General features: G+C 46.3%; 99 protein-coding genes, 5 tRNA genes, 1 other RNA gene and 4 pseudogenes (1 of these 109 running past the window's edge). 51 read left to right on the top strand and 58 right to left on the bottom strand.

All coding sequences use genetic code 11. The features are described 5' to 3' along the window. The 16 genes from L5M11_RS09485 to L5M11_RS09410 all read right to left on the bottom strand — a co-directional run. Positions 1 to 71, bottom strand: the 5' portion of a protein-coding gene (locus L5M11_RS09485; RefSeq protein ID WP_263191972.1) for a hypothetical protein. Its footprint begins 151 nt before the window's first position; only the first 71 of its 222 coding nucleotides appear in the window; it begins with the start codon at positions 69 to 71; its stop codon lies beyond the left edge, outside the window. Next, a complete protein-coding gene (locus L5M11_RS09480) occupies positions 68 to 1,855 on the bottom strand; it encodes a hypothetical protein (protein WP_263191971.1) in 1,788 nt (595 codons plus the stop codon). Before L5M11_RS09480 ends, L5M11_RS09485 begins: the two co-directional genes overlap by 4 nt. Before the next feature lie 2 nt (positions 1,856 to 1,857). Next, the gene (locus tag L5M11_RS09475) at positions 1,858 to 2,157 is read right to left on the bottom strand and encodes a hypothetical protein (protein ID WP_173247725.1); all 300 of its coding nucleotides are present in this window, start codon (positions 2,155 to 2,157) and stop codon (positions 1,858 to 1,860) included. Further along, positions 2,150 to 3,175, bottom strand: coding sequence for a hypothetical protein (locus L5M11_RS09470; RefSeq protein ID WP_263191970.1), 1,026 nt, complete (start codon positions 3,173 to 3,175; stop codon positions 2,150 to 2,152). Before L5M11_RS09470 ends, L5M11_RS09475 begins: the two co-directional genes overlap by 8 nt. 24 nt (positions 3,176 to 3,199) lie before the next feature. Further along, positions 3,200 to 5,695: a hypothetical protein gene (locus L5M11_RS09465; protein WP_263191968.1), complete on the bottom strand. Its 2,496-nt coding sequence runs from the start codon at positions 5,693 to 5,695 to the stop codon at positions 3,200 to 3,202. Between the two features lie 12 nt (positions 5,696 to 5,707). Beyond that, positions 5,708 to 6,073 (bottom strand): hypothetical protein, encoded by a 366-nt coding sequence (locus L5M11_RS09460; protein WP_131525971.1) that lies wholly within the window; start codon positions 6,071 to 6,073, stop codon positions 5,708 to 5,710. Beyond that, positions 6,070 to 9,996 (bottom strand): tape measure protein, encoded by a 3,927-nt coding sequence (locus tag L5M11_RS09455; protein ID WP_263191967.1) that lies wholly within the window; start codon positions 9,994 to 9,996, stop codon positions 6,070 to 6,072. The genes L5M11_RS09460 and L5M11_RS09455 overlap by 4 nt, the downstream gene beginning before the upstream one ends. 119 nt (positions 9,997 to 10,115) lie before the next feature. Beyond that, the gene (locus L5M11_RS09450) at positions 10,116 to 10,862 is read right to left on the bottom strand and encodes a hypothetical protein (RefSeq protein ID WP_263191966.1); all 747 of its coding nucleotides are present in this window, start codon (positions 10,860 to 10,862) and stop codon (positions 10,116 to 10,118) included. A gap of 20 nt (positions 10,863 to 10,882) precedes the next feature. Next, a complete protein-coding gene (locus tag L5M11_RS09445; RefSeq protein ID WP_263191965.1) occupies positions 10,883 to 11,323 on the bottom strand; it encodes a hypothetical protein in 441 nt (146 codons plus the stop codon). After that, on the bottom strand, positions 11,323 to 11,778 hold the full coding sequence (locus tag L5M11_RS09440) for a gp436 family protein (RefSeq protein WP_263191964.1): 456 nt from the start codon (positions 11,776 to 11,778) through the stop codon (positions 11,323 to 11,325). Before L5M11_RS09440 ends, L5M11_RS09445 begins: the two co-directional genes overlap by 1 nt. Positions 11,779 to 11,780: 2 nt before the next feature. Next, positions 11,781 to 12,290, bottom strand: a complete 510-nt coding sequence (locus tag L5M11_RS09435; RefSeq protein WP_263191963.1) for an HI1506-related protein — start codon at positions 12,288 to 12,290, stop codon at positions 11,781 to 11,783. 82 nt (positions 12,291 to 12,372) lie between these two features. After that, the gene (locus L5M11_RS09430) at positions 12,373 to 13,293 is read right to left on the bottom strand and encodes a Mu-like prophage major head subunit gpT family protein (RefSeq protein WP_263191962.1); all 921 of its coding nucleotides are present in this window, start codon (positions 13,291 to 13,293) and stop codon (positions 12,373 to 12,375) included. Then, complete coding sequence (locus tag L5M11_RS09425) at positions 13,293 to 14,450, bottom strand: phage protease (protein WP_263191961.1); 1,158 nt, start codon at positions 14,448 to 14,450, stop codon at positions 13,293 to 13,295. Before L5M11_RS09425 ends, L5M11_RS09430 begins: the two co-directional genes overlap by 1 nt. 79 nt (positions 14,451 to 14,529) lie before the next feature. Next, positions 14,530 to 15,399, bottom strand: a complete 870-nt coding sequence (locus L5M11_RS09420; RefSeq protein WP_263191960.1) for a hypothetical protein — start codon at positions 15,397 to 15,399, stop codon at positions 14,530 to 14,532. Between the two features lie 70 nt (positions 15,400 to 15,469). After that, positions 15,470 to 15,643: a hypothetical protein gene (locus L5M11_RS09415; RefSeq protein WP_263191958.1), complete on the bottom strand. Its 174-nt coding sequence runs from the start codon at positions 15,641 to 15,643 to the stop codon at positions 15,470 to 15,472. A 582-nt stretch (positions 15,644 to 16,225) separates the two neighbouring features. Further along, entirely contained in the window at positions 16,226 to 17,095 is an 870-nt protein-coding gene (locus L5M11_RS09410) for a hypothetical protein (RefSeq protein ID WP_263191956.1), read from the bottom strand. A gap of 239 nt (positions 17,096 to 17,334) precedes the next feature. Here L5M11_RS09410 and L5M11_RS09405 point away from each other — a divergent pair, with 239 nt between their 5' ends. After that, positions 17,335 to 18,189 (top strand): hypothetical protein, encoded by an 855-nt coding sequence (locus tag L5M11_RS09405; RefSeq protein WP_263191955.1) that lies wholly within the window; start codon positions 17,335 to 17,337, stop codon positions 18,187 to 18,189. 9 nt (positions 18,190 to 18,198) lie between these two features. On the opposite strand, the gene L5M11_RS09400 is transcribed toward L5M11_RS09405, so the two are convergent. The 26 genes from L5M11_RS09400 to L5M11_RS09275 all read right to left on the bottom strand — a co-directional run bounded on the left by L5M11_RS09400 (position 18,199) and on the right by L5M11_RS09275 (position 35,493). Further along, positions 18,199 to 18,654: a phage virion morphogenesis protein gene (locus L5M11_RS09400; protein WP_263191953.1), complete on the bottom strand. Its 456-nt coding sequence runs from the start codon at positions 18,652 to 18,654 to the stop codon at positions 18,199 to 18,201. 4 nt (positions 18,655 to 18,658) lie between these two features. Next, positions 18,659 to 19,966, bottom strand: a complete 1,308-nt coding sequence (locus L5M11_RS09395; RefSeq protein ID WP_263191951.1) for a phage minor head protein — start codon at positions 19,964 to 19,966, stop codon at positions 18,659 to 18,661. Then, positions 19,959 to 21,575, bottom strand: coding sequence for a DUF935 domain-containing protein (locus L5M11_RS09390; RefSeq protein WP_263191949.1), 1,617 nt, complete (start codon positions 21,573 to 21,575; stop codon positions 19,959 to 19,961). The genes L5M11_RS09395 and L5M11_RS09390 overlap by 8 nt, the downstream gene beginning before the upstream one ends. Next, the gene (locus L5M11_RS09385) at positions 21,575 to 23,167 is read right to left on the bottom strand and encodes a hypothetical protein (protein WP_263191948.1); all 1,593 of its coding nucleotides are present in this window, start codon (positions 23,165 to 23,167) and stop codon (positions 21,575 to 21,577) included. Before L5M11_RS09385 ends, L5M11_RS09390 begins: the two co-directional genes overlap by 1 nt. Beyond that, on the bottom strand, positions 23,167 to 23,736 hold the full coding sequence (locus L5M11_RS09380) for a DUF3486 family protein (protein WP_263191946.1): 570 nt from the start codon (positions 23,734 to 23,736) through the stop codon (positions 23,167 to 23,169). Before L5M11_RS09380 ends, L5M11_RS09385 begins: the two co-directional genes overlap by 1 nt. Before the next feature lie 2 nt (positions 23,737 to 23,738). After that, positions 23,739 to 24,035: a hypothetical protein gene (locus L5M11_RS09375; protein ID WP_006087224.1), complete on the bottom strand. Its 297-nt coding sequence runs from the start codon at positions 24,033 to 24,035 to the stop codon at positions 23,739 to 23,741. Continuing rightward, positions 24,035 to 24,370, bottom strand: coding sequence for a DUF2730 domain-containing protein (locus tag L5M11_RS09370; RefSeq protein WP_076500542.1), 336 nt, complete (start codon positions 24,368 to 24,370; stop codon positions 24,035 to 24,037). Before L5M11_RS09370 ends, L5M11_RS09375 begins: the two co-directional genes overlap by 1 nt. After that, entirely contained in the window at positions 24,367 to 24,591 is a 225-nt protein-coding gene (locus tag L5M11_RS09365) for a hypothetical protein (RefSeq protein ID WP_259574580.1), read from the bottom strand. Before L5M11_RS09365 ends, L5M11_RS09370 begins: the two co-directional genes overlap by 4 nt. 96 nt (positions 24,592 to 24,687) lie before the next feature. Then, positions 24,688 to 25,257, bottom strand: a complete 570-nt coding sequence (locus tag L5M11_RS09360) for a hypothetical protein (protein ID WP_263191944.1) — start codon at positions 25,255 to 25,257, stop codon at positions 24,688 to 24,690. Next, a complete protein-coding gene (locus L5M11_RS09355) occupies positions 25,254 to 25,823 on the bottom strand; it encodes a lysozyme (RefSeq protein WP_263191943.1) in 570 nt (189 codons plus the stop codon). The genes L5M11_RS09360 and L5M11_RS09355 overlap by 4 nt, the downstream gene beginning before the upstream one ends. Continuing rightward, positions 25,813 to 26,124 (bottom strand): hypothetical protein, encoded by a 312-nt coding sequence (locus L5M11_RS09350; RefSeq protein ID WP_263191941.1) that lies wholly within the window; start codon positions 26,122 to 26,124, stop codon positions 25,813 to 25,815. Before L5M11_RS09350 ends, L5M11_RS09355 begins: the two co-directional genes overlap by 11 nt. 75 nt (positions 26,125 to 26,199) lie before the next feature. Further along, positions 26,200 to 27,762, bottom strand: a complete 1,563-nt coding sequence (locus tag L5M11_RS09345) for an HNH endonuclease (RefSeq protein ID WP_263191940.1) — start codon at positions 27,760 to 27,762, stop codon at positions 26,200 to 26,202. 37 nt (positions 27,763 to 27,799) lie between these two features. Next, entirely contained in the window at positions 27,800 to 28,234 is a 435-nt protein-coding gene (locus L5M11_RS09340) for a DUF4124 domain-containing protein (protein ID WP_263191939.1), read from the bottom strand. Between the two features lie 37 nt (positions 28,235 to 28,271). Then, positions 28,272 to 28,541, bottom strand: a complete 270-nt coding sequence (locus tag L5M11_RS09335; RefSeq protein WP_263191938.1) for a hypothetical protein — start codon at positions 28,539 to 28,541, stop codon at positions 28,272 to 28,274. A gap of 109 nt (positions 28,542 to 28,650) precedes the next feature. Continuing rightward, a complete protein-coding gene (locus L5M11_RS09330; protein WP_131524994.1) occupies positions 28,651 to 29,106 on the bottom strand; it encodes a Mor transcription activator family protein in 456 nt (151 codons plus the stop codon). Then, positions 29,099 to 29,734, bottom strand: coding sequence for a gp16 family protein (locus tag L5M11_RS09325; protein ID WP_263191937.1), 636 nt, complete (start codon positions 29,732 to 29,734; stop codon positions 29,099 to 29,101). Before L5M11_RS09325 ends, L5M11_RS09330 begins: the two co-directional genes overlap by 8 nt. Next, a complete protein-coding gene (locus L5M11_RS09320; protein ID WP_263191935.1) occupies positions 29,728 to 29,949 on the bottom strand; it encodes a hypothetical protein in 222 nt (73 codons plus the stop codon). The genes L5M11_RS09325 and L5M11_RS09320 overlap by 7 nt, the downstream gene beginning before the upstream one ends. A 16-nt stretch (positions 29,950 to 29,965) precedes the next feature. Further along, an RNA gene (locus L5M11_RS09315) (hammerhead ribozyme type II) lies at positions 29,966 to 30,038 on the bottom strand. 2 nt (positions 30,039 to 30,040) lie between these two features. Next, on the bottom strand, positions 30,041 to 30,349 hold the full coding sequence (locus L5M11_RS09310) for a hypothetical protein (protein ID WP_263191933.1): 309 nt from the start codon (positions 30,347 to 30,349) through the stop codon (positions 30,041 to 30,043). A 19-nt stretch (positions 30,350 to 30,368) separates the two neighbouring features. After that, positions 30,369 to 31,004: a DUF3164 family protein gene (locus L5M11_RS09305; protein WP_076500561.1), complete on the bottom strand. Its 636-nt coding sequence runs from the start codon at positions 31,002 to 31,004 to the stop codon at positions 30,369 to 30,371. Position 31,005: 1 nt separating this feature from the next. Continuing rightward, the gene (locus L5M11_RS09300) at positions 31,006 to 31,218 is read right to left on the bottom strand and encodes a hypothetical protein (RefSeq protein WP_063884365.1); all 213 of its coding nucleotides are present in this window, start codon (positions 31,216 to 31,218) and stop codon (positions 31,006 to 31,008) included. A 1-nt stretch (position 31,219) separates the two neighbouring features. Next, complete coding sequence (locus L5M11_RS09295) at positions 31,220 to 31,735, bottom strand: hypothetical protein (protein ID WP_131524989.1); 516 nt, start codon at positions 31,733 to 31,735, stop codon at positions 31,220 to 31,222. Continuing rightward, positions 31,732 to 32,268, bottom strand: a complete 537-nt coding sequence (locus L5M11_RS09290; protein WP_263191932.1) for a hypothetical protein — start codon at positions 32,266 to 32,268, stop codon at positions 31,732 to 31,734. The genes L5M11_RS09295 and L5M11_RS09290 overlap by 4 nt, the downstream gene beginning before the upstream one ends. 5 nt (positions 32,269 to 32,273) lie before the next feature. After that, the gene (locus L5M11_RS09285; protein WP_012089134.1) at positions 32,274 to 32,996 is read right to left on the bottom strand and encodes an AAA family ATPase; all 723 of its coding nucleotides are present in this window, start codon (positions 32,994 to 32,996) and stop codon (positions 32,274 to 32,276) included. Positions 32,997 to 33,056: 60 nt separating this feature from the next. Then, positions 33,057 to 35,273 carry a DNA-binding protein gene (locus L5M11_RS09280; RefSeq protein ID WP_263191930.1) on the bottom strand — a complete coding sequence of 739 codons (2,217 nt, stop codon included), beginning with the start codon at positions 35,271 to 35,273 and terminating at the stop codon, positions 33,057 to 33,059. Next, positions 35,266 to 35,493 (bottom strand): hypothetical protein, encoded by a 228-nt coding sequence (locus tag L5M11_RS09275; RefSeq protein ID WP_041411143.1) that lies wholly within the window; start codon positions 35,491 to 35,493, stop codon positions 35,266 to 35,268. The genes L5M11_RS09280 and L5M11_RS09275 overlap by 8 nt, the downstream gene beginning before the upstream one ends. 289 nt (positions 35,494 to 35,782) lie before the next feature. Here L5M11_RS09275 and L5M11_RS09270 point away from each other — a divergent pair, with 289 nt between their 5' ends. The 15 genes from L5M11_RS09270 (at position 35,783) to gloA (ending at position 48,015) form a co-directional block, all read left to right on the top strand. Next, positions 35,783 to 36,526, top strand: coding sequence for a S24 family peptidase (locus L5M11_RS09270; protein ID WP_063884362.1), 744 nt, complete (start codon positions 35,783 to 35,785; stop codon positions 36,524 to 36,526). A 740-nt stretch (positions 36,527 to 37,266) separates the two neighbouring features. Then, a tRNA-Asn gene (locus tag L5M11_RS09265) sits at positions 37,267 to 37,342 on the top strand. Between the two features lie 57 nt (positions 37,343 to 37,399). Then, positions 37,400 to 37,475, top strand: a tRNA-Asn gene (locus L5M11_RS09260). A 32-nt stretch (positions 37,476 to 37,507) separates the two neighbouring features. Next, positions 37,508 to 37,583: transfer RNA gene (locus L5M11_RS09255), tRNA-Asn, on the top strand. A 43-nt stretch (positions 37,584 to 37,626) separates the two neighbouring features. Further along, positions 37,627 to 37,702, top strand: a tRNA-Asn gene (locus L5M11_RS09250). A 50-nt stretch (positions 37,703 to 37,752) separates the two neighbouring features. Next, positions 37,753 to 37,828 (top strand) — tRNA-Asn (locus L5M11_RS09245). A gap of 211 nt (positions 37,829 to 38,039) precedes the next feature. Then, entirely contained in the window at positions 38,040 to 39,944 is a 1,905-nt protein-coding gene (locus L5M11_RS09240; RefSeq protein WP_263191928.1) for a GGDEF domain-containing protein, read from the top strand. Between the two features lie 125 nt (positions 39,945 to 40,069). After that, on the top strand, positions 40,070 to 40,648 hold the full coding sequence (gene rsxA / locus L5M11_RS09235; protein WP_006081543.1) for an electron transport complex subunit RsxA: 579 nt from the start codon (positions 40,070 to 40,072) through the stop codon (positions 40,646 to 40,648). 1 nt (position 40,649) lies between these two features. Continuing rightward, positions 40,650 to 41,249 carry an electron transport complex subunit RsxB gene (rsxB, locus tag L5M11_RS09230; protein ID WP_063884360.1) on the top strand — a complete coding sequence of 200 codons (600 nt, stop codon included), beginning with the start codon at positions 40,650 to 40,652 and terminating at the stop codon, positions 41,247 to 41,249. Then, positions 41,243 to 43,801 (top strand): electron transport complex subunit RsxC, encoded by a 2,559-nt coding sequence (gene rsxC / locus L5M11_RS09225; protein WP_263191926.1) that lies wholly within the window; start codon positions 41,243 to 41,245, stop codon positions 43,799 to 43,801. Before rsxB ends, rsxC begins: the two co-directional genes overlap by 7 nt. A 26-nt stretch (positions 43,802 to 43,827) precedes the next feature. Continuing rightward, positions 43,828 to 44,877 (top strand): electron transport complex subunit RsxD, encoded by a 1,050-nt coding sequence (gene rsxD, locus L5M11_RS09220; RefSeq protein WP_263145747.1) that lies wholly within the window; start codon positions 43,828 to 43,830, stop codon positions 44,875 to 44,877. Between the two features lie 72 nt (positions 44,878 to 44,949). After that, positions 44,950 to 45,588 (top strand): electron transport complex subunit RsxG, encoded by a 639-nt coding sequence (gene rsxG / locus L5M11_RS09215; protein ID WP_105252444.1) that lies wholly within the window; start codon positions 44,950 to 44,952, stop codon positions 45,586 to 45,588. Next, positions 45,581 to 46,279: an electron transport complex subunit E gene (locus tag L5M11_RS09210; protein WP_028760019.1), complete on the top strand. Its 699-nt coding sequence runs from the start codon at positions 45,581 to 45,583 to the stop codon at positions 46,277 to 46,279. Before rsxG ends, L5M11_RS09210 begins: the two co-directional genes overlap by 8 nt. Before the next feature lie 192 nt (positions 46,280 to 46,471). After that, a complete protein-coding gene (nth, locus tag L5M11_RS09205) occupies positions 46,472 to 47,113 on the top strand; it encodes an endonuclease III (RefSeq protein ID WP_113939645.1) in 642 nt (213 codons plus the stop codon). A 491-nt stretch (positions 47,114 to 47,604) separates the two neighbouring features. Continuing rightward, positions 47,605 to 48,015 (top strand): lactoylglutathione lyase, encoded by a 411-nt coding sequence (gene gloA / locus L5M11_RS09200; protein WP_006087315.1) that lies wholly within the window; start codon positions 47,605 to 47,607, stop codon positions 48,013 to 48,015. A gap of 158 nt (positions 48,016 to 48,173) precedes the next feature. On the opposite strand, the gene msrQ is transcribed toward gloA, so the two are convergent. Then, positions 48,174 to 48,836: a protein-methionine-sulfoxide reductase heme-binding subunit MsrQ gene (gene msrQ / locus L5M11_RS09195; protein WP_113939639.1), complete on the bottom strand. Its 663-nt coding sequence runs from the start codon at positions 48,834 to 48,836 to the stop codon at positions 48,174 to 48,176. Between the two features lie 46 nt (positions 48,837 to 48,882). After that, positions 48,883 to 49,917, bottom strand: a complete 1,035-nt coding sequence (msrP, locus tag L5M11_RS09190) for a protein-methionine-sulfoxide reductase catalytic subunit MsrP (protein ID WP_263191924.1) — start codon at positions 49,915 to 49,917, stop codon at positions 48,883 to 48,885. 253 nt (positions 49,918 to 50,170) lie between these two features. On the opposite strand from msrP, the gene rmuC reads away from it, so the two are divergent. From rmuC to L5M11_RS09140, 10 genes are all read left to right on the top strand, one after another. Continuing rightward, positions 50,171 to 51,745, top strand: coding sequence for a DNA recombination protein RmuC (rmuC, locus tag L5M11_RS09185; protein ID WP_263185576.1), 1,575 nt, complete (start codon positions 50,171 to 50,173; stop codon positions 51,743 to 51,745). Positions 51,746 to 51,826: 81 nt separating this feature from the next. Then, positions 51,827 to 53,752 (top strand): transglycosylase SLT domain-containing protein, encoded by a 1,926-nt coding sequence (locus tag L5M11_RS09180; RefSeq protein ID WP_263185573.1) that lies wholly within the window; start codon positions 51,827 to 51,829, stop codon positions 53,750 to 53,752. A gap of 239 nt (positions 53,753 to 53,991) precedes the next feature. After that, on the top strand, positions 53,992 to 54,696 hold the full coding sequence (locus L5M11_RS09175; protein WP_263191922.1) for an EAL domain-containing protein: 705 nt from the start codon (positions 53,992 to 53,994) through the stop codon (positions 54,694 to 54,696). Between the two features lie 185 nt (positions 54,697 to 54,881). Beyond that, positions 54,882 to 55,793 (top strand): AAA family ATPase, encoded by a 912-nt coding sequence (locus tag L5M11_RS09170; protein WP_028760026.1) that lies wholly within the window; start codon positions 54,882 to 54,884, stop codon positions 55,791 to 55,793. 71 nt (positions 55,794 to 55,864) lie between these two features. Then, positions 55,865 to 56,971 carry a DUF58 domain-containing protein gene (locus L5M11_RS09165; protein WP_258547612.1) on the top strand — a complete coding sequence of 369 codons (1,107 nt, stop codon included), beginning with the start codon at positions 55,865 to 55,867 and terminating at the stop codon, positions 56,969 to 56,971. Then, a complete protein-coding gene (locus tag L5M11_RS09160) occupies positions 56,968 to 59,139 on the top strand; it encodes a DUF3488 and DUF4129 domain-containing transglutaminase family protein (RefSeq protein WP_263191920.1) in 2,172 nt (723 codons plus the stop codon). Before L5M11_RS09165 ends, L5M11_RS09160 begins: the two co-directional genes overlap by 4 nt. A 155-nt stretch (positions 59,140 to 59,294) precedes the next feature. Next, on the top strand, positions 59,295 to 63,095 hold the full coding sequence (gene recC, locus L5M11_RS09155) for an exodeoxyribonuclease V subunit gamma (RefSeq protein ID WP_263191918.1): 3,801 nt from the start codon (positions 59,295 to 59,297) through the stop codon (positions 63,093 to 63,095). After that, positions 63,092 to 66,889 (top strand): exodeoxyribonuclease V subunit beta, encoded by a 3,798-nt coding sequence (gene recB, locus L5M11_RS09150; RefSeq protein WP_263191916.1) that lies wholly within the window; start codon positions 63,092 to 63,094, stop codon positions 66,887 to 66,889. The genes recC and recB overlap by 4 nt, the downstream gene beginning before the upstream one ends. Then, positions 66,886 to 69,099 carry an exodeoxyribonuclease V subunit alpha gene (gene recD, locus L5M11_RS09145; protein ID WP_263191915.1) on the top strand — a complete coding sequence of 738 codons (2,214 nt, stop codon included), beginning with the start codon at positions 66,886 to 66,888 and terminating at the stop codon, positions 69,097 to 69,099. The genes recB and recD overlap by 4 nt, the downstream gene beginning before the upstream one ends. Before the next feature lie 95 nt (positions 69,100 to 69,194). Beyond that, positions 69,195 to 69,590: a hypothetical protein gene (locus L5M11_RS09140; protein WP_217363085.1), complete on the top strand. Its 396-nt coding sequence runs from the start codon at positions 69,195 to 69,197 to the stop codon at positions 69,588 to 69,590. A gap of 168 nt (positions 69,591 to 69,758) precedes the next feature. On the opposite strand, the gene L5M11_RS09135 is transcribed toward L5M11_RS09140, so the two are convergent. Continuing rightward, a complete protein-coding gene (locus tag L5M11_RS09135) occupies positions 69,759 to 70,229 on the bottom strand; it encodes a GNAT family N-acetyltransferase (RefSeq protein ID WP_263191913.1) in 471 nt (156 codons plus the stop codon). A 321-nt stretch (positions 70,230 to 70,550) separates the two neighbouring features. Between L5M11_RS09135 and L5M11_RS09130 the strand changes: the two genes are divergently transcribed. After that, complete coding sequence (locus tag L5M11_RS09130) at positions 70,551 to 71,564, top strand: D-alanine--D-alanine ligase (protein WP_168825124.1); 1,014 nt, start codon at positions 70,551 to 70,553, stop codon at positions 71,562 to 71,564. A 212-nt stretch (positions 71,565 to 71,776) separates the two neighbouring features. Here the strand turns inward: L5M11_RS09130 and L5M11_RS09125 are convergent, their stop codons facing one another. From L5M11_RS09125 to L5M11_RS09110, 4 genes are all read right to left on the bottom strand, one after another. Further along, complete coding sequence (locus L5M11_RS09125; protein WP_263191912.1) at positions 71,777 to 74,041, bottom strand: EAL domain-containing protein; 2,265 nt, start codon at positions 74,039 to 74,041, stop codon at positions 71,777 to 71,779. A 148-nt stretch (positions 74,042 to 74,189) separates the two neighbouring features. Beyond that, positions 74,190 to 75,404 carry an RsmB/NOP family class I SAM-dependent RNA methyltransferase gene (locus L5M11_RS09120; protein ID WP_263191911.1) on the bottom strand — a complete coding sequence of 405 codons (1,215 nt, stop codon included), beginning with the start codon at positions 75,402 to 75,404 and terminating at the stop codon, positions 74,190 to 74,192. Positions 75,405 to 75,547: 143 nt separating this feature from the next. Further along, positions 75,548 to 76,819 carry a sugar MFS transporter gene (locus L5M11_RS09115; RefSeq protein WP_105252429.1) on the bottom strand — a complete coding sequence of 424 codons (1,272 nt, stop codon included), beginning with the start codon at positions 76,817 to 76,819 and terminating at the stop codon, positions 75,548 to 75,550. Between the two features lie 141 nt (positions 76,820 to 76,960). Then, positions 76,961 to 78,583 (bottom strand): alpha-glucosidase, encoded by a 1,623-nt coding sequence (locus L5M11_RS09110; RefSeq protein WP_263191910.1) that lies wholly within the window; start codon positions 78,581 to 78,583, stop codon positions 76,961 to 76,963. Between the two features lie 495 nt (positions 78,584 to 79,078). Between L5M11_RS09110 and L5M11_RS09105 the strand changes: the two genes are divergently transcribed. The 5 genes from L5M11_RS09105 to L5M11_RS09085 all read left to right on the top strand — a co-directional run bounded on the left by L5M11_RS09105 (position 79,079) and on the right by L5M11_RS09085 (position 87,373). Further along, entirely contained in the window at positions 79,079 to 81,898 is a 2,820-nt protein-coding gene (locus tag L5M11_RS09105; RefSeq protein WP_263185560.1) for a TonB-dependent receptor, read from the top strand. A 120-nt stretch (positions 81,899 to 82,018) separates the two neighbouring features. Then, complete coding sequence (locus tag L5M11_RS09100; protein ID WP_263191909.1) at positions 82,019 to 84,283, top strand: glycoside hydrolase family 13 protein; 2,265 nt, start codon at positions 82,019 to 82,021, stop codon at positions 84,281 to 84,283. Then, positions 84,280 to 86,451 (top strand): alpha-amylase family protein, encoded by a 2,172-nt coding sequence (locus L5M11_RS09095; RefSeq protein WP_263191908.1) that lies wholly within the window; start codon positions 84,280 to 84,282, stop codon positions 86,449 to 86,451. The genes L5M11_RS09100 and L5M11_RS09095 overlap by 4 nt, the downstream gene beginning before the upstream one ends. 143 nt (positions 86,452 to 86,594) lie before the next feature. Then, positions 86,595 to 86,978: a VOC family protein gene (locus tag L5M11_RS09090; RefSeq protein WP_219233647.1), complete on the top strand. Its 384-nt coding sequence runs from the start codon at positions 86,595 to 86,597 to the stop codon at positions 86,976 to 86,978. 185 nt (positions 86,979 to 87,163) lie between these two features. Then, positions 87,164 to 87,373, top strand: a complete 210-nt coding sequence (locus tag L5M11_RS09085) for a hypothetical protein (protein WP_263185556.1) — start codon at positions 87,164 to 87,166, stop codon at positions 87,371 to 87,373. Between the two features lie 91 nt (positions 87,374 to 87,464). On the opposite strand, the gene L5M11_RS09080 is transcribed toward L5M11_RS09085, so the two are convergent. Together L5M11_RS09080 and rhlP are read right to left on the bottom strand one after the other, a co-directional pair. Further along, positions 87,465 to 88,091 carry a LysE family translocator gene (locus L5M11_RS09080; protein ID WP_263185555.1) on the bottom strand — a complete coding sequence of 209 codons (627 nt, stop codon included), beginning with the start codon at positions 88,089 to 88,091 and terminating at the stop codon, positions 87,465 to 87,467. A gap of 225 nt (positions 88,092 to 88,316) precedes the next feature. Continuing rightward, positions 88,317 to 89,162: a rhombotarget lipoprotein gene (gene rhlP / locus L5M11_RS09075; protein ID WP_263185554.1), complete on the bottom strand. Its 846-nt coding sequence runs from the start codon at positions 89,160 to 89,162 to the stop codon at positions 88,317 to 88,319. 180 nt (positions 89,163 to 89,342) lie between these two features. Between rhlP and L5M11_RS09070 the strand changes: the two genes are divergently transcribed. Then, positions 89,343 to 89,525 carry a hypothetical protein gene (locus L5M11_RS09070; protein WP_263185553.1) on the top strand — a complete coding sequence of 61 codons (183 nt, stop codon included), beginning with the start codon at positions 89,343 to 89,345 and terminating at the stop codon, positions 89,523 to 89,525. 132 nt (positions 89,526 to 89,657) lie between these two features. Here the strand turns inward: L5M11_RS09070 and def are convergent, their stop codons facing one another. Beyond that, positions 89,658 to 90,149 (bottom strand): peptide deformylase, encoded by a 492-nt coding sequence (gene def / locus L5M11_RS09065; RefSeq protein WP_011789520.1) that lies wholly within the window; start codon positions 90,147 to 90,149, stop codon positions 89,658 to 89,660. Between the two features lie 545 nt (positions 90,150 to 90,694). Between def and L5M11_RS09060 the strand changes: the two genes are divergently transcribed. Both L5M11_RS09060 and L5M11_RS09055 read left to right on the top strand, forming a co-directional pair. Next, positions 90,695 to 91,123 (top strand): MGMT family protein, encoded by a 429-nt coding sequence (locus L5M11_RS09060; protein ID WP_263185552.1) that lies wholly within the window; start codon positions 90,695 to 90,697, stop codon positions 91,121 to 91,123. A 215-nt stretch (positions 91,124 to 91,338) separates the two neighbouring features. Continuing rightward, positions 91,339 to 92,130, top strand: coding sequence for a DUF3108 domain-containing protein (locus L5M11_RS09055; RefSeq protein ID WP_263185550.1), 792 nt, complete (start codon positions 91,339 to 91,341; stop codon positions 92,128 to 92,130). Positions 92,131 to 92,435: 305 nt separating this feature from the next. On the opposite strand, the gene L5M11_RS09050 is transcribed toward L5M11_RS09055, so the two are convergent. Next, positions 92,436 to 93,215 (bottom strand): class II glutamine amidotransferase, encoded by a 780-nt coding sequence (locus L5M11_RS09050; RefSeq protein ID WP_263191906.1) that lies wholly within the window; start codon positions 93,213 to 93,215, stop codon positions 92,436 to 92,438. Positions 93,216 to 93,459: 244 nt separating this feature from the next. On the opposite strand from L5M11_RS09050, the gene fadE reads away from it, so the two are divergent. After that, on the top strand, positions 93,460 to 95,907 hold the full coding sequence (gene fadE / locus L5M11_RS09045) for an acyl-CoA dehydrogenase FadE (protein ID WP_263185546.1): 2,448 nt from the start codon (positions 93,460 to 93,462) through the stop codon (positions 95,905 to 95,907). Between the two features lie 117 nt (positions 95,908 to 96,024). Here fadE and L5M11_RS09040 read toward each other — a convergent pair whose 3' ends face one another. Next, entirely contained in the window at positions 96,025 to 98,004 is a 1,980-nt protein-coding gene (locus L5M11_RS09040) for a cation:proton antiporter (RefSeq protein ID WP_263185544.1), read from the bottom strand. A gap of 508 nt (positions 98,005 to 98,512) precedes the next feature. Then, on the bottom strand, positions 98,513 to 98,932 hold the full coding sequence (locus L5M11_RS09035; RefSeq protein ID WP_028760076.1) for a PRC-barrel domain-containing protein: 420 nt from the start codon (positions 98,930 to 98,932) through the stop codon (positions 98,513 to 98,515). A gap of 285 nt (positions 98,933 to 99,217) precedes the next feature. On the opposite strand from L5M11_RS09035, the gene L5M11_RS09030 reads away from it, so the two are divergent. Together L5M11_RS09030 and L5M11_RS09025 are read left to right on the top strand one after the other, a co-directional pair. Next, complete coding sequence (locus L5M11_RS09030) at positions 99,218 to 99,379, top strand: DUF3309 family protein (RefSeq protein ID WP_081729035.1); 162 nt, start codon at positions 99,218 to 99,220, stop codon at positions 99,377 to 99,379. A 39-nt stretch (positions 99,380 to 99,418) separates the two neighbouring features. Further along, on the top strand, positions 99,419 to 99,760 hold the full coding sequence (locus L5M11_RS09025) for a BON domain-containing protein (RefSeq protein ID WP_028760077.1): 342 nt from the start codon (positions 99,419 to 99,421) through the stop codon (positions 99,758 to 99,760). Between the two features lie 295 nt (positions 99,761 to 100,055). On the opposite strand, the pseudogene L5M11_RS09020 reads toward L5M11_RS09025, so the two are convergent. Together L5M11_RS09020 and L5M11_RS09015 are read right to left on the bottom strand one after the other, a co-directional pair. After that, positions 100,056 to 100,349, bottom strand: a pseudogene (locus L5M11_RS09020) (transposase); the annotation flags it as partial. A gap of 13 nt (positions 100,350 to 100,362) precedes the next feature. Beyond that, positions 100,363 to 101,604 (bottom strand): IS4 family transposase, encoded by a 1,242-nt coding sequence (locus L5M11_RS09015; RefSeq protein WP_263192002.1) that lies wholly within the window; start codon positions 101,602 to 101,604, stop codon positions 100,363 to 100,365. Between the two features lie 94 nt (positions 101,605 to 101,698). On the opposite strand from L5M11_RS09015, the pseudogene L5M11_RS09010 reads away from it, so the two are divergent. After that, a pseudogene (locus L5M11_RS09010) lies at positions 101,699 to 102,254 on the top strand (IS5 family transposase); the annotation flags it as partial. A 719-nt stretch (positions 102,255 to 102,973) separates the two neighbouring features. Further along, complete coding sequence (locus L5M11_RS09005) at positions 102,974 to 105,229, top strand: nitric-oxide reductase large subunit (protein WP_263138401.1); 2,256 nt, start codon at positions 102,974 to 102,976, stop codon at positions 105,227 to 105,229. Positions 105,230 to 105,347: 118 nt separating this feature from the next. Here the strand turns inward: L5M11_RS09005 and L5M11_RS23965 are convergent, their stop codons facing one another. Further along, positions 105,348 to 105,596: an IS110 family transposase gene (locus L5M11_RS23965; RefSeq protein WP_411569159.1), complete on the bottom strand. Its 249-nt coding sequence runs from the start codon at positions 105,594 to 105,596 to the stop codon at positions 105,348 to 105,350. A 325-nt stretch (positions 105,597 to 105,921) separates the two neighbouring features. On the opposite strand from L5M11_RS23965, the pseudogene L5M11_RS09000 reads away from it, so the two are divergent. From L5M11_RS09000 to L5M11_RS08950, 11 genes and pseudogenes are all read left to right on the top strand, one after another. Continuing rightward, a pseudogene (locus L5M11_RS09000) lies at positions 105,922 to 106,005 on the top strand (MBL fold metallo-hydrolase); the annotation flags it as partial. A 146-nt stretch (positions 106,006 to 106,151) separates the two neighbouring features. Further along, complete coding sequence (locus L5M11_RS08995) at positions 106,152 to 107,855, top strand: methyl-accepting chemotaxis protein (protein WP_263191905.1); 1,704 nt, start codon at positions 106,152 to 106,154, stop codon at positions 107,853 to 107,855. Positions 107,856 to 108,194: 339 nt separating this feature from the next. Continuing rightward, positions 108,195 to 108,599, top strand: coding sequence for an Hg(II)-responsive transcriptional regulator (gene merR, locus L5M11_RS08990; RefSeq protein WP_011790469.1), 405 nt, complete (start codon positions 108,195 to 108,197; stop codon positions 108,597 to 108,599). A gap of 79 nt (positions 108,600 to 108,678) precedes the next feature. Beyond that, positions 108,679 to 109,026 carry a mercuric transporter MerT family protein gene (locus L5M11_RS08985; protein ID WP_011790470.1) on the top strand — a complete coding sequence of 116 codons (348 nt, stop codon included), beginning with the start codon at positions 108,679 to 108,681 and terminating at the stop codon, positions 109,024 to 109,026. 52 nt (positions 109,027 to 109,078) lie between these two features. Then, on the top strand, positions 109,079 to 109,354 hold the full coding sequence (gene merP / locus L5M11_RS08980; protein ID WP_011790471.1) for a mercury resistance system periplasmic binding protein MerP: 276 nt from the start codon (positions 109,079 to 109,081) through the stop codon (positions 109,352 to 109,354). Between the two features lie 112 nt (positions 109,355 to 109,466). Next, entirely contained in the window at positions 109,467 to 111,119 is a 1,653-nt protein-coding gene (gene merA, locus L5M11_RS08975) for a mercury(II) reductase (protein WP_263191903.1), read from the top strand. A gap of 237 nt (positions 111,120 to 111,356) precedes the next feature. After that, a complete protein-coding gene (locus L5M11_RS08970; RefSeq protein ID WP_011790473.1) occupies positions 111,357 to 111,947 on the top strand; it encodes a recombinase family protein in 591 nt (196 codons plus the stop codon). A gap of 25 nt (positions 111,948 to 111,972) precedes the next feature. Then, entirely contained in the window at positions 111,973 to 113,613 is a 1,641-nt protein-coding gene (locus L5M11_RS08965; protein WP_263192001.1) for an IS481 family transposase, read from the top strand. Beyond that, positions 113,603 to 114,574 carry an ExeA family protein gene (locus L5M11_RS08960; RefSeq protein ID WP_011790475.1) on the top strand — a complete coding sequence of 324 codons (972 nt, stop codon included), beginning with the start codon at positions 113,603 to 113,605 and terminating at the stop codon, positions 114,572 to 114,574. Before L5M11_RS08965 ends, L5M11_RS08960 begins: the two co-directional genes overlap by 11 nt. A 9-nt stretch (positions 114,575 to 114,583) precedes the next feature. After that, complete coding sequence (locus L5M11_RS08955; RefSeq protein WP_011918360.1) at positions 114,584 to 114,925, top strand: hypothetical protein; 342 nt, start codon at positions 114,584 to 114,586, stop codon at positions 114,923 to 114,925. Between the two features lie 258 nt (positions 114,926 to 115,183). Continuing rightward, positions 115,184 to 115,343 (top strand): annotated as a pseudogene (locus tag L5M11_RS08950) (IS110 family transposase); the annotation flags it as partial.

Below are 115,343 nucleotides of genomic sequence, written 5' to 3'. Positions count from 1 at the left end.
TTAATCACAGTGGCAACACTGCGCTGGGGCTTTGGGTTTAAGTTAGCTAAGCGTTGATAGATGTTACTCATGCTGCCACCTCATTACGCAATAGCGTCACGGTCTGATTCACAGTAACCATCCCCGTTGACTCATTAACGCTGCCACTAATGCTGAAGCTTTCACACACTGACTTAAACACCTCGGCACCTTTACGAACCCCAATTAACATGCCTGGGCGCATGGGTGGTAAATCTGCCATGACCTTAGCGCGAATGCTGTTTTGCACCTTATTACCTGCGTTGGCTAATTCGGCCGTTGCGCGCATTCTTGCGGCTTGATTATCAGTGATTAACTTATCCACTATATCAGCAGCAAAGTTGTCACCAGCGGTCCCGAAACGTTTCACTTTCGCCGCCACGCCTTGCTGTTCACCACGCACAAACACCGCATTAGCATCGGGACGAATGTCGATACGCTCGTTAAATTCGAGGATAACTCCATCGTGCAAAATCACATCGGGAATTGCGCTTGCGGTATTCCAAGGCACGACTGGCCAATGAGGGATCACCGTTATAGTCTGAGTTTCATCATTCACATCGAGCATGGCCCCAATGCTATTTGCCATCATGTTAATGGCTTCAGCGGGAGTTTTAGAGGCATAACTAAAGGCGTTTGCGGGTACAGAGTAATCACTAATTTTACTGGCGACAGTCCACCCAGTATTGGCCACAATATCGGCCATCAAACCAATAAAGCTGCGGGCTACTACGTTCACATAGTTGATGGCCTTTCGGTTCGGGCTGGCGAGTGTGGCTAAGCGGCCTCGACCTGTCGCGCTATAACTGGTTTTGCCAAAGGCTTTTGACTCGCTGGGAGACTCACAAAGCAGGTAAAAGTCATAGCCGTTAATGCTTATTTTCAGTAATTCATTAGCGGCACGCTCGGCATCAATACGGGATGAAAACGCTAAGCTTCCACTACTGGCCCATTGTGAACGGGACTGAGAAATGGATACAGATTTGAGTACCACAGCAACGCCGTCACTCACACGAACACAACTGATTTGAGGCTGCATGAGGTAACTCCTTCTGATTTGCGGTTCGATGGGGATCTTAAAATCAATGGTGGGTAAAGATGGATTAGTACCTATCAGGCCGCCGCCATCGTCCCAGTAACAAACATTGGGTGAAGGGGTAAAGTTGAGCACAATCGAGCTGGCTGCATTTACCCAAGGATCACTAAAGTTAATGGTGATCTTGCCTTTGGGTGGTCGATACTTACTCGAGCACACCCACCGCGCAGCATGTGGCCCCCATGCTATTCCTTTCATATCGCCTGCAGCACGAATATTCGAGTGGGCAAGCTTAACCTCAGTCCCGACTAACTCACCTTGCCTTAAACCCAGTGCGATAATCTGCGTGGTAGCCTCTGGCTGCCGCCATAGCATTTCAACCCGTGATGGCACTAAGTCAGGCAATAGCCATAGGCTAGAAGCTTGCACACCATGTAACTGTGGCACTAACCAAAGCAAATCAGCTTTACATGGCACTAGGTTATTCCAGCGCCAAACCACTGAGGCGGTAATACCCAGTAATGCTTTAGCTTGCCACTTGGCCGTCACGATTTGCGTCACATGGCCAACTTGCCATTGTGACGTTAATTGTGTGGCATGGCTTTGGGTGGCTTCTTTAATGGTTAGCTGCTGTGCAACACTCGGCGCAATCGAAATACCTATGCCGCACATTATACCAATGGTACCCGCGCTAATGGGTACCTCTGGTATATCTGGCGTGGGTTCATCACCAAAATTAATGGTGAGTAGTGAATGGGCGTTTAGCCATTGGCCGCTAAAATTAATCGTGATAGCAGTCATAGCTATAGATTCACACGGTTAGCATCAACTAATTCATAGGTAACACCATCAACTATTTCAGCATTAAAGTTTTTGTCATCATCCATAATGACCACAATCACGCCGTCTGTAGCTTGAGTTGGTGGTAACAGTAACTTGACTACGCCACTAGGCGGAAAGTCGCCAAGTCTTAAGGGGTAAAAAGTCGATCTATCAATCACGGCGTATCGTTCAGCAAACTTATCTTGATTAGTTATCGAAAGTTGCCCAAGAAGGTATACACCTTTAGAGATTGTTGGTGATGGCAATATAACACTAGGCATACCATTCTCCCGTTGAAAGCCATACTCTTGAACCACCATAGTGGTATTGAGGCATTAGGTGCCACTCAATACCGTCTGCTATCCACTTATAAATATTGGGTTCAATTGCACAACCAAGAAAGGGTGATAAATGCAATCCCGGCAAAATGCCCCTTATAACAGGTTGAAGCATGCTCCGTAAATGATTAACGCCTTGACTATCAACGTATGACGATAAGTTACTGGCTTCTGAAATCTGACTAGAATTCAATCCTATGACCACAGGCATGAATGTCATATTGAAACTTGGCGGAGGCGTGGCTGTTATTGCTGATGTTCCATAACCTGTCGTAAGGGGCAAATTGGTTTGTAGCAATACGCCCCTTTTAGGACTTACCAAGCTAGCTGTCTCATATAATTTTAAACAATCATTGTTAGAACTGTACGCATATAACAGGCTACCGCCTCCGTTACCCGTCAATGACACATCGGCTTGAATTGGTGATGATATTGTAATAAATGTATGAACATCACCTGGTACTAAACTTTGAAAATCACCGACAAACAACAACGGCATAGTGCTTGTTGTACCAGCAACATTTCCCCCTGTTTGTGCTGTGCTACCGAAAATTAAAATGTAAAAAGATTTTGGAGTTGCATATACCACCCATCGAGTATGAATGTTTGCACCAGTCATAAAATAATCACGATAGCTGGCACCTGCTACCGTTGACCAATCAGGATTTAACGAGCTAATGAATGGTGCATTTTGTGTAAACAATACATCATTACTAACATCACCGGAGGTCTTAGCCCATATTTTAACAAAACCGCCTGAACCATATTCGGTCGAATTTCTAAACACGATACTGTTTGCTGCACCGTCCTGAAAAGGTATTGTCCACCCAGCTCCCTGCTTAGAGCCATATCCATCAACAAGACATTTTTTCAAAATATTGATAATTTCAGAAGGCTTTCGAGTTCCAATCGAAGGCGCACCCGCATCATCCCAGCGATATGCTGTTGGTGTAAAACCCATAATAATGACTCCTTTGAATCTCGCTTACGACTCATTGCCAAATAATGACAATACGGCTTTATCTGTAGTGATTTGGCTGTGGCCAACCTGCACATTGCGCAGCAGCATGATTGGCTTAGATGAAGCAAAGGTGGCAAAGCGCACCGCCTCGCCCGTTTGCCAACCGCCACCCCATGCGCCTTTTCTGAGCACAAAATAAGGGGTATTTGTCACGGGGTTGATTGGTGCAAAATCATTGAGGGTATCACCAGTCGCAATTTGTCCTAGGCGGCGACCTACGCAGCGAAACGCGGTTTCACTGGTCATAATCATTACCCAATCTTCGTTTATTGCAGTGTTATTTTTAACCTCTATCGGATAGTCAACGGCGTTAAAATTGCCCGTGGCTTGAGCACCATCAACATCCCAGTTATTTGACCAGGCGGTCATATCCCGTACTTGGCCAACACGCGCCTGCAAATCACCTAAAATCTGCACACTGGCCACAGTTGCCCCTATGGGATATTCGCGGGATAAAGGTTTTGCCAGCACTATGTTGCTTGGGGTAAAGCTTGAAACTAACGCAAGCTCGCTAATAACATCGGTCAGCACAAAAGGCGCAGCAAAACCAGTAAAGGCACTATTAATGGTGACAGTGCCTGCCGCTTTATTTACGGTGAAATGGGTGTTTTCGCTGGTCCATAGGCTGGCGCCATTCGCATCTGTAATGTCGCTAAATGCTGCGTTTTGACGAATGTTATACACGGTACCAGCCGTGGCGGTGACTTGCTGCACTAGTGAGTGTGACAGCGCCACTGTACCCCACTGGCGGAACATATTCACAATGCCATCATAAGGAATACGCAGCGGGTTAAGGCCATAAATCTCGGCAGGTGGCAGTTGGCGCACTTGGTCGCTAATGTCATAGCGCAATGTGGTTAAATCCACTGGGGCGCTAAAGGTCAGTTCCACAATGCCACTGCTAATGCTACCGTTAATGCCAGTGCCCGAAACCACCCCTTGAGCATTGGCTGAGGCACTAATCAGCGCTCGGTCAGAGATGCGTTCAACCTGCACATAAAAGCTTTCTAATAAGGGATTGGGTACAGCTAAGGTGAACTTAGCGACCGTATCACCTGCCGCAGCCGCCGCGCTTGATTCGACTAATCCGGCATAGGTAAACGTAAACTCGCCACGGCTAACAACTTGCTTAGCCACCGCACCCGTTAAGTAATTAATGGTTGCGAGGTGTTCTGTACCATCATATAGCTTGCCTGTAGTGCCCTCGGCGCTCACTCTCTCATACACATCTTGGGCAGCATAGTTTGTATCAGCAAAGACAGCTCGGCCTTTAATACTGCCCACTGTCAGTTGCTTGTTGGCTGGGAACGGGTTGGCGCTTGAATAGATGCTGTATTTATAGGATGAAACATAAAACAGGCTCACGGTTGACGCATCATTAAATCTTGTACTTGAGGTGAGCGTTACCGTGATATTACCTGAGCCAATCGTCACGGATTGAATGTAGCTGGTATAACCGCCGAACGTGGCCGTGGGTAACGTCGAAACGGCAACTAATCCGTTTTCATCGGTTAATAAATCCGTAGTGGTAAAAGTATAGCTATAGGTGCCTGCGCTTGAAGGTTGGGTGATCACTTTGCGGATCACTTGGCTTACAGTGGCATCCCCGTTTTCACTGCCGCCGACAATGGTATTGCCTGGCTTGGGTAACACAGTGGTAATGGATGGCAGTAACGACAACTGCGTCGCCCCCACGGCTAAATTAACGCCATTGGCCACAGCAGTTAATTTGGTTACGCCATGAAACTTAAGCGGTGATGCGGTATTAGATAAGCGCAGCTTAGTACACTTACTTTGTCCATTAACAATTAATGATGGCCATGGAGTGGCAAAAGGAATGGGTGGATCGAAAGTGACGGTACCGACTTGACCATTAACATTATTGGTCTTGGTTACTTTGCAAAAGTGAGTTTTACGGGGCCAATCGGCATTTTCCACCCCAGTATATTCCACAGTAATACAAATCACTTGGCCCACGACCAAATAGGTGGTTTTCCAGTAATCGCGATCATTAAATCGATAAGTCGATTGCAAGTAATCTGAGGAAAACGAGTTTTGATTTACAAGGAACCCTGGGCCACCTTCGCGGATTAATTCCCCTGCAGTGACAGACGACTCAATGATCTCCTTCATATCCGTCATGCGAGACTCATCATCCAGCGCAGGGGATTCAATCATAAACACATTCACCAGCGGATCGACTGGTGGCTCACTCACAAACACATGGGCTTGCTTAAGTTTGTTAGTGTCATTGGTGTAAAGCGTGGGGAAGCATTTAACGATATCGATACTCGATTGAGCATGATCAATATCAGAGATAGCATCAAACAGTTCATTAATCTGCCCTGATTGCACTACGTTGTTCGTGCGCTGGCCGCCAGCTTCATTGCTTGAACCTAATAGTTCAGGCTTGAAGATTTTTAAACTATCGCGGGAAATTGGTGTCGGAGAAGTTGCCATATTAAACAGCCTTTAAACAGTGATTAACTTGAGGGTGATGGCATCGACAGCATCGGGGGCGCTATCGCTGTAATTAATATCTGGTGCACCACTAATCGGTTGATCGCGGTAATCCCAAATCACGCTAAAAACCGTGCCGTTAATATCCAGATTGAAACTGGCCGCCCCTTTTGTATTAGCGTGGCTTTCAAGGGCTTCAAACAGACTTAAAGATTCGCCATCACTAAAGAGCATAATGGAACGCCCTGCTTGTTTAGCCGCTACTTCAACATGCTGCGAGCCATCAAGAGCAAACTCAGTGCTACTCACAAAGGGCGTATAACCAAAGCGGTTAAGCCAAATAAAATGCGGTAATTGAAGCGTGTCTAAGGTGATCATGAGGTGGCCTTAATCTGTTCTAGTTCGCGCAAAAACAGCTGCTTAAACTCATCAAGCAAATCGGCTTTCACCACATTGCCCGACGGCATTGCCAGCTCTAACCGATAAATGTGTACACTGCCGCCTGTGTTCTGATTGCTCACCGATGGCGAAGTGGTTTGGCTTGAGGGACTGCGAGTGGAATTCGTCGCGGTGCTTGCACTGCTTGATGCACGCTCGATCGCCTGTGCGTTACGTTCTGCCGATTCAGCTTCGATTTGTTTTAGCTTAGTACTGTAGATTTGCTGACTCAGTTGCAGAGCTTCTTGGGCACTGGCGACGGACTCTTTATCCTGGGCTGTGCGGGCAGCATCGAGCTGCGCCTTAAGCTCAGCCTGTTGCTGCTCATAGCGGCGCTTCTCGATAGCGGCTTGGTTATTATTGAGCTGATCCATCTCATCTTTGAGACTGCCCAAGGTCGCGTTGATATCGTCACGTAGGCCTAGAATACGATCGCGTGTAGCATCAATGGCCGCTTGCAGTGGCTTAAGATCTTCGTCGCCTAACTCGCGTATATTCCACTTTGCCTCGCGGCTAATTTGATTGACACGAGCTAGGCTAATGCTTGAGCTTTCGAGTTCTTCAGTCCATTTACGGGTCAGTAAGGTTTCATTAATGATCTGCTTTTCGCGGATAAAAGCTTGGTTACTGAGCTGCGCCAGCACACCCCAAAAGCCAGTATTCACCCGCATATTGTTCATGATGCTTTTAGTCAGCTCATTAACTCGGGCGTTAAGTTTTTCGGTGCTATCTTCGTTAAAATTGAACTGTTTGTTTAAGTGAGCATAGGCACCCGCAAATAGGTTTACATACTCAGTGGCGCGGCCAGTGGTTTCCTCTAATTGTTCGAGTTCTTGGCGTTGCTCAATTAAGGTTTTAGTGGTCTTTTTTACCTGTTCATCAGTCTCTTGCTCACCATCTTCCAAACCGCCCATTAAGCGTTGCAATATTCTTAGCACTTCAACTAAGCGTTCTTTTTGTCGCAGGTATTCTTCCGCCGTGATGCCGCCGTCTTTATAGGCTTGTTCGAGCCTTAACATCTCGTCAGATACAGCGGCATACTTACTTTTTATCTGTTCATAATTAGCAGCTTCGAGTGCCTGAACCTCACTGAGCTGCTTAGTTTGGTCACTTAACTTGCCCTGTAAACTAATCAGATCTTGTTGGGCTTTTGCTTTGGCTTTACTCGATACCGTCGAGCTGTTCATCACATCGCGGCATTGCTTCAAACGGGCTTCAGTTTCTGCCACTGCGCGGCTTAGCTTGGCTTGCTCGGGTGAAAGTTCCTTCACGCTATCTGTATAGCCGTATTGCTTCGCAGTCAGCTCGCTCAGTTCCTTGGTTAGCCCAAGGGTGGCGGCTTGCGCTTTCAAGGTTTCTGGTACCGCTGCGCCCGTCGCTTCGGCGGCCGTTAATGCCGCTTTCGCCCAGGCTAAAAACGCATCTTTTTGTTGCTCAATCGGTTCACGGTTGTTCTTAATCAGATTAAAGGCCGCTTCGGCTTTCGTATTCACCTGCTCTAAGGCATGGCTACTGGTCAGCCCTAAGTCCTTATAGGCTTGCTCCAATGCCTCGGTGCCCTTAGCCGTGGCATCAAGATAGGTTTGCTGCTCTTCAAACTTGGCGCGCAGTAATGTGAGTAACTTAACGTGGCCTTCGTATTGCTCCCCCGCCGCTTTCAACGGCACTAAGGCGGCATCAATTTGGCGAATGAAACCGCCCATACCACCTTTAACGCCATCGAGCGTTTTAGTTTGTTCGCTTAAGGTAAAGGTCAGGCGCAGCGCTTCTTCAACCGTTAGTTTAATCGGCTCAACGACTTCAACAGCTGCCTGTTTAACCTCTTCCATGGCTTTAGCGGCGTTCTTCCACTTACCAGTGGCATCGTCATAAATCAGTTTGCCTTCGTCTACCGCCTTGTTGAACTCGGCCATAGTGGTAAAGGCTACGCCCGTTTGCTCGCTGAGATCCTTAAGTGAGTACTCCAACTGTTTGGAGCTAGACGCGGCAGCGCGTTTAGATTTTTCCAGTGCTTCTTCAGCGATTAATAACTCTTGGTATACCCGAGCAACCTCGATCAACTCGCTAATCAGGGCTAAGTACAAACCCGCTTTAGCCGCTGCTGCCAAGGCGGTTTTAAGTTTGCCAGCAGCTAAGGCCGCGCCCTCACTCGCCGCAGTGGTACCCATGATCGCGCCAGTGTAAAGACGCATCACGCCGATGGCGGCATTGGCTCCCGTGATCACATCACTAAAATAGCTACCGACTTTTAACGCGAGAAATGCCTTAGCCACAAAACCAATTTCATCACGGAAGTGGTACAGCATAGCCGCGCCATCTTGCACCGCTGAGCCTATGCTTACGATCGTGTCGCTGACTTGCTGCGCCCATTCCTTTAAACGGCCATCGGCGGCCATGGCGGCAAACTCAAGATTCAACTCACTGATCTGGCCCTTAAGCCAATCAAGTGCACCTGACTGAGCCACGAGATCATAGAAGGATGAAAGGTTGTCTTTGAGGTTTGATACTTGGCCACTGAGCAAAGCCATCTGCGCCGCTGCGCTGCCATTAGCGGCTCGGCCCATTTCATCAATCAAACCTTGGATCACATCGCGGCCAAGCTTGCCTTGCTCACTGAGTTTTTGCAGCTCTAAAGTGTTCTTGCCCGTGACCTTAGCCAGCATGTCCCATACGGGCACGCCGCGCTCAATCAACTGCAGGATCTCTTCGCCCTGTAGCTTTTGTTTTGCCCAGGCTTGGCCGAGTGCCAAGGTGATCCCCTCGACCTCTTGAAAACCGCCACCCAGTTTAAAGGCTTGATCCACAATCGCCTTCATGGTGCCGTTCATAGGATCGAGGCCAAAGGCTTTGGCCTTCACAAACGCTTGGTTGACTTCGTTCAGTTGCAGTGGCACATCGATGGCGAATTGCTTTACCCAAGTTGTGGCTTGTTTGCCAGATTCAAAACCGCCCATCACGGCATTCATTTGCACGCCAAGACGCTCAAATTGATCGCCCGTGGCAAAGACATCCTTCAACGCTTGGGCCACACGGTCAAAGCCCAAATAGGCACCCGCTAAGGCGGTCACTTGGCCGATCACGCCACGCAGGGAACTGGCATGATCACGGGCGCTGGCATTGCCCTTATCTAACTGATTAGCAAACTTATCGACATTACGGCCAGTGCCGTCAAATTCGGCGCTTAACTTGCGCTGCGCTGTGGTCAGGTTGTTGTAATCAATGCCCGATTTCGACAGGGCATTTTGCAGCTTAGTGTGGCTGGATGATTGCTGCGCTAACTCGCGCTGCATTTGCTCCAGCTCTTTTTCGGCCACATCAATAGAGCGTGCCAGCTGCACAAAAGGCGCATCCGTTTGGCTGGCACGTTGCTTTAAGTCCTGCAGTGCTAGGGCAGCAGCAGTGACAGCAAGCTCTTGTTGTTCAAGCTCGTTGCGTGACCGCTTAAAGGTGTTGATCAGGTCTTGCTGGTTAGCCAGTTCATCGAGCTTATTGGCTAAGGCATTGGCTTTTTGGCTGGTCGATTGGCTGCTATCGCCTACGTCATCAAGCCCAGTTGCTAAAGGCTTGAGGTCATTAGTGAGCTGCTCTGTTTGGTTGCTGGTATTGCGGCCGCTTTGGGCCACTTGGTCTAACTGGTCGCTTAACGGGTCAAGGCTGTTTTTGAGTTCATCAACTTGGTTCGCACCCGCTTGGCTGGCATCACTCACGCCATCGAGTTCATCAGCGAGCGCCTGCGTCTTAGGATTCGCCGCATCCGACTCAGTGCCGATGCGCTTAAGCTCATCGACTAAAGCCGCAATGTGTTGCTTGCCCGTGGCTTCTGCCACGATCCGCAGGGCGAGTTCTAAGGTTTTATCAGCCATTGGTATCTCGTTAATGCTCTCGTTAGTATCTAAATAATCGGTGTTTAAACGGCGGTTAAATGGGGATTAAAGGGCATGGCAATTGAGTACGGCCATGCCCTTGGGTTAAGCAAAACCGCTTACGCATCCAGCTCTAGGTACTCGAACGGATGATCCTTACCCGCGACTAACTGGGCTTTACCCGCAAGGGTGGCGCTCACAAACTCGCTGGCGGCAAAATCGATCGCAGCCGTAGGCGATAAGCTGGCGTCGAAAACATCGAGCTTAATCGGCTTGCCTGTTTCTAAGTTGGTACCTTCTCCGAAGATCCGCGCACGGGTTTGGGCGTTAATGCCACCGCGAATGAGGGTACCGCTAATGGCGTTATGTTGGCCTGTCACCGTCACCGCGCCGCCCGCTTCAATTGCGCCGCCTTTTACGGCACGCACTAGCCCTAGGGCATAGTTCACCTCATAGTCAGTGCCCAGCACTAAGGTGGTAGCGTCTTTCTTCACCACAAAACCGAGGGCGGCAAAGTTACATTCAGGTAGCTGTATCCAACGTTGATTGGTTGGTAAGGTCACGGCTTCATCGGTTAAGTTGCCGCTGCCCGTGTTCAGCACTTGGGTATCACCCAGCAGTGCCATAGCAATCAGTTCGGCAGGTTGATCGTCGAAGGACCATTCCACCTCAACAGGTTTTGCAATTTTCACCACGCTTAAGGCTTGGCCGTAGCTGTCTTTCTTTTTACTTGGACGTACCTTTTCGTCGGCTTCGGTTTTAATGGCGAGCTTAGTGGTGTTGATGGGACCAATGATCCCCGTTGATTGCCCTTGGGCATTTAAGCGGCCAACAAAGAAGTTGCCTGCGACTAATAATCCACTCATGGTGAGTTCCTCTTAGGTTGTTAAGGTTTGAATCTCAAAATCACACTTAACGCCACGGGGTAATAACCGTGGCTTTTAGTGAAACGGGGTTTAACGGGGCTGTTCACTCGCACAAAGGGGCCAAGCATCTGACCATCCACCGCAATGGACTTACCCACAATCGCGTTTAACAGGCTGACTAATAGCTCACCAGCTTGGCCTTCGTGAATAGATAAACGGCAAGCTAATACCACAAGCCAAGTCTGCTTAATTTGGCTGGTGTTGCCGCCTTGTGCGGTATCCGCCAGCGTATCGCCCAGATACAACACATGGGCGGCGGGGGTGATTTGGCTGCGCTCATCCACTTCGCTTAGCTCATTGGCTTGATAGACCTTTTTCAGCTTCTGGCTCGTCACTAATGGCTCAAGCAGTTGAGTCAGCGCATCACCTGCAGCAAGGTAGTTATCTTTAATTTCAAACATCAGATAAACCCCTTAGACGATGCACGGCCAAACACGCTGCCTGCACTGTCGATACTGACCACTAACTCACTTTGGCTAGCGACTTCACCCGTATCAGCTAGCCCCAAACTGATATCGCCTTTGCTCACTGCGGTTAAAAACTTCACCACAGCGGTATAGCGTTTCTCGACTTGTTCAGGGGCTTTATCGCCATACAAGAAGTAACGGGCGATATCGCAGCAGTTACGCTCCAATACGGCGGGAACCGTAGTTAACGGCAAGGTGTAACGGCCCACGATATAGCCATCAATCTCGGCAGACGCATCGCGCAGCGCCTGCTCAAGCAAGGCGAAATTGATTTCCCCTGGCACACTGTCTTCACGTTCGGTAAGCAGCATTAAGTCCTGCGTACCAAAGCGACTCAGCATGTTGTCAGGGGTGGCGTACATGGCTCTTGTGATGGCTAAGTCGGCCATAGCTATTCACCTGCTTCGTTGGTGGTGCCAGATGGTTCAGTGCTTTCCGTTTCAGTGCTAGGCATTTCAGCGCTTGCGGTAGCCGTTTCGTTTTCACATGGCACTGTGACTTTTACTGCCTGAATCGCACTGACTAAGTCAGTTTTATTCATCGAGTTAACACCCGTGATCGCCAAGTCTTTTGCCAGTTCTTTCAGCTCTTTTGCTGTCAGTTCACCCAAGGCTTTCTCTTCACCGCTAGGTTCTTTCACACCAGTGAGCATGCCTGTGATATCGGTGCCTAATGTCTGATCACCGTCTGGAATGTCCACACTCCCCGACGCTGGTGCCATATCACGCACGGATACTTTAAGGCGCTGATCAGCTTCAAACGCTGCGACTTGCTCATCCGACAACTCGGCCAGCGGTATAAGGTTTTCGCCTTTGGTAAGCGCCATGCCCGCACGGCGATAGCCAGTGTGCGCAAGACAGACAACCAACAGGACTTGAATGTTCTTAGAAGGATTCGCCATTTCATTGTTACCTCACTCTATGTTGGGGTGCAGGCGCATCCTTGTGCCTGCGATTCGCTGCTCAAACTTAAGGGGTGAACACCTAAAGCTGTGGCACCACAAGGATCTCGAACTTGCCTTTCAGTTCGTTATCCACGGTCACGCCGCCTTCATCAATGCGCTCACGGGTCATTAACTTGAGTGCGACGTCTTCAAGAGAAGCTGGGATCACCAATAAATTGGGGCGAATCTTGAGCTTCTTACCGCCATCGCTGGTAAAAGCTTGCATGGCTTTGTAAGCGCTCCATAGGTTGGTGGCATTGAGAGTACGCTTGTTGGCGAAGGCCATTTGCCAGAAGCCAAAGCCCGCTTCACAGCGCATATCGGTGCCGAACTGGAACTCGTTATTGGTCCAAACTGCAGGGTCAGTTGGATTAAACAGGGTGTTTAAATCCAGCTTGCGACGCTCTTGGAAGATGAGTGGCTTTAATGGGCGCGTGGTATCGAGCAAAAACCAAGGTTCCCCCGTATAAGCGCCATCAACCACCATGTTGGCCACCGATACGTCAGCACCCGTTCCATCGTGCTTCTCGTTAACGGGATGGTCAGTGTCAAAAAAGTTCTGCCCGTCATAACACAAAGTGCCAAAGCCTTCTGCTAATAGCTCGAACACCAGATCATCGGGAAACTCTTCACCTTCCTGTGCCAATGCCTGCACCATAGGCTTGTAAATCCCTAAAGTGTCATCTTCCACATCATCACGACTAATACCTATGGTGGTTTCAAAGGTACGGTTAGTGATTGAATAACCATGCTCTTTGATGGAGTTGATCACCCGCGCACCAATCCATTCACGCATTGTCGGCATTGAGCCTAACCAGCCGTAGGTATTGGACTTAGTATTGCTTGGCACAACTGAGGCAATTTTTAAAAACAGTGGATCAGTCTTAGCTAAAGCATTTTGAAACTCGCTACGCACCATAGTGCGCAGGGCTTGTAATACTGGGGCGTTAATAGCAGCCATTATTTTTGCTCCTGATCAGCGGCGATAGCTTTAGCAAAGTCAGCGTGCGACATGCCCCAAGAATCAGCCATTTTGATTTGGTCGGCAGTCAGTGCCGCGAGTTTGGTGTCCTTGTCCTTGATAGGATCGGGAACTGTGGTGGTTTGCTTGGCCGTTAATGCGGCAATAGCCACACGCTCACCCAAGTTGGCAGTCAGCGCTGCCATGGATTGCTGGCCTAACTTGGTTAGGTAATCACGTTCACATTCAAAAGCTTTGCCTTCGTCTATTGCCGCCTTCACAGTTTGCTCAACGGTAAGCACGCCGTTTTCAGCGGTTAGCGCTACCAGTTGCGCGCGCAGGGCCTTCGCTGTTGAAGCTGGCACATACTCGCTTAGGTCAACAGTGCCGACTTTAGCCGTTAGTGCAGTGACTTCTTGCTTTAAGCCATCCACGCTATTTGCTGCCGTGGTTAGCGTATTAAGTGCAGATAGCGCCGCGACCTCTTGCTCAGCGGTTAAAGCTGTCACGTCATCTGGAATTTCAACGCCCAAGGCAGCTAAGATTTTTTTAAGTAATGGGTTCACATGGAGTTCCTCCGTGTCGGTGGATTGGATAGGTTCGTGTGGATTGAGGCTTGTATTAAGAGCAGCCAGTGCAGCCAACGATGCGAGTGGCAACATGCCATCGACACCAGGGCGGTTAGTTAACGCGGCTGAGTGGATAAATTGCGGGCGGCCAGTGCTGGTGTCATAACCGAACACTAGGCTGAAGTACTTGTATTCTTTGGCGGTGAGGTAAGCGATGGCGTTATCGGTAAAGCGCGGCTTAATAAACAAGCCCTGTCCTTGTCGATATTGCACGTCATCGATGTTGAACCAACCAGCAGCGGGTGCAGGCTGGCCATTCTTCTCTTTGTTGAGGGTTTGGTGTTCGTAGTCGATAACTAGATCACCGGCTTTATGGGGGGTGTTTGCTTGCAGGGCCGCGAACGCAACGCTATCCATCAACCACTTGCCACCAGCCACATCTTCAGGGCGACCATCAACGGCGGCAAAGTGGCCATCAGGCAGCGCCTGAATGTAGCCATCCTCACCAACCACAAAGTCGGCTTCTGAATTGACGTTTAACTGGCTGCTTAAGGCGGCAAAGCCTAAAGCTGTGGTGGTTGCAGGCATAAAAAAGGCACTCTCAATAACATTGGAGTGCCTATGATGATCTCGCTTGATTCACTAGCGGATTGGAAAGGTTTCGGGATTAATTAGCTGAATAGAAGCCGTTCAATACAGTGCTTAAAATATTTCCTGCCGTGGCTATGCTTACTTGCCAACTACCATCAATAGCCTTACTCAGCATTCTTTTATACCATGATGTCACTTCTGGTCCGTACTCATCAGCTTTAGTAACAACCTCACCATCAACTGTAATGGCTGATTTCAAATCAGTAATATCAGTTTCTGCAACTTGATGATTTTTTAAAGCTTCGACTAGAGCACCCAGATCACCTTGGATACCGTTATTGAATGTTTGAGTTATGTCACTTTGGCTAACATCACCCAAAATACCATGGAAATTACCATTAAAAGTGATATTCATAGCTTGAGCTCTTCCCCTTTCATCAGAATTAAAGGACATGTTTTCGCCTAAAACTCCTTGCTTTTCCAAATCAGCAGCAAAATCTAATATTTGATTTCTAACTGAGTTCAATAGAAAGCTTATCTGTCCTAATGGCACACGTGCTAAATACTCATAAGTATTACTGAACAGTTGTCTAAAGTCTGTTTGTAAACGTTCTGGTAAATTTAGATACATATACCCATCTGGGTAATTAAGCGTAGATTCAAGTTCTGAAACAGAATTTCTCAATATCGTTGAAGACATTCGCTCCCCATAAGATTGCGGGAATTTTACAGGTATATAACCATGATGCGTCTTAGCGACAAGCTGAGTACCAACACGTCTGTATTTTGGTACATCAGAAGTCGTATATCCATTAAGTTCACTCCTAATCCAAGCATCGTCCAAAGCCAGCTTTTGGGCAACAAGCAATGATTTTCTAGCTAGAGAGGTTACTGAAAGATTATCATCAAGACAATTTTGCTGTAATTCGATAATCAAAGATCCCATTCATAACCTCATCACTTAGTAGACTTGTTATTTACAAAAAGCCCACATGATTTTTCATGTGGGCTTCCACTTAACTAATCAACGCAGGCCACGTCATATACAGATGGTCGAGTAACCAAGGCAGTAATAACAAACTGGTTTTAACGATACAGTCACTCCAACAAAAACCTCTTGGTGGTGGAGGTATCACGTTGACTACAATGATTGTTTTATAAACAATCGGTTGTTGCTCTGAATTGCTCATATAGGTCTCCTAAATTGAGCGTTTATATCGCAAGCAACATCAATCTCTAGTTGCGCATACGCATCTGAATACGTACACTTTAACTTGTGTATAGATGAAGTGCTTGCATTTGCAAGAGCTTCTACAGGAACCACGACACTTTGCCGAGTGTCGTGGTTTTTTTTATACTTCAAAAGCTCTTAACACCTATTATCATGGGATTTTGCGGGCATTTGCAAGTTTATATTCAGTGGGTATCTTGTGGATATCTTGAGGATAAAGAGATACGTTAGTGATGACGAACCTTGTAACACTTCTTGATATTAGCTCGCGTCCATAATGGCGTTTTTTTTACCAAACTCAGTAATCAGGTTTTTAGTACTTGAGTTTTCCTTGCTTAAGGCGTTTAAATTGAGTCAAGGCAAGTTACTAAGAGCGAATCCCGTTATATTGCTTTTGTGCTCGAGGAAAGCAAGACTGGTATCTACGGGGCTAAGATTAGATTGTTAGAATGATGGATAATCCCAATTAAATTGGAATACCCATCATAATCTAGTGGAGCTAACTAGTAGATTGAAAAGGTTTCGTGACCGGGATTAAATGCTATTTCCAATAGTAAAGCTTCAACGCTTCGGTAAGTACACCCGCTGCTGTTGAGATTCCTATTTGCCATGAACCATCAGCAGCTTTTTGAATCATCTTCGAGTACCAACTTGTAACGAGTTCGCCATAGGACCCAACAGCTTTTGGTGCTTCATCAGCATTGATAGCGGCAATCAAGCTTTCAATATCGACTTTATCAATGCCATTCTGGCTTAGAAATTTAGTTAATTGTTCAACATCATTAGTCTTATTAAAGATTAAATTTTGGTTTAATGAACTGTTGACTACATCACCAACAACGCCTTGCATGTCACCATGAATATTAATGGTGACATTAGCTTTGGCTTTAAACTTCTCTTCTTTAGTGAATTCCATTTGCTCACCCAAAATCCCTTCTTTTTCCAATTTAACTGCGATGCTTAAAACTTCGCTTCTGATGACGCTTAACACTCTCTTTACCTGCTGGACAGGTATTTGATAGTAGAACTGATACTTGATCTTTAAAAATTCATTCAAACTTTTTTGCAAATGGGCGGGAAGAATAACATCAACAAGTCCAGTACTGTAACAAGCGGCCTCCTCCAATTCACCTACAGCCTGAGTCAACATAAATTTATCTACGTCTGGGTAGAAATTTTCATCAAGCATGACTGGAATAGCCCCTTGGGATGAAACCTTGGCCACAATTTCCCCTTCAACAAATCGATACTTGGGAGCATTACCGCGAGTATAACCATGTAGCTCGCACATAGCCCAAGTAGCATCCAAACCTAACTTGTTATATATAAGAACTAATTTCCTTATTAAGGTTGAAATCGATACTTGTTCATTTGTGCAATCATGTTGTAGCTCCAAAACCAACGATCTCATCCCTATTCCCTTAAATGAAAAACCTATAGTTGAATGTAAACATTCAGCAGTGCAAAGTAATCTTGAGCATAACCCAGTTTAAAAGCCGTTTAAATCCTTGTTAAAGCGTTTAAGTGGTTTTGGGATAAGCCTTTGTGACAAGTTGAGAACTAAGACGCTTAAATCGCGTTTTAGCGCTTTGCGCAAAAAGCGCCTTCCACTTAGAATGATGGCCTCACTTTTACCTCCAAGGACGGCGTATGGCCACCAATCCCCCTAAGCAACCCCAAGCCGATCAGGCTAAAGCTCCTAGTGCTGAGAAGTCTTTTAAATGGCTAATCAAGTTACTTGCCATTGTTGCGGGTTGTTTACTGATTTTGTACTTTTCAATCTTTCACGGTGGTGTCGGGGATAAAGGCGACTTTGGTGCCTTTGGGGATTACTTTGGTGGCGTGCTAAACCCGATCCTTGGTTTTGCTACTGTTAGCCTACTAGTTTGGTCATTAAAGTATCAGATGGATGAACTGGCTCTTACCCGCCAAGTACTGGAAGAAACCCAAAAAGAAGCTGAATTGAGTCGTCAAGCAATGGAAGCTCAGGTTACCCACCTGCAAAATGAAGCTAAGCTAAACGAATTAATAAGATTGATGGCGGCAGTAAAAATCAAATGTGACGATATGCTTAACTCTAATGTGGCAGAACGAGAGCTATCATTTGGGCCACTTCACTTTAGCCAACCTCATTCTTATGGTAGATATAATCCATCCATCACAAAACGGACCTACCGAGATGTCATATGCATTTATATTCCAAGCAAATTTGGCGAACTATATGACGATCTTATTCCATTGTTACAGAGACAATATAACGAGCTTAATAGTTCTTGGAAGGAACTAGAAGAGTTATTGTGTCTTTATACTCGGTTAGCTTTGAGATACTACGATATTAATAAGAGCACTGAATTTGCAGTTGTGTACATAAAAGAAGCAGGAGAGATGCTAGCACCATTTCATAATATTTTTCAAACAGATGAAACAACAACGCTACTTCAAAAAGTAATACGTGCAAACAGTATTTCGATGTCATCTATGTTGTATGAAGACTTAGATGATTAATAAAGAAACTTAGCTAATTAAATATCCTCCCAAAATCCCTAACATAGATTGTTCATCCTCACGGCTTACACCTAGGTATTGCCGTGCAGGAATACCCGCTGGGCCTGCGGGCATATCGTCGGTGCCGCCGAACTGGTGAATGGCAGCATAGATTTTATTGCTGCCAATGCTTGCCCAAAAGTCGCCGCTGTCGGCAGTCACGCTGGCAGCTAATCCACCTGCACTGGCTTGTAATATCTTACCGCCTTGGCGTTTAGGGTTTGCCTTAAGGTAGGCATCACTTAAGGATGCCCAAGCTTGTCCTGTGGTGGGATCGGCCTCTGCTGCAAATGCACCTTCTGTGGCTGACTCTAGCACGGCAGCAATATCGTTCATGGGTTCGCTTAAGTCATCTAGCCTTTCCATCAAGCTAGTCAGCACATGCATTACAGTGTCATTGCTAAGTGTGATATCAATCTTGCTCATGTCCCTACCCTTTTAGCTGACCTTCAAGCACTTGGTATTGGGCTTGCTGTAATTCAACTAGCGATAACTTAAGTACTTCCACTTGGCCATCATTAGGTGTGCGCTGTAATTGCCACTGGCTCGCGATAAGTAATTTACTATTGCTCGCTGGGTCATTGGTTGCTTGCCCTTCCATTGGATACACATAGAGCAAGGTTTGATTATCGTTATCCCATAGCACGGCCTCGGGCTTAGTCAGCAGCAGCGGTAATTGCTGTAACTGGTTAGGTGTCACCGAGGCTTGCGCTGTACTGAGTTGCCGCTCAGTTATAGCGAGCAATGCGCTAGGCTCGCGGCTTAAACGTGCTGTTACCGCTGCTTGGATCGAGGGAGTTATAAAGCCTAACGCCTGCTGACTTGAGCCTAGGCGCTTCTGCTGCTCTGGTTTGGCGAGTACTTCATCCGTCCATTGGGCAAACTGGGCGTGGCGCAGTGGGCTGTTATTGAGTGCCTGAATAAACTGCGCACGGGTATCGAGGGATTGAATGCTGCCAAGCTTTTTAGCCACGGCCACATCGGTACCAAAGGCGGCTTCACCTGGACTATAGGCCCAGCCTAAATCGGGGCTCATGCTGCTGCCATCGGGCAGATCGATACGCGCATGGGGCACAGTTAACACTTCACCCGTTCCGCGCGCGACTGTCTCAGTGTCAAAACGCTGGATATAACCTTCGCCATTTTCCACTGTGATCCCCATCGCCTTCACTTGCGCCTCGGTGAGCGCCCGAACGCGGCAACGACAGCCCCAGCCATTGGGCGGATAGATGATGTCCCATATTGGATCGTCAAAGCGGAACACTTTACCCCTAAGCCGCGCATGTGCTGGGCGTGTCTGACCGTCATCTATCGCCACATACTGCCAATAGGGGTGGGTTTTAGTGCGCGATAACATGCGCCGATAGCGCCCAGCCATGTAGGCGGTTTGCAGGTTTTGACGATAGATGGTGTTTAACCGATACGGGCTACCCAGCTGTACCTCGCGGCCATCGACTTCCTTTTTACCCCACCATCCGAGCTTTTCGAGTTGAGGTTTAAGGTTTGCCTGAAACTGCTTAGCGGTTAACCCTTGGCTTAGGGCTGCATCTACTTCATTACGGATCGCCGTGAGCACATCCATCTGTGCCGCCTTGGCCACCGTAAACGCACGGGCGTGGGCGCGGGTCCACACGTCTTGCCAATCGTCACTGATGGCAAAGCCTTTGGCACGGAAATAGGCCACTGCATCGGCGGGGGCTTGGTTAATGGCAATGCTTAAATCAACGGTTTTAGGCATTGGCGATGCCCCACAGTTCAGCCACAAACATTAACCGCGCTAAGGTTTCGGTAAGCTGCTCGGTATCCATGGCGGGATAGTCCTTTTCCAGTTGCGCCCGCAGCTGCTCCGGCTCGCTCTGCAGTTGTGCCAGTAATGGCTCTACCATCGCCATATAGGCTTCGCTCATTTGACCTTGAGTGAGTGCATCCAAGGCTTTATCTAAGGCGGTTTGGCTCGGTTCACTCAGCGGGGCATCTGACTGCATAGCCGCCACCTCTGTCGCAGAGAGTGCGGCCAAGGCCGTCTGCTGATTGTCATTAGCGCCTGCTGCGCTGGCATTGGGGTCTTCTTGCTGGATCACCAGCACGGCTTCGCCATTCGCGGGCTTAGGGATACGGGTCTTTTCATGCAGCCAGTTTTGTGGGATCTGCATGCCCATGCTGACAAACGCCCGCAGCGGATAAGCTAAGGCCCGTAAGTCTTCGGCTTCTGTGGTATCAAACACTAAACGTGGATGACGGCGATGGCTTTGATAACTCTTGCAGTTAAGCGCATATAAAGGGGCCACTAAGTCGCGGGTTAAGGTTTCGGCAATCAGGCTAAGGTCTGCATCGCGCAGCTCTTGGCGTACTTCGTTATGCACGTTACCGAGCGCATTAGTTGAGCTTTTACCGTCGGCTTGGCTGGTCAAGGTGCCGCCTAAAATCACCTTGCTCATGGTCTTTTCAGCCCAGCTAATCATCAAATCAAAGGGATCAGCTTGACCTGTGGCGGCACTCTCAAAATCCATCACCATGCCCTTGGGCATAATGCCACCCGCGTTATGGCCAATGCTCATCACTGCATTTAACAGGGCGCGCTTTTCCTCATCGTTGGCACCCGCTGGATACTGACCAATACGCAGCGGCAAACCGTAGATCTCAAGGAACTCAGCTAAGTCGCGCACACTGTAGTTTTTAAAAATAAACGGCCAGATTAACTGACGCACTAAACCACTGCGGCTGACATAGCCCGACTTGGCTGGATGAATATGTTTGATCCAACCAAAGGGCCACAGGTCAGCGCCATTGACCGTGGCATCACGCAGCCGCAGTTCGTTGCGCCGCTCAGGGTGAGTCATAAACCAAGACGGATCGCGATACTCTGGCACTTCAATAAACCATTCCCCTAGCTCTCGCGTCCAGGCTAACTCGTGCATGCTAAAGCCCTTGAGAATGGCATCACTCATTGACTTAATGAGCGTCTTTATCCAGTTACCTTCTTCGAGCATCTCTTGCAGATATTCAGTGTCGGCCTTTTCCTGTGGCGTCGGGTTACGGGGTGGAATTAAATAGTAATCCACGCCGATCAGTGCCCGTTTGCGTTTGTCTAACTCGGCATATAGGTGGCCGTCTTTCTCTTCGATATCTTCGGCTAGTTCACATTGGGCAATGAGATCGCCTTGCTCGGCGGCCTGCAAAATATTGGCTGCACTGGCGGGCGTTAAGCCACTACTCGGGTGCTGACTAAAGGTACGTTGCAGACCAATTAAACGCACATCGTCGGTCTGCAGCGCTTTGGCTTCACGCTGTTTAAACGGCCGACCACTGGCGTCCAAAATACGTGATTCAGTTGTTTTTTCTTGCATTACCAGCAACCTCGCTGCGTTTGATGATCATCATCCTCATGGGCACTTGCTGCGGCATTCGGATTGCGGTGATCACTTCTAGGAATGGGGGTGAACTCTATGGGGGCACCGTCTAAGGTGGAGGCGTATACCATCAAGAACAGGCTGATCGCGGCATCACCATGGCGTTCTTTTTCTTGGCCTGTCCGCACATCGCCAAGGCATGGCGTACCTCGACGGTTAATGCTTAAGGCCCGCAGGTCAGTACTGGTGTCGTCATCCCTTGGGATAGTGATAAGCCCGTCTTCAAAGTGGCTTTTAAAGCGTGGCATTTGCTCGCGGTAAAAGGACTCAGACAGCATCACACAGGCGATCACTTCACTGCCGTATTTATCCTGGGCGTATTCGGCTAAGGCTTGGCCATTACCGCGCGCATCCATCGCGCCGCCCCTCAGCCGTGGTAAGCGGTCCACAATGTAAAACAGGATCTGCTCTTGTTGGCGAAAGGGAATGTTTTTAAGCTCGACCTGTAACTTGGTTTTAATGTGCAAGTCTTGGGCGATTTCACCCACGTCAATCACGGTTAAGTCACCACTACGGGCAAAGTCTTCACCAAAGCAATGGGGGCGTGCAGGGTCTAAGCTATCGAGAAGCGGCTTTAGTTCATCCTCACACCACTTAAGGATCTCCGCCGCCCGTAAACCCTCTGGCCATTGTCCAAAAGCATCGTCTTTTTTAAGGCGAACAACGGGGCCGCTATCTGTCACGCTGGCCATGCGGGCTTCGATTAACGCGCGGTTAAGATAAGAACCACCGCCAGACTTAGGCACGCAAAAGTATTCTTCTAATGCGTCCTCTTCGGTAGCTGTGGCTTTGAGTAATTTTGCTTTCCAGTCATCCTCGGCCGCTTGGCTCCATTCGATGCCGCGCACTTGGCAAATACGCTTATACAGCCCCTCATTACAGGCATCATCTAAGGTGACGCGGTGAATGGAGTAATCTTTTTTACCCGCACGGGAATCATTAATCAGCTCATTGAACTGGTTATCAATGCCATTATGAGTGGAGATCAAGCGTACCTTTGCGCCCCACATGGTCAGCGCCAATGCCGCTTTTAGCACTTCGGCCAAGCGTTCGTGGAACGCGGCCTCATCAATGGTCACATTGCCTTGCATACCGCGCAGGTTCGAGGGATTACTCGATAGCGCCTGCACCTTAAAACCTGAGGCAAAGTAAATGGCAAAGGTCAGGATCTCTTTACCGTCTTGGCCTTCATCAACAAACACTTCTTCTTGGATTTCGCCTGCGGCTTTATCAAATACCTTAGCCCACATGGCCGCAGCGTCGATAAATTCCCGTGCCATCTCCTTGTTACTGCCCACATAAAAATGGTTAGTACCGCCTTGGCCACTGGCAGCGCCTGCGGTAAGAGAAGCATCGGCAGCCTCAGCCCAAGTGAGTCCAGTTCGGCGCGACTTTTCGGCAATTTTCAGCGGTGACTCGTCGGCTATCCAGCGCTTCTGATAACCTAGCAGCACTTCTTTAGGATCAAAGATGCTGAGATAACTGGCCTCAAGCGCAGGATCAAAGACGGGTTTAATGATGCCGTTCATCAGGCGATCCCCAGTATTTCGCGCTTAAGCAAGGCCACGGCATCACTGGTTAAGCCAGCGGTTTTCGCGACCTTCTCGGCGGCATTAGCCGCTTCGGCCGCGAACGCGGTGCGGATCTCTTTCTCGCGCTTATGGTTGGCCATGGCAGCAGACTCCAAACGCTGCACCGCTAACATGGCGTCTTTAATCATGCCAACATCGGCACCTTCACCTGTTTCATCTTGGTTTAATAAGGCTTTAAATAGCTGTGAACGTGCCATTTCAAGGATGAGTTTAGTCACTTCACCCGTGGGCTTGTCACCCAGCTCTGCCGTCCACACTTGAGTGATCTCACGCATTTCGCGCAGGGATTTACCCACGGCCTCCATCTTGGTGGCATAGCGATTGATGCCTGCGCGGGAAAGCTGGTTTTCCTCAGGCAAGCCTGCGGCTTTAATCAGCGCATTGATTTCATCGAGCAAATCAATCTGCTGAATCGAGCCATTACGTAGCCCCGCATCGAGCTTTTTGCGGATAGGATCGGGCAGTAAATCCACCTTAGAGCGGCGGCCTCGGGTTTCACTCGCCATGGCTATTCTCCCGCTCTTGGGCGTTTAACCCCTGGCACTACCGCGCGACCTGTCGCCACATCTTGGCCGCGACCTGTTAGCGTGGCCGTGGTCACTTTGCCCACTAACTCGGTTTTAATCAGCCCTTGCTCGTTAAGCCAAGCGAGCTGCACCAGCAAGGCATCGCGGCTAATGTCGAGGCCGTAGGCATTTAAGCCATCTTGTAAGATGGACTCGTTGAGTGCGAAGGCTCCCGCCTCGGTCAGTAATCGAAGCACCACAAGGCGTTGGTGCTCATTGATAATTTGCTGCATCGCCATTAATGGCCTCCTTTCAGTTCGTTTTCGAGAAGCATGTCGGTCTTGGTTTCTAAGCGCCGAATGCCTTGTTCCATTGCGCCAAAGCGCTCACCTAAACCTGTGAGGGTTTTATCGAGCGCATGCAGTTCGTCACGGGTCGGCATGTACTCCAATTGCATTTCAGTTTCGCTAAGGCGCTTGTCGATTTCAGCCACCTTTTGGATCACCTTTTCATGCTCAATCCGTGGGGTAAATCGCGTGCTAAACCACGCCATCAGCAGTGCACAGAAAACGCTAATGACGCTGCCAATGAAGCCCCAATATTTACCGAAATATTCAAATAGCGATTCGATCATAAACGCTTCCCATAGCGCTGCTTTTGGCGCTTATCTTCATCCTGTTGGCAACTAATACAGCGCAACTCGTTAAGCCGCTGTGGCTCATTTGGCTCTAAGCAATCAATACAGATGCCATTGCCAGTGCTGTGTTGTTTGTGCCTGGCGGCATCCCGTACTGCATCAACACAGGCAGCTCGCTCGCGGGTTTCCATATTGCTAGCCCAATCGTTTTCGTCCATGCCTATCCCTTATTTTTGGCTTATTTTGTTTGGTCAGTTTGATGGCGTTGCCGCCAATCGTGCAGGGCTTGCCAGTCGAGGTTGCATTGCCCAAGGTCAGTGAGTAGCGAGAGCATTAGCCCCGCTGACTTTGGATTGGATAGGCACTGTTCCTTCTGGGTTTGCAGGCACTGCAATACCTGTAGTGGAACCTGAGTGACGTTGCACTCGCGCATCAGTACTTCGGGCGGCAACACATATTGGGTCTTGTAAATAGGCACGTAACGCACAGCGGGCGGCGTTGTCGAACACGCGCACAACATCGTTAGGCACACTAGCCACACGCCATGTTTGTGTTTGTTCATCCTGGGCGTCCTCAAGTAACTGGGTGAGTTGATGGTTAAGATCTTGATTGCGGTTGGCTAACGCGGCCTTTTGCTGCTCAATGGTTTGCACCTGTAGGGCGAGGGTTTCGCCTTCGTCTTTTAGGGCAATACGTTCAGCGTTGGCGTCTTGTAGCCATACCGCTAGCGTGTCTGCACTCTGTTTTAGGGCTGCATTGTCAGTTAACGCTTGGGTGAGTTGGCTCTTAGTACTCTGCTGTTGGTGGTACATCAGCCCAATTGTGACTAATGCCAGTGACAAAAATAGCCACTGCACAGTGCTAATGATTTGAGAGGGATTCATTGCGCGCCCCCCTTTGATTGCGAGAGGCCCAGTTCGCTTAGGCAAATGGTTTGCTCTTCGGCACGGCGCTTGATGAGGCCATTTAGGCGCACCTTGTTACCGAATAGGTCGGTGCCATACGTCCAGCCATTACAGACGCGCTCACCCGTTTGCTTATTGGTTGAACAGGCTTGGGTTAGCTCTTTGCACGCGCCCACTCTGTCGCCAGCTAACAGCTTTTTACGCAAGGTTGAGCTGGCAAAGTTGCCATAGCCCGCCCAATGCATAAACGACAGATAGGCCGCATGCTCGCCATCAGTAAGTGCTACAGGGGCCGTGAGTTGCAGCAACTGCTTATCAGCGCGAGCGATATCCTTGGCAAAGATCTCCATGCATTGCTGCTCGGTGAAGGTTTGATCAAGCTTTAAGTCTTTGCTCGTATGGCCACGGCATGCGGTCAGTACACCCACCGCATCAACATAGACGCTCAGGCTATTCCCTTCCCATTTATCGGTAAGCTGTGCGCCAGTGATGGCCGCCGAACTTAAGCCTGCGGCCAGTAAAATCGCCTTGAGTTTACTGTTCATTAGGCACCGCCGTAGCTTGTGCCTTACGTTGATCGCGGGCTTTTAAAATATGGAGGTGAGTGACGGCATGCCAGCCTTGATCAAAGTAGCTTTGACGAGTAAGACTATGGCTATACAAAGGCACGACGGTAGGTATATTGCCTGATAACTCCGCCTTGATACGGGCATTAAAACCGTCTTTGGCGCACTGGCGATAGACTCGGTTTTGTATGCGTTTGGGCTGCGTATTCGCAATCGGCATACTGTTAACGCCGCTGCGACTCTGGCATTTACGAGAAGTATTGTGGGTAACAAAGGCCATAAAAAAACCGAGACAGTGAACATGGGTTCATTGTCTCGGCTTAAGGGGATGGAGCGGATTGGAAAGGTTTCGGGATTAGTTTCGCAAATTTGAATCTGTATCAAAAACATATCGGAGTTTAAAATTATCTTTCGGCAAGATTTCAAGCTCATAACTAACACAATCACTACCTAACGGTAACTCGTTAACTATTGACAAATAATAACTTTCAAGAACCAACATCAATCTAGGTAATTCTATTTCCTCATCAAACAAAGATACAGATTTCACGCCATTCGATTCCCACCTCAAAACACCATCCTTTTTATTCAGTAATTCTAATGTTTGTTCTACCTCCCCCAATGGAATTGACACGCACATAGACGGTTTGTTTGTAAACTGACTGTACTGATATACCACCTTACCCTCAAAAATATTTAAAGCCTCATCAATATTATTTAGATCTAATTGGCTATAACTATATTTAACTGGATAATAAATCTTTAAATTCAGTTTCGCAGAAAGCCTTCGACATTTATCAATGTATGTAAGCAAAAATGCCGTATCATAAATATCACCCTGTTCCCAATTAATAGAGGATGTTGATTTTAAAGCAATTACACCATCAACCTCTAACGAGAGCTCTAACTTCCCATTAGAAAGTTTCGTATAAAAATCATATACTCGTTCAAAAAATGGGAGTTTAATAATATTTATTAGCTCCCATTTCATCATATTTACTGAAAAATATATTTGAGCTTGGACATCAGTGGGATCATGTGATTTTCTTAATGTCATACTAAATATGCCATTACAAGCCTCACCTGTGAATGTAAAAGTCTTCATCCCACTAGAAATGGAACCATTTACTTCGCAAAAAAAATAACGCTCACTAGTAGTCGGCTCAATAACCACTAATCTAACAGTAGCAGGTATTTTCTGTCCCTTGATCTCGAATCGTCCTTCTTTACTATTAACAAGTACATTGAAAAGCTCCGAACCTTTTAGATTTATTTCCTGTGTACTTAAAACAAAATCCTCACCGTGCTCAACAAATGAATGCCAACGCTTCTTGTTTTCAACTTTGTTTTCAATTGATAAGCTCAAAGGTATATTTTCTTTAGCATTAAGTATGTATGACTGCACACCACGTTCATATCCTGTTTCTACAAAAAACCTTGGATCAAGTTGCTCTAATGCTAACCCGCTGGCTATATGGACATTTGCTATAGCATTAGGAATAAAAACTTGTGGCTGCCTTGTCATTGCCATACACAGCTGATCTATGGCATCTGTTTTTGATGGTAGCTTCTCTCCCCGTTCTTGTAATGCTTGAGCCTCTGCATTTGATTTCCAAGATTGCAGCAGACTAGCCGGATATCGGACAGGATCCCTATCAATTTCGGTATGGCAATTTGTACATAACCAAATTCCATTATCGAAATGCATTCTCTCATCAGAAGTCATATTAGGATCATATCTCGCTGCACCAGGAGAAGCAGCGAAAATATGTGCAGCTTCACCGATACAACCAGATTTAAGTTCACCGTAAATAGGTCCTATAGTGGAAACCCTACAATCAGGTTTTGAACACCGATGAGCTACTCGCTCTTTCAATAATTTTATCGTAGGAGCCTTAAATCCAGATTCTCTTGCCATTAATGCTCCTTAAAATGAGGTATCACTTAAACGAATATTATTTAAATATCCTGAACTGGTTATCGCTTAGTTTCGTCCCTGTGTAGTTCAAAAAACAGGGGTAGAACTCACCGCCAGCATAAGCACCATAGCTATTTTTAGCATTGATTTTTATCTGCAAAACACGCCTAGCACCACTGTCATCATGAAGCCAATCGAAAAAAAGTCCTTCAACTTTAATCGAGTCAGGATCTTTAAAGCCAGCATAATGCTTAAGTACCTCAACGCATTGTGCTACTAACTCATCTTCATTTACGGTATTTTCGCCTGAGTGCAACTTGGCGGGTGGAGTAATAATGATAGGTTGCGCATCTTCCGCACAGGGAGTTTGGCTATAGGTATCAACACCGTCAGTGGTGCATCTGTAGATTTCAGCATTTGCATTAGTGCTTAGCAGTGCAACGAGGCTTGTGAATAATATCCATTTAATCATGCTTCAACATCCTAACTGTTTAATGCCCAATTAAACGCTAATTTAAGCCGCTCGTTTCATATGCATGCTCTATAATCCAGTCTAGAGCTTCAATTTGCGTATAACACGCTGAATTGAAAAGTACAAATTCATTACCATGACCATCGAATCCTCCACAGATCTCTAGCTCCCCCATAAAACCTCTTTTCTTAAACTCTTCAATGATTTTTTCTCTTTTTTCTCTTATCACTGTTTGTGGGAAATCAATTCTGACGATCCCTTTTGTATCAAATTCTTTTTTAGAAACACGGTCTATCGTTAATAACATACATTGTCCTTATGTATCCTAGGCCCATAATAAGTATCGATAAGTTTATTGCCAAAGTAAACCAATAAAAAGGGCTACCTTTTGGTAACCCTGTGATATAGATTGGATTTCAAAACAACCGCCTCTGCTTCCTTGCCACAAATGCCGCCCTTTGCTCCGCGACTATCTGACTGATCCGGCGCTCGGTGAGTCCATAGTCGCGGCTTAACTGCTCAAGATTATTGCCCTTAAACTCGCGCCAAATGCGGATATCCCGCAGCGCATCCTTGAGGCGCTCACCATTGGGGATGTAGATATCGCGTCCACCTAGGTAGGCACTTAGGCTTGTGGCTAAGGCTTCGCTGACATTATCCGCGTTATCAATATCGTATTGCTTTAGGGTTTGGCGCATCACATCGCACAAGCTTTGCAAGGTTGAGGGCCAGCGGCGAATGAAGTCCTCACGTTCATCGGGCTTAAGCGTGGCTAAGGTTTCGAGGGCTTGTTCCAGCTCGGCGGCGCTGGTGGACAATAAATCCAACTGGTTTTCGGGAATGCTAACCGCGTTTAGAGTGTTCTTACTCATGGCCATGCCCCTCGTATTGCGCGACGATCACTTCATAGTTTGCGGGGCGTGTACCTGCTTCATTCATCTTTAGCCGCTCACCACGGACGGTAATCCGCTCGATAAGTACGCGCTTATGCCAGTTTTTAAGGCTTTCTAATACTTTGTAGGCTTGCTGTTCTGTCATCCAAGCGGTGGCATCCACGCCTTCACTTTTACTACGTAGAGTCATGCGGCGCACATAGGCATCGAGCGCTGACTCACTGTTATCCTGGATAACTAAGTGATGGCCCATGGTGATCCAAATGGCACGTATTTTATCTATGCTGGCCAATTTACTTTTACCCGCAGCAGGACTTAAACGGCGTTTAACCGCTGTTTTATTGTTGGTTGTCCCTTGTTTAGAGCCTATAGGTTTAAAGCCCTTTTGTTTAAACACTTCTAGCGCCTGTTCAAGCTCTGGCAAGTTCATTGCCCGCAAGGAATCTTTACCCGTGGCATTTTTCAGCATGGCGCGGTAGATGGCTTCATCGAGCTGCAATGATCCCTTAGCCACATTGATTAAGGTGATAAGGCGCTTCTTGTGTTGAGCGACTGGGTGCGCCTGCGCTTTAGTCTGCACAGGGGCTTTTTGATTAGTTTCTAACATTCGTCATCCTCATCGGTTGTCGCACTGGATACTATCTTGATGGCTTTAGGTTGACTCTTAAGGTGCTGCCAATTCGGTGTTGCTGCATTTAAAAAGTTAACAGCCCATTGCTCGCGATCATTGCGTAGTTCGGCTTTGGTTTTCCCCTTACGTACATGACGAATGGGGCAATAATCCATGGCATATTTGAGTAATCGTTTCGCGTAAGGTGTCATTCATATTTGCTCTTTTTGTTAGCTGCTCATCAGTACCCAGCCACTACGCTGGATAGACCTCGCCCCAATGACTGGAGCGGGTTTCGCAGAGTTAACGCATTGCTGGCTTTGGTTCTAGCAGTTCTAAATAATTGAGTGACTTCTCCATAAAAAAGGCGATCACAGCGCGGCGCTCGCCCGCAAACTCTTTGCTTAACTCCTTAAGTGCATTGAGCAGCGCGGCGCACATCATCAAGCAGTAATGCGGCCTTTCAGAAGCTAGGCCACTGAGTTCGCTGCGCAAATTGTCAAAGCTAGCTTCAAGTAAGGTCGCTTGGCGTAATTGAAACGCCACCCGATCGAGTGCGGCTTGGTTGTCATCGAATAGGTGTTGAATGCCCGATTGTGTGCTGAGTGTCATGATGTGCTCCTTGCCTACCCTAAAGGGTGCTGATATCCAGTGGTAGTTGGGTGTATTTGCCATTAGGCTGACGCTCATATAGGCGCAGGTACTGGCTAGTGCCTGTGATTTGAATCGCGTCAGCTATGGCGTCCATTGCCCGTTTCCAATTGGCATCGTCGATATCCAGCTGGCGCAGGCTGAGCACTTGGTTAACGTCGATTCGGCCTTGCTGGTTTACCCGAAAGGCATGCTCAACCATCGCCATCAGGCGGGTATCCGCGCCACCGCTCCAGCTTTTAATGCAGTCATCAATCAAGGTTTTAGCGGTTTGAATGCGTTCATCAAATACGCGGTGTTCACCCACGGCACGGCGCACTTGGTACTTGCCATCAAAGCTAGTAAGCAAAATATTGCCCTTGCTGCCACCGACCTTAACGCCATATTCACTAGCCGATAGTTCGGCAAAGCCATCAATTTGCACCATCGTCATCAGTTTGAAATTAAGCATCTGTTCACGCAGCTCTTTAGCAGAACCGACAATAGCCAGCACGACTTCATCGCGCAGTTTGTCCACGGGCTTGATACGATCTTCATGCACCAAATCGCCTACCGCGTTTTTGCGGTAGCCCTGCGGAATAGCAGCTTGGTTGTGGGTTTGTTCTTGTGTGTTCATCTTATTTGTCCTCATTCCAGCGCACTGTCACGCCATGAAATTGCACCGCCATACAACGGCGACGAATGCCTTTTATATTCTCGATAATCTCAACTGCCATGCGTTTAAAATCACGGCTTGGAACGTCAATTTGGATAACACCGCGATGCTGGCTAACGACCTTCATCCCACGAAGCCTTAAGGCGGCAATCACATTGATAGCTTTTGTTTGCATGTTATTTACCTTTCCATTTGTTATCCCAAAGGGCGCTATTTAGGCGGTTAGCCACCTTTTGCAACTCCCTTTCGAGTAGTTCGATATGCTGTAGTTGATCGCCCTGGGCGAGTCGGCGACAGAACGCGAGCTGTTCCTCTACGTTGTAACGACTGTCTGTCGCCGATTGCACATCGATCCTCTGTGTTACTGCCGACTGCTTTAACTGCGAATGTGGGCAGCCACCGCGACAGGCGCGATAGAGCCGGACGCGTTGTGGGTTGGTAGAGCTAAAAGGCCGTTCTTGATTGTCTTTGCAGGTATCAACGCTGATTTGTCCTGCAACGGGGCACTGAACGTGGTGACGTAAGTAGCGCCCTTCGACACGATTTTTAATGGTGTCGATATTGCCTTTGTATTTGTTCAGCAGGACCTGATTAAGCATTGTCGGACTGACACCTAGCTCTCTGGCAATCTGCGCTTGGCTGCTCTCACTGACTTTTAACTCAAGCACTTGGAACCAATTGTCCTTGTTCATAGCGCCTCCCTATAGGGATAAAACTTCGATTTGGTTGGTGCATAAATACCGTCATCGATTAGCTCTGGCGCTAAAGCGCCACAGTCAACATTGAGGTGATAAATGATCATTTCCTCTTCGATAGCTCTGATGCGGATCAAGCCTGCCCGTTGCAGGGCATTGAGGTAACGCCTTACCGTTGAACGCGCCACCCTAGCTGTGACCATGATTTCTTCAATCGAGAAATTGCGCATGATGCGGCAACTGTTCCAGATCCGCTGATTCGCTTTAATCTTGGCGAACTGAGACTGGCGCTTTAACGGGCTGTCATCGTTTAACCAGTAGCGGTTGGTCAGCCCTGTACGCCCTTTCCATTCGAGTGTTAAGCGCCCTTCTCGATACAAATCACGCAAAAAGCGATTCGCGAGACACTTAGGCATTCCCGATGCATCGGCAACTTGTTCAGCACTAAAGCTGACTTTTCGATTGCGACAACAGCACATAAACAACCATGCGCTATGCCTTAACGGGGTTGAGCGTTTGACTTGTGCCATAACGCTTAACCCACAAGGCTTGGACGTCGAACACCATGGAATGGCTGTGCCCCCCAGTGTTCTGCAGTGACGTAATCAAGTTCGTTCATTTTGGCGAGACGTTCGATTTGATTAAGCCCAATGACAATACGACGAGCCTCACCACTGCTGGCTTTACGCAGTTCATCAAGGAGTTCTGGTTCGACTTTGATGTCGTTGTCTAAGAGGGAATCGGCCATCACCATGACGTCATCTAAGTCAGCTGGTCGAAACTCAACCCACTCTGAAATACGGTTAAAGAACTGTTTGCGTGTACTGATACGGCGGGCGATTTGGTCCATACCAATGAGGATCACTGGGACTTCTGTGTTGTCGTAGAGATCGCGCACAGTTTCAAGCATACGAACATCCGACATGAGGTAGTCTGCTTCATCGATGAACAGTGGGCGTTCGTACATGCTCATTTGCTCGATAGTGAAATCGACCATCTTATTAATGCGCCACATGCCGCTCGATCCGAGTTCGCCCACAATGCGGTTCATTAGCGTACTGGCACTGTCTGTGGCCATGGCTCGAACATAGATACCGTTCACTTGGTTAAACAGATAAGTGGTTGCAGTTGTTTTACCAAAGCCACTTGGGCCATGGTACAAACCGAGACCTGGTACACCTATGCCTCGGGTACAAAGGTTGTCGAAGGCGTCTTGGGCTGTCAGGACATTTTTTACAGGTGCGATCACTGCTTTCATTTTGTATACTCCATTTGCTTTAGTTTTATGGCCTTCATGGCCGTTGTGGGTCATAAGTGCTCAGTTGGTCGCTCTGCGCTTATGGCCCATGATTTCATCAATGCGTTTTGCCCCTAACTTGTTGTGCTTTTTGTAATCCTTTAGGAATGCGTCCTCCTTTGGTGTTAATTCACGGTTGAGAGATTCAGCGGCAAGCAAACGTGCCTTTTCGTGCTCATTACGCACTAAGGTTGCATGCTGTTGATTAATGGTGTTTTTACGTTCTTCAATCGCTTTACGCTTCTGGCGTAAATGCTCAATTTGTTGGTCGCTATAAGCAGGCTTATTGGTTTTAACGAGCTGCTCTGCAGCCTCAGTTAATGCCATTAAACTGGGGTTTTGGTGGGCTATTGGCTGGGTTGGAAACTCGACTAGTGACTTAGCCTGCTTGGCATAGTGCTCGATGACGGTTTGATGGATCTCGCCTATGTTGAACGTTTTAGCGAGTTGCTTCATTTCGGCCCTGAAACTACGCAGTGCCTTGGCTTCTTCTTTTTTGGTTTGACGATAAGCCGCAGGGCTGATCTCTTGACCTAAAAGACGACTATCAACTGCTTCGATTCGGGTTTCCCAATTATTGATCGGGTAAATAAACGCACGAGCGACGTCTGTTGGATCGAGAAATACACGGACTCGTTGCCCTTTCCACTCATGCTCCAACATTTCAGGAGCCGTATAACGCAATCCTCCCGCTTTAATAAAGCCCTTAAGGATGGTGTACTCGCCAACGTGGTTAAGCAGGAGATCTAAGGCTTCAGGATGTTCGACCGCCCGCACTTGATATTGAGCTGCGCGATAGACTTCATTGGGTGTTTTACCCTTTAAGCCATCGTGTGCGCGGAGGTGATAATAGGCATCTACCCAATTATCAAGAAGTTGCTGTAATTCCGGTTGCGTCATACGGAGATCGTAATCAGCCTTTTCGTTCTCTTTCTTGTTGCGCTCTTTAAGGCGTACCGCAAATTCTTTCCGAGCCTCGATAGCCTCGCGATCATTGACGTTATGGCCAATGTAGCCAGGCAGTAACTCAATAAGATCATGGCTGAGCGTCTTAAAGAAACGTTCGATAAAGGGCTTTTCCCAACCTGAGTATGGGTTAGCTCGGCTTTGTTCTAAGTCGAGTAAGTGATAGATGCTCGTGGTTCGCTGGCTGACATAATCGCTGCCGTTATCGGTACGCATTAAGCCGCCTTGGTTTGGGACTCCCCAAGCCAGCAAGGTTTTACGCATTAAAAGGCAAATACCTTCGCTTGATGAAGTGGGCGAAACAAGCAGTTTGACGCGACGAGTGAAGCAATCGATCACCGCAATAATGGTGTGTCGCCCTTCTTTCAACATTGCATCGACTGGGGTTGAGTCAAATTCCCATACATCGTTTGGCGCAGCCATCCATGGATAGGTTTGCTCAACTGCAGTCCGGTATTTATCGTTGAATTTTTTAGGGTTTGTAGTGAATGTAAAAGCCGCTTGATTCTGGCTTATCCATCTATTCACCCAGCGGCGAATGCTGGAGATGCTTGGGATCTGCCAAGGCATGTCGGTTTTTATCGCATAGATCTCGGCTAGCTTTTTAAGCTGCTTTGCCTTGCCTGCCAGATGCGGTTTGGCAGTGATCAGCCCCTTTAGGAAGTCGGCTAAGTCGGGCTCGTCATTCAGTAGACAAGGACGCTCAACTTTATATTTACCAGCGAGTGCGCTAACGCCATCTTTTTCTAAGACCTTTTCCCAACGGCGGATCGTTACAATAGAAACGCTGCTAATAATTGAGAATACCCAATCCGGTAGTGCAATCGAACGCTGGGCATAGGCTTTGCAGAATGCTTTTTCACCATCAACGAGCTTGCGAACCTCAAGGTAAGGCATGCAGAATTTTGCCTTGGCATTGACGATCAGCATCTTTGCATCAGCCCGCTTTTGTGCTTTATCAGGTAGGTTTATAAACTGCTGAATGCTCTTGGCTTTTTCTGTTTGACTCACTGCAGGGATTTGCAGTTTGGCAACAGCAGATCCTGCACGCATCAGGGACGTTGGAGATGTTGCTATCTGCTCCGCTTCCTGTTTTGCCAGCTTCTGACGAGCCTCAAGGGGTAAACTATTTAGGTGATATTCAAATCCACCACCTAGCCCTTGTCGCCTTTGCTTTTGCCAGTTCTCCTGTTTTGCTCTATCACGGACGCGTCTATCCCCGACATCCAATAGCTCTGCAATTTCTACAGTGCTAAACCATTCCTTAGTCATGGTGCTCTCCCACTAAATCAACACCAAGGTATTCAGATAAAGCAGCCATGATCTTGATGGCTTTTAAGCGTTTAGGTTTACGACCTGTATTGGGTGCAAACCATTGAACGCACTTCTGAACCGTCCTTGGGTTATATCCATGCGTAATCGCCCACGCACGGCAGCTTTGTCCATTTGCGAGCAAGGCTGCATGTATATGACGAGCGCTTTCTATCTTCATAAGAATTACCGTGCTAATATTTTGATTACGTTCGCATTGCGAACGAACGCAGTTTAACTACAATACGTTACGCAGTGCGTAACGTATTGCGAATATAGATCCGAGTTAGGCACAAATCAACAGCTTTCTGCTTTTTTGCGCAGAAAATTACGCACTAAAGTTATTTAAGTGCGCAAAAGATTGATGTAGTTTCGGTTGAATATTCAGTAAACCATTACTTATTCGGTAGTTTTTAAGTAATAACTATTGCTCTCTTGAGCGTTAAATAGATTTTGGTTCGAGGAAAATAATGAAGTCGGAAGCCTTACATTCAGATCCAACTTTAGATCCGACTTCCACAACTGAAGTCGGCACTCTTGCTGACCGTATTTCGGAAGCAATTGGGAAAAACAGTATTAGAGAGTTCGCCATTAAAATTGGCGTATCTGAAGGCACCCTACGTAATCTAATCAAAGGTGGAGAACCTAAGTTAGATACAGCAATACGTATAGCAGAAGAGGCTGGCGTGAGCATTCGTTGGCTTGCAACTGGCAATGGCCCTAAATACCCGAATCGCCAACGCGATGAAATTTCCCAGGAAGGTATTGTTTACGTCCACCAAGACCAATTCAATGAAGAGTATTTCTTGATTGAAGGCTATGACGTGGTGGTAAGCACTGGGCATGGTGCGTTTAATGATGAAACAGGTGTACGCAGACGGCTGCCGTTTAGAAAGAACTGGCTTAAATACCGTAGTTTAAAGCCCGAGAATCTTAAAGTCGTCTATGCCAAAGGCAATTCGATGGAGCCCGCCATACACAGCGGAGATAGCTTACTGGTAGATATCAGCAAGACTACGCTAGAAGACGGCTGTATCTTCGTATTACGTCTGGGCGACGATCTTTACGCCAAGCGCTTACAGAAACTATTTGATGGCGGCATAGAGATACTCAGTGACAACAAGGAGTATAAATCTCAGATTGTCTCTGCGGGTGAACTGCCAATGCTGCAAATTATTGGCAAAGTCGTTTGGATGGGTAAAAACCTCGATTAAATCTTTAAAAGTTCCGAGTTTATCAATTTTGATGAACTGTGATTATTTTTCAAAGCTGGCGAACCATTTTGGCGCCAGCTTTGTTTTTATCAATCCTAGTGAATCACTTCCGACTTAACTCACTACTCGCACAATTCTTGTACACCAAGGCCTCCCGCCTAGTTTCAACTAATCTCGGCTGTTCTCACTTATTGTCAATCCATTTGACTGGTTACATAACACGAGCTGTAGTAGCGCATCTGGTGCCACAACTGATAGTGAAGTGCATCACTTAATTTGAAAAACAGCTCACGCTAATTCGATAAAGCCTCAATTAACACCTCCATCAATAACAGCAAACTTGTTAAAACAGAAAAACGGACTTTAACGGCGAAAAGATAACCCACGTTTTCTATCGGTATAAAGAACTGAGTAAATTCACATTACCCCATCTGAGATCCTTTTTTGAGCGGTTTGAATCTTAAGTACTCAACCAAGTACCGAAAACGATGTCGATTATTTAGCGAATGATTTCAATTTCATAGAATCACCGCTTAAAAACGATGGACTCAATTATGGCTATATTGCGAATTGTTAAGTGGTTTTTCACGGAAAATGTCGAATTCTGCACCACGATGCACATTAGATGAGCACTTAACAGCATAATTACACTTTTTTTAGTAACTCGAGTTGACTCATCCAACAGAGCGTTTTACTATGCGCTCCGTTCTCAACGAGTCGCTACGATTGTGTGAAACGATTCCCCTGTAGTTCAGTCGGTAGAACGGCGGACTGTTAATCCGTATGTCACTGGTTCAAGTCCAGTCAGGGGAGCCAATTTAAGCACATGATAAAAATGAGTTAGAACAAGCAGTAAGATAAGTTGTAAACAATTCCCCTGTAGTTCAGTCGGTAGAACGGCGGACTGTTAATCCGTATGTCACTGGTTCAAGTCCAGTCAGGGGAGCCAATTATATTATCAAGCTGATGCATTAAAATGATTCCCCTGTAGTTCAGTCGGTAGAACGGCGGACTGTTAATCCGTATGTCACTGGTTCAAGTCCAGTCAGGGGAGCCAATTTAAGCAAGCTAAAAAGTCGATAGTAATATCGCACCTCGATTCCCCTGTAGTTCAGTCGGTAGAACGGCGGACTGTTAATCCGTATGTCACTGGTTCAAGTCCAGTCAGGGGAGCCATTTAAGAAGTGTTGTTTCTGTAAAGTCGATAGCAATATCGCACCCTCTACTCCCCTGTAGTTCAGTCGGTAGAACGGCGGACTGTTAATCCGTATGTCACTGGTTCAAGTCCAGTCAGGGGAGCCAATTTATTCTTCGTTTTGTTCCCGTGTCTTTGCCTCTTCTGGCTTCTAGTTACCCTATTCTTTTCCGTTTTGTTTTTAAGCAAATGCAGTTACACTGTTATCAGCTTATTAATAAAAATTTATGAGTGTCATCACACAGATAGCTGCAGTTAAGTATTCTTGACTTAAACTTATCCTGTTTGAGCTCACCCAAAAAAATAGAGCGGATTTTTATGGCCATGTCAAAATCATATCCAATTTTTTTACTGCTTATTTTCTTAGGTCTTTTTGCTTGGGTATATCAAAGCGAAAATAGCCAATTACAAATCCAACAACAGCAAGAACTGGATAGCTTTAAAACCAGTTTAACCCGCTACCAACAATGGCAAGGTGATGGCGCCGAACTCTTCAAAAAGCTTTCTGAAAATTACCCATTCCAATTTTTCCAATATATTGATGATACCGATGGCCAACGGAGTCATACAGAAGGTCGTTTAGACAGCCAACATCCTCATCCTTTAGCCCGTTTATTTTCTATCGAGCTCAGTCATACACAAAAATTGGCAACCGGTCGTTTACAAGTCAAACTCAGTGCAAACCAAGCGATTGAAACTTCGATTAGTCATACTCAAAAGCTCGGTGTCATGTTACTGGTGGCTTACCTTATCTTGCTGTTAGTTTTTATTCTGTTAATGTCAAAACATAGGGCGGCGATACGTTATGCTGCTGATTATATTTCAAAAATACCTGAGTTAGGGTTTTCTGCTGTCGCATCATCAAAACTCACAGGTGAGCTCAACCCCATTGGAATATCCCTTGAAGAGTGTCGTCTTCAACTTAAAGCCCAAATCGATAAACTCAATCAAGAGAATGAAAAGCTGCATAAAGCGGCCTATCAAGACACAGTGACGGGTTTTGGTAGTCGCCAGCGCTTTACCCAAAAATTAGAAACCATAAGCAATCCCGATATTCCTCAATTGGGGCTGATGGCAATGGTTAAGGCCACAGAGCTTGCGCAAATCAATCAAAAACAAGGGCGAACTGCGGGGGATGATTATCTTTCAAGGGTGGCCAATTGTATCCGCAAAGCCTGTAGTAAGTATTCAGATGCAGAATGTTTCAGGGTATCGAGCGCTGATTTTGCCATCTTTATTCCTGATGTCATGCTGAAGGATGCGCCAAAATTTTTAGATCAATTAAAAATTTATCTCGATGAATATTTGCTGATGACAAAAGCGGAATCTGTTGCCCATATCGGTTTAGTTCCCTATCACCAAGGTACCGATGCGGTTAATTTACTGACGATTGCGGATACCGCAGTCAGCATAGCGCAGACCCTTGGGCCTAATAGTTATCATATCCAAGAAAAACTCAATGGTGACGAGCAGTTTGGCGATGATCGCTGGAAAATGGCGATCAATGATTTAGTCACTCGCCAAGCATTAAAATTCTACCAACAGCCAATTCAGCCGTGTCGTACCGATGTAGAGGTTTACCGTGAGTTGTTGGCGCGCTTTTACAATAGCGAAGGTAAGTTTTTACCGACCACCACAGTGATCGCTATGGCCGAACGTCACGGTATGAGTTCTGAATTAGATAAACTTGTGGTGATCAGTGCATTAAGAATGCTTAAGGAAAACCCGACCATTTCGGGTAACTTTGGTATCAATATCAGCGCATTTTCTGCGCATCAAGATATGTTTGTCGCTTGGCTAAAGGACATTTTAGGCAAGCAAAAATACATCGCCTCACGCTTAGTATTTGAGATCAATGAGTCAGGTATGCAGTCTAACTTAGGGGCAAGCTATAAGTTCGTTCGCGAAATACATAGCGTTGGATCGCGGGTGTCGATAGAGCGTTTTGGCATGAGCTTTACGTCCTTCAAATTCTTCAGTGAAGTGCGCCCAGACTACATAAAGCTTGATGGCAGCTACACATCGAACATCGATGAAGACAGCAATAATAAGTTCTTCGTCCGTATGATGGTGGATGTTGCAAGACGGATAGGCATTCGGGTTATTGCGACCAGCGTCGAACGCCAAGAAGAAAAACTCACCCTCGAAAAACTCTTAGTTGATGGATTGCAAGGCTATTACATAGCACAGCCCCAAGCCATGGCGATTACAGATCAAATTTAATACTTTAACGGGTTAATTCGTCGCCAAAATTTACAGTAAAGATGGTTAACCCTGCATTCTATATGTTGTTTATGCAAACGGAAAAGTCGATAATACGGCCAAGATCCGTTTAGAAAAGTATTGAGATGACTGAATATCTCCTCTTGTTGATCAGTACAGTACTGGTCAACAATTTCGTTTTAGTGAAATTCTTAGGCTTGTGTCCTTTCATGGGGGTCTCCAGTAAACTGGAGTCCGCTATTGGCATGTCTATGGCGACCACTTTTGTGCTGACGTTAGCCTCGATTCTCAGTTACCTCGTCAACCAGTATCTACTATTGCCCTTTGATCTGAGCTACCTGCGAACCATGAGCTTCATTTTAGTGATTGCGGTTGTGGTGCAATTTACTGAAATGGTGGTGCAAAAAACCAGTGCTGCACTGCATCGCGCTTTAGGCATTTACCTGCCGCTGATCACCACTAACTGTGCGGTGTTGGGTGTTGCCCTATTGAACGTTAACGAGAAGCACGATTTTATCCAATCGGCTATCTATGGCTTTGGTGCTGCGTTAGGCTTCTCATTAGTGTTAATTCTCTTCTCGGCGATGCGCGAACGTTTAGCTGCCGCAGATGTCCCCTTACCTTTCAAAGGCGGCGCCATAGCGATGATCACCGCAGGTCTTATGTCCCTCGCCTTTATGGGATTCACAGGATTGGTTAAGTAAGATGTCCGGAATTTTAATTGCAGTCATATTGTTGACCCTATTGGCATTAGTCTTTGGGCTATTACTCGGTTTTGCCGCCGTTAAATTTAAGGTTGAAGGCAATCCGATTGTTGATGAACTCGAAGCGATTCTGCCACAAACCCAATGTGGTCAATGTGGTTACCCTGGCTGTCGCCCTTATGCTGAAGCGATTGCCAACGGTGATAAAGTCAACAAATGCCCTCCCGGCGGCACTGCCACCATGGAAAAACTGGCGACCCTGATGGGCGTCGAGCCAGAGCCGCTGAATGCCGAAGCACAATCTCAAGTGAAAAAGGTCGCCTACATACGTGAAGACGAATGTATTGGTTGCACTAAGTGTATTCAAGCCTGCCCCGTGGATGCGATTATCGGTGCAGGTAAGCTTATGCATACTGTGCTGACAACCGATTGCACGGGTTGCGATCTCTGTGTTGAGCCTTGTCCCGTCGATTGTATTGATATGATCCCAGTCACCCAGAATCTTAAAAATTGGAACTGGCGCTTAAATGCCATCCCAGTGACTCTCATTCAAGAGATTCAGAATCAAGACCCACAGTTAGAAGAGGAAAAGCGGTGTTAACTTTATTAGATCAATTAGATAAAGGAACCCTTTGGCGCTCACCCGGTGGTATACATCCACCCGAAGTCAAATTCCTCTCGAACGCGACGCCGATTAGCCAACTGCCCTTAGCCGCTACGTACTTAGTGCCCATTCCTCAAGTCGGTGAAAACTGCACACTTGCGGTAAACATCGGCGATAGCGTATTAAAAGGCACGCCGTTAACGCAAGGCACCTCCATTTGGCATTTACCTGTGCATGCACCGACATCAGGCACTATCATTGCCATTGAGCCAAGGGCAAGTAACCACGCCTCAGCATTGCCGGTTAATACCTGCGTTATTCAGGCCGATGGCAAAGACACTTGGTGTGAGCTGGTGCAAAATGAGCTTGATGACTTAAGCCATCAACAGATGATCGATAAGATCCGTGCTGCTGGCATTGCAGGCATGGGCGGCGCGGCGTTTCCAACTCATATTAAGCTTAATCCGGTCAGTGAAATTGATTTAGTCATCATCAACGGCGTCGAGTGCGAACCTTATATCAGCGCCGATGACAGATTAATGCGCGAATACAGCCAAGATATCCTCGCCGGTATTGGCATTATTCATCGGTTATTAACGCCAAAACGCATTGTTATCGCCATTGAAGATAATAAGCCAGAAGCGGCCAAAGCCATGCAAGCTGCAGTCGTCCAATGTGGGCTCCCAGCGGACAGCATTCGGGTAACCGTCATTCCGACAAAATACCCTTCTGGTGGTGAAAAGCAGTTAATTCAAATCATTACTGGCCGCGAAGTACCCTCGGGCGCGATTCCCGCCAAACTCGGTATCGTCGTGCATAACGTCGGCACTGCCTTTGCGATTCATCAAGCGGTTACCCAAGGTAAACCGCTGATTGAGCGCGTTGTGACTGTGACGGGCAAAAATGTCGGCAAACCGGGAAACTACTGGTTACCGATAGGCACACCTGTTGAGCATGTGCTGGCTGCGACTGAGTTCACGCCAGAGCCTGCACAAAAGGTGATTATTGGCGGGCCTATGATGGGCCATGCATTGGCAAATATCCAAGTGCCTATTTTAAAAGGTACTAACTGTATTCTGGTGCCAAGCAGCCAAGAAATAGGAACTACGCCAGAAGAAAAAGCCTGTATCCGCTGCGGCGAATGCGCCAATGCCTGCCCTGCACTCTTATTGCCACAGCAACTCTTTTGGCACGCCAAGGCCGAAGAATATGACAAAGCTGCCAGCTACAATCTAAAGGATTGTATTGAATGCGGTTGTTGTAGTTACGTCTGCCCGAGTGATATTCCCTTAGTCGAGTATTACCGCATTGCCAAATCTGCACTTAAACAAGCCGCCGATGAAAAGCAGCAAGCGGAGCGCGCTAAACAGCGTTTCGATGCCCGTTTAGCGCGTCTTGAAGAAGAAAAACTTGCCCGTGAAGCTAAGGCCAAAGAAGCCGCAGAGCGCCGACAAGCGACTATGACTGGCACGGATAAAAATGCCGTCGCTGAAGCCATGGCACGGATCGCCGCGAAAAAAGCCGCAGCGGCACAATCAGCAACTGAAGAGTTGTCGACTGAAGAATCATTGAATCATCAATCAAACGTAATAGGCACTGATACGACAGACGCGCCCAAGGGTAAAGCTGCCGTTGCCGCAGCCATCGCCCGCGCTAAGGCGAAGAAAGCTGCCCAAGTGAATGTTGATGCCAGTGATGAATCCCTCTTAGCAACAGATGCAATCGCGCAAGAAGCGCCATTATCTCAGAAGGACAAAGTCGCCGCGGCCATTGCTCGCGCCAAAGCTAAAAAGGCGGCTCAGCAAGCCGATACCGCGCCGCTTGAAACGGCTGACAGTACACCAGAAGCCAGCGCTGCCGATGATAAAAAGGCCAAAGTAGCTGCCGCAGTCGCGCGGGCAAAAGCCAAGAAAGCGGCGCAGCAAGCAGAAACCGCCGCTAGTGATATTGAAGTTAGCAATACTGAAATTATCGTTAGTGACGTTAATGATTCAGAAGCGATTAAGAAAGCCAAAGTAGCCGCCGCGGTTGCCCGTGCTAAAGCGAAAAAAGCCGCGAAGCAAGTTGAGACAAATGCTGACAATGATTTAACTCAGACCGCGACTCCGGCAGTTGATTCCGCAACTAGCGTTCAAGCAGATGTGAATGATGATAAAGAAGCTGCCGCTACTGACGTTAACGACGCTGAAGCGATTAAAAAGGCGAAAGTGGCTGCCGCAGTTGCTCGTGCCAAAGCGAAAAAAGCAGCGGCGTCAATTGTTGAGCCTAAGTCTGATTTAGAGGCAGAGTCCACGTCAGTTGACGACATTCAAACTAAAACGAACGTGGCATCGCCGTCGATAGCAGCACTTGACGCCGTCGCAGCTAAACCCGAAGCCGTTTTACCATCCGCAGAACAAATTGCAGAACCCATTGAAACGGCAGCCTTATCAGGCGATGAGCTTAAAAAAGCGCGGATTGCTGCCACCATCGCCAAGGCAAAAGCCAAAAAAGCGGCACTCGCTCAACAAACCGAAGTTTCGAGCGATTCAAATGTTGCTAATGATTAAGAACAGAATGATAAAAAGGGAACACAATGGCGTTTAAAATAGCCTCATCACCCCATGTCACACGTAATTTGCAAACCTCAACTGTGATGCAAAGGGTGATTTTATGTTTACTGCCGGGCCTTGTGGTGCAATGCGCCTTTTTTGGCTGGGGCACACTCGTGCAAGTCCTGCTGGCGATCCTCGTAGCCTTAAGTTGTGAGGCCGCGGTGATGAAACTTCGCAATCGTAATATCAAAGCCAGCCTTAGCGATAACAGCGCCATGCTGACCGCAATCTTGATTGGTGTCGCCATTCCTCCCCTAGCACCTTGGTGGATGATAGTGATGGGCACCGCCTTTGCGATCGTTATCGTTAAGCACCTTTACGGCGGTTTAGGCCATAACCTGTTTAACCCTGCAATGGCGGCGTATGTATTGCTGCTAATCTCATTCCCAGTGCAAATGACCACTTGGATAGCACCGAGTACCGTTGCGCTGCATTCACCTAGCCTAGCTGAGAGCTTGCAACTTATCTTCAACATTGGCGCCCACGTTAACTTGGAACAGTTTCGTTTAGGGATAGATGGCATCGCAATGGCGACGCCACTCGATACCCTTAAAACCGATTTATCCCTAGGATTAACCACCACTGAAAGCCTGACTAAAGCCATTTTTGATGGCAGCACAGGTGTAGGTTGGTTCTGGGTGAATTTAGCTTATCTGGCTGGCGGTTTAGTGTTACTTAAACTGAAAGCCATTCGTTGGCACATCAGTACTGGCGTGTTATTGGGGCTCTTTGTTGCATCGAGTATCGGTTTCTTACTGTCGCCCGATACCCAAGGCAGTCCCCTATTACATTTGTTTTCTGGCGCGACCATGTTAGCGGCATTTTTTATCGCAACCGATCCCGTCACAGCTGCAACCAGCCCCCGTGGTCGCATTATCTTCGGCGCGTTAATTGGTGTGTTGGTGTATATCATCCGCATTAAAGGCGGTTACCCTGACGCCTTTGCTTTTGCCGTGTTATTGGCTAACCTCTGCGCCCCCTTTATTGACTACTATGTGCGGCCACGCACCTATGGTCATTCAGCTAGCTAAGGCCATTGGGCGGACTAGTCATGCTACAAGATAATGTCATTCTGCTGGTTACGAGAGCTTAAGGAAAAAGAGTTGAAAAATCCGATGATTAAAAATGGTTTTTTATTGGCACTGTTTGCCTTGATTTGCACGGGTCTCGTCGCCGCGGTCAATCAACAAACCTTTGACAAGATTAAGCAGCAAGAACAACAGGAATTGATGCGAGTATTGCAACAATTAATCCCTGATGAAATTCATGATAACGAGCTTACCGCTCAGTGTACCTTGCTATTAAACAAAGAAGCATTAGGCACGGATAGTCCAATGCCGGCCTATATTGCTACCCATGCAGGCAAGCCTGTCGCTATCGCCATGGAAGCCATCGCACCCGATGGCTATAGCGGTAATATTAAATTAATTGTTGGGATTAATATCCAAGGTGAAGTCTTAGGCGTACGTACCTTGTCCCACCAAGAAACCCCTGGGCTGGGTGACAAAATTGAACTACGTAAATCGAATTGGGTCACTCAGTTTGTTGGTAAAGTGCTGGGCTCTGCAGATGATAAGCAATGGTTAGTTAAAAAAGATGGCGGTGATTTTGACCAATTTACCGGTGCAACCATCACCCCGCGCGCTTATGTTAAAGCAGTCAAAAACGCGGTATGGTATTTCAGCACTAACCAAGCACAAATTTTCAGCCAGCCGCTAAATTGTGAGGCCAACCATGACTAATTATCGCGAAATTGCGTGGCAAGGACTGTGGAAAAACAACCCAGGCCTAGTGCAACTGTTAGGTTTATGTCCGCTACTCGCGGTTACTGCAACGATCACTAACGCCCTTGGCCTTGGTCTAGCCACTATGCTGGTGCTAATTGGCTCTAACATTTTGGTGTCACTGGTGCGCGACTATGTACCCAAAGAAATTCGTATTCCTGTGTTTGTGATGATCATCGCCGCGCTAGTCACCACAGTGCAACTGCTCATCAATGCCTATGCCTACGGCCTGTATTTATCCCTTGGGATCTTCCTGCCATTAATTGTGACGAACTGCATCATCATCGGCCGCGCCGAAGCCTTTGCCTCGCGTAATAATGCGTTTAGTGCCGCCTTCGATGGTCTAATGATGGGCCTTGGTTTTACTTTAGTGCTTACAGTGCTGGGCGCAACGCGGGAAATCTTAGGTCAAGGCACACTGTTTGATGGTGCGGATCAACTGCTCGGCCCATGGGCTAAATCGTTAACCATGCATCTATGGCAAGTCGATACCCCATTTCTCCTTGCTATGCTGCCACCCGGTGCATTTATTGTGATGGGATTATTGATCGCATTGAAAAATGTGATTGATAAAAAAGTCAAAGAACGCCAACCTCAAGTCGCCGCAGAACCGAGCGTTACCCGCGCACGGATCACTAAGGTAGGTTAGGCTTTCAAGTAACGACAGGCATTATGGCGCTCGTGTTAACGCGTTTAATGTGTGCCTAGCACATGATGAGCGGCAAAACTCAAAGCATAAGAAAATCAGCGAACGTGGGTTGTAAACTCATCAATCATCATTAATAGGATATTAATAATGAACGGTTGAGAGTTGAACCCCACCACAGCGCAGGAATCGTACATGAATCAAGAAAAACGTATCCAGATCCTCACTCGTCTTCGCGATAACAATCCCAAACCTGAAACCGAACTCAATTTTTCAAGTCCCTTCGAACTACTAGTGGCTGTGACGTTATCGGCCCAAGCAACAGATGTGAGTGTCAACAAGGCAACAGACAAGCTCTTTCCTGTGGCAAACACAGCCCACAGCATTTATGCCCTTGGCGTAGAAGGTTTAAAGCAATACATAAAAACCATAGGCTTATATAACAACAAAGCCATCAATGTGATCAAAGCCTGTGAGATCTTGATTGAAAAGTACAATGGCGAAGTACCAGAAAACCGCGAAGCCCTAGAGTCTCTGCCCGGCGTTGGCCGCAAGACGGCTAACGTGGTACTAAACACTGCGTTTGGTTGGCCAACCATCGCCGTCGACACCCATATTTTTCGCCTCGCCAATCGCACTAAATTCGCGCCCGGCAAGAACGTAGTCGAAGTGGAAGAGAAAATGCTAAAAGTCGTGCCAGCTGAATTTAAAGTCGATGTACACCACTGGTTTATCTTGCACGGACGCTACACTTGCCTTGCGCGCAAACCCCGCTGTGGCAGCTGTATCATTGAAGACTTGTGTGATTTTAAAGAAAAAATTTATCCTGAAGAATAAGCTTCGAATCAACTGAGTGGAGCAAATTGACGTTTCAGTGTTGTTTTCACCTTGATTAGACTGGATTTCAGACAAACAAAAAGCCGCAATTGCGGCTTTTTGCTTAACTTGGAACTGGGTTAACTCAAACTTGTATTAGTCGTTAAAACATTGAAACAAAGAACGCACTGAAAAATAAAGCAATAACAACTGTGGTGCCTAAAGCCATTTTAAGTTCGGTGTTCATCATTCGCTCTCCTAGTTGGTATGGCTACATTATTATCAACCCAGTGATAAAAACCCATGTTTGTCTCTGTGTTTTGTGAGCGATAGCCAATTTATCGGCAATTTTCTCTTCTAAATCCTGAAAATTCCTCTTACAGACAATCATTTCCCTATCCTAAGCGTTAATCTGGGTCAAGCGCTGTAAAAAACAATGGCTGACATTTATCGAGGTCCATTTACGGATTTTTGGTATACTCCACCCCGTAATCTATTTAGAGAGAGGACCTATGTCGCAACTATTACATACTATGATCCGCGTCGGTAACTTAGAACGCAGTATTGCTTTTTATACTGAAGTGCTCGGCATGAAACTACTTCGCACCTCTGAAAATCCAGAGTACAAATATTCTTTAGCTTTCGTGGGTTACGGTGAAGAATCCACAGGCCAAGCCGTGGTTGAACTGACCTATAATTGGGGCACTGACAAATATGATTTAGGCACAGGCTTTGGCCACTTAGCGATTGGTGATGAAGATATCTACGCCCGTTGCGCTGCTATTGCCGCAGCCGGTGGCAAAGTGACTCGCGCCCCAGGTCCTGTCGCAGGTGGTACCACTGAGATTGCGTTTGTTGAAGATCCAGACGGTTATAAAATTGAGTTCATTCAAATGAAATCAGCAACCCAAGGTTTAGGTTAAGTCCTGTCAACTGAACCCGAAAAATAGCTGAGCAAGACTATTTATTCAGCGAAAAATGCCGGATCTTCATTCGGCATTTTTGTTTTTATACTTTAGATATCACGTTATCCACAAAGAAAAACAAATAAAACCAGTGATTTACTGCTCGCGCCATACGTCTAAACCGACTTTATCGAAGCTTTATCTTGTGTCAGCTTTCGCTCGGTTTTGTTCGCCACTTTACGGCTGAAATGACGTTTAAACCAAGGCGTGCGCCACAGCAGCAACACACTAAAACCTACGATATACAGACTTGGCTCGATGATTTCCGATTTTACCGACCAGTAAAAATGGATTGGCGCCAATATAGCGACTAAATACACCCCATAGTGCAAGGTTTGCCAACGACGTCCCATCTTACGCATCAAGGCTTTAAACGAAGTTATCGCCAAAGCGGAAACGATAAGATAAGCCACAGCGCCGACTAAAATATACGGCCGTTTTACCACTTCACTAAACAGTAATTCCCAAGCAAACAACAGATCTAAACTAAAAAAGGCCAAGATATGTAAAGTGGCATAGGCAAACACATATAACCCCACTAAACGGCGGGTCTGCATCAACAGCCCTTGCTTGGTCAACTTGGCAATCGGTGAGATCAGTAAGGTCGCCGCTAGCGCATTTAATGCGCCTATGCCTGTGTAGTGAATAATGTGCTGCACGGGATCGCCACCCGCACGGCCAAGCACCACAGTGAGCACAAGGTAGACGATGGGCACTAAACCCAACAAATGAAATAACGCCTTTAGCCAAAACAAGTGCTTAGCGGTTAATCTCAACATAGTTTGTCCCCGCTTAATAGCGAATCCCCAAACAACAAACCAATCATCAATAGTATTTCCTCAGATCCATGCCGTCATACAGTGAAGCCACAAACTCGCCGTAACCGTTGAACGGCTGGGTATCGATGCGGGTTGCTGAAAACAATCCCCCCTCGCCGATACGACGCTCTGTGGCCTGCGACCAGCGCGGATGATCCACCGTCGGATTAACGTTGGCATAAAATCCATACTCGTGTGAGGCAAGCTGATTCCAGCTGGTCGGCGGTTGTTTATCCATGACACGAATTCGCACGATTGATTTAATGCTCTTAAAGCCATATTTCCACGGCACCACTAAGCGAATGGGCGCGCCGTTCTGCGGTGGCAGGGTTTTGCCGTACAAACCGACCGACATTAAGGTTAAATCGTTCATAGCTTCGGCTATCGTGAGGCCTTCAACATAGGGATAATGAATACCTCCCCCCATTAATCGGCTCTTCTGCCCCGGCATTTGTTCGGGATCGAAGGCGGTTTCAAAGGCGACATACTTGCCCTTACTGGTGACGCCAACTTTTTTCAATAATGCCGCCAGCGGGAACCCCACCCAAGGGATCACCATAGACCAAGCTTCAACGCAGCGCAGGCGATAGTTACGCTCCTCAAGCGGGAACATTTTAGTCAGATCATTAAAATCTAAAGTCATGGGCCGTTCAACTTCACCTTCGATACGCAGTTGCCAAGGATCGACTTTAAAGTCTTGGGCATTATTGAAGGGATCTTGTTTGTCCGTACCAAATTCGTAGAAATTATTATGCTGCGTCACTTTATCAAACGGGGTTAACACATCGGCGTCACCGTACTGCTTATTGGATTGAAACGTCAGTGGCGTAGTGATAAATGAGGACTTAGGTTGATCGCCAAATAGATCGAATAATCCAGCCTGCACATAACCGGGCACGCTGGCACCGATAGCACCGAGTCCCATGGTTTTTACAATTTGCCGACGCGAGCGAAATACCGCTTCTGGCGTCACTTGGTTGTCTTGCATGTGCCACTGCGCTTTTTTAAGAATACCTGGGGTAAAACGGGAATGTTTAGCCAATTGACACCTCTACCATCCAATGATTAAAGCCACCGAGTCGCGATAAAAACCTTCTCTGGCGCTCGTCTGTATCGCTCACTCTTATATAGACAGGTAAAAGCCAGAAAAACTTTCCACCCGTGAATAAATTCACCTTAAACGTATAAGACTTGCTCATTCAAGCATTAAGCGCAGATATAGTTGATTAAAGGGCTTGAAGCCTGTTGGGGGGCATGCGAACCTAAGCGCCAAAGCTAAAGGAGTGCTATTGATCATGCCATTTTCTCAATCTTTTTCTGTCGCCGAAATCATCGGCCTTCTCGCCATTGCCTTCTTAGGCCTGTTGATCGGTGCTCTGCTCAATCAAAAACTCACCCGCCAACGCTGGCAACTACACAAAGACCAACTTGAGCAAGAAATGCGTCAAGTAAATGAAGATGCAGAATTATCCTTAGCACAACAGCAAATTTTGGTCGATGACAAAGAAGCGCAATTACGTCAATACCAGCAACGCCTTGAGCTCAAAATTGAACAACTGGGCAAAGCCGAGGCCTTAGCCGAACGCGTGCCCACCTTAGAGCAGCAATTAAATGATAGCCAGCGCCGTCAGTTAGAGATCCAATTAGCCCTGTCGAAATCCAATGCCATGCAGCAAACCATTCAAGCCAAGGCCGATGCCCAGCAAGAATCGCTGCAGGATAAAATTGCCAGCTTAGAATCGGCCGAAGTGCGTTTACAAACCCAATTTGAAAACCTCGCAAACCGTATTTTTGAAGAACGTAGCGAAAACTTTAAGCACCAAAATGCCAGCCAACTCGAAGGCGTACTTGGGCCATTAAAACAACAGCTTGAAGGATTCAGACAGCAAATTCGTGAATCCTACACCCACGAACAATCCGAGCGCAGCGCCCTTAAACATCAACTTGAGCACCTGCGGGAGCTCAATCTGAAGATGAGCCAAGATGCCATCAACCTGACCAAAGCGCTCAAGGGCGATAACAAACAGCAAGGTAACTGGGGTGAAGTGATCCTCGATCGCGTTCTGCAGGAAAGCGGCCTACGTGAGGGCCATGAGTACCATACTCAGCAAGATCTCAAGGATGATAGCGGTAAACGCTTTAAGCCGGATGTGATTGTGCATCTGCCAGAAAATAAAGATGTGGTCATCGATGCTAAGATGTCGCTGGTTAGTTATGAGCGCTATTTCAACAGTGAAGATCCAGCACTGCGCCAACAGGCCATTAACGAGCATGTCATTTCAATTCGCAGTCACATTAAAGGCTTAAGTCAAAAAGATTATCAACATCTGCACGGGCTTAAGAGTCTCGATTATGTATTGATGTTTATTCCTATCGAACCGGCATTTTTACTGGCATTGGAGCATGATCCTAGCCTAGTCAATTTTGCCCTTGAGCAAAATATCATGCTCGTTAGTCCAACGAATTTGTTGGTGGCCCTGCGCACAATTAACAATATTTGGCGCTACGAATATCAAAATCAACACGCACAAACCATTGCAAAACAAGCGGGTCGAATTTACGACAAGTTATGTGGTTATATTGAAGATATGGAAAAACTCGGCCGCGCCTTAGATAATGCAGAAAAAACCTATCACAGTGCAATGAACAAGCTGTCATCGGGCAAAGGCAACCTAGTGCGTCAAGCCCATTTAATGCAGCAGCTCGGGGTCGATACCAGCAAACAACTGGATAAAATGCTGCTAGAAAAAGCACTCAATGAAGCCCAGGACGATAACGACACTCAGGATGACGACTCTGAACTTAATCTATCGCATACCCGCGATCCTAAGGACACAGAACTCGAGCCTGTCGAGTGCGATGATAGATAACAAGAATTGAACACCCATTAATTACCTCAAATCGATACGGACATGTCGATTGATACCTTGATGCCCGGAGGCAAACGCTCCATGTGCAAAGCAGTTATAAATGTGGTTATATCCAGTGCAATATTGCTCGCAGGCGTTTTGAATGCCCCTGCTGCACTTGCGTTAACGTCAACGCAGAAAACCTTTCTTGAGGCCGAAAAAGCCCTGAAGAAGCAAGATTATGCAACCTACAAACCCCTACGGGCAAAACTAGGTAATTATCCGCTCGCGATTTATTTAGATCATGATATCGACATCGGTGCTCTTAATGCCTTACAGGGTTATGCAGCTAAAGCCTTGATTGAAAAATATGAAACCACCCCCATGTACAATAGGCTAAGGTCTAAATATTTAAACAATGCTGGTAGCCAAAAACGCTGGAATGATTATCTTGCGATCACCCCTGAAGCGCCTACCGACATCCGCCTGCAGTGTTATTACTATGAGGCGAAACTCGCCAAGGGCGATCTAAAAACGGCTTATGCGGCCGCACAATCACTTTGGGTATTTGGGGGTTCGCGACCAAAGGAATGTGATCCTCTTTTCAACACATGGACCAAAGCGGGCAAACGCACACAAGATGTCGTATGGGCGCGAATGATGCTGAGTTTCGAGGCTGGTGAAACGAGTTTACTGAGTTTTTTATCCCAAAAAATCACCACCCATAGTAACGAAGCTAAGCGTTTAGTCGCCGTCTATAAAGATCCCAATAGCCTGCGCCATACCGAAAAGTTTAAAGATAAAAATCCCATTGTCGGTGACATTGTTGCCGCAGGATTAAAACGCCTTGCCCGTAAGGATCTCGACCAAGCCATTAATTTGTATGAACGGTATCAAAAGGCCCATCGTTTTACCCCAGAACAAGCGCAGCAACTCGATAAATACCTTGTTCGCCGCATTTTAATTGAACAAGATGATAACTATAAAAACTATGTCGACAATGTGCTCACTGAGCTGAAAAATGACGACTTATTTGAGCGCCGTTTAAGATGGGCTATCCGCGATCACGACATGCGCAGTATTGCCCGTTACTTGAACCTACTCCAACCAGAAACCTTGGCAAAGGAACGTTGGCAATACTGGCTTTATCGCACCAATGCCAAAGAAGCGCCTGAAAGCGCCATAAAAGCGCTCGCGACAATCAGTAATGAACGTAATTTTTACGGTTTTGCTGCTGCGCAGTTCTTAAATAAACCGGTATCACTCAATCAAAGCCCTGAGCCTGTTGTTGATGCCAATAGCCAAAAGTTAACCGATGATCTCGGCTTTGTCAGAGTGCAAGAGTTAATGGCGCTCGACCGTTATTTCGATGCTCGCTATGAATGGATGTCACTACTAAAACGCAGTGACAATACGATGCGAGCACGTTATGGACGCTATGCCCATGAACAGGGCTGGTACGATTTTGGTGTTGAAGCCAGTATTCAAGGTAAGTTGTGGGATGATATTCCTCTACGCTTCCCTATGGCACACCAAGCCGGTTTTGAGCACGCCAGCAAAAAGCATAGGGTTAACATCGATGAGATCCGTGCGATTAGCCGCCGCGAAAGTGCATTCTATCTTTATGCGACCTCGGGTGTAGGTGCCCGTGGCCTAATGCAAATTATGCCCGCCACGGCCAAAGCTACCGCCAAAAAACACGGGGCCAGATATAGCGATCCAAAGGATCTCTACAGCGCAGAGCTTAACCTCAATCTTGGTAGCGCTTACTATGCCCAGTTGTTGAAAGAGTTTAACCAAAACCGCATCCTCGCCACGGCTGCCTATAACGCGGGTCCCTCTCGCGTGCGTCGCTGGTTATCAAACTCTGATGGCAAACTCGATGCCATGGGCTTTATCGAGGCGATTCCCTTTACTGAAACCCGTGAATATGTTCAAGCCGTCCTCAGCTATCGATTGATTTATGAGGCGCAAAAGCAAAAAGCACAGCCATTATTCAGCGAAGCTGAGCTTAAGTTTGCTTACTAACTCGCGACATGAAAAGGAACTCGATACTCAGCAGCATCGAGTTCCTACTTTTCAGCATACCCTAGGGTAAAGCTCATGCTTTAACCACCAAAAATTCTAAATGTTATTCTCTAAATTCAAATAATTAGCAAAGCGAATAATTATTCAGCAATCACGCCGTTTTATCGAAAACTTGTTTGCACTGAAGGGCGTTAAATGCGAATAATTAGTATTAAAGCATTAAGAATCCCATTACACCCATGATTAACCTTAGTTCGTTAACGCTTAGCTGCGAATACCAACCCTTTGTCAATCCTCATACTTTAGCCATCGACGGCTATGAAGCCTTAGCACGCTTTTACTTGCCTAATGGTGATGCGGTTGCACCTAATATTGTGTTCGAGCAATTGCATGAATCCACAGAAATACTCGCTGCAGTTGAATATCAAGCCAAGGCATTTCAACTCATCCATGCGCCGAGTCAGCAGCGAATTTTTATCAATGTTGATCCCCACGCCGTCGATGGACCACATACCGCCAAGCTCATTCGTTTGCTGTCCCACTATGAACGAGTCACGGTCGAGATCATCGAAAACACCTGCATTAACGATGCTCAGCTGGCCAGTCAATTATTCACTCAATTTAAACAAGCTAAGATACATGTGGCGCTGGATGATATTGGTGCGCCCCACTCCATGCTCAGTGTCGATCTGATGATGAACGTGGATTATCTTAAATTTGACCGTCATTGGTTAACGCACATAACACACCCAGAGGGAGCCCAATTATTAATTGCATTGGTCAACTTTGCCAAAAAGACTCACAAACAATGCATTTTAGAAGGCATAGAAACTGAAGCTCACTTAGCCTTTGCGCGGTATATCGGTGTCGACTTTGTCCAAGGCTTTTTGTTTAAATCCTGGTTTATTCGCCCCACCAGCAGCCAAGTACTGTGCCTTACGTAAGATCAGGCTAAAACGGTTTACATTCGCGCCACCAGCCCACTAAAGACCAAACCTAATGCTGTCGAGTAATTGATTTAGCACTAGAAATGCCACTGGATATACGGGCGATGATCCGCCATAGTGATAACGCACATCAGCTTGCAAATGCACCTTAAGCACACTTCCAAATGTATTAGGAGTCGCCCGTGGCACAATCTGGGATCAGCGAATTACTACAACAACTCGAACAAGTATTGCTGGGCAAGCCTAGGCAAATTCGTCTCGCTTTAGCCTGTATTCTCGCCCGTGGGCACCTGTTGATTGAAGACTTACCCGGTATGGGTAAAACCAGTATTTCCCATGGTATAGCCCAAAGCTTAGGTTTGAGCTATCAGCGGATCCAATTCACCAGTGACATGCTGCCTGCCGACATTCTCGGCGTATCGATTTTTGATAAACATCAAGCACAATTTATCTTTCATCCTGGACCGATTTTTAAGCAGATGATTTTGGCCGATGAAATTAATCGCGCCAGCCCTAAGACACAAAGTGCTTTACTCGAAGCGATGGCCGAACAACAAATTTCCGTCGATGGCATCACCCACAGATTGCCCAATCCTTTCTTTGTGATCGCGACTCAAAATCCCACCGATCAATCCGGTACATTTTCACTACCAGAATCGCAGCTCGACAGGTTTATGATGCGTCTGTCTATTGGTTATCCTAGCCACGATGCTGAACTCGCTATGCTTAAGAGCAATCATAACCACTTAACCTTAGATCAATTGCCCCAATGCCTGACACCGATGGCCTTAATGCAACTACAAGAGCAGTGCGACAAGGTCAGCGCTTCCGATGCCTTACTCAATTATATTCTAGCCTTAGTGAGTTTTTCCCGTAGCCAAAGTGACAGCGTGGGGTTATCACCGCGTGCCACCAAAGCGCTATTACAAGCGGCTAAGGCATGGGCCTTTTTAGAAGGTCGACATTATTTAGTCCCCGAAGATGTGCAAGCGGTATTTTGTTGTGTAGCGGAGCATAGACTCAGAACCAGTAGCCAATTACAGGGTGAAGCCCTATCAGAGCGAATTCTGGCGAGCGTTAACCCTATTATGTAGCAAGATACTGTAATGAGAAGATATCGCTAAAGTATGCAGTTAACGCATTAAACCAAGGAAATGACTGAGAAGTGAAACGACTGATACTCCCGACTTTCATTCCGACGTTAGTCCCGATTTGGCAACGTTGGTTAGCAAGACGCTTGCCACCGAGTCCCGAAATAACCTTAAGCCATCGCAGCATTTTTATTCTGCCGAGTGGTTTTGGGTTAGTTTGGCTCGGTCTGGTTTTACTTTTATATCTATTCGGCACTAACTATCAAAATAACTTAGTCATTGGCCTCAGCATCTTACTCCTAAGCCTTTTTAATACCTGCATTCTCTACAGTTACAAAAATCTGGCTGGCTTACATTTACGGGCCACGACGCCGCCCGAAGTCTATGCGGGCGAAACCTTAACCTTTCCCGTCCTCATCAGCACGCACCATAGTGGCCATAACATCCAGCTTAACTATCCGCATAATCGCACTTATACGGTGCAGAACCTTGGTACAGATGAACAACAAGCGCTCGTGCCCTTCGAGTATCATCAGCGGGGTCAAGTGTCACCGGGGCGGCTCAAAATTGAATCCTTCTATCCCTTAGGGCTTTGCCGCGCCTGGTCGCATGTGGATTTAGCCATTAGTCACTTAGTTTTTGCCCAGCCGATTGAAGCGCCGCTACAGCTTGAGGCTGATCATACTCAGTCGGAGCAAGATCCCCTGTTACTCGCGGGTAAACATGTATCGGGGATTGATGAGTTTAAAGGCCTTAAACCCCATGTGCTCGGCGAATCCCTCAAGCAAGTGGCATGGAAACAATGGGCACAGGGTCGCGGCATGTTGACTAAAGAATTCCAGCAGCCCCAAGGTGATCCCGTCTGGTTAAGGCTCAGACCCGATGCCAAACGCCTCGAAACCCAATTGAGTCAGTTAAGCTGGCAAGTCAATAAACTCACGCAACTTGAGCAGTATTTTGGCTTACATCTGCAAAACCCAATGGGAGACGATGTCTTGATCGCGCCCGCGATAGGCAATCACCACAGGATCGCCTGTCAAAAAGCCATTGCCTTATATCCACAATTAGCGCCTTCAGTGGCGAAGCCCCCATATCAGTCATCAGTCGCTAATCAGCCACAAAAAACGAATCAAGCTCCCCGCAAGCAGCATCATATCCCTACTTCGAGGGAGCAAGTATGAAGTTAGCGGCCAATAGCACAACACCGCAAATCGGCGACAATATTAGCCGCCAGACACTTTTTTGGTTATTGATCACCAATATTGCGGTATTAAGCCCACTATTTGATAAAACCACGCCTTGGACTTTGGGCATTTGCGCTATCTGTTTGCTGTGGCGTGTGGGGATTTATGTCGGCAAAGTGGCAAAGCCACCGCGTTTTTTGGTGACCAGTCTTGCGATCGGCGCCGCAACCACACTGGCACTCGTTTCAAAGGAAATAGGCTTACTCAATGCGCTAGTGAATCTGCTGCTGTTAGGTTATGCCTTAAAATACATTGAAATGCGTAATCAAAGGGATGTACGCGTTGTCGTCCTCGCGGGCTATTTTATTATCGCGCTGACCTTTATCGACCATCAATCCCTGCTTAATACCGCGCACTTGCTCGTGGTGACACTGATCAATACCTGCGTACTCGTGACTTTGTATCAAGATAAGCAATCCTTAAAACACACGGCTTGGATCGGTGGCAAATTTTTACTCCAGAGCCTTCCCCTCGCGCTGCTGTTATTTTTAGTGTTACCGCGTCTTGCACCGCTCTGGTTAGTGCCCAACATGAAAGAAGCCCAAACGGGCTTGTCCGATAGTCTGGCGATTGGTGATATAGGTAAGCTTACCCGTTCGACTGAACTTGCCTTTAGGGCGAGTTTTACCAATGCAAAGCCCATTAATGCCGAGTTATATTGGCGTGCCCTCGTGATGGAGAACTATGATGGTGTCACTTGGCGCCAAGAAGCGGGGATTAAACAGTTGCAAAAAGATGCGCTGCTGTTTCCGCCCTCACGGCCCAGCCCAGCATTGATGGTTAATAATCCTGATCCCATGAGTGATCCCATGAGTAATAGTCCTGCTTCGATAAGCAGTGAAGATCAAGAGATGGCATCAAGTGCGCAAGATAAGCATAGTATTCGTTATCAAGTGATTGCTGAGCCGAGCCACCAGCCGTGGTTATTTGGTCTCGATGTGGCCTATAGCCAAGATGATAACGTGGTCAATATGCCCGACTATCGGCTGTTGGCGCTGCGCAATATCGATCAGCGAATGAGTTATCAAGTAGAGTCTTGGCCTAAGGCTAAGATGGATCTCAGGCTATCTGCGCGGCAAAGGCAGATTAACCTCGAACTACCGAGCCAAAGTAATCCACGCACTTTAACGTTAGCTGAGCAGTTTAAGACTCAGTATCCCGCGCCTAAGCCACGACTATGGGCCATGATGGGCCACTTTAATAGTGAGCCTTTCTTCTACACTCTCACGCCGCCTCCCCTTGGGCCGCAGCAAGTGGATGATTTCTTATTTGAAAACAAAGCCGGTTTTTGCGTGCACTATGCCGCAGCCTTCATTTTTATGGCGCGGGCCACAGGCTTACCCGCGCGTATGGTCACAGGCTATCAGGGCGGTGAATTTAATCCGCAAGCGGGTTACTACAGTGTGTATCAATATATGGCCCACGCATGGGCTGAGGTTTGGCTTGAAGATGAAGGTTGGGTGCGTTTCGACCCCACCGCTATGGTGGCGCCCGATCGTATCGAACAAGGTTTCGACGCCCAGTTTGATCCCGAGCAGAGTTACCTGCAGGAAAGCCCTTTTAGTAGCTTACGATTTAAATCAATGCCTTGGCTCAATGAGTTAAGACAACGTTTTGCCAGCATAGATTATTACTGGAGCGTGTGGGTACTGGGTTTTAACCAAGAGAAGCAAAATCAAGTGCTCAGTGGCATTTTAGGCGATGTGACTCACACTAAAATCGCGGTCTTTATGGGGCTCTGTATCAGCCTTATCGTGCTCTATATCGCCTACAGTGCGGGCTTATTACATTTTAGAGTTCAAGGCGATCCTATTAGCACTCGTTATCAACAGATCTGTAATCGTCTTGCACACCACGGCATTAAGCGCAAAGACAGTGATGGACCAAATCAATTTGCGCAGCAGATTATTGAGCAATACCAACACAGTGCACCAAAGCTTTGCACGCTCTTCCAAACCTTGACCCAAAGTTATGTAGCGCTGAAGTACCAAGATTTACCGGCTAAAGACTATCAAGCACATTTAACCGCATTTAAAGCGGCGGCGAAGCAACTCAACTGGTTATTGCTCAGAGCCAAAGTGAAAGATAAGTTCAATCTAGCCTAGCATTCGTCAACTGAGCTGTAACTGACGATACCTCATCAGAGCAAGCAGCAATAAACACCTAAAATTGCGGGTTAATTCCACAGAAGCAGCAATAGTGTTGAATCTTATAAATCAAACACATAGAATTGTTTTATTGTCACCATGCCGAGTTGCACATGCTAAAGTTAATCCAGTCCAATCAGATGGAAGTGCTCTGCGCCCATTTAGCCGCTTTCCTGACCCAACCCCTTGCTTTCGCACGTCTACTGAGTAACGAGCATATTCTGGTGCAGAGTCCCGGCATGTCGACTTGGCTACGCCTCGAAATCGCCAAACAGAATGGAATTGCTGCCGCACTGGAATTCCCGCTGCCATCGAGCTTTACCTGGCAGTTGTGCCATGACTTATTGCCCAATGTGCCCAAGGATAACGCCTTCACTAAAGCGGCGATGACGTGGAAGCTGATGCAACTCTTACCGCGCATGTTGCAAAATGACGCCTTTGGGCCGTTGAGACACTATCTAAGTCATCAGCAATCCAGCACAAATGCCGCCAACACGAGTGAACATCTCAACGCCAGTAACCTGACAGCTGACGATATTAAGCTGTACCAACTCTGTGGCCGCATCGCCGATATCTTCGACCAATACTTAGTGTATCGCCCCGATTGGATTTTAGCGTGGGAGCAAAACGAGCATCCCGAGTCACTCACCAAGCCGCTGAATGAAGACCAACGCTGGCAACCCATTTTATGGCGCGCACTGATTGCCTTTAACCGTGATGAGCTTAATCAAAGCCATTACCACAGAGCCAATCTGCACAGCGACTTGATTGCCGCACTGAATAATCCCGACACGTCACTCGCCAAATTGCCACAGCGCTTATTTGTGTTTGGCATTTCCTCGATGGCGCCGCAAACCCTTGAAGTGCTTTACCATCTGGCAGGCCGTATCGATGTGATAGTGCTTGGCTTAAGCCCGTGTCAGCACTATTGGGGGGATATTGTGGATCCCCGTAATCGTGCCCGCATGGCGGTGCAATATGCGGGTAAACGCCAATTAGCCGAACTGTGGGAAGATAAACTCGAAGTGGGCAATCCGCTGCTTGCCAATAACGGCAAGATGGGCCGTGAATTACTCGATATGCTGCTTGAGCTCCCCGCCGAACACTGCGACTTTGGCGACGATGTGTATTGTGAACCCTGTGACGATCCCAACTTGCCACACAGTAACGCCAGCATGCTCCACGGCGTGCAATACGATATTTTAGAGATGCAAACCTTAGACAGAGTACTAGGTCCTGATGCCGAGCTGTACCAAAATGTCGAGAACAGACGCCTGCTTAAGCGCGACGATGAATCCATTCGAGTCAAGAGTTGTCACAGCCCACTGCGGGAAGTCGAAACACTGCACGATCACTTGCTTGAGTTACTCAGCAATAATGTCGACCTGACACCCAAAGACATAGTGGTCATGATGCCCGATGTCGCCGCCTACGCACCCTATATYGATGCCGTCTTCTCGGCGAAGCAAGGCCTGCATTACATTCCCTACGCCATTGCCGATCGCGGCGCAGCGCAGGAATCACCGCTCATCAATAGCTTTTTAAATTTACTTGGAATTAATCAAAGTCGTTTTGGTCTGACCGATATTTTGAGCATACTCGAAGTGCCCGCCATTTTGCGCCGTTTCCAGCTCGATGACGATGAATTGCAACTGATCCGCCGCTGGTTAGATGAAGCGGGCGTGCGCTGGGGCCGCGATGAACAAAGCCGCCTTAAACAAGGTGTGCCAGCGTTTGAGCAAAACTCGTGGGCCTTTGGTATTAAAAGGCTGATTTTAGGTTACGCCTTGAGTGACGATGCGCCGCTCTATCAAGACCATCTTGTCGTCACTGGCATCGAAGGCCAATCGGCGCAGGCGTTAGGTAAGCTACTCAATTTTATTGAAGTACTCGATGAAACGGCGCAAATACTCGCCCTGCCGCAAGTGGGCGCCCTGCGTTTAGCGGAATTAACTGAGCTACTAGATGCCTTCTACGACACAGATGAAGACGAACGCGAACAATTACAGGAAATCCGCGATGCCATTGCCGCCCTAGAGCAAGAGTTACTGTCAGCGGGCAGGCCCTTAGATACAAGAACGTTGGATACAAACCCGTTAGCGCCGCTAGCCCAAGAGAACATAAGCGGACTGAGCCTCAGTATTGAAGTGCTGCAACAGTGGTTTAATCAACGCTTAACCGAATCTCGGGTCGGCCAGCGTTATCTTGCGGGGAGCGTGAACTTTTGTACCTTAATGCCGATGCGCTCGATTCCTTTTAAGGTCGTGTGTTTACTCGGCATGAACGATGGGGTTTATCCTAGGGTTCAACATCCCGTCGGCTTTGATTTAATGGCGCATTTCGGTGCCCGTAAAGGCGATCGCTCCCGCCGCCTCGATGACAGATATTTGTTTTTAGAAGCCTTATTGTCGGCGCGGGAACAACTGTATATCAGCTATATTGGCCGCAGCGAACGGGATAACTCTGAACGTATCGCCTCTATGCTCGTCTCTGAGCTGATTGAATATTGTCAGCTGTGCTATTTGCCTGAAGCCCTATTGATTCAATCGCAAAACGCTTCAAGCCCCATAGACCCAGAGGATGCCGAAAAAGCCCTCTATAACGCAATTGTCAGCCACCAGCCACTGCAACCCTTCGATCCTAAGTTGTATCAAGCCGCAGTAAAAAGTGATGACAAAAATGGCTCAAACATAGATGGCTCAGGCAGAACCCCAAATAACTCGGGCATAGGCCAAAGTTACAGCCTGCAATGGTGTCCACCCAATACGGACACTGCTGGCACACATGCGGGCCGCTTTATCGGCGTGCAAACTCGCATCATGCTCGACGCGGATGAACAAGACTCAGTGCCAGATACAGAGGCACAGCCAGCTTCTGAGCACGAACAACAGCAAAGTAAGAAAGTGGATGTGTCAGCCCTGATCCGTTTCTTTCGAAATCCAGCGCAGTACTTCTTCAACCGAACGCTTAAAGTCGACCTTAGTCTTAATATTCAGGCCGATGATAATGACGAGCCCTTTAGCTTGAATGCCCTAGAGCGCTATATTTTACAGGCCAAGTTACTCGACGATGCCATAGGCCAAGGCCTAACTGAGCCCGATATTAAACTGATTAAACGCCTCAAAGCCAGTGGCACTTTGCCCATGCAGCCCTTCGATGATTTGCTACTGCGCCAATATCAGCATGATATTAAACCTTTGATTGGCAGAACCTTGTTCCTCAAGGGAGAACAAGCCAGCAGCCATGCGGATATTAAACTCGTGTTTGACTTGCCCATCACGGCAGGTAAATCCCAGCAAGTGTTACTGCAAGGCCGTATCGATGATATTAGCCCTAAGGGGTTAGTGAATTACCGTCCTGGTAGCGCCCACGGTCGCGATGTGCTGAGGTTGTACCTTCGCCACCTGTGTTTAATGGCAATGGGCCACACACATGCAAGCTATCTACTCGACATGGGGCACTTCCACGCCTTGGCTCCAATCACTGCTGAGCACGCCCATGCGTTACTGGCCGATTTGTTGGTGTTGTTTTACCAAGGCCAACAACACCCACAGTGTTTTATGCCGCGCACGTCACTGGCCTACGTCAGCTGCGAGGGTGAACACGATGAGCGTTTGCAGCAAGCGTTACCCGAATGGTTAGATGAGCAGAGTCAATTGGGTGAAGGGAACGAACCCCATTACCAGCGATTATTCTGTTTCCCGCGGGATTTCTCTGAGAATAGCTTTGGCGCATTAGCCGAGCGCATCTATCGCCCTATGGTGAGTTTATATCTCAAAGACACGCTGGCTCAGCTTGAGGAATTTGCGCTCAACGATGGCATGAGCCAAGGCCCTGCTAATGAACACGCGACTGACACACAAGCTCTCGCACCACATTTGAACCGCAATAGCGCACAGGGAGAGCAAGCATGAGTGAACAGATGCCGTTGAACACGCAAGCCTTACATTCAGCACCACAAGCGCTTGATCCTCTCACTCTGCCCTTTGGCGGTAGTCGTCTTATTGAGGCCAGCGCTGGTACAGGTAAAACTTACACGATTTCAGGTCTTTACTTACGCCTATTGCTTGGTGATGGCATTCCTGCGCCGCTCACCTGCGAACAAATTCTCGTAGTAACTTTCACCAATGCGGCCACCGAAGAGCTAAGGGATCGTATTCGCCGCCGTATTCAAGTCGCCTTTAAGTGCTTCTTAGGGCTAACGATTGCCGATCCCTTTGTGCAGGCGTTGTATGACAACACCCCAGAGAGTGAACGCGCCATTGCCCTGAGGCGTTTCGATCTCGCCCTTAAATCCCTCGACGAAGCAGCAATTTTTACCATCCACGGTTTCTGTCAGCGAATTTTATCGGATCTCGCCTTTGAGTCTTCCTTGCTGTTCGAATCGGACTTTACCTTGGACGACAGCGAATTTTTGCACCATGCGGTGCGGGATTTTTGGCGTGAGGCCTGTTATCCGCTGCCCGATTACTTAGCGCAAATCATTGCCAAGGAATTTGGCGAGCCCGATGGTTTAGTCAAACAGTTGCGACCGCTCCTTGGCGCCAGTCAAGCAAAGCCTTTGAAACCCGCGCTTAAGTTTGATGCCTTAGCCCTGTCACTACGCCAAAGTTTAGAGCGCTTTAAATTAGCTTGGCCAAGGGGACGCGATGGCTTATTGGCATTGCTGCACAGTTTGCCACTCAACGGCACCCGCTTTGGCAAAGCAACGGATAAGTACCCCAAGCTCGCCGCCATGTTCGATGCGCTGGATAACTGGCTCGCCTTCGGTCATGGGTTACCGCCGCTGAAAGAGTTAGAAGCCTTATCGTTGTCTGAGTTAAAACTCAACAAGGGCGGCGTGATCCCAAGTGTGAGTGAAGCACCGCTGATGGATCATATGGAGCAACTCGCCACATTGATTGCCGCCATTAAACCAGCATTTTTATATAGCGCGAAACTCGGCATAAGCGAGCGATTTGCCCAGCAAAAACAACAAAAAAATGTGCTGACCCCAGATGACTTACTCACGACATTAGCGAGCGCGTTAAACGCCAATAATGAAACCTTGCCCAAAGCCGTGGCAACACGCTTTCCCGTCGCGCTTATTGATGAATTCCAAGATACCGATCCGCTGCAATTTGCGATCTTCTCTGGCATCTACCAAGACCGCTACTCGTTTGAGCAGCAAGGCAAAAACGATACAGAAAATAAGCTCAGCCTGTTGATGATTGGCGATCCTAAGCAAGCCATTTATGCCTTTCGCGGCGCCGATATCCATACCTATATTGAGGCCCGTCATCATACGCAGGCCCACTATCATCTGGATACCAACTACCGCTCAAGCGCAAACATGGTCGCTGGGGTTAACCATCTGTTTAGCCAGCATCACGATCCTTTTATCAGTCAGTCGATCCCCTTTGATAGCGTGAAAACGCCCAGCAGTGCTAAAGGGAAAATCCTCACTGAAAAAACCGCCAATCCAGCCGCCTTAAGATTAAGACTCTTAAGCGAAAGTGCAGAAAACGGCCTCAATAAAACCACGGCAAGACACTTGCTCGCCGAAGACGCGGCGGCACAAATTACCCGTTTACTGACAGATGCGGCCAATGGCGAATGCCACAGCCCTAAAGGGCCTTTGATCGCCAAAGACATCGCCATCTTAGTGCGGGATCGCAACGAAGCGGCAGTGATGAAAACCGCATTAAGTAAACGCCACATAGGCGCGGTGTTTTTAAGTCGCGACAGTGTGTTCGATACCCTTGAAGCGCGGGAAATGGCGTTAATTTTGCGATCTCTAGCGAACCCTAAAGATGAACGGGCACTGCGCAGCGCCCTAGCCACGGCATTATTGGGCTATAGCGCCGAGCAAATCCATGCCTTTAACCAAGATGAAGAGCACAGACAGCTGTTATTAGAGCAATTTTTTAACTTGCACCAAGTGTGGCAGAAACGCGGCATCATGCCCGCGCTACTCAGCCTTGCCAATAGCACTAAACTGATTGACCGTTTACTGCACACCGCCAGTGCAGAGGTCGATGCTCAAGAGCAAGATGCCACAAACGGTGAGCGTCGCCTGACGGATTTTCGCCACCTTGCCGAGCTATTACAACAAAAAGCCACCGAACTTGATGGTATGAGTGCCCTACTCAATTGGTATGAACAGCAACTGATTGATAACACAGGCACCGATGAACAGCAGCTACGCCTTGAGAGCGAGCAGAATCTAGTACAGATCGTCACTATCCATAAGAGTAAGGGTCTTGAGTATCCCGTATGTTTTGTGCCCTTTGTCAGCCTAGCCCGCGACAATCGCCGCCGCCCTACGCCTATGCTGTACCACAGAACCAACGATGCAGGTGAGCAAGAGCTCGTGTGGGATATCGAAGGCACGGATGAGGGTTGGGAGCGCGCAAAACAAGAAACCTTGGCCGAAGACTTGCGCCTTTTGTATGTGGCGCTCACTCGCCCTGTGTATTTGTGTTACTTGTATATCGCCAACCACAGTCGTCAGCTTAAAAATGGTCTTAAAAGTCAGCTGCATGAAACCGCTATCGGCTATCTATTGGGCATAGGCGACTCAGAATGTGACTTTGCCCGTATCTGCAATGCTGCGCAGCAGCTCGCCCAAGATGTGGAAGCCATAAGTCTTGATAAGGTGCCCGATGACATAGACGAGCGGCCATTGCCCTCAAGCCAAGACATAGCGCAAATACTTAGCGCGAAAACTTTAACCCGCCAATACAGCACGCCGTGGCGAGTCGGCAGTTATTCAGGCCTAGTTAAAAATACCAGCCATGGTAAAGCCGCGCCGGGTGCCGACGATGAAATATTAGGTACGCTTGAATACACGGCTGTGCAAACACTCTCTATTCCTGATGAGGCAAGTCATGATCTGCAGGATGACATGCTCAATCGCTTTAACTTTGAGCGCGGCGCCAATGCCGGTAGCTTTATGCATTTAGTGTTAGAAGAGATTAATTTTACGCAGGCAGAAATCGACTTACCGCTGCAATTGCCTAAAGCCATGCTGCAATATGGTATCGCGCCCGAGTGGCAAACAGTATTACATACTTGGTATTTGGATGTGCTGCATGCACCGCTCTGCGCGATACCGCACGCCTTAGAGTCGCAGGTCACTAGCCATGTAAGAGCCGTAAGCGCCGTCAAACCTGAACATCCTGATTTGTGCTTAGCCAAGTTATCGCCGCAGAATACCTTAGTCGAAATGGAGTTTTATTTACCCTTAAGCGAACTTAAAGATACTGAGCTCAATGCGCTACTGCAGCAATTTGGCTATGAGTCGACACTTAAGTTTGATGATCTCAAGGGCATGCTCAAAGGCTTTATCGATTTAACCTTTGAATACCAAGGTCAATATTATATCGCCGACTATAAGTCGAATCATTTAGGCGACAACATCAATGCCTATCATCAGAGCGCGCTGCAAAGCGCAATAACCGATCACAGGTACGATTTGCAGTACATTCTCTATTCATTGGCGCTACACAGGTATTTGAGTTTACGCCTGCCAAGTTATGACTACGACAGCCACATAGGCGGTTGTTATTACTTGTTCTTACGGGGAATGTCGGCTCAATATCCCGGCTATGGTATTTATTACGACAAGCCGCCGAAGGCACTTATTCTCGCGCTAGATTCACTTTTTAATGACAATTTATTTCACAGCAAATTGGCTCGTGCAATCGATACAGGAGTCACGGCATGATGCGCTCAACTCAAGGGCTAAATGCACATTCACTCACAGCGGCGAAATGGATAGACCATGGCGCAATTCAGCTTACAGCGCCGCTGCCAGAGCTGTTAAAACAGTGGGAGCAAGAACGACTGCTCACACCGCTCGATCGGCATTTCGCACTCGAAATGAGTCTCTTACATCCAAGCGACAGCCAACAACCCTTATTTATTTTGCTATGTGCGCTATTAAGCCAGCAATTATCTTCACAGCACAGTTGCCTAGTGCTCGCCCATATTGTGCCACTTAATCCCATGGCCGAACAAAATAGCCATTGTAAAATCACCTTAAGCCTCGAAGCGCTCACTGAGACCTTACAAACCTTTGATGCCGTCGGCCAAGCGGGCAGTAACAAACCGCTTATTTTTGATAATGGCAGACTCTATTTACAACGTTATCATCAATTTGAAACCTCAGTAGCCGCTGCTTTAATTCGCTTGTCCGGAAGCGTATCTAAGCACTTATCTGAAGAAGCAAGCCACCAAGAGCAAACTCAAACTGCTAAGTTGAGGTCACTGCTAGATCAACTGTTCCCTGCCAATGTGCTCGCGCCCCATGCACTCACTACCAATGTACTCACTAAAAGTGAAGACACAGCACCTATTGATTGGCAAAAGGTCGCCACGGCCACAGCGTTGGGTAAAAAACTGTCGGTGATCACTGGCGGCCCAGGGACGGGCAAAACCACCACTGTAACTAAACTTTTGTTATTGCTACAAATGGAATCACAGCAGGAAATCCGTTTAGTCGCGCCAACGGGAAAAGCGGCGGCTCGCTTAAGCGAATCAATCAAAGCCTCAAAAGCGCGTCTGGCGAAGGAACTCAGCGCCCATGCTAATGTTATTGATGAAGCTCGCAATAGAAATAGCCAAGACTTTTTAACGGCTCTGAGACGTATTCCAGAGGAAGCTTCAACCTTACACAGACTGCTTGGGGTGATCCCCAATTCGCCGCACTTTCGCCACCATCAAGGTAATCCGCTTAGGCTCGACTTATTGATTGTCGACGAAGCCTCTATGGTCGATTTGCCCATGATGTATAAATTGCTGAGCGCATTGCCTGAGCACGCCAGTTTGATTTTACTCGGCGATCAAGACCAACTCGCTTCGGTTGAGGCTGGCGCTGTGCTCGCCGATATTTGTGCGGGCCTTAAAATACCAGTAGATCCCAATAACCTTGCTCAGAACAACATAGCGTCAAACAGCCCTGCTCTGTGGCAAATGCGCTATTCCAAGGAACAAGCCGAGCGTCTGAGTGCTTTAACGGGTTTTGAGTTAACGCCCTATATCAGCGACGCCCCTAAGCTTGGCGATAGCTTATGTATGCTAATGCACAGCCACAGATTTAAAGGCGATGCAGGGATTGGACTGCTCGCCAGTGCCGTCAATCGCGCAGATCTTCAAGGTATTTTGCAGGTATGGCAACAGGGACCTGCAGAATTGAGCTGGTTAGAACACAGTATGGTCGTAAGCCAAACCCAAGCCAAAGTGAGCGAGCCTGCTAATAATATGGGACTCAATTTACTGCTGGAGCAAGCCTGCCAGCAATATGGCGCTTATCTCGGTGCCTTGAATAGCCATGCAAGTAACAATGATGCAAGTAATAGTGATGTAGGCACACGTCCAAGCACAGCAGACATCATTGAACGCTTTAACCAGTACCGTATTCTATGTGCTATGCGCTCGGGCGATTATGGGGTTGAAGGCATAAATCAGTATGTGACTCAAGCACTGGCCAATGCCAAGCTGATTAAACCGCTACAGGAGTTTTATCTGGGTCGGCCAATTATCATCCAAAGCAATGACTATAACTTAGGCCTGTTTAACGGTGATATCGGATTGATTTTGCAGGATGAAGATAAACCCGAACGTTTAATGGCGCACTTCATCAAGGCCGATGGCAGCCTGTTAAAAGTCTTGCCAGCCCGTTTGCCCAGCCATGAAACCTGTTATGCCATGACAGTACACAAAAGCCAAGGCAGCGAATTTAGCCGTGTGGCCTTAGTGCTGCCACCGAGCCCCAGCCTAGCCCAATGGCAACTGCTGACTAAAGAGTTGGTCTACACCGCCATCACCCGCGCTAAAGTCCACTTTACCTGCTTAGGCACCCAGCACGTATTCGAGCGGGCCAGTAGCCAAGCAACCCAACGCGCATCGGGTCTTGCCGACCGCCTTTGGGGGTGAATGAAGCTTTGTGGTCAATGGGGAACACTTTAGGAACTACATTTTAAGATATGACTTTTAGATTTACTCTAACCATGAAACTAAGGATTTAAACATTGATTAAAAAGGACATTATTACACTTAAGGATCTACAAGCCGTTATTGCCTTGTTTGACGCCATAGCACCAGATGCCGCTTTACCTAAGCGTTATTATGAAAAAACCCGCTATATCCAGTGGTCAGAATTTAAAGACATGCAGGTATATGCACTCGACTTTGAGCCCTATTTAACGATTAGCCAGCGTTGTAATATGACGTATTTTGGCATACATCAAAGTACGCGACGTTTATACCTAGCACACTGTAATGATGCTGGCCACGCACCGCGCTGGGAAGCGAGACCAGTGACCTTAGCGCAACTGATGGATGTCGAGTTAATGGTGAATTTACATAAAAATCATGCCTATAACTTAGGGCTAAACATCTGTTTTGATCTGAACTATTTACTCTGATCTTTTGTATTAATGTACAAATTCGGATGACTGAATATCGGTGGTGGGCCAAGCAATATCAATTGCTAAAATCAATCAATTTGAAATTATCAATGTCACCCGCAACGTTTTTCCGGTACCCGAAGGCACAAGGACAACGGATCTGATTATGCTCGCTCGAGCCAAGAATTAGCCGTTTGGTTCGCTCAACACTAAGCTGTAGCTAAAGGATGTTTTGGTAAACCCTATACTTTCATAGTATTGCTGTGTGGCAATGCGCTGCATCGATGTAGTGAGTTCGAGTAACTGGCAATTCTCTTGCTTTCCCCTTTCTTTCGCAAAGGCGATCAACTGAGAGCCAACGCCCTGACCCCGCATGTCGGCATCCACCACAATTGCGGTTATACGACAGATACGACTCAAGGCGGGGAAATAATCAAAGAACATTAAGGCCATCACAGCGACAACTTGTAGGTCACCCTGCGCATTATGTTGCTCATACACCAGTAATTCATCACTGCGGCGCAGAGAATCATGCTGATATTGGCTTAACGTCTGGGCTAAAGCGGCATGGGACAAAGAATAACCGAGTTGCTCAAGTAATACCTGCACACTATCTGTATCCTGTAAGCGGGCTAACCGAATGTTTTTATTCACCATGAGATACCATGTTGTAATCTGCCTAAAGTCAATGTCACTCGTACTGGGTTGCACAGTTTAGATGACGGTGACGAAGCAATAGTCCAACGACATTGCCATCTCACGCCACAAAAATCAAAATAAACCCGACAAAGGCACAACCCCATATTTGCAATGCGATGTAATGCGTTAAAATTCACCACTTAATAGCCATCAGTCAGCAAAACCTTGCACTCATAGGGGCAAGAAAACTAAGATGACAGCGGCTGTACTATAGGATGATATTCGTATTGCCACAGGCCGATGTCATCCGATTTTGCTCACTTTGAGGAATCACTCACAATGTCTAAGATCAACCTGCTTTTGCTGTGCGGCGGCGGAAGTGCCGAACACGATATTTCACTCATGTCGGCCAATTATTTTGAAACCTCACTGGCAAAATCCGAGCAGTTTTGTGTATTGCGTGTCGAACTGGATAAATTTGGTCAATACCGCACCGCTGCGGGTGATGATTGTGAACTGACCAATAGCCGCGAAATTCGCTTCCGCGATGAGAGCAAAGCCCCATGGCCGGTCGATTACGTCATTCCCTGCATCCATGGCTATCCCGGCGAAACAGGTGACATTCAATCCTATTTTAACCTGATCCAACTGCCCTATTTTGGCTGTGAATCCGAGGCTAGCAGTAACTGCTTTAATAAGATCACCGCTAAAATGTGGTTCTCGGCCTTAGGTATTCCCAATACCCCGTATATTTTTCTAAACCAATTCGATGATGCAGCAATAGAGCAAACCCAAGCCGCATTAGCACTATGGGGATCCATCTTCGTCAAAGCGGCCTCACAGGGTTCCTCTGTTGGTTGTTATAAAGTCGATGACAGCGATAAAGTCGCTGGCGTGCTTAAAGATGCTTTCGGCTATGCGCCCTATGTTATCGTTGAAAAAACCATTAAAGCCCGTGAGTTAGAAGTCGCAGTATACGAGTACAACGGTGAAGTGGTGGCGACAGTACCAGGTGAAATCATCTGTGATACCAACACCTTCTACACCTTCGATGAGAAATACGCCAAAAACAGTAAAGCACGCACCGATGTGGTGGCACAGCATGTGTCAGCTGAGATCAGTGAACAAATCCGCGCCTATGCAATCAAGGCATTTAAAGGCATGAAATTGCGTCACCTGTCGCGCATCGACTTTTTCTTAACCGCGGACAATGAAATTTTACTAAATGAAATCAATACCTTCCCAGGTTCTACGCCGATTTCTATGTTCCCCAAAATGCTGCAAAATCACGGTCATGACTTTACTGAATACTTGAGTCTAGTGATTAACAGCCAGATAACCGCTAAATCTTAGCGCTCACCCATCTGACTCAATGTGAACGCAGAGACTCAGTGCAACACCTGTTTTCAGTAATAAAAAGAGCGCCTCGGCGCTCTTTTTATTTATTATGTTTCAATGTGTTATATCTAAAACTTGAATTATTACCTTACATCTAAACCCAATATTAAAATCAGACTGTCACTGATTAAGCCGCCCTCACATCTAATCTAGGTCAAACATCAAGGTCAAACGTCAAAACCCTTATGCAGCTCAGCTTGCTTTGCCAACAGGGCAAAGAATGCAGCTTTGGGCATAGGCTTATAAAATAAATAGCCTTGAATTTCTTGAATATGATTCGCCATTACAAATTTAAGCTGGGACTCAGTTTCTACCCCTTCTGCCGTCACAGTTAAATCTAACGCATGGCTTAAACGCACTATGGCCTCCACCAACGCTTCGTGACGTTTGCCTTCATCTAATCTGTCGATAAAGCTCTTATCGATTTTAATTTGATCGATAGGGAAATTAGCTAAATAAGATAGAGATGAGTAACCCGTCCCAAAATCATCTAAGGAAATTTTAATCCCTTTAACTCGCAAACTATTAAGTACATCAATAAGATACGTATATTGCTTCATCAATAAAGATTCAGTGATCTCAAGGGTTAATCTGTCATAGGGGAAATCTGTCACCTCAAGTTGCTCAGTAATCGCAGCAAAGGACTCCACAAAGGCATCTTGTAGTTCATGGGACCAAAACTCAAAGGTCGAGACATTCACGGATAAATTAATGGGCCAATTTCGCTCCTGCATCTCTAAAATAGTCTGCATAGCACCAAGGCGAACATCTCGACCAATATCAACGATTAAACCACTGTTTTCAGCGATGGGAATAAATTCATCGGGTGGAATAAACGTTCCCTCATGCTGCCAGCGCAGCAGCACTTCAGCACGGACAATCAGGCCAGTGGTCGCATTGACTATAGGTTGGTAATAAAGCTCGAAGGTATGCTGATCTAATGCCTGCTTAAGCTGATTATGAAGGCTAGCAACACGCTCGGCATTTAGCTGCATTTGTTCAGTAAAAAAATGATATCGATTGCGACCATTTGCCTTAGAAATATACATGGCCTGATCGGCACAATTTAACAACTGTTCAAGATCGAGGGCATCTTCAGGAAAACGTGCAATCCCTATACTTACCGAGCTATAAACGCCTTTTCCATCGGCTAGCACATAATGTTTTGCCACATTTTTGTTAATTGTATCTGCAATTTGTGCCAATTCTTTCTGGTTAACAACCCCAGGTAATAGCAAGGCAAACTCATCCCCTCCTAAGCGTGCAAACACCATAGTGTCATCGACACACTCGCTGATCTGTTTAACCACTTGCACTAACAGTGCATCACCTTTGTCATGGCCATGAGTGTCGTTGACTTGCTTAAAGTTATCTAAATCCATCAACATAAAACTAAAGCCGGGAGTCAAACTGTCGGAAGTAATTAACGCTTGGATCTGCTTGAATAACGCATTGCGGTTAGCAAGTCCGGTAAGAGAGTCATTATTGGCCTGATACTTAATCAGCTGCGCCGCTTTCTTACGTTCACTAATGTCTGAAAATAGCCATGCAAAACAGGGGTGCTGACCATTGGACTCTCCGAAGGTTGTGACGATAAGGTCAAGATAAAACTCCTCACCATTTCCCCTAAGACCCACCAACTCGCCCTGCCACATTCTGTCCTGAGCTAAATGCTCAAATAACCCCACTAATTCGTTAGATTGGGATGATGCTAAAAAAATCTTAGGGTGAAAGTTAGCGATATCAGTATCTTGAGGGATAACTATATGTCTGAAAGCGAGATTAGCATAGAGAACTGCATCGTCAGAATTGGAAATAACCAGAGCAAGGGGTAACCGGTCAAAAATTTTCACAGCTAAATGCTGAAACTCCATTGCACGACTGCGTTCAATGGCTAAACTCGCCAGTCTTGCCGCCTCTGAAATGAGTTCTAAATCCTGCTCTGTTGGGGACTTTATCGTATCATAATACATGGCAAATGTGCCTAGCACTTTACCATGAGTATCTTTGATAGGTTCTGACCAGCAAGATTTAAGACCTGCACGTAATGGCAGTTCTTTATAATTAACCCAGTAAGGATGTTGGGCAATATCTTCAACGATGACACGCTGCGCATAATAGGCTGCCGTGCCACAAGAACCCACATTGGGGCCAATTTCGACACCATTAATGGCTTGATTGTAACTGTCGGGTAAATTGGGGGCGGCACCTAATAACAGACGTTTACCGTCAGCACTGAGCAGTAACACAGACCCTCTGGTTCCTACTTTTTGAGCTTCGATTTTTAAGACTAAGGCGTGCAAAATTTCATGTAGCGGTGCGCCATTGAGCAGCATAGAAAGAATACTGCTATAACAAGCTATGCTGACATTGTGGGCGAGTTTAACGTCTGCATGATCGAGCAGATCTGGAAGATTAACGCCGTACGCCATAATTTCCTTAAGAGCAAAGTTGCAATATAAATACTGATTAACAATGTTAAATATTTATAACTTATAAGAAATTCTAGGCACTAATGTTAATTAAGTAAACCCTTTACCTGCGCGGTAAAAGGTTTACTTTAGTCTAAAAAGCAATGCTTTATTCTTGAATACGTTCAAGTTTGGCAAGGTAAAAGCCATCAAAGCCGCTATCGGCTGGGCTGATACTTTCATCCTCAATCAGGCGAAAGTTGGGGTTCTCGGCTAAAAACGCATCCACTTGACCGCGGTTCTCGCAAGGGAAGATAGAACAAGTCGCATAGACGACTATGCCACCGACTTTGACCATGCGGCTGTAACTGCTCAAAATGTGTTTTTGCAGTTCCATTAACACGGGTAAACGCTCTACGGTATCACGCCATTTTGCATCGGGATTACGCTTTAATACACCCAAACCAGAGCAAGGCACATCAAGCAATACCCTATCGGCACTGAGCTTTAAGCGTTTAATGGTTTTACTGCTGGCGATAACACGGGTTTCGACATTGTGTGCCCCATTACGACGGGCACGCTCTTTGAGTTTGTCAAGTTTCCATTGCTCCACATCCATGGCCAACAAGCGTCCTTTACCCTGCATTTGCGCAGCTATGTGTAAGGTTTTACCGCCCGCGCCTGCGCAAGCATCAATCACTTTCATGCCTGGCTTGGCATCAAGCGCCGCAGCTACGCGCTGAGAGCCCGCATCCTGCTGCTCGAATAAGCCATCTTTAAAGCTTTGGGTACGGAACAAGGCTGAATCGGAGGTCACTTCAAGGGCGGAATCAACCCCATCAACACAGAGCGTGCTCACAAACTCGGCAGCAAGCTTAGCGGCCAGTTCATCACGATTCACCTTAAGGCCGTTAGCGCGTAAAAAACGTTTCGGCGCAGTACTTAACGCGGCGCGCTCTTTTTCCCAAGACTCACCTAGTTGCTCACGGCCCATAACATCGAGCCACTCAGGGCAACCGTCCCACAACACCGGCTTAGTTTTCGCTTGCTCGGTGCGCTCAGCTAAACGCACCTCATCAACTTGCAGCGAATATTGCATTTTAGGCAGTTCAAGCCCGTGGAATAAATGCCAGGCATTAAGCAATTTAGAGCCAAAACGCTCCATCTCATCTGGACTAATTTCCGCCAGATAACAATATAAATTTAAACGACGTAGGATATCACCCGTCGTTAATGCGATACGCGCCTGCTCGGCGGGTACCAATTGCAACCCAGAAAAATGCTGAGAATAGGCCCGATCTAAGGGTTTTCCTTGGCTCAGCACCATAGTTAAGATACTGATCACTAATTCGTTCGAGCTGGCAGAAAGCGGAGAATTCAACATTTAAAAGGTCACCATGAATGATAAAACCGGAGGATCATAGGAGGTCAGGCCCTAATACGCAAGCGTGCTGGCGCCGAGTTAAGGTTAAAGCCATAAAAAAAGCGATCCTAAGATCGCTTTTTTGCCACAGTCAGTTTAACCCATTACATTTTTGAGCCTTTAGCCCCATAGAACAGGATAAACCCATAACAAATCACAGGCAGAATAAAGGCGAGCTGAACGCCAAGATTATCCGCTAACATGCCTTGGAATAAAGGTAAAATCGCGCCGCCCACAATCGCCAAACACAGAATGCCACTGCCCTGTGAAGTGTGTGGACCTAAATCACGAAGCGCTAAGCTGAAGATCGTTGGGAACATAATCGAGTTAAATAACCCCACCCCAAGGATTGCCCACATGGCAATGCTGCCACTGGTTGTCATCGCTGCAACCACAAGTAGCGCCGCCATAAAAGCATTAAATGCAAGCACTGAGCCTGCTGGTACTTTTTGCATCACCACAGAGCCAATGAAACGTCCCACCATAGCGCCGCCCCAATAATAGGCGATGTAATGGGCGGCTTCGGCTTCTGGCATACCCGCTATATGGCTTTCACCTAAGAAGCTAACTAAAAAGCTACCGATAGACACTTCTGCGCCGACATACACGAAAATACCCACAGCACCGAGCACTAAGTGCTTGCTTTGTAAGGCACTGGTTTTACCTAGATGGGTCTGAACTTCACCTTGAACACTTTCATCATGCTCACGGATCACAGGTAAATCTAACTTCGCAAAAATCAGCGCTAAAATTGCCAAGGCGCCAGAAAGTAACAGGTATGGCAGTTTAACTACTTCTGCTTCAGCACTCGCTTGGGCTAAATCGCCAGATACTGAACTGGCAACAGAAAGAATTAACATAGCACCAAAAAACGGCGCGACCGTTGTGCCTAAGGCGTTGAACGCTTGCGTTAAATTCAAACGACTCGACGCAGTTTCGCGACTGCCTAAGGCATTGACATAAGGATTGGCTGCCACTTGCAGGATTGTGATGCCGGATGCCAAAACAAATAATGCACCGAGGAACAAGTTGTAAGTAGCGAGGGCCGCCGCAGGATAAAACAGCGCACAACCAATACTTGCAATCACGAGACCAGAAACAATTCCCTTTTGATAACCCAGTTTTTTCACTAAGTTACCCGCAGGGATTGAGACTAGAAAATAAGCACCGAAGAAACAAAACTGGATCAACATGGCTTGAGTATAATTCAGTGAAAACACCGCTTTAAGATGCGGGATCAGAATATCGTTCAAGCAAGTAATGAAACCCCACATAAAAAACAGTGAAGTCAATGAGATCAAGGCAAAACGATAACTGCCCGACCCATTTTCGCCAGTGCTGCTCGTGTAGCTACCGGTATTAATTGATGACGCCATAGTTATTCTCTCTGTATGTTTTTATTATCAGGAACTAATTAAGGTTACATTCCCCATGGTGCCCGTGGGCGGGTTTATATCGAACTGTGGGCTTGGGATCCCGTATCTATAACACTTCAACCGAATAAAAATGAATCATTTTCACTTTAACACTGCATAAAAGCTGGTAAATGCCGAAAACTTCAGCTGATTGTGTTCTATTTGTGCGGTTTTAAGGCCGTGTCCCGTCAGCGACTCACTGATTTCAAATGCAGAGAAATCAAACTCGACCTCGGTATCACCTAAATTGAATCCCACGAACACTTTTATATCGCCTAAGGTGCGAACAAAGGCCAAAATGGGCTCCTTTGTATCAACAAATTTAATATCACCTTCAACTAACACCGGGTGTAACTTACGCCAAGCCAGAAAACGTCGATAACCGTTGAGCATGGAATCAGCATCAGATTCTTGTACATCCACAGCTAACGCTTGGTGCGCAGGTGCAATTGGCAGCCAAGGAGAAACATCACTAAAACCACTAAAGTCAGCGCCTTGCTGCCACGGCATTGGCGTACGGCAACCATCACGCCCCTTAAACATAGGCCAAAATGTTTTGCCAAAGGGATCTTGCAGCTCATGATATTCAATTGGCGCCTCGGTTAGACCGAGTTCTTCACCTTGATAACTACATATACTGCCGCGCAGCGAACTTAGCATGGCATTGAGCATTTTGACCATGTCTGAATTTTGCTTACCTTGCCCCCAACGACTCGCTACGCGCTGCACATCATGATTGCCGATAGCCCAACATGGCCAGCCATCACCTATGCTCGCTTCCAAAGCCTCTACGGTTTGGCGAATATAACTTGCGCTGTAATCATCAGTCAGCAGCTCAAAACTGTAGGCCATATGCAGGCGATCTTCGCCCTTAGTGTAGGCAGCCATTACAGCCAAAGAATCTTCGGCAGAGACTTCGCCTAAGGTCACCGCTCCTGGATAGCAATTGATGAGCTTTCGTAAATCTTCAATAAAAGCGATGGTTTGCGGACGGTCATTATTGTAGTAATGGTATTGATATGCGTAAGGGTTATCTTCACTGAAACCACGGCCCTGACGTTTATCCTTAGGTTTTGCCGGATTATCCCTGAGCAGTTCATCGTGATAACAAAAGGTAATGGCATCTAAGCGGAAGCCATCTACCCCCTTTTTAAGCCAAAATTCAACGTTATCCAGCACAGCTTGGCGCACTTCGGGATGATGGAAATTAATATCGGGCTGACTACGCAGGAAGTTATGTAAATAGTATTGCTGTCTGCGCGGTTCCCACTCCCAAGCACAACCGCCAAAAATCGCGAGCCAGTTGTTAGGCGCTGTACCGTCTTCCTTAGGATCGGCCCACACATACCAATCCGCCTTGGGATTCGTACGGTTTTCGCGGCTCTCGATAAACCACGCATGTTGGTCCGAGGTATGACTTAATACTTGATCAATAATGACCTTAATGCCTAAGCCGTGAGCTTTTTCAATCAATTCATCGAAATCATGCATAGTGCCAAAAAGATGGTCAACTTCGCGGTAATCACTGATGTCGTAGCCAAAATCTGCCATAGGAGATTTAAAGAAAGGTGAAATCCAGATGGCATCGACATTGAGACTCGCAATGTAATCCAGCTTTATGATAATGCCGCGTAAATCCCCGACGCCGTCACCATTAGTATCTAAAAGGCTACGCGGATAAATTTGGTAAATCACAGCACCACGCCACCACGTTAACTCACTCATTGTTGCCCCTTTATCATTATTCTACAGCGAACTTTCCCTAACACACTCAAGCAAACAGTTATCGTTTTGTTACTGCAGAGTAAAGTCATCGCGGCTTATTTTGTGTTACCGAGCATACGTGAAGAGGGAAATAAGGTTCAATACACCTGCATACGTATGCAGAAGATGCAGCCAATAGTCACATGGCATCACAATGAAATTTACTTTTTAGTAACAGTCACTTGATTACAAAATAAAATCATTTTATTCCCTGAGTTCACCCTCTATCACAGTCTATTCTTAACTCTGCTAGGCATTGAATACGTATGCACTCTGTTGTTCAGCTAAGAAACTCGGGAGTAGTATCTTCACCGTTGCATAACAATTTGGTCATAAACGCAGCACTTATGCAGTCAATTAAGCGCCCATATACCAAAAAAAGGCCGCAAACATAACGCGGTGATAACGATAAAACGCTCTACAAAGCGATAAAGCGACTCCAAGGGGAAGAGAGATATGATGCGATTTAAACCCAGTTTGCTAACCTTAGCGCTCATCGCCGCAGGTGCCAGTATGCACTCCTATGCGGCAGATGAAGTGACCACAGATAAGGAAGCAAAAGCAAAAGAAGCTGCTATTGAGGTTATTGAAGTTAAAGGCTTTAGAACCAGTGTAATCAAATCACTAAATGATAAACGCTTTGGAGATACCGTCTCTGAATCGATTTCGGCAGATGATCTTGGCGCCCTTCCCGATCAGTCAATCGCTGATGCACTGACTCGCTTACCAGGCGTGACCGCAGTGCGCACTGGTGGACAAGCAAGCGGCCTCAATATTCGAGGTCTTGATGGTGATTTCGTCTTTGCAACACTTAATGGACACGAACAAGTGACAACGGGCGGTAAACGCGCGATTGAGTTTGACCAATATCCATCCGAATTAATTAGTCAAGCCGCCGTCTATAAAACACCAAAAGCCTCGCTGATTGAAGGTGGCGTCGCTGGTACGGTAGAATTAAAAACCGCAGATCCCTTAAAAAGCGACAAAGACCAATCATTTAATATCAATGCTCGCGGCAGTTTTAATGACAGAGCGGATGAGATTTCCGATGCCGATCAATATGGCAACCGTCTTAGCTTTGCCTATCAAGGCAAATTCCTTGAAGATACACTCGGTGTGGCACTAGGCTATGCCCATTTGTACCAACCTTATGTTGCCAGTCAATTCATTGGTTTACGTTTCAACGACGATAAAAAAGATGTCAATGGCGACGGTGCTGCCGAATCAATCAGTGAAGGTTTTGAGTTACAGCAAAAAGGCGGTGATGATACACGTGATGGTTATATGGCGGCTATCCATTGGCAACCAACAGACAATCTCAGTGTAAAAAGTGATTTATTCCATTCAAAATTCACTTCCGAAAACTTTGCCCGAGGCTTTCGCGTTAAGTCATTAAAAAACGGTACTATTAGTGATGCGGTTGTCGAAAATGGTTCTATGACAGGCGGAACGGTATCAACTGATGGTACTGATAACTTTGCCGTTTTTGTTATCAATGATAACGACTCAAAATATTCAGAACTGACATCAGGCTCAGTCAATATTGAGTGGAACAATGGCGGCGCATTAACTGTCGCAGGTGATGTGAGCTATTCAAAAGCCGATGGTGAGTTCGTCAACGGCGGTACTCGTGCCGTTTTATATGATGATATAGGTAATGAAGTACGCTCAGCCGAATCAATTAATTATCAACTACATGGTTTAAGCCCAGCCGATGTCAGTTTTTCAAACGACTATACCAATACCGCGACCTTGGGTTTAAAAGAAGTGGGTATGTGGCCATACGATCAACAAAATGATCTTGTCGCCTACAAGTTAGACTTTAACTATGCATTAGATTCTGGTTTCTTAACTTCAGTTGATTTTGGTCTGCGCTACTCAGAACGTGAATTCAACGCCCAGCGCTCTCAAGCAGGCTACGGCTTCGAATTTGACACTAACCCCGCCAATCAACCAGTGTTGGTGTTAAATGATGACATGACAAATATAGTCAATTTCGGTGGTGAACTTTCAGGCTACCCCAGCTTCCTATCGATCGATTTCGACAAGGCTGTGGAGCTGGTCAACAATCAATTGGCAGCGACGGGTCAAGGCCCATTTAATCCGACGGCTAACTGGTCGGATAACTGGACCATGATCCAAAGCGGTGCCGTTAATGAAGATATACTGGCAGGATATGTACAGGGCAATCTAGAGTTTGATCTGGGTGATGTCAAAGTAACAGGTAACCTAGGGCTGCGAGTGGTTCACACGGATCAGAACAGCACAGGTCTGCAACAAATCGGCTTCGGTTTGGGCGAGCCTATCGCGGACGAAAAGGGTGTTATCAGCACTGACTATATCCGCAATGAAATCGGTCAGACCTACACAGACTACTTACCATCACTCAACCTCAACTTCCACTTGACGTCAAATGATCAACTGCGTTTCGCCGCAGCCTCTGTGATGGCTCGTCCACCGATCAATAAGCTGAAGTCAGGACGAGGCAACTGGTATTCCGACGAAAACAAAGGCTATAAGACATACAATGCCTGGGGTAACACCAGCCCTTTGCTTGATCCTTTCTATGCCGATCAATTCGATCTGTCTTACGAGCATTATTTCGAAGACAGTGAAGGCGCCGTGGTGATAGCTCTGTTCTATAAAGACATCAAGTCTTTCATCAACGATTTCACTATCACTGAATTTGATTTTGAATCTGAAGGTTTTATTGTCCCAGATACAGTAGTTGATAATGGCGTCACTTATCCTGTTAATAAAAATTTGGGTCAATATCAAACTGCAATCAACAACGACAATGGCGGCTACATTCGTGGTGTTGAGTTAGGTTATACCCAAATATTTGATTTCTTGCCCTCGCCACTCAGCGGTCTTGGCTTCACTGGCAGCTACTCGTATTCAGACAGTGAAGTGGAATTTACCACAGATTTAAGTGGTTCAAACTTAACCATTCCATTACCAGGTTTATCAGAAAGCGTACTCAACACCACCTTGTTCTATACTCTGGATGGTTTCGATACTCGCGTAAGCATGAGATATCGTAGTAGCTATGTTTCAGAACAAGTGGCAGTTGAATCACAACTCGCCTTCTTCGATGCCGAAACGATTGTGGATTATCAAGCTTCATACGCACTGGAGAATGGACTTAAGTTCTTATTCCAAATTAATAACTTAACTGATGAACCGAACAAAACCTATTTTGGTGAAGAACATCAAACAGGAACAATCCAATACTTCGGTAGACAGTACTTCCTAGGGTTAAGTTACTCTTTATAAACTACCCCAAATAAAGCCTGCTTCAATTAAGAAGCAGGCTTTTGCTTATGCAGATTTCAGTATTTCTAACATTCATCATGCCAGCACGTTTTACTTATTTATCTTTAAAAGGCTTACATTATGATCCGTCAAAACCTAATGATAGTGCTTTATTTATGTTTGGTTTGCTCTTCATCTAATACGGCCTATGCAAACACCTTTAAGCAAGATATATCGACGGACGTTAAGCTTGAACCCGCGTTTTGGTGGGCGGGGATGCAGAACCCTGAGTTACAGCTGATGCTGTATAGCCGCGAACTTCCAAGCTTACCGCAGCAGATTAAGGTTGATATACAAGGAAAAGGCATCACACTTAAAAGCCTTGAGCACACTGATAACCCTCACTATCTGTTTATCAATTTAGATCTGAGCCAAGCTGCGCCGCAAACCTTTGAGCTGGTGATTTCCAGCACTGATTTGGCTTCAAAAACCAACGCTTCAAAAACCAACACGCCTCTTTATCGCCTGCCCTATACGTTGCAAGCGCGTGCTGAGGGCAGCCGTGAACGCCAAGGATTTAGCAATAAGGATGTGATTTACCTTATCACCCCAGATAGATTCGCCAATGGCGACACGAGCAATGACAATCAGGCCGATATGCTAGAGCAAGTCGCGGCTAACTCTCCTAGCAATTCCAGCAACCCCTATTATCCCGATGCTCGCCATGGCGGCGATATAGCAGGGATCAGCCAGCACTTAGATTATCTGGCAAAACTTGGCGTGACTCAGTTATGGATCAATCCACTGCTTGAGAATAATCAAGCCCAGTATTCATACCACGGTTACTCAATTACCAATTTATACCGCGTCGATCCCCGCTTTGGCAGCAACAAGGATTATAAAGCCTTAGTCGCTAAGGCTAATAAGCTTGGCCTAGGGGTGATTAAAGATGTTGTGGTGAATCATATCGGCTCTAACCATTGGTGGCTCAACGATTTACCCAGCCATGACTGGCTGAACGATGCCACAAAAACGCAGCTAAAGAATCAAGAATCCAAGCCTAATTTGACTCAGTCTGCCGATGCTAAATCCAGCGCTATTAAATCCAGCGTTACCAGCCCCCGTTTCACCAGCCATAGGCGCACGACAGTGCAAGATCCCTACGCGGCAGCGCAAGATCATATTGATTTTGTCGACGGCTGGTTTACCGACACTATGCCAGATCTAAATCAAAGCAATCCAAAACTGGCAACCTATCTTATCCAAAACAGTATTTGGTGGGTCGAGTACGCAGGACTTTCGGGGATACGTGAAGATACTTACTCCTACGCCGACAAAGGGTTTCTCGCTAAATGGTCTAAGGCCGTAATGGCTGAGTACCCAAATTTTAATATTGTTGGCGAAGAATGGACCGCAAACCCCATCACAGTGTCCTATTGGCAAAAGGGCAAAATCAATGCCGATGGCTATACCTCAGATTTACCCAGTTTGATGGACTTCCCGCTATATGAAAAATTGATTGCCAGCCTTAATGAGCCAGAAAGCTGGGATACGGGTTTTATCAAGCTTTACGAGATGTTAGCCAACGATGTTGTGTATGCAGAACCTAGTAAGCTAGTGCTATTTGAAGGCAATCACGACACCAATCGTATCTTCAGTTTAGTGAAAGAAAATATAGACTTATACAAGATGGCCCTCACCTATGTGCTGACCGCCAAACGCATTCCGCAGCTGTTCTACGGTACAGAAGTGTTGATGACAAGCCCAACCGAGGGCCGTCACGATGGCGTTGTACGCAGTGATTTTCCCGGCGGGTTTGCCAACAATGCCACTAACGCCTTTACCGGCCAAGGACTGAGTGAACCTCAACGACAAGCGCAGCAATTTATCCGTACCATACTGAATTACCGTAAACAATCCCTTGCGCTGCAATCGGGCGAACTACTGCACTTTGTGCCGCAGGATGGCATCTATGTGCAATTTCGCTGCTTATTGAATGACCCATTATCAGCTGACCTAAATGCTAAAGAGCTTAAGTCACTAACTCAACACGATTCTCAAACCCAACACAATGCCTGTACTCAGCCCTTAGCCGATAAAGTCATGGTGATTTACAATAAAAATGACAAAGCAGTCACGCTAGATGTAAACCGCTTTGCCAGTGTACTTGGCGATAACCGCGCCGCTACAGATATCATCAGTGGCAACACAGTTTCACTCAATCAAGCGCTAGCATTGCCCCACGCAGGTGTCACTATCCTTGAGCTTAAAGCCAGACCGCAGCTAAATACTGGCTTACCTAGCCGTCAAACCTCTAATCATATGAGTTACTCAGCTAGCGATTTAACTCAGGCTCAAACAACTCACCCAATCAAAAACTCAACCCTAAAAGGAATTCAGTCTTGAGCTTTTTATCACCTATCTATTCCAGAGTTATTCAGTACCCCCAAGCGGCGAAATTTCCCATAGTGGCTTTACTTATAACCCAAGCAGCGAAAGCCCCGCAGCGCCGACAGTCATCACTCAGCTTATGTTTAAACGCTCTATTCAGTGCCTCTTTATTAACTGCCTCGCTTTTTAGCTTCTCGATCAATGCAAATACATCAACGCAGACGCTTGATAATGAGTTACTACCAAAGTCTGAGAGTGAGGTTATGACGCTTAAACCTGTGGTGTATCAAATCTTTACTCGCCTTTATGGCAATAAAAATCCAACCAACAAACCTTGGGGCACGATTGCCGACAATGGCGTCGGCAAGTTTAATGATATCAATGATATTGCACTCAATAGTATCAAGGACCTAGGCGTTACCCATGTGTGGTACACGGGCGTTCCCCACCATGCATTGATTGGTGATTACAGCGCGATTGGCGTGAGTGCTGATGATCCCGATGTGGTCAAAGGACGCGCGGGCTCACCCTACGCAGTCAAAGATTACTACAACGTCAACCCAGATCTGGCGGTCAATCCCGCCAACCGTTTAGTCGAGTTCGAAGCGCTCATTGCCCGTACCCATCAACACGGCTTAAAGGTGATTATCGATATCGTGCCAAACCATGTGGCGCGCCATTATCAATCCGTTAGTAAACCCCAAGGCGTGCGTGATTTTGGCGAAGATGATGATACCAGTCTGGAGTATGCCAAAAATAACAACTTCTATTATGTCGTTGATAAAGTTGATGTTAATAAGGGCTCGGAGGGGGCAAAGGGAAAAGCGCATGCCTTTGAAGTGCCAAGCTTACCCGCAGGACTTAAACCGCTGGGCGGAGAAGCTCACCCCTTAAGTGACGGCAAATTCAACGAATTTCCCGCAAAATGGACTGGTAATGGCTCACGCTTAGCCAAGCCCGATGCCAATGATTGGTACGAAACAGTCAAAATCAATTACGGCGTACGCCCCGATGGCACCTATGACTTCCCTCGCCTGCCAGCCAATTTCGCCACTTTAACGCAGGCGCAGCATTACGCTTTTTGGCAACAACACTTAGCCGAGCTCCCGAGCTCTTGGATTAAATTCAATCAGATTGCGCAATACTGGCTAGCGAAAGGGGTCGATGGCTTTCGCTATGATATGGCCGAAATGGTGCCAGTGGAGTTTTGGAGCTATCTCAACAGCCAGATAAAACACACAAATCCCGATGCCTTTATCTTGGCCGAGGTCTATAACCCTAACTTGTACCGAGATTATATCCAACTTGGCAAAATGGATTATCTGTACGATAAGGTAGATCTTTACGACACCCTAAAAGCCGTGATGGCAGGAAAAACCAGCACAGCTAATATCGCGGCAGATCAGGAAAAAGTGCAGGATATTGAATCTCACATGCTGCACTTTTTAGAAAACCACGACGAGCAACGTATTGGTAATGCGGCATTTTTAGCATCGCTACACACAAATAAGCCCACGGCAACCCAAGCCGTGAATCCACACTATGCCCTACCCGCTATGGTAGTGTCGGCAACGATAGGCACTTCACCGACGTTAGTGTATTTTGGCCAAGAAGTGGGAGAAGCCGCCATCGACAACCCAGGATTTGGTCATGCATCACGCACCAGTATTTTTGACTATGTTGGCGTCCCCGCCCATCAGCGCTGGATGAACAATGGCAAGTTTGATGGTGGACAATCAACCGTAAAGGAAGCCACTTTGCGGGCTTATTATCAAAAATTACTGAACCTAAGCACAGGTAAAAATGTACCTGCACTTTTAGGAGAATATTACTCACTCGATGCCGCCAACCGCAGCGCACAAACCGCCACAATGGATACTCATGGCAGTGCAACGGGTTATGATGACAGCACTTTTGCCTTTGTGCGCTTTGAGGAAAATACAGCCAATAAAACGGGCCAAAAACTGATTATTGTGAATAACTTTAATCAAACCCAAGCAAAGCCATTATCCCTTAAGCTGCCAAAGCCACTTATCGACCAATGGCAGTTAACGGATGGGACCTATCCACTTAAGGATTTGCTGGAAGACAACAAAGCGCAGTTGGTTGTCAAACAAGGGGAAGGACAAGTTCAGATGCAACTTGCACCGCTGTCTTCAGCCATATTCGAGCTGGAAGATTAAACGAGCAAAAAGCCTAGGTGAGCTAAAAAGTGAAATCGACCGATAGCGTCATGTTAAACTGTGACGCTATCTTTTTTTAACCGTTATACTCTCAAACCTTTCTATCTTATTTGATCACCCTTTAAAAATCACAAAGGAAAGCGATGTTACTCGGCATTCACCATGCTGCGATTATTTGCAGCGACTATCAAAAGTCCAAACACTTTTATGTAAACATTCTTGGCCTTACCGTGCTTGCAGAGCATTTCCGTGAGGCACGTAAGTCCTATAAACTTGATTTACAACTGGCCGATAAGAGTCAAATTGAGTTATTTTCATTCGATAATCCACCCAAACGACCAAGCTATCCCGAAGCCTGTGGACTTAGGCATCTCGCCTTTCGCGTAGCATCGATTGAAACCGCCATCGAACATCTTCATAGCCATCACATTACCGTTGAACCCGTCCGCATTGACGAATACACAGGCAGAAAATTCACCTTCTTTAGCGATCCCGACGGCTTACCCTTAGAGTTATATGAGCTATAGCACGAGTGAAATAAGGCAACATCGCAGCAATAAGATGCATAAAGCTTAATTACGCTACGGGATAGTCAGCATTAGACTCAATAAAACGACGCAGCCGTTTAACCAATAGTTTAAGTAATCGATTGACCGGTTTGACGCTGCGATAAGGTCAAAGCCTACCTAGGCTAACCATTTAGGAACTCAAGATGTTTGATAATCCAGCATTATTACTATGGAGTTTAGTCTTTAGCCTCTTTGGTCTTGGCTTTTTCACCTATGGCAAACGCCAAGCGGCCCCCATCCCTTTAGCCGTTGGCCTCACCCTGATGATTTATCCCTATTTTGTCACCAATCTCGCGTTACTTATCGCCATCGGCATCGCCCTGATCGCACTGCCGTATTTTGTGAAGTTGTAACAAGCGATCTTTGTCATAGCTAGATTGAAAAGCTCATATCTATCAGAGCAAAGAGGACTTATGTCTTACTCGACAAAATGACCTTATTCCACTATCTATCACTGGTCATGACTTTACTGGCCAAGCCAATAAGCAACACACCTGATATCCCCTCTAAGGCTCTCGAATAACGCAGGGAATTGGGGCGACTAAATACCCAGCTTCCTGCCGACGCATAAAGGATGTTACACAAGGTCGCTAACAAACTGAAAATAAGACCAAGGGTTAACAGCTGAATTGACGTTGAACCCGCTAACGGGTCAATAAACTGCGGCAAAAAAGAGAGGAAAAATAAAGCGACTTTAGGATTAAGTACACTAACGACAATGCCTTGGAAAACTACGTTGCCGTTTGGTTTGCTATTGTTATCAACCACAATTTTATTATTGCCACGCCACATTGATATTAACGCTTGAATGCCTAAATACACTAGATACGCGGCCCCTAACCACTTCACAATACTAAAAGCCAACGCTGAACTGAGAATGATGGCAGATAATCCCAAGCTAGCAGCAAGCGTGTGAACAAAATAACCCACACCTAAACCCATCGCAGCTTTAAGCCCACTGATCATTTTCCCTTTCATTGTGTTAGATACAATGTAGATGACATCGGGTCCAGGGATAAGATTGATAGCAAGGCAAGCAACTGCAAACAGTAATAGTGAATTTAAATCCATTTAATTTTTCTCCTTGTTAAACGCGTAATCTATCGCGCCGCTTAAGTGGTGTCCGACGCAATACCGTAGCCTCTGTAAACCACTTTAAAAAAATCAAAACGTTAACTACAAGTAAATTGGTAACCAGAACCTGTGCTCAACTTTATATACTTTTTGCTCACGTCTTGATTCAAAGCAAACTTCAATTTGCTCATCCTTAACGATCTTAATTTGCGCTTAATTTTTTTATTCACGGCAAATCGTTAAACGGCGCATCGCAAAAATGCCCAATAGTGAAAGTATTAATAAAGATAAGCTGCCACCGCCGCTGTAACCTTGTTTATGTTCTATGGTGGCGACGTGCTCTTCCTTAACCCGAGTTTTAAAACGGGCAAGCTCGTCATCTAAATTGACTATCATGTCGTTCACCGCAAGATCAAAGCCCTCGTAGGATTTCTCTCTTAGGGTTGTCGTCACGCCAACAGCGGTTGAACTTTCAGTTAACTGATTAATGCCTGGCGCCCTAAATAGCATCTTCTGGCTACGCATATCGAAAACGGCTGTATCAACAAAGGTTTGAATCGCATTTTCATTGCCGGGGATTAAATACATGCCCACGATAGTCCAATAAAGGATGGCGGATTTGTTCTCGTGGCTTTGCATCAATTGATCGTAAGAAACCAATGCCATCACATCGACATCATGCAGGCGAGCAACCTGCTGCAAGGTTTCAAAACCTTTACCATTTTTAAGATAGGTACTTGGGATCACTTCGATACGATCGATATAGTCATATTTAACAAAGGATTTTTTCACCTTATCAAGTAATGCCATCTGAGTTCGGCTATCAATTGCATCGCCTTGCCAATGGGACGAAGGCAAGAAAGCGATGCCGACGGTAATAGGTAAACGCAGCACAGGTAAGGATGGCTGCTGGGCTTGGCGACTCTTCTCATCAGGGTATAAATATTCAACTAAGCTACTTGATACCGCATTTTTCTCAGTAGTATTACCGTTAAAAAATGCACTACAACCACCCAGTGAAAGCATTGCGAATGAGGCTATACCACAGGCTATTACCTTAAGTTTCATTTGTTTCCCTACCGTATCCATACACTTGCTGTTAATGATGAAAACTGAACCTACAATAATACCAATCACATTAAATATCTAATCAGTTCAGAGCCTCACAGACATCTCAATCCAAGGCGCATTGACGCAGAAATGGTCATTCCCTTTTAAGTCAATGCAACACCGGAGTGGGATGCCTGTGTGGCTCCCGAAGGGCGGGTTTCAACGCCCTTTATACTGCGTTTAAGGCTTTCGACAGAGCACCACTATGCCTTCAAGCCTTCGCCTTGTCTAAAGCGCGTTGAACTCCCGCTGAATGAACAGATATTTAATACGATTGGTATAATGCAGATTTTGGGTTACCTTATCCACTCATCAGAGTAAAAACAAGCTGTTATGTTAACATATCACAGCATTAATCTTCTTTGATTAGATTTTAAATACAAAAAAGCCGCACTATAAATGCGGCTAGTCAATAGGTACAACCACCTTCTAAAATACAACTTAAGTCAAAAGTTAAGCGTATTTACGCACTTTTTTAAGGGCAATTTGTTGTTTTAGCATGGATAAATGTTCGATAAATACTTTGCCATGCAAATGGTCGATTTCGTGCTGCAACACTATGGCTAAAAACTCATCAGTCTCGATTTCGATAGCCTTGCCAGTTCTGTCTAAGGCTGTCACTTTAACCTTTTCAAAACGTGACACTTTAGCGCGATAACCGGGGATAGACAGACAACCTTCTTCACCGACGAATTCACCTGACTTTTCAACAATCTCAGGGTTAATCAGCACTAAAGGCTGATCGCGACCGTCAGATAAATCGATCACGATAATTGCATCTGTACTGCCGACTTGAGTTGCCGCTAAACCTATACCATCGTCAGTGTGATACATGGTTTCGATTAAATCATCGATAAATCCCTGAACAGCTTCAATATCTTTTACAGGTTGCGCTTTACGTTTAAGGCGCTCATCGGGAATAGTTAGAATATCGAGTACAGCCATGCCAGTTATCTTCTCTCATCGAGTCAAAAAAATTGGCGCTATTATGGACTATTTGACCATTTACACAATATTTAAGCTAAAAACAGTTTAAATATTTTGTTAGTAATCGAGCTAGCCGATAAAAATATCGAGAAGTGCTTAATCCTTTAAATACCAAATACTCTCACATCTTCCGCTAAGCCAGGCTTTACCGTTACACTAGCGTGAACTCATCAAGCAAAAGTTTTTGAGCGTGATTCTTTGTGAGTCATACCAATCGTATTAAATATCTGTTCATTCAGCGAGAATTCAACGCGCTTTAGACAAGGCGAAGGCTTGAAGGCATAGTGGTGCTCTGTCGAAAGCCTTAAACGCAGTATAAAGGGCGTTGAAACCCGCCCTTTGGGAGCCTCACAGGTATCCCACTCCGGTGTTGCATTGACTTAAAAGAGAATAACCATTTCTGCGTCAATGCGCCTGAGATTTAAATACCTGTGAGGCTTTGAACTGATTAGATATTTAATGTGATTGGTATCAATACCATTAAGCTGAGGGTTAACAATTCAATGGCATCGTTTCCTAAAGAAAAATCACCACTGTATCAATACCTTGAACAAGATAAACAGAGTGTAGCGAAAAAACAGCCCCAAGCAGTGGACTTGTCTCCTATGGCGAAAATCTGGCATATCGTCGCCATGATCCCGCAGGGTAAAGTCAGCAGCTATGGCAAAATTGCCGATTATGCAGGATTACCGGGACGAGCGCGTTATGTGTCAAAAGCGCTGAAAGCAGCTCCCGAACATTTGTCACTCCCTTGGCATAGGGTACTCAATAGTCAAGGCAAAATATCCTTCGAGAAAAATTCAACCTTCTTTCAAGAACAGATGGAATTATTAAGAATTGAAGGGATAACAGTGAACTGCGGCAAAATTAATTTGTCTGAATACGAGTGGCGCCCGGATCTGGTGACTTTAGTCATGGCAATGCCATTTTAGTTTAATATATTGATCCATAAACTATTTACATCTCTATTTACAGAAACGTCGTCCTCGGCTATAACCTGCTTACAGTCGATCCGATAATTGATTTATGCTCAACTGATTGACCCAGAACTGTGTAAGTAAGCATGCTACTCGACACTTTTTTATCAACCACTACCGACAATTCTGTAGTGATACAAGGTGAAAACCTGCGACCCAAGGAGCATTCTTTGCGTACCATTCCCACATTATTAGTGAGTTTTACCGTCCTCACTCAAAGTATGTTTGCCATGGCAGCGCCAACGCCGCTAACACCGCAGACGGCCGAATACCAAGTCAACTATGGAGACATTGAATTAGGAAAAGCCAAATACACGCTACCCAATCCCGAAGATGGCGTGTTTAAGTATCGTTTTGATAGCGATCTCAGCCTGTTATTGTTAACCGATGTGCGCCACATCTTGAGTGAATTTACTCAACATGATACGCAGCTCAGTCCTTTGCGTTACTTACAACAACGCCAAGGTGTCGGGCCTAATTACACGGAGCAAACCGCATTCGCCAAAGCTCAAGGCTTTATTCATACCCGTTACAAAGATGAAAAAGGCAAGTTTCCCTATGATGATAAAATCTTTGATCCTCTTATGGTGCAGTTGCAATTTAGGCTAGATATGATGGCGGGCAAAGAAGTGCTCGACTATAAGATGGTCAAGGACAACGAAGTCGATGAATACAAGTTTCATGTGATCGGTAAAGAACGAATGAACATCGACAGCGGCAGTTACGACACAGTCAAAATTGAAGTCGTGCGTGACAATAAAAAACGTCAAACCTTCTTCTGGATGGCGCCTGACTTAGCGTATTTGCCCGTGAGGTTAACTCACTTTGAAAAAGGCAGTAAGCAGCTCGATATTAAGTTACTTAAATATCACTTCGATGAAGTGCCGCACCAAGCAACCATACCTGCAGACATTGCAGAAAAACCGCTAGTGCCTAAACTGCTCGGCACGACTGAAGGTTAATCGGTAAGGCATTGAGTTAAGATGTATAAACTTAACCCAATGATACAAAGCCTTAGCTTCACAATACTGAACTAAAGCCAAACTCATATCGAATAAAGCCCAACCGAACTATATTTAACTGAACTATATCTAACTGAACTTAGGGCCTACCTCTAAGTTCAGTTAATGTTCATGGCTAATGGTTCATCACTGATTGCTAGAAGGTATGTTAGATACTGACTCGAACTTTTTAATAAAGTGACCTGAACAAAACAAAGTCAACCGTAAATCCGCTTGCCCTCATTATTTAGCTCAGTGGTATCACATCAGAGATCGATTAACAGCTCACCCAATCTGAACAGCTTCCAGTTACCCGGCTGCATAACGCGCCACTGTTCATTCTCGGTCAATGGGCGAGTCGCAATCACAGTCACCACATCATGGGCGGTAGTTTCCTTATCAAAATCAATCACCACATCGGTATCAATAAGTTTCGCTTTACCAAACGGCGCGCGGCGAGTGATGTAACATAAGTTATTACTGCAATAGCTCATCAAATGCTCGCCATCGCTCAATATCATGTTGAACACACCTAAGGTACGGATTTGCTCGGCCAACGTTGCGACGTAATGGAAAACTGCCAACATATCTTCAGGTTTAGTACCGCCAAACTTCTGGGCGACTTGTTCCAAAATCCAACAGAAAGCAAGTTCGCTATCGGTATCGCCTACGGGTTGATAGCGCGAGACATGAAACTTGGGCAGATAGTCCGTCAATTGACCATTGTGGGCATAGGTCCAATAACGTCCCCATAATTCGCGGGTAAAAGGATGAGTGTTCTCTAAAGACACACAGCCGCGATTCGCTTGGCGAATATGGCTTATCACCACCTCACTTTTAATCGGGTAGGATTTGATCAATTTTGCAATATGCGATTCGCTACTCGGGCAAGCATCTTTAAAAGTACGGCTACCTTTCCCCTCGTAAAAAGTAATACCCCAGCCGTCCACGTGGGGACCAGTTACACCACCACGTTGTGCTAATCCCGTAAAACTAAACACAATATCGGTCGGCACATTGGCGCTCATCGCCAGTAACTCGCACATATTTCTCGCCTATCATCAATCAAAAAAACTACTTATTGGCATTGTAACTAGTTGATGACATTTGTGGAATGATCAAAGCTGACAAATAATTTAAACAATTGTTTGAAAAATACTTGTATTAAAATTCTCTTAGGTTTAACTTTTATGCGACACAGGTCTGACCACAAACTATAATTGTGATCGCAATCAATAAAACACTCTATGACCTGTGGTTGGCACTCGGTCATATTTAAGGAGAATTACAGTGACTACCCTACTTTGGATCATCGCCATGATCTTAGTGCTAGGAGCCCTAGCTTACCTTCGGGTATCTTTGCTCACTGCCACTATTACAGCCGCTGTTGTGATGACAGCAGGATGGACACTCGATGTTGTCGGCCCTATCTCTTGGATCGTTTTCCTCGTGATCGCGCTGCCGTTAAATATCAGTGCATTTAGACAAAATGTGATCAGTCGTCCACTGATGAAGGTATATCGCGGCATCATGCCGGAAATGTCTTCAACAGAGAAAGAAGCGATTGAAGCCGGCACCACTTGGTGGGAAGCGGATCTGTTTGCGGGTAACCCGAACTGGAAAAAACTCCATAACTACCCAGTTGCGCGTTTAAGTGCAGACGAACAGGCCTTCCTCGATGGCCCTGTTGAAGAAGTGTGCCGCATGGTGAATCAACACCAAGTGTCACATCAACTTGCCGATCTGCCTGCCGACGTATGGCAATATCTGAAAGATCACGGTTTCTTCGCCATGATCATTAAGAAAAAATACGGCGGTTTAGAATATTCAGCTTATGCCCAATCTCGCGTGTTACAAAAACTGGCGGGCTTAAGTAGTGAATTGGCTTCAACTGTTGGCGTACCTAACTCTTTAGGCCCTGGAGAGCTGCTGCAACATTACGGCACGCCAGAACAACAAAACCATTATTTACCGCGTTTAGCCAAAGGCTTAGAAGTCCCCTGTTTTGCACTGACCAGCCCAGAAGCCGGTAGCGATGCAGGCTCGATTCCTGACTTTGGTATTGTGTGTAAAGGCCAATGGGAAGGTGAAGAAGTTCTGGGGATGAAACTGACCTGGAACAAGCGTTACATCACTTTAGCCCCTGTCGCGACAGTATTAGGCTTAGCCTTTAAACTGCGCGATCCAGAGCATCTCCTTGGCGATAAAGAAGAACTCGGCATTACTTGTGCTTTGATCCCTACCGATGTGGAAGGAGTAGAAACGGGTCGTCGTCACTTCCCGCTCAACTGCATGTTCCAAAACGGTCCGACTCGCGGCAACGAAGTATTCGTGCCATTAAGCTTCATCATTGGCGGCCCGAAAATGGCTGGTCAAGGCTGGCGCATGCTGGTGGAATGTTTATCAGTGGGTCGTGGTATCACTCTGCCATCAAACTCAGCTGGCGGCGTGAAAACCGCGGCACTAGCAACAGGGGCTTATGCTCGCATTCGTCGTCAGTTCAAATTGCCTATCGGCAAGCTTGAAGGTATCGAAGAGCCAATGGCACGCATCGGCGGTAACGCTTATCTGATGGATGCGGTAACCACGTTGACCACTACAGGTATCGACTTAGGTGAAAAACCGTCGGTTATCTCTGCGATTGTGAAATATCACCTGACAGACAGAATGCAGAAATGCGTTATCGATGCCATGGATATTCACGGCGGTAAAGGCGTGTGTCTTGGCCCCAATAACTATTTAGGCCGTGGCTACCAAGCTGCGCCTATCGCAATTACTGTTGAAGGTGCAAACATCCTCACCCGTTCTATGATCATCTACGGCCAAGGCGCAATTCGTTGCCATCCGTATGTACTCGCAGAAATGGAGTCAGCGTTTGATACTGAATCGGGTCAAGGTTTAGCTAACTTTGATGCGGCTATCTTTGGTCACATTGGTTTTGCGACCAGTAACTTCATCCGTAGCTTCTGGTTAGGTCTGACATCAAGCCGTTTCTCTAACGCGCCTTATTCAGATAAAACCAAACGTTATTATCAACAGATGAACCGTTTCAGTGCCAACCTTGCCCTGCTTTCTGACTTAGCCATGGCAACCTTGGGCGGCAACCTTAAACGTAAAGAACGTATCTCTGCCCGTTTAGGTGACTTACTGAGCCAACTGTATCTGGCATCCGCCACACTGAAACGCTATGAAGATGAAGGCCGTCAAACCGACGACTTACCATTAGTACAATGGGCAGTTGAAGATGCGCTGTACAAGCTGCAAGCTTCTTTAGACGATTTACTGGATAACTTCCCTATGGGCCTTGGCGGCGCATTACGTGTGGTGATGTTCCCATTCGGTCGTCCACTGAAACGCCCAAGCGATGTGTTAGATCATAAAGTTGCTAAGATCATGCAAACACCGTGTGAAAGCCGTAACCGTTTAGGTAAAGGCCAGTTCTGGACTAACTCTGAGCACAATGCTGTGGGTATCCAAGAACAAACACTACTTGACATCATCGCGTCTGAACCACTACATGACAAAGTCTGTAAAGCCAGTGGTAAACGTCTACCATTTATGTGGTTAGATAAAGTTGCCGCCGAAGGTAAAGCCTTAAGTGTGTTAAGCGATGCCGAAGTGCAATTACTGGAAAGAGCAGAAATTGGTCGTATGAAGTCAATCAACGTTGATGACTTTGACCCAGCAGAACTGCGTCCAGAAGTAGTTTCAACCACTTCACAGGAACGTGCTGCGTAATCCACTCAGTAAGATTTAAACCACAAAAAGGAGGCTAATTAGCCTCCTTTTTTATTACCTATAACCAATCACACGACTCAAGTTATTAGGCAGTATTAAACGCAATAGCAGCCTAGGTTAATTCTTTACTAAGGTCTCATCTACAGCTTGTAGTGCATCAGCGGTATTATCTTCAATAGCCACCTCAGCTTGAGCCTTTTCAAGCTTTAATTGCTCGGCCTCCTCTTCCGCTTTTACCTTTGCTAAAGCAGATTCTGCTGCTTTTTCTTGGGCTTCCCGCTCTGCAATCGCTTGCTGCACTTTGGCTTCTTCTAAAGCTTCAATTGGCAATAGACTGATAAGCTCAATGCCATTCGGAAATACGGTATCATTACCCGAAACAACGACGACCTTACCTTCTTTTGTCAGGTAAACCAGTGGTATTGCCGTCTCACCGTAACGTTTACGAAAATGTTCAAAGCTGAAGTTTTCGGTTAAATTCGTTACTTTAAGTTGAGCGCCTTTCGCCATTAGGCTGGCTATCTTGGCATACGACACTGCATCACCAAACAAACATAAACGTTGCTTATAACTTTCAGAGAGCTGGTGGCGTGCACTGCCTACTTCGGTATTATTAAGACCAAAAACTTTTTTAGCACCAAAAAAGTCTTGGAAATGAAAGCTCACTAACGGGTTTAACTGTCGGTAAGGTGAAATAATCAACACGCGGCCAATTCCAGTTAAATCCATATAGGTTTCAGCATGTTCCGAAACAGGATTACCAAAATACACTGGAATATTATCCATACGCGCGAGCCTAATGTTATCCCAGTTATTATCAGCCAGTAGCACTTTGACATCTTTGGCTTTTAAAATTTTCGCTAACTCTCTGGAAAATTTAGAGGCGCCAAAGATCAATAAACCTTGGGCAGAATCGGCTTTAACACCAAGAAATCGTGCCCAACGTCCCGCAGTCAAACTTTGGATCACTACAGTGCCGATAATAATTAAGAACACTAAGGGCACAATTGCATCTGCGCCCTGCACATTGTTGGCTTCTAACTTGATTGCAAATAAAGAAGATACCGCCGCGGCCACAATACCTCGAGGGGCAATCCAGCATAAAAACCACTTATCCGCTTTCGACAGAGATGTGCCGATACCAGAAACCCAAATACTCAGCGGTCGTGCCAATAACATGGTCACAGCTAAAACCCCCAGTCCACCCCAACCTAAGCCGAGCATGGCATTAGAATCTAATCGCGCCGCCAGTAAAATAAACAGTGCAGAAATCAACAGTACGGTTAATGTTTCTTTAAATTCAAGGATTTCAGCAATATCCACACCACGCATATTCGCAAGCCAAATGCCCATAACCGTCACAGTCAATAAGCCCGATTCTTCTTGTAATAGGTTCGAGCCGACAAAGATACCCAGCATTAAGGTCAAAACGGCGGTATTACGCAGATAGTGTGGCAATAGGTTGTGTCTTAAGATTTGTCCCGTTAGATAACCCGCCACTGCGCCAAGTCCTAATCCGAGGGACAACATAGAGCCTAAGGCATAGAGCACATGCGTCGTTTGATCGCTGGCAACGGTTATGTATTCAAAGACTAACACTGCGAGCAGCGCGCCTATTGGATCAATCACTATGCCTTCCCAACGCAAAATACTCGCTAGCTGGGATTTAGGACGCACACTTCTGAGCATTGGCACGATAACCGTAGGCCCAGTCACTACCACTAGCGCCCCAAAGAGCAATGCAATTTCCCAACTAAAATCCAGTAAATAAAAGGTGGCCGTACTGATACAGGCCCAAGTGATCACGGTACCGATAGTCACAAGATGCGTCACCATACGACCATGATCTTTGATTTCTTTGAAGTTAAGAGTCAAAGCACCTTCAAATAAAATCACGGCAACCCCGAGGGAAATTATCGGGAAAAGCAAATCACCAAAAATCGCATCAGGATTGAGGAATCCAAGCCCAGGGCCTAAAGTGAGCCCACATAGTAACAAGGGTAAAATCGCTGGTAACCGCAGTTTCCAGCCAAGCCATTGACAAAATAACGATAGCACTCCAATTAGCGCTAGCATGCCAGTAATGTGTTCAACCATATAAATCCTTTAGATAACTGAGCTAAATACTAATGAGCTTAGCTTTAATGACGCAGATGACAACAGCATGAACAGTAAGCTGAAATTATCTATTCGATATATCCACTGTTAAATATGACTCTTCCCTCATCACCTATGGAGAAAAAATCAAGAAAACGGAGCAATCTAGCGACATCAAGTAAAATAAGCTGTAGTACAAATCCGAAAACATCAGATTTACCTTAAATAGGGATTTAAACTTAAAATAGAAAAACAAAAAAGCCTTATCTTTCGACAAGGCTTTAATCATTTGATGAAGCGAAGACATTGATCAGCGATACACGCTGGTGACTTTCGATAATACGCTAGCTCAAACTTTTATCGTTACTAGGTTACAACCATGGCAATAAGTAAATCCCTAACAACTAAAATGCGTATGGGCCTACTCACTTGATAGACACAACCACACTTATACATATTTACCGAATCCAAATAATAACGCAGGGGATAAATCCCCTGCTTAACACCATTAATCCCTACGGCTACCGTAGTAATCGTGCAGTTCGTTTTCCCATTCAACATCTTTCATATTGGGCCAATGGCCTTTGTCAAAACCCGGCGCCGTTTTGAGTCGCTCTAATGATATATCCATGACAAAACATTTTTGCTCATGATTAAGTGTCAGCATCTTCCAAGGCACTGCAAACAGCTTTTCTCCAAAACCAAAATAAGTACTGAACGACAGTACCGCATACCCGACGTGGCCCGTTTCCACTTCAAGCATAATTTCTTTGATATCCCCTAAGGTTTCACCAGAATTATTAACAACATTATTGCCGATCAGTGTTTCAGCGCCCATCAGATATGGGCCGGGTCCTTGTGCCAATGATGGAGAAGCGAACTGTGGATTGTTGTAAATACCGTAAACATCGCGATCATGATAATTCATTTTGTTGACCTCTTTATTAGCGCAGCCCATGAAACTGGACAACGGAATAAGTGAAATACCAAACGTTGGTTTCGAATTGAACATGTCCGTCATTGGACATAAGTTAGAGTATGCATCTCTACAATCACTCGCTCTGTTCGGCATACCGCTTATCAGGTAATGCGAATATAAACACATCGACTCGTCAGATCCCTGTAAGTGCGCCAGCGTACCGACATCCCATTTGCTAGGGCACAGACTCATGTTACCCAGTGCAAAATTGCCCCGGTATCAGGAAGATTAGCCATGTCAATTGCGACTATTTTATTGATTATTTTAATTTTGTTATTTCTCGGCATGCTCCCCACTTGGCCCCATAGCCGAAACTGGGGTTATCGTCCTGGTGGACTTATAGGCATAGTGCTACTGGTGCTGATTATATTGCTGTTAACGGGACGCGTTAGCTAATGCGCCCCATTTTTACTCTTTATCAAAAAGGATAATCTGATGAGAACAATTAAAATGTTAAGTATCTTCCTGCTGGCTCTAGGCTTAGTCGCCGTGGCCAGTTGCAGTTCTGCATACAACAAAGAAGGTACTGGCGAGTATTTAGACGACAGTGTGGTCACCACCAAAGTGAAAGCTGCCATTTTAGGTGATAAAAACTTAAGTGTGGCCGAGATTAATGTTGAAACCTTTAAAGGCGTGGTCCAGCTCAGCGGGTTTGTTAAATCGCGTGAAGATATCAATACTGCGGTAAAACTAACAAGCAAAGTCCCCGGCGTTATTTCAGTCAAAAACGATATGCAACTAAAATCTGGCGCACCTTCACCGCAACTAAAAAACTAGTCATTTAATCTCCATCATTCCGCAGCCCCGTTCTGATGCTGCGGCCCTTCTTTTTGCAGCAGATTTTCTGGTGCCAAGTCAATGCCACCACAGGTTGAACCGCTATGCCCACTCAACACCAAGACACATTAGCCCCACAAATTCAGAACCGATTAATCCGTCATCTGCCAGTGGTGGAACAAGCAGATTTATTATCGCAAGCTGAATTAGTCCAACTTAACTTTGCCGACTTACTGTGCAAGCCTGGCGAGTCATATCAATATGTCTATTTTCCCTTAACGGCTTTTATTTCTTTGTCGTGTTTCAAGCTACCAAAGAAACGCTCAACAACGGCATTATCCCAACACGCACCCACATCACCCATGCTGGCTCGGATACCATAGCTCAATAGCAACCAACCGAATTGCTTACTGGTATATTGCGAGCCTCGGTCACTGTGAAATACCAACCCTCGCGCAGGTTGTCGCAGGTTGTAGGCTTTCATTAATGCCTTGAATATCAAATCCGTGGTCATGCGTTTGTCTATGTACCACCCAATCCTGCGTGAATATAAATCCATCACCACAGCCAAATACATCCAGCCTTCACCTTATGCCGTTCACTTAAGAGTGAACGGCATTTTTCTTTGGTCTAACCGGAAACTTGTTTTTGCTCATTTTAAGGACTCTTGGATATGCCCTTTCCCGTTTACCATCCAATTTAAATTGCCGTGCATTTCGTTCTATATCCAATACGTCTCTCGGGACATTCCCCGGCGTTTGTGATGGCAGTTGCGTCAACTTAAAGATGATATAACTCGCCGCATCCCTAAAACTCAGTTGATTAGGATGGACCGATGGCAAGCTTTTAGCCATCAGCAACATCTTATATCTAATGAGATTGTAGGCCAGTAGCACGCCCCACAGCTCTTGAGTCACCAGCTCCGGTAGTTGACTGCGTAGCGTAAAACGACTCTCCAACAGATGTTGTTTCATCTCTCTGTAGCCCAGTTCGATTTCCCATCGATGGGCATATAAGTCGACGATGTCTTCGCTGGGGTAACGCATCGGGTCAGTCAACGAGGTCAAAATGGTAACTGACTTACCTTTCACTGTCTTAGTGAGTAAACGCGCTTCAAGGGTATCTGGGATCTGCGGCCATTTCTTTCTGGCTTGAGGCATGGTGGTGAGTTTCACCCACTGGTCATGTTTTCCCAGCGTTCGCACCACCTCATATTGAGTGCCTTTCTTCAATGGTAACAACCAGTGGCTGTCAGGTTGCGCTTGCTGCCAAGCATGTAACAGGCCTAGCGAGTAAAATCCTCGGTCAAATAGGGTTAGGCTGTGATTGGGAATGCTAGGAATGAGTTGAGATGCTAAGTTCATTTCATTTTCGGCAACCGAATCAAAGGCGCTGTTGACCAACAAATGGCTGCTTAACTCCATCAAGCAAACCATGCGAATTTGCGGATAAGCCGCTTCGCCTGAAGCGTTTGCGGTACGCGCAAAGGCGGCTTGATTTTGGACACTATCGGGTGTCCGCCACACTACACCGTCAACACCATACAAGTTAAGRCCGCACCAATGAGGRTGTTCAGCTCTCGCGTGCCAGGTATTGGCGCTGCGACTAAAYACTTCTCKAATAACCTCACTGCCCAATCGTTTACGCGCCTGAGTCACGGCGCTGCGTGCAACATAATCAATCTCTTGCGGCAAAACAATGTCGAGTTTGTTGATGAGTGACCGAACAGATTCCCCTCGGAACAAAGCCATTCCGATAACGGCCCAAATCATCGCGTCCATCGGCAATTTACGCCGTCTTAATGTCTCAAAATGAAGTGTCCGATGGGAGATGTGCAGATGAATTCTTCAGCCTTATTTAGGAAAGTCTGCATCTTTTTTTTAAAATGCAAACTTTCGTTACGAATTTATAAGAAGGAGTATCTTATTCCTTTGTAGTGCCACAGGGCTAAAAGTCTTCGGTAAAGGGGAATAGAAAACGCGCAAGCATGGCAGCGAAAAACGCCGCACGTGGCGCAAGTTGCACTCAGCCATAGATGCAAGCACTCACAAAGTTGTTACAGCTAAAGTCAGTCTTGTGTCAGTTGGCGATAATGAAGTACTGCCGACTTTGCTCAATCCTTTACGGCGAAAGATAATGCAGGTATCGGCAGATGGGGCTTATGATACAAAAGGTTGTTATCAATTACTGCGACGTAAAGGCTGCAAAACTACCATCCTACCTCGCTCGAATGCGGGGTTATGGGGAAAAAGAGCATACACGCAATGAAGCTGTTGATGCACTGAAAGCGGATCAGCTTAAACAATGGAAAATCGATAACGGCTATCACCAACACTCTCTAGCAGAGACCACCATGGGCCGATATAAACAGTTGAATAGTCCAATGCTAAGTTTAAGTGATTACAATGGGCAAGTTGTAGAGGCATTGGCTGGTGTGAAGGCAATGAACAACGTCATTAGACTGGGTATGCCCGTTCGCCAGCAAGTTACTTAATCGGCCAGAAGCCTTGAAATGATTTAATCAACAACGCCGTTCAATACTGACTTGTAGCATTAAGCCTGATCATTGCTTCGGACATGTTAAAGAATTGAGCAACATTTTGGCAGTTTATGCTATGGTGTAAAAATGGGCATATGAATGGTAACTGAGGTACTTTTATATTCAAAGCTAATTAACAGTCAGGCTTTGTGTGACCGACGTCAATCATTCACATACCAATGATATTGAAAATGGGCTAGCAGGATGAATATGGAATGTATGGAGTGAAAGTCACCGCCGTACTCGTTTAAAAAACGCAATTTAGGCTTCTGTACGGCTTTGTTTCCTAATAGTGAAATCCAATGTTTGTCGGGTTTAAATCAAAATAATATTCTGATTACAGATAAACGACTGACGATGAAACAAGGGTTTTATGCGCCATACTGGCGATCAGGAAGCACTCTGTAGTTATTTCTGCTTTTAGGAAACAAAGCCCTTCTGTACCCATAAGTAATGCTGAGTGGATAGACATGAATAAACCTTCTATCCGCTGTCTTTTTGTTAAAGTAATTTCCACATTAATTTCAAATAAAATTAACTCGAAAGTTTAAATGCATAAATCACTGCAACATCTATAGTTAACTTAAAGACGTGAGTACTGATACTTATACTTATACTTATGTAGAGTGCAATATTATTTTAAACAATACATGCGTATTCGCAGGAGAAATATTATGGGTGAGTATAGAAAGTTGTGGTGGACCTTATTAAGTGTCTTCGCCGTGACATTTTCGATATTAGGTTATTTTGGCACTGAAATATACCGAAGTGCCCCGCCAATTCCCGCATCATTTGTCTCGGCAAATGGAAATGTTTTAACAACCGAAGAACAAATATTGGATGGACAAACGGCTTGGCAATCTGTTGGGGGCATGCAATTGGGCTCAGTATGGGGGCATGGGGCGTACCAAGCACCGGATTGGACAGCTGATTGGCTACATCGAGAACTTCTTGTTTGGTTGGATTTAGCTGCCAATGATGAATTTCATCGTCCATATGCTGAACTCACTGGTCAGCAGCAAAATATGTTGCGTTACGAGCTCAAGCATGAATACAGAACGAATACATATGACGTTGAAATGAACACAGTAACGTTATCGCCAAGGCGTATTAAAGCAATTGAACAAACCGGCGCTTACTATAGTGCACTTTTTGGTGGGGCACCTGAACTGCAAAAAACACGCGAAAGCTATGCGATGAAAGAAGTTACGCTGCCCAATCCTGAGCGACGAGCACGCTTATCGGAGTTCTTTTTTTGGACCGCTTGGGCGGCTGCCACTGAGCGTACCGACGGAAAGGCAACGTACACGAATAACTGGCCTCATGAGCCATTAATCGACAATGAACCTACCACTGAGAATATCGTTTGGTCCATCATCAGTGTGGTTATTTTAGTCGCTGGCATCGGTGCACTTGTTTGGGCATGGGCTTTTTTACGTAAAGAAGATGGCGAGCCTGTCGCTCCAGAGCATGATCCTATCTTGTCGTTTAGCTTAACGGCATCACAAAAAGCCTTAGCTAAGTATCTATTACTCATTGTGTCTTTATTTACATTTCAAGTGTTTATTGGTGGATTTACCGCACATTACACGATCGAAGGGCAAAGTTTCTACGGTATCAAAACCTCAGAGTGGTTTCCTTATAGTTTAGTCCGTACTTGGCATATTCAATCTGCACTGTTCTGGATTGCATCTGGGTTTCTTGCTGCTGGGCTGTTTCTTGCACCTGTGATTAATGGCGGCAAAGACCCTAAATTCCAGAAAATGGGTGTTGATATATTATTCTGGGCATTAGTTATTGTTGTTGTTGGTTCGTTCATCGGTAATTATTTAGCAATTGCACAAATCATGCCTGCGAACTTGAGTTTCTGGCTAGGACACCAAGGTTATGAATACGTTGATTTAGGTCGTATTTGGCAAATTGGTAAATTTACTGGGATCGTTTTATGGTTAGTGTTAATGATGCGATGTATTACCCCAGCATTACAGCAAAAAGGCGATAAAAACCTTTTAGTATTATTTATGCTGTCGGTGATTGCGATAGGTTTATTTTACGGTGCTGGATTCTTCTATGGTGAACGTACTCACATTTCTGTTATGGAATACTGGCGATGGTGGATTGTTCATTTATGGGTAGAGGGCTTCTTTGAAGTATTTGCAACAACTGCATTGGCATTTATCTTCTTTAACATGGGATTAGTTACCAAACGCATGGCAACAGTTGCTTCGTTAGCATCAGCCTCATTATTTCTGTTAGGAGGCATCCCTGGAACGTTTCACCACTTATATTTTTCGGGTACAACAACCCCAGTAATGGCTGTAGGTGCAACGTTTAGTGCACTTGAAGTTGTACCTCTAATCGTGCTCGGTTACGAAGCGTGGGAACACTATAAATTAAAGAATAGAGCTCCTTGGATGGCAAATGTTAAATGGCCGATCATGTATTTTGTTGCTGTTGCTTTTTGGAACATGTTGGGTGCCGGTGTATTAGGTTTTATGATCAACCCACCTATTTCTCTATATTACATTCAAGGTCTTAACACGACGGCAACGCATGCACATGCTGCACTGTTTGGTGTGTATGGTTTCTTAGCACTTGGCTTTACATTACTGATATTGAGGTATATTCGACCACACTTGATACTTAATGAACGTTTAATGAAAACATCATTTTGGTGGATGAATATCGGCTTAGCCTTAATGTTATTTACCAGCCTTTTACCTGTTGGCATTATCCAATTTATTGCCAGCGCATCTGAAGGTCTTTGGTATGCGCGTAGCGAAGCACTACTACAGAGCGATACACTGGTAACATTACGCTGGATACGTACAATCGGTGATGTCGTATTCATTGTTGGGGCACTAGCAGTCACTTTGCAGGTCTTTAAAGGCGTATTTAGCGCTTCTGGTAAAGAGGTACATTTGAAATAAAGTGAGATATGAACGATCATCTCTCGGTCAAAATACAGGCCTATTAACTATTAAGGCCTGTATTTTTATGAGATAAACTTAGAGGGAGCAAGATGGTCAAAGTGCACCTAATTTTCATTCAGATTTGGAAGCCCATAGAGTATAAATACAGTGCTATTGCTTCATGATAAACCCCTGTGGATTCCATCGTAATGACAATGTCATTACGCTGACATTTAGATAGCTTCGAGTTCCAATCATTGATGGCTAAATAGTCAATCTTTCTGTTTTTGAAACATTTAAATTTGCTGCCGCTCTTGGCTTGATTTAGCAATAAACAGAGATCGAGCGTTTCTTTGCTTACATCAATTCCAACATTTAATCTCATATCAATGACTCCACTTGCACATACAGCATCATTAGTAAATCACTAAGTGCTCGGATACCATCCAGTATTAGAGAAAGTAAAATCAGGGGATAATCTACAGCTCAATGTTAAACATTACGTGGCGCAACATCCTCACTGATTTTATAGTTTGGAGATAGCTAATCATCCAAAACCTCACCTACAGCGTTTGAACATTCTCAACAAATAGTTGTCCAATTTGAGTTGACCAGAAAAAATGACGGGTTTCAACTTGTCAGCCAAGACAAACTGAGCCGGAGAATGCTCTGTAGAATATTGCAAAACGGGTTTTCATTATAACTAATATTTCATTCCTGAGCACGGTCCTATGTCGACCTTTGGTGAAGAGCGCGAGCATAATCCCTTTGTCGCGGACCAACTTTTACTCTAAGTGTCACGTCATTAAGAACTGTTTGATTTGTGAGCGATAATCACTCGCAAATCAAACGATTATTTCCGTTGATTGTTCCACTTTTACCCATGTTTTCTGGTTTTCCTTCTAGACTTAAAGCAGTTCTTCTGTCTATTGGGGTAAGTATGAAAACAAAAACCATGATGAGTGTGGTATTTTCGACCATAGTCGCGAGTGCCGTGATTTCTGCGGCACTGAGCTTCAATGTTAAGTCTAAAATCGATCTCTTTAATGATGCTGCCAGCATCCGATATCAGTCCTATCAAGTCGCCGATGAGTTAAGGCAAAGTTCCGATGACTTAACGCGTCTCGCTCGCACCTACGCTGTCACAGGCGATGAAAAATACGAAAAAATGTATATGGATATTTTAGCTATCCGTAATGGTGAGAAATCCAGACCCGAAAAATATCATCAGATTTATTGGGATTTAGTGCTGAATTATGGCGATAAACCTAAGCCAGACGGTGCGAGAATTGCAATTAAAGCACAAATGCAGTCCCTCGGTTTTTCCGATGAAGAATTTCATTATCTCGAACAAGCCCAACAAAACTCAGATGCGTTAGTTGCCCTCGAAGTGAAAGCCATGAATGCCGTCAAAGGTATCTTTATGGACCCCAACACCCAAACTTACACGATCAAAGGCGAGCCTAACTTAGCCATGGCGCGGGAGTTATTGCATAGCGACCAATACCATAGAGAAAAAGCCAAGATCATGCAGCCGATTGATGAGTTCTTTACGGCGTTGGATAAACGTACCGATGGTGAAGTTAATGGTCGTCTCGACTCCTTACATGCGGCATTAAACTGGTCTCAGTTCGTGTTATTTATCGTGATTTTAGCGGCCGTTGGTGGTTTCATTATCGTTAAGAGCCGGATTGTGACTCCCTTAGTGCAGACCTGTAGTGAGTTGCTCGACATTCAGCGCTCTAAAAATCTTGCGCGGCGGATTTCTGTTACCACCGAGGGAGAGATTGGCGAAATCGTTAATCAAATCAACTTGTTTATCTCTTCCCTTGCCAGTTCCTTATCGACAACGGATGGCATTGCTAAAGAGGTGGCTGATTTAGCGAAGCAAACTAAAGCATCCATTCAAGTTTCGCGTGAAAGTTCCAATCGAGTGGCCAGAGAACTGGATGCCAGTGCCAGTGCGATGGAAGAAATGACCACGACGTTGGTGCATGTAAGTGAGAGTACGTCAAACGCTGAAAGCCGCGCCGCTGAAAATGAAGCGCATGTCACTGTGGGTAAACAGACGGTATCGGAAGCGTTGAAAGCCATGTCGGTATTAGAAACTGAGTTTACCAACACTCAAGATTCTATGTCGCATCTAGTGAACGAAAGCACCCAAGTCAGTAATGTGTTGAGTGTGATTAAGGCGATTGCAGAGCAGACGAATTTGCTGGCACTGAATGCCGCGATTGAAGCCGCAAGGGCCGGTGAGCAAGGGCGAGGCTTCGCTGTGGTGGCCGATGAGGTTCGATCATTAGCCCAGCGCACCCAAGATTCCACTAAGGAAATCGATGATATTGTCGCAAGCCTTCAAAATCGTACGAATCAAGTGGGTACATCTGTGACTCAAGCGGCGACGCTTATGCAAAAGGCGGGGGTAGAGTTGCAACGTATCGTAGCTGTATTTGAGGATATTCGCCACAGTACGGAAGCGATTCATGGGATCAATACTCAGGTTGCCGCTTCGACTGAGGAACAGTCCTTGGTTTCTAAAGAAATCGCTTCGAGTATGATGGTGATCCGCGATAATTCCCGTGAAGTATCACAGATTATCGAACAGATAGAATCGACCTCTATTTGTAGTGGCTCGCAAACATAATACCGCGAGCTTGATTACATCCGGCTTCTCGGACTCAGATTAACTGTTAAAAAGCCGAACGCTCGGCTCACAATCACTGCTAATGAGATATCCAGAATTAATAACGAGCTTGAATTTATCCTTATCGGCTCACATTAACTGGCTACAGTTGTCATTCATTATGCTCAGTGGACAGTCGCATAAATTTACAAATGTTGGAGTTGCCGTGACCAGCAACCAGCATTGAGGTTATCAATGAACAGCGTTATAGCTGATCGAAATCCTCAGGAAGCAAAATCTCGTACTAATGTTATTGATGGCTAATTTTGGATTATAATAGACCGTATGTAAGTACGGTAAATGGACGTAACTTTGTATACAATCGGCCAATTAGCTAATGCAGCTGTCGTTAACGTTGAAACTATCCGCTACTACGAACGCCGCGGTCTTGTTGAACAGCCTGGTAAACCGACACAGGGGTTTCGCCGGTATCCTGTCACTACCCTGAATCGGCTTCGATTTATCAAGCGGGCGCAGGAGTTAGGGTTCACACTGGAAGAAATCCATCATCTGCTCACACTCAATGATACCCCATGTCAGGGCGTTCAGGACGTGGCCACACTCAAGCTTGCCAATGTCCGCTCAAAGATTGCAGATCTGCAGAGTCTGGAACTTGTTCTTCATCACCTGCTGAGCCAATGCGCATCCAATCCGGATCAGACCCATTGCCCCATTATCGAATCCCTACAACCACATAACAACTAAACCCACCGATTGGGCTTGACTCCGTACTATGGTACGGCATCTACACTGACACCGATAGCTCTAATCCCAGGAGTAAAACGTGTCCATAAAAGAGTCAAATCTCCCCGTTATCGGTGGAATAGTTGCGGCTATTGGTGCAGGCGTTTGTTGTGCCGGTCCTTTCGTTTTGTTGCTACTTGGGGTGAGTGGTTCCTGGATTGGTCATTTGACCATGTTAGAACCTTATCGCCCTATTTTTATTCTGCTGGTTTTAACCTCGTTTGGATTTGCTGGCTGGAAGGTCTATCGACCTACTGACATGTGCGCTCCAGGAACAGTCTGTGCAGTTCCCCAAGTGCGAAAACGCAGGCAGGTGATCTTTTGGTTATCAGCACTCACAGCATTAATGTTAGTCACCAGCAATTATTGGATTGTCTGGTTCGCCTGAATACTTTTTACCCTCAATTTTGTTAACGTTTTATACGTTATTGGAGCGAATGATGAAGAAAATCACCTTGTTGTTTTTGCTAACGTTGACCAGCCTGAGCGCTATAGCCGAAACGAAAACGGTTACGTTGGAAGTTCCGACCATGAACTGCGTCACTTGTCCGTTTACGGTCAAAAAAGCCTTACAAAATGTCGAGGGCGTCAGTAAAGCTGAAGTCACCTTTGACACCAAGTTAGCAGTAGTCACCTTCGATGACGAAAAAACCACGGTGAAAGCACTGACTGAAGCCACCACTAACGCGGGTTATCCGTCAACGGTCAAAGAGTAAAGCGCGGAAAGACTACTACGATTACGGACACTGTTTCGGCGATAAGCTGAGCTTGTTGGTTTGCAATAATTAACAATCGCAGAAAATACATCTGTGCTGTTGAGGAACGAAAATGCTCTTGTTATCGATAAAAGGGATGACCTGCCCAAGCTGTGTCTCCCATATTAAAGATGCGCTCGATGCGACCGAAGGAGTGAATAACGTTGAGATCTCCTATGCAAATGCCAGCGCAGCGGTCACCACAAACGGGAAGGTAAGTGTGGCGGATCTCGTCAAGGCGGTTAAAACTCTGGGTTATGCTGCACAAGTCAATCCAGAACCTCAAACTTGTTTTGACAACACTAATCTCAGCAATACAGAAAATATCAGCCCACAACAGGTGGTGATCATTGGCAGTGGCTCTGGTGCTTTTGCCTGTGCGATTAAAGCTGCTGACGGAGGAGCTAAGGTTACGCTCATCGAAGGTGCGGATGTTATTGGCGGCTGCTGTGTCAATGTCGGCTGTGTCCCGTCCAAGATCCTGATCCGCGCCGCACAACTGGCGCAGCAACAACGAAACAATCCTTTTATCGGATTGGCAAATCATTCACCCCAGCTCAATCGCGCACTGTTGGCTGAGCAACAAACAGCGCTTGTCGAAGAATTACGCGTGGCAAAATACCAAAATATTCTGGATATCAATCCGGCACTGAGTTTGATAAAAGGTTGGGCGACTTTCAAAAACGCGAACACTTTGATTGTCAGCAAAAGTGATGGCTCCCAACAAGAAATACACGCTGACAAGGTGCTGATTGCTACCGGTTCGAGCCCGACCATCCCACCTATTGAAGGTCTGAGCGAAACCCCGTACTGGACTTCTTCTGAAGCGCTGTTTGCGACTGAACTACCAGAACATCTGGTCATCATTGGATCTTCTGTCGTTGCGCTGGAAATTGCTCAGGCTTATCGCCGTTTAGGCAGTGACGTTACCCTATTGGCCAGACACACGCTTCTTTATCGCGATGAGCCGTTACTCGGTGAAAAATTAACAGACTGCTTTGAGAATGAAGGTATCAGGGTTCTAAACCATACCGAGGCGTCACATGTTTCCCATGACGGACGGCAGTTTACCTTGAAAACCAATGCAGGCACTTTACGCTGTGACAAGCTTCTAATATGCACAGGGCGTCATGCAAATACAGCCAGTCTTAACCTCGATGCAGTTGGGATCAGGACAGACAAACACGGGGCGATCATCGTTAACGAGATGATGGAAACAAGCGTTCCAGGGGTTTATGCCGCAGGTGATTGTTCCACTATGCCGCAGTTTGTATATGTCGCTGCGGCGGCGGGTAGCCGCGCAGGAATGAATATGACCGGTGGCGAGAGTAAACTTGACCTATCCTCGATGCCGGCGGTCATTTTTACCGATCCGCAGGTTGCAACCGTCGGACTGACGGAAGTTGAGGCCAGACAGCAGGGTATTCACACGGACAGCCGGGTACTCGACATGAAAAATGTACCCAGAGCACTGGCCAATTTCGAAACTGACGGCTTTATCAAGCTCGTGATTGAAAAGACCACAGGAAGACTGATTGGTGCACAACTTTTGGCCCATGAAGGCGGAGAAATGATCCAAACTGCAGCTCTAGCTATCCGCAATCGGATGACTATCACTGAGTTAGCTGACCAGTTGTTTCCATATTTGACCATGGTTGAAGGGATCAAGCTCTGCGCTCAAATCTTTCACAAAGATGTGAATGAGTTGTCCTGCTGTGCTGGATGAAATTGACAACGGCCAGTTGATAACACTGGCCTAATTTCGTCTGAAAATAAAACAATCTTCTTTAAAATCGATCCTCATTCTTTTGGTTCATAAAAATGAACGTATTTATGAACCAACAAGAGGTGCATGCAACCCTGAAAAAAATTCTCAAAAAACCGTTCAGTTAACTGGTTGATGAAATCAGCGTTCAGAACCATACTCTTTCATTCAATTAAATGAACGATTCAGGGTTATCTGATGATTTTTGGGTACTGCCGGATCAGCACCAAAGGGCAAAGTTTTGACCTGCAGGAAGACGCGCTCAAAAACGCCGGTTGTGAACGTGTTTTTAGAGATATCGCTTCCGGCGCAAAAACCAAAAGACCTGGCCTTGATGATTTACTTGGTCAGCTCAGAGCTGGCGACATCATCGTGGTATATAAACTGGACCGGCTCGGACGGTCGTTACAGCATTTGGTGCATTTGATGAACCAATTGACCGAACAGCAGATTGGCCTTCGCAGTCTTAACGACCCAGTGGATACCACCACGCCACAAGGGCGTCTCATCACGAATGTGTTTGCCTCCATCGCTGAATTTGAACGGGATTTGATTAGGGAGCGCACAAAAGCAGGATTGGCTTCGGCTCGGGCACGCGGACGCAACGGAGGGCGACCAGCAGGACTTAGCAAAGACGCCCAAAATGTGGCAATAGCGGCAGAAGCATTATACAAGCAAGGCAGTCTCAGTGCGCAGCAAATTGCCGCACAGCTCAATATCTCCAAGACCACTCTTTATAAATACCTACGACTTCAGGGAGTTGGTATTGGCAGTGTTGGGCTCAGGTGATGCCATGAACTCAGCGAAGCGCGGCATTGCACAGGAAGTTTTGATTGATCTCTACCATCGATTGGAAGGCTTACCGCCGCGCAGTGCTCAACGACGTGACATCATTGCACAGGCCACAGCCCTCTACGGCATTTCAGAAAGTTCCTTGTACCGACACTTACGCAATTTGTACCAGCCCAAATCCATCCGCCGCAGTGATGCGGGTAAACCCAGAGCTATTCCTCAGGCTGAACTGGAACAGTATTGTGAAATCATTGCAGCGCTGAAAATTCGCACGATGAATAAAAATGGCCGTCATCTTTCAACGGCCAATGCGATTGCGCTGCTGGAACGCACAGGTGTCGACTCGGATTATGGGTTCATCAAAGTGCCGGTTGGACGATTGAACAAAGCAACCGTCAATCGTTACCTGCAGCAATGGGGTTTTAATCCGAAACAAGTACTCAGAGATACGCCTGCGGTCCGGTTCCAAGCCACATATAGCAATGAATGCTGGCAATTCGATCTAAGCCCATCTGATTTGAAGCATGTGCAGGAACCGCTCTGGTTTGATCCACAAAAAGGCAGGCCGCTGCTGATGCTCTACAGCGTGGTCGATGACCGCAGCGGGGTTTGCTATCAGGAATATCGGAACGTCTATGGCGAGGATACGCCAGCGGCCTTACTGTTTTTGTTCAATGCCATGAGTGCGAAGTCTGACAGCGAGTTTCCATTCCGTGGTATCCCGAAAACCATCTATCTGGATAATGGTCCCATCGCTAAAAGCCGTGTATTTCGCAATGTCATGGTATTTTTGGGCGTTGAGCTGAAAGTCCATGAACCTGCAAGCGCCACTGACAGGCGCAAAACTGCCCGTTCAAAAGGCAAAGTCGAGCGAGCCTTTCGGACAGTCAAAGAATGCCATGAAGTGCTCTATCACCTGCGGGAACCCAAAAATGAGGTCGAAGCCAATGACATGCTGCGGGAATACCTAAAGCAATATAACGACCACTCGCACCGTTTAGAGACTCATTCCCGCATGGAGGACTGGCAACTCAATATTCCGCCTTCTGGTATTCAAAGCATGTGCAGCTGGGAGCGATTTTGTGCATTTGCCAGAGAACCGGAGCAACGTACTGTCGGCATTGATGCCAGGATCAGCGTCGATGGCACCGTTTATGAAATCAGTCCGGAACTTGCCGGTGAACGGGTTGTACTCTGGTGGGGGCTGTTTGACGACGAACTATTTGTTGAACATGAAGGCAAGCGGTACGGAGCATATCTTCCAGTCAGCGGTCCTATTCCTCTCTACCGGTACCGGAAATTTAAAAAGACTCAGGCCGAGAAGAAATTAGACAAGTTAGAAACTCTGGCAAAGTCGCTGAGCTTGCGGGATATTGGGGACGAGCAAAATGTGGCCATCCTCAAAACGATGCTTAAAACCGTGAATGTTATTGCGGATAAACCGTTTGCAGACCCTGATCCTTATAACGACCTGAGCTACTCAAGTGTACTCAAAGCAAAGCTCGCCATCGCAGACTATCTCGGTAAGCCACTGGCGCTGTTAAGCCAAACAGATCGGGACTTTATAGAAGCCATTTTGGATGAAACATTGGAAAAATCCGTTGTCATGGCACGACTGAAATCGTACTTCCATCCAAAAGGAGATAGCACTCATGCAACTTGAAGTCATGGAGCACTACGGCATTATTAAGTATTTTCGGGACGCGGACTATTTCGAAACTGAGCACCAGCGGCGGATCTTTAATCAGCTCAAAAAGGTGATCCCTGAGGGGCAGCTGATTGCATTATCCGGTGTAGTCGGCAGCGGTAAAACCACGACATTATCACGACTGCAAGACTTACTGGCGAAAGAGAAAAAAGTCATTGTTGCAAAATCGTTGTCTGTCGAGAAGACAAAGACCAATCTTGGAACGCTGATCACCGCTCTGTTTTATGATGTCAGCGGAGATAAAGACTATCGGGTACCCAAACTCGGCGAGAAGCGGGAACGTGAATTACGCGACTTAATTCAGGATGTCAAAAAGCCAGTGGTGCTGTTAGTGGACGAAGCCCATGATTTGCATCATCGTACGCTGACGGGATTAAAACGGTTGATGGAAGTGATCAGAGACGGTGGTGGCAAACTGTCAATTTTATTAGCCGGTCATCCAAAGCTAAAAAATGACTTAAAAGGCCCAACGATGGAAGAAGTAGGTTATCGGACCATTGTCGTGTCATTAGATGCTATGCAGGGCAACTTGCGCGAGTACGTGTACTGGCTGCTGGACAATTGCACAGATGATAAAACCAAACCCACAGATGTCATCGAGGAACAGGCCATCGACTACCTGGTAGAGCGATTGACGACACCATTGCAAATTGAGCAACACTTATCGCTGGCATTGGAAGAAGGTTTTAATGTGGGTGTGAAACCTATCACGGTTGACGTGTTGGATTTAACCCTGTCCAGACGGATCAATGATATAGAGCCACGTCTTATCCGGCATGGCTACAGCGAAAAAGTACTGGTGGATCAGTTTCATTACAAACCGGCTGAGCTTCGGAAATTTTTTAAAGGTGAGTTGGATGCTAATCGGGTCAAAGAAATTACGCAGGACTTGCGGGAAGCTGGGCTGCCCATTTAAAGGAACTTTATGTCTGAAAAGATACAGTGGCAGCCGATTAGCATGCTGCCTTTACTTGTTCAAATGGTTGAGGAAGTGCACAGCAGTACCCAACAGCAGACCCTCAACCTGGAGAAAGCAAAGGGTAATCCATTTTTGTTTTCGGCCTGTGAGCTAATCAGAACGGAAAGAGCTTACCAGGAACAGCTGGGTTCGCTGAGTTTATTTCAGCAGCAATGTGAGCGGTGGCTTGCAGAAGACATTCAACCTGAAAACGAAGTGATGGTCATGGATACGCTGGAGAGACTGTTAGAAATGGACATTATGACGAAAACCGTACTTACGCAACTCAAGTCATTTGTTGGTACCTAATGTGAGCCTAGCTAGATGAATTCAAGCCCGATGGCACAGCGGCAAATCTCATTGGCACTGATTGTGAGCCGAGCACTTGGCTTATTATCAATTAATCTGAGTCGGGAAAACCGGATGTAATCAAGCTTGCGGGATTATGTTTGCGAGCCACTACATCTATTAGCCTAGATATGTAGTGATGTGATGGACGCCTCAGCACCTAAGCTTGCAGTATTATGCCAAGCTTAAAGCTGACAAATAGTTCTGGAGGTTTCCATCATGGATATTAAAGTTATTGGTATCGATTTAGCCAAAAATGTTTTTCAAGTTTGTGTTTGTCTTATGGATAACTCTGTCATGAGTAACAAAAAGGTTAACAGAAACAAGCTGCTCGATAAAATTAGACAATTCCCCGAAGGTAGCCTTATTGCTATGGAGG

This window comes from Shewanella sp. SM87 (assembly GCF_025653705.1).
GTDB lineage: Bacteria > Pseudomonadota > Gammaproteobacteria > Enterobacterales > Shewanellaceae > Shewanella > Shewanella oncorhynchi.
The sequence above is the reverse complement of the archived record's forward strand: the minus strand, read 5'-3'. Positions and strand labels throughout refer to the sequence as shown.

Bases quoted from the DNA above. Each gene is read 5' to 3' on its own strand.
- L5M11_RS09035 (WP_028760076.1), bottom strand. From the start codon at position 98,932: ATGAATTATCATGATCGCGATGTTTACGGTATTTACAACAATCCACAG.
- L5M11_RS09050 (WP_263191906.1), bottom strand. From the start codon at position 93,215: ATGTGCGAGTTACTGGCGATGAGCGCCAATGTGCCGACCGATATTGTG.
- merP (WP_011790471.1), top strand. From the start codon at position 109,079: ATGAAGAAAATCACCTTGTTGTTTTTGCTAACGTTGACCAGCCTGAGC.
- L5M11_RS09475 (WP_173247725.1), bottom strand. From the start codon at position 2,157: ATGCCTAGTGTTATATTGCCATCACCAACAATCTCTAAAGGTGTATAC.
- L5M11_RS09470 (WP_263191970.1), bottom strand. From the start codon at position 3,175: ATGGGTTTTACACCAACAGCATATCGCTGGGATGATGCGGGTGCGCCT.
- merA (WP_263191903.1), top strand. From the start codon at position 109,467: ATGCTCTTGTTATCGATAAAAGGGATGACCTGCCCAAGCTGTGTCTCC.
- L5M11_RS09130 (WP_168825124.1), top strand. From the start codon at position 70,551: ATGTCTAAGATCAACCTGCTTTTGCTGTGCGGCGGCGGAAGTGCCGAA.
- L5M11_RS09365 (WP_259574580.1), bottom strand. From the start codon at position 24,591: ATGGACGAAAACGATTGGGCTAGCAATATGGAAACCCGCGAGCGAGCT.
- L5M11_RS09280 (WP_263191930.1), bottom strand. From the start codon at position 35,273: ATGACTAAGGAATGGTTTAGCACTGTAGAAATTGCAGAGCTATTGGAT.
- L5M11_RS09400 (WP_263191953.1), bottom strand. From the start codon at position 18,654: ATGAGCAAGATTGATATCACACTTAGCAATGACACTGTAATGCATGTG.
- L5M11_RS09425 (WP_263191961.1), bottom strand. From the start codon at position 14,450: ATGCCTGCAACCACCACAGCTTTAGGCTTTGCCGCCTTAAGCAGCCAG.
- L5M11_RS09210 (WP_028760019.1), top strand. From the start codon at position 45,581: ATGACTAATTATCGCGAAATTGCGTGGCAAGGACTGTGGAAAAACAAC.
- merR (WP_011790469.1), top strand. From the start codon at position 108,195: ATGGACGTAACTTTGTATACAATCGGCCAATTAGCTAATGCAGCTGTC.
- rmuC (WP_263185576.1), top strand. From the start codon at position 50,171: ATGCCATTTTCTCAATCTTTTTCTGTCGCCGAAATCATCGGCCTTCTC.
- recD (WP_263191915.1), top strand. From the start codon at position 66,886: ATGATGCGCTCAACTCAAGGGCTAAATGCACATTCACTCACAGCGGCG.
- L5M11_RS09125 (WP_263191912.1), bottom strand. From the start codon at position 74,041: ATGGCGTACGGCGTTAATCTTCCAGATCTGCTCGATCATGCAGACGTT.
- rhlP (WP_263185554.1), bottom strand. From the start codon at position 89,162: ATGAAACTTAAGGTAATAGCCTGTGGTATAGCCTCATTCGCAATGCTT.
- L5M11_RS09115 (WP_105252429.1), bottom strand. From the start codon at position 76,819: ATGGCGTCATCAATTAATACCGGTAGCTACACGAGCAGCACTGGCGAA.
- L5M11_RS09355 (WP_263191943.1), bottom strand. From the start codon at position 25,823: ATGAACAGTAAACTCAAGGCGATTTTACTGGCCGCAGGCTTAAGTTCG.
- L5M11_RS09275 (WP_041411143.1), bottom strand. From the start codon at position 35,493: ATGAAGATAGAAAGCGCTCGTCATATACATGCAGCCTTGCTCGCAAAT.
- L5M11_RS09320 (WP_263191935.1), bottom strand. From the start codon at position 29,949: ATGACACCTTACGCGAAACGATTACTCAAATATGCCATGGATTATTGC.
- L5M11_RS09465 (WP_263191968.1), bottom strand. From the start codon at position 5,695: ATGGCAACTTCTCCGACACCAATTTCCCGCGATAGTTTAAAAATCTTC.
- L5M11_RS09435 (WP_263191963.1), bottom strand. From the start codon at position 12,290: ATGGCGAATCCTTCTAAGAACATTCAAGTCCTGTTGGTTGTCTGTCTT.
- L5M11_RS09290 (WP_263191932.1), bottom strand. From the start codon at position 32,268: ATGGCACAAGTCAAACGCTCAACCCCGTTAAGGCATAGCGCATGGTTG.
- L5M11_RS08960 (WP_011790475.1), top strand. From the start codon at position 113,603: ATGCAACTTGAAGTCATGGAGCACTACGGCATTATTAAGTATTTTCGG.
- L5M11_RS09430 (WP_263191962.1), bottom strand. From the start codon at position 13,293: ATGGCTGCTATTAACGCCCCAGTATTACAAGCCCTGCGCACTATGGTG.
- L5M11_RS09415 (WP_263191958.1), bottom strand. From the start codon at position 15,643: ATGAGCAATTCAGAGCAACAACCGATTGTTTATAAAACAATCATTGTA.
- L5M11_RS09325 (WP_263191937.1), bottom strand. From the start codon at position 29,734: ATGTTAGAAACTAATCAAAAAGCCCCTGTGCAGACTAAAGCGCAGGCG.
- L5M11_RS09440 (WP_263191964.1), bottom strand. From the start codon at position 11,778: ATGGCCGACTTAGCCATCACAAGAGCCATGTACGCCACCCCTGACAAC.
- L5M11_RS09285 (WP_012089134.1), bottom strand. From the start codon at position 32,996: ATGAAAGCAGTGATCGCACCTGTAAAAAATGTCCTGACAGCCCAAGAC.
- L5M11_RS09345 (WP_263191940.1), bottom strand. From the start codon at position 27,762: ATGGCAAGAGAATCTGGATTTAAGGCTCCTACGATAAAATTATTGAAA.
- L5M11_RS09420 (WP_263191960.1), bottom strand. From the start codon at position 15,399: ATGGGATCTTTGATTATCGAATTACAGCAAAATTGTCTTGATGATAAT.
- L5M11_RS09025 (WP_028760077.1), top strand. From the start codon at position 99,419: ATGAGAACAATTAAAATGTTAAGTATCTTCCTGCTGGCTCTAGGCTTA.
- L5M11_RS09375 (WP_006087224.1), bottom strand. From the start codon at position 24,035: ATGGCGATGCAGCAAATTATCAATGAGCACCAACGCCTTGTGGTGCTT.
- L5M11_RS09175 (WP_263191922.1), top strand. From the start codon at position 53,992: ATGATTAACCTTAGTTCGTTAACGCTTAGCTGCGAATACCAACCCTTT.
- L5M11_RS09270 (WP_063884362.1), top strand. From the start codon at position 35,783: ATGAAGTCGGAAGCCTTACATTCAGATCCAACTTTAGATCCGACTTCC.
- L5M11_RS09450 (WP_263191966.1), bottom strand. From the start codon at position 10,862: ATGAGTGGATTATTAGTCGCAGGCAACTTCTTTGTTGGCCGCTTAAAT.
- L5M11_RS09385 (WP_263191948.1), bottom strand. From the start codon at position 23,167: ATGAACGGCATCATTAAACCCGTCTTTGATCCTGCGCTTGAGGCCAGT.
- L5M11_RS08995 (WP_263191905.1), top strand. From the start codon at position 106,152: ATGAAAACAAAAACCATGATGAGTGTGGTATTTTCGACCATAGTCGCG.
- L5M11_RS09100 (WP_263191909.1), top strand. From the start codon at position 82,019: ATGATCCGTCAAAACCTAATGATAGTGCTTTATTTATGTTTGGTTTGC.
- L5M11_RS09160 (WP_263191920.1), top strand. From the start codon at position 56,968: ATGAAGTTAGCGGCCAATAGCACAACACCGCAAATCGGCGACAATATT.
- def (WP_011789520.1), bottom strand. From the start codon at position 90,149: ATGGCTGTACTCGATATTCTAACTATTCCCGATGAGCGCCTTAAACGT.
- L5M11_RS09120 (WP_263191911.1), bottom strand. From the start codon at position 75,404: ATGTTGAATTCTCCGCTTTCTGCCAGCTCGAACGAATTAGTGATCAGT.
- L5M11_RS09370 (WP_076500542.1), bottom strand. From the start codon at position 24,370: ATGATCGAATCGCTATTTGAATATTTCGGTAAATATTGGGGCTTCATT.
- L5M11_RS09330 (WP_131524994.1), bottom strand. From the start codon at position 29,106: ATGAGTAAGAACACTCTAAACGCGGTTAGCATTCCCGAAAACCAGTTG.
- L5M11_RS09030 (WP_081729035.1), top strand. From the start codon at position 99,218: ATGTCAATTGCGACTATTTTATTGATTATTTTAATTTTGTTATTTCTC.
- L5M11_RS08970 (WP_011790473.1), top strand. From the start codon at position 111,357: ATGATTTTTGGGTACTGCCGGATCAGCACCAAAGGGCAAAGTTTTGAC.
- L5M11_RS09105 (WP_263185560.1), top strand. From the start codon at position 79,079: ATGATGCGATTTAAACCCAGTTTGCTAACCTTAGCGCTCATCGCCGCA.
- L5M11_RS09110 (WP_263191910.1), bottom strand. From the start codon at position 78,583: ATGAGTGAGTTAACGTGGTGGCGTGGTGCTGTGATTTACCAAATTTAT.
- L5M11_RS09460 (WP_131525971.1), bottom strand. From the start codon at position 6,073: ATGATCACCTTAGACACGCTTCAATTACCGCATTTTATTTGGCTTAAC.
- L5M11_RS09060 (WP_263185552.1), top strand. From the start codon at position 90,695: ATGGCATCGTTTCCTAAAGAAAAATCACCACTGTATCAATACCTTGAA.
- nth (WP_113939645.1), top strand. From the start codon at position 46,472: ATGAATCAAGAAAAACGTATCCAGATCCTCACTCGTCTTCGCGATAAC.
- L5M11_RS09240 (WP_263191928.1), top strand. From the start codon at position 38,040: ATGGCCATGTCAAAATCATATCCAATTTTTTTACTGCTTATTTTCTTA.
- L5M11_RS09090 (WP_219233647.1), top strand. From the start codon at position 86,595: ATGTTACTCGGCATTCACCATGCTGCGATTATTTGCAGCGACTATCAA.
- rsxD (WP_263145747.1), top strand. From the start codon at position 43,828: ATGGCGTTTAAAATAGCCTCATCACCCCATGTCACACGTAATTTGCAA.
- L5M11_RS23965 (WP_411569159.1), bottom strand. From the start codon at position 105,596: ATGAGATTAAATGTTGGAATTGATGTAAGCAAAGAAACGCTCGATCTC.
- L5M11_RS09040 (WP_263185544.1), bottom strand. From the start codon at position 98,004: ATGGTTGAACACATTACTGGCATGCTAGCGCTAATTGGAGTGCTATCG.
- L5M11_RS09080 (WP_263185555.1), bottom strand. From the start codon at position 88,091: ATGGATTTAAATTCACTATTACTGTTTGCAGTTGCTTGCCTTGCTATC.
- L5M11_RS09340 (WP_263191939.1), bottom strand. From the start codon at position 28,234: ATGATTAAATGGATATTATTCACAAGCCTCGTTGCACTGCTAAGCACT.
- L5M11_RS09310 (WP_263191933.1), bottom strand. From the start codon at position 30,349: ATGACACTCAGCACACAATCGGGCATTCAACACCTATTCGATGACAAC.
- L5M11_RS09405 (WP_263191955.1), top strand. From the start codon at position 17,335: ATGGCCACCAATCCCCCTAAGCAACCCCAAGCCGATCAGGCTAAAGCT.
- L5M11_RS09455 (WP_263191967.1), bottom strand. From the start codon at position 9,996: ATGGCTGATAAAACCTTAGAACTCGCCCTGCGGATCGTGGCAGAAGCC.
- L5M11_RS09295 (WP_131524989.1), bottom strand. From the start codon at position 31,735: ATGAACAAGGACAATTGGTTCCAAGTGCTTGAGTTAAAAGTCAGTGAG.
- L5M11_RS08955 (WP_011918360.1), top strand. From the start codon at position 114,584: ATGTCTGAAAAGATACAGTGGCAGCCGATTAGCATGCTGCCTTTACTT.
- L5M11_RS09395 (WP_263191951.1), bottom strand. From the start codon at position 19,966: ATGCCTAAAACCGTTGATTTAAGCATTGCCATTAACCAAGCCCCCGCC.
- L5M11_RS09390 (WP_263191949.1), bottom strand. From the start codon at position 21,575: ATGCAAGAAAAAACAACTGAATCACGTATTTTGGACGCCAGTGGTCGG.
- recB (WP_263191916.1), top strand. From the start codon at position 63,092: ATGAGTGAACAGATGCCGTTGAACACGCAAGCCTTACATTCAGCACCA.
- rsxA (WP_006081543.1), top strand. From the start codon at position 40,070: ATGACTGAATATCTCCTCTTGTTGATCAGTACAGTACTGGTCAACAAT.
- rsxB (WP_063884360.1), top strand. From the start codon at position 40,650: ATGTCCGGAATTTTAATTGCAGTCATATTGTTGACCCTATTGGCATTA.
- L5M11_RS09335 (WP_263191938.1), bottom strand. From the start codon at position 28,541: ATGTTATTAACGATAGACCGTGTTTCTAAAAAAGAATTTGATACAAAA.
- L5M11_RS09300 (WP_063884365.1), bottom strand. From the start codon at position 31,218: ATGCAAACAAAAGCTATCAATGTGATTGCCGCCTTAAGGCTTCGTGGG.
- L5M11_RS09005 (WP_263138401.1), top strand. From the start codon at position 102,974: ATGGGTGAGTATAGAAAGTTGTGGTGGACCTTATTAAGTGTCTTCGCC.
- L5M11_RS09480 (WP_263191971.1), bottom strand. From the start codon at position 1,855: ATGACTGCTATCACGATTAATTTTAGCGGCCAATGGCTAAACGCCCAT.
- L5M11_RS09445 (WP_263191965.1), bottom strand. From the start codon at position 11,323: ATGTTTGAAATTAAAGATAACTACCTTGCTGCAGGTGATGCGCTGACT.
- L5M11_RS09085 (WP_263185556.1), top strand. From the start codon at position 87,164: ATGTTTGATAATCCAGCATTATTACTATGGAGTTTAGTCTTTAGCCTC.
- L5M11_RS09135 (WP_263191913.1), bottom strand. From the start codon at position 70,229: ATGGTGAATAAAAACATTCGGTTAGCCCGCTTACAGGATACAGATAGT.
- L5M11_RS09360 (WP_263191944.1), bottom strand. From the start codon at position 25,257: ATGAATCCCTCTCAAATCATTAGCACTGTGCAGTGGCTATTTTTGTCA.
- gloA (WP_006087315.1), top strand. From the start codon at position 47,605: ATGTCGCAACTATTACATACTATGATCCGCGTCGGTAACTTAGAACGC.
- L5M11_RS09350 (WP_263191941.1), bottom strand. From the start codon at position 26,124: ATGGCCTTTGTTACCCACAATACTTCTCGTAAATGCCAGAGTCGCAGC.
- L5M11_RS09380 (WP_263191946.1), bottom strand. From the start codon at position 23,736: ATGGCGAGTGAAACCCGAGGCCGCCGCTCTAAGGTGGATTTACTGCCC.
- L5M11_RS09180 (WP_263185573.1), top strand. From the start codon at position 51,827: ATGTGCAAAGCAGTTATAAATGTGGTTATATCCAGTGCAATATTGCTC.
- L5M11_RS09305 (WP_076500561.1), bottom strand. From the start codon at position 31,004: ATGAACACACAAGAACAAACCCACAACCAAGCTGCTATTCCGCAGGGC.
- L5M11_RS09410 (WP_263191956.1), bottom strand. From the start codon at position 17,095: ATGAGATCGTTGGTTTTGGAGCTACAACATGATTGCACAAATGAACAA.
- msrQ (WP_113939639.1), bottom strand. From the start codon at position 48,836: ATGTTGAGATTAACCGCTAAGCACTTGTTTTGGCTAAAGGCGTTATTT.